Below are 115,343 nucleotides of genomic sequence, written 5' to 3'. Positions count from 1 at the left end.
ACCGGGTATCACAACCTCGACACCGGCGGTTTAAAAACGCGGTCCGGTCGCAGCAGGCTTCCGGCCATAAATGCAATAAGATTTACTCCCAGCCCATAATAAATGGGGCTATTTGAGAGTAACCCATCGTTAATAATGAAGCTAATCACGGTAATCCCACCTAAAAGAATGGCGATGATTGCCCCGGTCGACGACGCTCTTTTCCAGAATACGGCACCGATAAGCGGGATTAACAATGCGCCAACCAGCAGGTTATACGCCACCGTCAACGCCGCCACCACATTGCCGATCAGGCTGGCGATCAGCAACATGATTATGCCAACGATCAGCGTCGATAGCCGATCGATAATAATGGAACATTTCTCCTTACCCGCGATGGCGGTATACACATCATAAATGGCGATAGTCGACGTCGCCATCATGCATGCGCTGGCGGTAGACATCAGCGCTGCCAGCGCGGCGGCAATGACCACGCCTTTAATGCCTACAGGCAACACGGTTTCGATTGCCACCACAAAGGCCGATTCCGGGTTCGCCAGCGCGGGCAGATAAACCCGAGCCGACATGCCGATTACGCCCCCCATCACCCCCCAGAGGATGCAGTATATCCCGGCGGTTAATCCACCCCATTTTGCGACGCTCCCACTGCGCGCCGTAAAAGCTCGCTGCCAAATGTCCTGGCCAATCAAAATGCCTAAAGAATAGATAAGAAAATAGGTGGTGATGGTCGGCAGGCCGATTGCTGTGAGACTAAAATAGTGCGCCGGCAACACCGCTGCCATGTGCCTCCATCCGCCAGCATGAATAACGCTGAGCGGCATCAAAACAAACAGTAGCCCCAGAGTTTTTAGCGTGAATTGCAAAATGTCGGTTCGGGCGAGTGACCACATCCCGCCTAATACGGCATAGGCCACCACAACAGCGCCCCCGCCCCAAATCGCTTCCACCATGGAAATTTTTAAGAGCGTGCTCAGGACATTACCGATGGCAATGGTTGAGGTTACCGCTACCATCAGGTCATAAATCATCATCACTATACTGCCCACAAGCTTGACCGAGGGGCGATAGCGCAAAGCCAGAATTTGCGTCACCGTATGCAATTTAAGGCGGATAAGCGGAGAAACCATAAACAGGCTAAGTCCGATAATGCCGAATCCCAGGCTGGCAGGTAGCCATAATCCGGAAATACCATACCGATACCCCAGCCCGATAGTGCCTATGGTAGACGCGCCGCCCAGTATTGTTGCCGCCATCGTACTGGTAAACAGCACCGGGCCTAACTGTCGGCCCGCCACGGAATAATCCTCCCTTGTTTTCGCCTTAAACCAGCCAAGCCAGCCTACGCCCAGAATGACTGACAGATAGATTGCAATAACAATGTAATCAATCGTCATAGCCCTTCCCTTATACGTTCAGGAATGCTTCCATACCTGAGTGTCTTTTTCGAAAGCATTCCTCACATTTTCATTAATACTGAAGCGTTCAGCATGCATATTAAGAGATACCAATATGACGCGCAGTTAATAATAAATAATGCCTTTAATCTCATTACTAATGGTCGTTCCCGCTGTCCCCTCGACCATGTGTTCAATATCATCCAGCGCGCCAATTATTGCTTTTTTACCGGTAATCAGCGAAAATTCACACGTTGCCTGAATTTTAGGTGCCATCGATCCCGCAGCAAATTTTAATTCGTAAAGCGCTTTAGGGTTGGCGGCTTTAATGGCTTTAGCATCCGGCATCCCGAAATTAACAAATACACATTTTACATCGGTAGCCAGAATCAATATATCGGCATTCAGTTCACGGGCCAGCAGACTGCAACAGAGATCTTTATCAATAACCGCTTCAAATCCCTGTTCCCGGTCGCCGTTAATAATTACCGGAACACCGCCGCCACCGCCAGCGACCACAACAGCGCCGTTATTAACTAATGTGCGGATTGAAGCAATTTCTACGATCGATTCCGGGCGGGGACTGGGTACTACCCGCCGATAATAATGGCCATCAGGTTTAATTATCCATCCTTTTTGCCGTGAAATCTGTTCTGCTTCGTCTTTGGTATAAACCGGCCCGATAAATTTTGAGGGGTCATTAATGGCCGGATCGTTTTTATTCACAGCGACCTGGGTTATCACCGCCACGATTTCTCTGTTCGGCATCTCATTGCGCAATGCCTGAACAAACATATAGCCAATCATTCCCTGACTTTCGGCACCAAGAATATCAAAGGGATAGGGCGTCACTTTCTCAGAATAGGCTTCAGCCTGTAATGCCAGCAATCCTACCTGAGGCCCATTGCCATGGCTTAAAATGACATCGTGTTTTTTCCCTACGCGGGCAATGGCTTTACAGGCAAGCGCTATGTTGGCGCGTTGATTTTCCGCCGTCATAGGTTCGCTGCGGCGCAATAATGCATTGCCCCCTAATGCGATAGCAAGTCTCATCTATTTCTTCCCGATCGATATAACGTTGTTAAGGAAATTATTCCTGTTGAACAGACTGTTATTGTCAGGCGCAGGCAGACGCGCCGGCGTCCGCCCCGCCTTTATTCAGATTGCTGATTAGCGTTATTCCCTTTCAAGCGGGAACGTCATACAGTGTGGCCCGCCCCCGCCTTTCAGGATCTGTTCAAGTCCAGGTTCGATAGTCGAAAGCCCTAAACAACGCATCTGCTGATTCACTGCTTTATTATTTTCGAATGTCAACACACGACCGTCGCCCAATGCCTGTAAATTACAATGATGACGGAACACGCCTTCCTGCGGAATATCAATCAAAGTAAACCCGCGCCGCTCAAGCAAATTAATAAATTGCCACGGCAACGCCGCCCTGCAAATTACAGCGACTTTTTCCGCCACGATATTAAAACACATATCCAGATGCAGGTTTTCGCGCTGGCAAAAAATTGGCACCATGGTGTAGCCTAATTCCCACATCTGGCGCTCAACGTTTTTAAAACCATCCAGATCGGTTCTGGCGACGACGCCATGGGCAATAGTGTGCTCGTCGATCATCCAAAAATCCCCACCCTCAAATGCGCCAGCCGTGCAACGCGCAACACAGGGTATACCCAGCGCTTTCATTTTAGCTTCGTATTGTTGCGTCTCCCCTTTACGGCAAGGTTCACGAAATGCGCCCATGATAAAGCCTTCTTTAACGCACGCCCCAAAGTCGCGGGCATACACTTCATAAGGCAACTCAGGATCGGGATCCATGAATACCACTTCGACGCCATTTTCCCGGTACGCCTGAACCAGCTCAGCATGTTCGCGCTTAAACGCGCTAATATCTGCGCTTTCGCCTTTTTCGATCCAGTCCTCCGTAATGACATTGATCGGCTGAAATGAAAAATAATCCGGTGGACATAACAGCACTTTTTTTAAACGGCTGGTGGCATCTTTAACATAATGTTTATTCATTTCTGACTCCTTAAATGACAATGGGCGAAATACCCTTTCATTGCCGAATGGATTAGATTTCAGAGATATTTTCTAAAATGCGCCGGGCCTGTTCGTTATCTGACAGGGATCTATCCCGGCACAAATAAAGTGCAATGCCGATAATCAGAAAGAAACCCAACAGTAAATATTCGTACGGCCATTTCAACGCCGCCGGGCTTCCGGGAACCAACATGGCGCAGGCCATCAGGAGTGTCATGATTACGCCCAGGCACATCACTACTTTGCCGCCAGGCACAGGCAACGGGCGCGGCAAATTCGGACGGATTTTGCGTAAGCGAATGACTGAAAAGAGCGTCGATCCCCAGAGCACGATGTAGGAAAATGCCGCGACGGTAACCAGCGGAATAAATACCGCTTTGCCCAGAAAACAGGCGGCAGCCGCAATACTCGAAACAAAAAGAATCGCGGTAGTCGGCGTTTTATAGACAGGATGCAGTCGCGAGAACGCAGCAGGGATCAGCCCCACCTGGCTCAGGTACATTAATAAGCGCGTAGCGCCATAAAAACAGGCGTTATAGACGCCGACGACACCGCAACATGCCGCTGCCGTCAGGCAATATCCCCAGGCGACCGTGCCTGTCACTTCCCTTGACGCATTAGCAAACGGAATATCCGTATTCAACAGCGATTGCCATGGCACGATTGCCGCTGGCACCAATACAGTAATCAAGTACATGAATGTGGCAAAGACCACGGAAACGATCAGCGCGAGCGCCGTACGCTGGCGACTCAACGTCGCTGAAGCTTCTTCCGCACCTTTGGCGATGGTTTCCCACCCCGCGATGGAAAATGGCAACAGCGCAAGCAATGCGACGACGCCCTCGACTGTGGGTCGGGTTTGTAGCGGCTTGAGGTTATTTACATCACTATGCGCAACGCATACCGCCAATGAAATAATCACCAACGTCAGAACGGTAACCGTGATACCCGTTTGTAATGCAGAGGACATTTTCACGCCGCGATGCTGCATTAACCCGATGCCAAACACTAAAATCAGCCCCAACAGCAAGAATGGCCCGGTCACTGTACTGCCGCCAACGGCATAAAGCGGCATCATGGTTTTCAACGTGGGAATGAGATAGCCCACCATCGTTGTGATGGCGATAGCCTCCCATGCGCATAAGATAATATTGACCAGGACACCGAACCAGCCGGCAATCATGGCGGCGAAACTACCGAATGCGAGATAAGCGTAAGCGGCTTCTCCGCCCGCAAGCGGTACGGTAGAGATAGCCTCCAGATAAGCCAGCGCCAGAGGAAGCTCAATCACCAGGCACAAAATAATCGCGATGACCACATTAAGCGGACCGCCGGCCGTGTCCAGCCATACGCCGGTAAGCACCAGCCATGACGCGCCAAAAACGCAGCCGATGCCCATGCCGAGAAAGCCTTTGAAGGTAATGACTTTTTTTAGCTGGCCGTGTTCAGACGAAGTGGGTTGGTTCATATCTGACTCCTGTCGAGCCTCTCCTCCTTCCTGTTTAAGGCGAAGATGACAGGAAGGAGATGAGCGGATTAGAAACGCTTTATTACCGTTACAAGGAGGTGGCGACCAGTACGGCTTTAACGGTATGCATTCGGTTTTTACCTTGATCCCAGACCACGGATTGCGCGCCTTCAATGACCTCATCCGTCATATCTTCTCCGCGATAACCGGGTAGGCAATGCATGAAAATGGCGTTCTTACGCGCTTTCGCCATCGCCTGCGCATTGATCTGATAGGGCATAAAATCGTGTATGCGTTTTTCTTTCTGTTCCTCGTTTTCACCCATGCTGTGCCAGGTATTGCCATAAACCACATCCGCATTGCGCAGCGCTTCATCAAAATCTTCGGTGACAATGACCCTGGAGCCGTTAGCTGCCGCATGTTTTTGCGCACATTCAAGGATTTCCGGCGCAGGTTTATAGGCTTTCGGCGCGGCGACATAAATATCCATCCCAACCATCGCAGATCCAATCATCAGCGAGTGACACACGTTATAAACATCCCCGGCGTAACACACTTTGACTCCTTTCCAGTCACCCATTTTTTCTTTAATCGTCAGCAAATCCGCCAGCCCCTGGCAGGGGTGCTCAAGCGCCGTCAGGGCGTTAATAACCGGGTTCTTCATGTATTTTGCAAACTCTTCGACAATTTCCTGGCCAAAGGTACGGATATATAAACCGTCAAAGTAGCGATCGATAATTCGGGCGGTATCTTTAATGGGTTCGCCACGGCTTAATTGCATTTCATCAGGACGCAGATAAATTGACTGGGCGCCCAGCGCCGTCGCCGCAGCATGGAAAGAGTTACGAGTACGGGTCGATTTCTTTTCAAAAATCATGCCGTACGTTTTCCCTTTCAGGTATTCATGAGGTTCGCGCATCGTCCATTTACGTTTTAAATCGGCCGCAAGTTCTACCAAATAACGTATCTCTTCCGCTGTGAAGTCTTTCATTGCCAGATAATGGGTGCCACGGAATTTGTTTCTCATTTAAAGCTCCTTACGTGAACGTAATGATGGGTTTGCTATCCAGCGTTACAGGTATAGATTTCATGGCCCTGTTATGATCGAAGCGTAAAGAGTCAATGAGTGAAGTTAAATAACAATAATGGCAACTACACTTTCAATTTTCCCAATGTATCGCGCCTGAAATAACCGTAGCCAGCCCGGTCAATGCCCCCATTACTGAGGTGCAACGTGACAGGCATCGTGTGTTAAATAACGACCTTACAGAAATGCGTTTATTTAATAATCGGAAATGATGAATAACATTGCTTAATACTCAGGTCATATTATTTATGCGCTGTGTGACGCGTTGGATGCGTAACTTTATGTTCTGTTAGCACATCGTCGATAAACGCATCAAGGGCTTCATTGCGCGGCCGCGTCTGGTGAAAAATGAGACAATGCTGCGCCTCATAGCTTAATGTTTGCGGGTTAAGAACCCGCATCTCGCCCGTTTCTTCCCACGTTTTTGCATAATGCTCAGGGAGGTAGCCAAGATGCGTACCGGCCAGGATCATTAACGCTACGCCTTCCATCTGATGCGCGCTTGCCGTCATGTTGTCGTCCGGCAGCGCCAGGGGAACCAGATTAGAAGGCATTAAATACCCTCGCTTTACCCATTTTGCCTGAAGGATATCCTGAGTGGAGACTCTGGCCCGATTGAATAACGGGTGATCCTTACCGCAATAAATAGAAACTTTTTCGGTAAACAAATTTATATATTTCAACCCAACAAGACGATGGCTGGTATAGGCAATGGCGGCATGCAATTGTCCGTTGAGAATGTCCTGCTCCAGTTCTGTCGGTGATTTAATTGACAATTGAAGGCAAACATCCTGATTGCGCTTATAAAAACGCGCCACGGTTTTATAAATATGCGAGTCCTGAAGAGTTAACGTGCTGTCCAGTAAACCAATCGACAACTGTCCAAACAATTTCCCGGAAAGGCCCCTTACCTGGGCGACAAAATTATCCATTGATGAAAATAATTCCAGTGCTGATTTAAGTATTCGTTTTCCTTCCTCCGTCAGACGAAATCCGCTCCGGCCTCTATCGCATAATCGATAACCCAGACGCGTTTCGAGCATAGCCATACTGGAACTGATAATAGACTGGTTCATATTCAGACTCGCCTGCGCCGCAGAAAAACCTTTGCACTGTGCGATAGTCACAAATATATGAAGTAAACGAAGATCGATACCCTGCACGCTGCTGTACATAATTACGCTCCTGTCAGCTATTACATGACCTCATACCTCTGATTGTTACGTTTTTTGCCAATAAATTTAACGCCCCGATAATGACGTGCGGCCAAACGGCAATTTACGGGCAATAAAAAAGGCTCATGAAAAGACATGAACCTTTTTACACTTCTCGCCGCCAGGGTCAACCGTTGCTTGACTCCCTGATATCCCATGGCGTGTTGCCTGGACGCCGCTGACGCTACTCTTCGCCCTTCTTCTGGCTTAATCCATATTCACGCAGTTTATTGGCAATCGCGGTATGCGATACGCCCAGGCGCTTCGCCAGCTTGCGGGTGCTGGGATAGCTGCGATAAAGCTGGGTCAATACCGAACGCTCGAAACGCCGGGTGATCTCATCCAGCGAACCGTCCATCGCCTCTTCGCCAACCGGCAGCGATCCGGCGTCAAAGTCCGGCAGCAGGATATCCTGCGCACGCAGCTCATAGCCTTCCAGCTGGGTCAACGCCCGATAAACGGCGTTTTTCAGCTGGCGCACGTTGCCCGGCCAGCCGTAGCGGGTCAGCATATTGCTCAGATCGCTGGACAGCTTGGGACGCGCCACGCCCTGTTCGTCGGCAAAACGCGCCACAAACAGTTCGGTCAGCGGCATGATGTCCTGCGGACGATCGCGCAACGGCGGCAGGTTAAGGGTCAGCACGTTAAGCCGATAGTAGAGATCCTCCCGGAATGTGCCCTTCTGCACCATCTCCACCAGGTTTTTCTGGGTGGCGCAAATTACCCGCACATCGACATGCACTTCGTGCTCCTCGCCGACGCGCCGGAAGGTGCCGTCATTCAGAAAGCGCAGCAGTTTGGTTTGCATACGCGGCGACATTTCGCCGATCTCATCCAGCAGCACCGAACCGCCGTTAGCCTGTTCGAAGAAGCCTTTTTTACCTTCCGTCGCGTTAGCGTAAGCGCCCGGCGCGTGGCCGAACAGCTCGCTTTCCACCACGTCTTCCGGGATAGAGCCGCAGTTAAGCGCCAGATAGGGCTTTTCAGCACGCGGGCTGGCCTGATGGCAGGCGCGGGCCAGTTGATCTTTACCGGTGCCGGTATCGCCGACAATCAGCAGCGGCGCGTTAAGCATGGCGAACTTACGCGCCTGCTCCACCACCTGACGCATCCGCGGGCTGACCGCGACGATCTGGCTGAACGCGCTGGCATCCAGTCCCGACAGGTTTTGCAGCTGGCGGCCCATGCGCACCGTGGAGCGCAGCATCACCACCGCGCCAATCAGCGTATTAACGCCTTTATCCTCTTCCAGATGCACCGGCGTGATTTCCATCAGGAAGTTCTGGCCGCTGATGATCGTATGTTCGGAATGGGAGTCTACCGGGTCGCTATCCAGCCAGCGCTGGAAGTTGAAGCTGTTAATCAGCGCACCGGCATTATGGTTACGCAGCTTCGCTTCGCTCATGGCGAACAGCGCACAGCTGGCAGGGTTAGCCCGTTCCACTTTGCTTTTTAAGTCCAGTGATAGCACCGCTTCCGGCAACGCTTCCAGCAGGGCCGCCAGGGCGCGGTTTTCGCGCTCCGACGGCATCCACGGCACGGTGCGCACGTCGGTCACGCCTGAGATGCGGCGAATTTCCGCCATCAGGCTGCTGAACGAATCAAAATCAAGGTTGGAAAAGTTGAGGTAGATACGCCCGATAGGGTCAATTTCGATTCCACGCAGGTCAATGCTGCGCAGCACCAGTAAATCCAGTAATTCTCGGGTAAGACCGATTCGGTCTTCGCAAAATACTTCCAGACGCATGGGGGTAACCTTCATGCTTAAGGGCCAATGACGGGGCGATGATACTCAAGATAACCTTCACCAGGAAGATGTCTGTCAACAATCATTGACAGTATGGCGGAAAATTGGGCGCTGCGCCGTAAAGTTAAACGTTCACAGCGCCGAAGGGTTAGTTATCGCGCGGTTTCTTTTGCAGGGTTTCTTTAACCTGGGTCAGCAACTGACGGCGGAAATCACCGAGGCGCGGCTTATCGTCAAGCCACGGCAGCGGACGGCACAGCTCCATCGCCTTGATGCCGAGACGCGCCGTCAGCAAGCCTGCGCCAATGCCCTGCGCCGCCCGCGCGGAGAGCCGCGCTGCCAGATCCTGCGACATCCAGTCCAGACCGATTTCACGCACCATTTCACTGGCCCCGGCAAAGGCGATATTCAGTAGCACCAGCCGGAACAGGCGGATGCGGCTGAAGTAGCCAAGTTCAATGCCATATAACGCGGCGATGCGGTTGATCAGGCGTAAATTGCGCCAGGCGATAAACGCCATATCCACCAGCGCCAGCGGGCTGACGGCGATCATCAGAGTGGATTCCGCCGCCGAGCGGCTGATTTCGCGCCGCGCCTGGCTATCCAGCACCGGCTGCACCAGATGGGCGTACAGCTCGACAATCTCCCGGTCATTGTGAGTTTCATGGATAGCGGCATACCAGCGCTGAAGCGCCGGATGGCCCTGATCCAGCCCGGCCTGACGCGCCAGTTTTTCGCAGAACGCCCGCCCCTTGCCCATGCCGTGGCTGGTCAACAGTTCTCGGGCCTCATCGCGTTCGGTGGCGCGCTCACGCAAACGGTGCAAACGCCGCCATTCAGTGCCCACCGCCCCAACGCCTGCGGCAACAATCAGCCCGCCCGCCGCCAGCCCGCCAAGCGCGACCCAGTCCTGAGTTTGCCAGGCGGTCAGGGTCCACTGCACGCCCTGCGCCACCACGCTGACGCCAAACAGCGCCAGCCCGGCGGTGACCATACGCCGCCACAGGCTGCGCTTAGGCCGCAGCGCGGCTTCCACCACGGCTTCGGCCTGGCCGTCGTCGGGTTCCAGCTCGGCAGCAAGCGCCGGGGTGAACAACTCCGCTTCCGGCTCACTAAACGCCTGGGCGCTTTTGATCTGCGGTTCCCGGTCCGCTTGCAGCGGCTCGGCGAAATCGATTCGCGGTTTTAACGGCTCGCTCATCGCAATTTATCTCCTATTAAAAACTCCAGCGCCGCGTCCAGCCGGATATGGGGCAGCGGCGTATCCACCGTCATCCGCTGGGGGCGAAACTGTTCAAACTGGAATCCCTGGTTTTGCCAGAAGGCGTTGCCCGGCAGGCGCGCCGGCACTTCGCCAGGGTAAACCGTTAGCGGCGCGCCGTCGCTTAATCGGTGACCGCGTAACGCCGGGATTTTTTCGCCCTTGACGTCCACCAGCCCGCTTTGCGTAGCCTGCACCGACGCCAGCCCCAGACAATCCATGCTGATGCCTTCGAACGCCGCGTTTTGCCAGGCGTCCTGCACCAGTTGCTGTAGTAGCGATACCATATTGGCGTGCTGATCGGCGGTAATGTGGTCGGCTTTGGTGGCGGCAAACAGCAGCTTGTCGATCACCGGGGAGAACAGGCGGCGGAACAGCGTGCGTTGGCCGTAGTGGAAGCTTTGCATCAGTTGCGTTAATGCCAGACGCATATCGTTAAACGCCTGAGGCCCGCTGTTGAGCGGTTGCAGGCAATCCACCAGCACAATCTGGCGGTCAAAGCGCAGGAAGTGATCTTTATAAAAGCCTTTAACCACTTTTTCGCAGTAGTAGCGATAGCGTTCGCGCAGCATCCCGGCATTGGTGGATTTGTCCGCCTGGGCAAGGCGCGATTCGCCCACGCCGTCCACATCCGGCCAGGGGAAGAATTGCAGCGCGGGCGCGCCCGCCATATCGCCGGGCAGTACAAAGCGCCCCGGCTGGATAAAGTGCAGCCCTTCGCGTTTACAGGTGTGCAGATAATCGGTCCAGGCTTCGGCAATCGCCGCCAGGCGGTTTTCATCGGCGGGCGCGAGCGGATCGAGCCCGTCGCACAGCTTGCGCCACGGTTGCGACCAGTTTTCGCGATCGCCCTTGAGCAGCCCGGTCATCTGCCGTGACCAGCTCAGGTAATCCTGGGCCAGCATCGGCAAATCCAGCAGCCATTCGCCCGGATAATCGACGATTTCCAGGTACAGCGTTGAGGTGTCTTTAAAGTGGCGCAGCAGGGATTCATTAGAGCGGTAGCGCAGCGCGAGGCGCATTTCGCTAACGCCACGGGTTGGCGTCGGCCAGGTGGGCGGTTCGCCGTACAGCTGCGCCAGCCCTTCATCGTAGGTAAAACGCGCCACGCCCAAATCGCGCTGCGGCACGCGCTTGACGCCCAACAGCCGCTCTTCGCGCACCGCGTTGAGCAGCGGGAGGCGCGCCCCAGCGTGGAGGTTCAACAGTTGGTTCACCATGGCGGTGATAAACGCCGTTTTGCCGCTGCGGCTCAGGCCAGTGACGGCCAACCGCAGATGGCGATCGACGCCACGGTTGACCAGCGCATTGAGTTCAGTCTTGATTCGCTTCATCGTCATCCTGTTTTCGAACAAGCGTATTGATAGAAGTATTATGGGGATGATTTAGCGGTCAGGCACGTCCCCGTTGTGCCCTTGCGATGGGTTTTTTGTCAATCAGGGTTTGAAATTGCGCGACAGTCGGGTCGCCAGGCGTTTTAACAGCGGTTCGAGGGCGAAGGCCAACAGCATTTTAACCGGTCGGCGCGCGACCGACTTCACCGCCCAGCCTGCTACGCCCGCAGGCCCGTAACGCAATGCGCCGAGAATGATCAGTTTGCCGGCCAGTTTCAGGCCGGGACGCGCTTTCACAGAAGCCTGCTGCCAACGGGTTGGTTTCATTCGCTCTCCAGAAAAAGGTTAAAGCTGACGGAATCGGCTGCGCAACGTGAACGTGTCAGAGGTCACGTAACGCTCCATGGCGCGTAAGCGCTGCTCGGATTCGGCCAGTTGGGCATCGGCGTCGTTCAGCAAATCACCGCTGCGCGGCGCGCCTTCGCCCTGCTCTGCGCCTTCCGGCATCGGGTCGAGAATAAACGTCAGGGCGATGTACGCCACCAGGGTAAAAAAGAACAGACCAAAAAACATCGACAGCACCACGATCAGGCGCACCAGCTTCACCGGCACGTCGAGATACTGAGCGATGCCCGCGCATACCCCTTTAACCATGCCCTGCTGGGGAATGCGCCACAATTTGCGATTTCCAAAAGAGGTGGTCATTAATCATTTCTCCAGTTGGGGTGTTCGGCATCCAGAATCTGCTCCAGCGACTGAATGCGTTCGCGCATCCGGCGAGCCTCTTCAGTCAATTGCGCCAGGCGCTGCTGTTCACTTTGCGTTAACTCGCTGCGCGAACTGCGATTGCTGTAGTGCAACCACAGCCAAATCGGCGCGACGAACAGCACGAAAATGGTTAGCGGTATGGCGAGAAAAAGTGCGCTCATGTGTACTCCTTGACAGTAAAAGCGCTGCGGCGCGTCATACCGCCGCAGCAAAGTTTTTATTCAACGTCGCGCTGTACTTTGGCTTTAAGCGCAGCCAGTTGAGCGCTGATTTCATCGTCCGCTTTGAGATCGGCAAACTGCTGATCGAGATTTTTTTGTTTGCCAAAACGCTGGCTTTCGGCTTCTGCTTCCATGTGATCGATACGGCGCTCGAACGATTCGAAACGCGCCATGGCTTCATCAATTTTGCCACTGTCGAGCTGGCGGCGCACGTCGCGGGAGGACGATGCGGCCTGGTGGCGCAGCGTCAACACCTGCTGGCGAGCGCGGGTTTCCTGAAGTTTATTCTCCAGTTCGCCGATTTCGGTTTTCATCCGCGCCAGGGTTTCGTCAACCTGAGTGGCTTCGTCGGTCAGTACCGTAATCAGGTCGGTCAGCTTTTGTTTTTCAATCAGCGCCGCACGGGCTAAATCGTCTTTATCTTTGCGCAGCGCCAGTTCGGCTTTTTCCTGCCATTCGGCCTGCTGAGCGGTTGCCTGCTCAATGCGACGGCTCAGCTGTTTCTTTTCAGCCAGCGCGCGAGCGGAGGTGGAACGCACTTCAACTAAGGTGTCTTCCATTTCCTGAATCATCAGACGCACCAGCTTTTGCGGGTCCTCTGCTTTTTCCAGCAGGGAGTTGATGTTGGCGTTCACGATGTCGGCAAAACGAGAAAAAATACCCATAACTCAATCCTCTTTGATTATCCGGGCGTCACGCGCCCTGCTCGATTTCGCTATAACTAATACAAACATCGTGCCAGTTTTATAATCTGTTGTTTTTACTGAGATTGAACATATTGCCGTCAGGTATGATATCTTCAATAGTAGTCATATCCACCAACAAGTGGTCAATTTCATCATGGCAGAATATAAAGATAATTTGATTGGCGAGGCCAATAGCTTCCTTGAAGTGCTGGAACAGGTCTCCCGGCTGGCACCGCTGGATAAACCGGTGCTGGTGATTGGCGAGCGCGGGACCGGTAAGGAGCTGATTGCCAGCCGCATTCACTTTTTGTCGCGCCGCTGGCAGGGGCCGTTTATCTCCCTGAACTGCGCGGCGCTGAATGAGAACCTGCTGGATTCCGAGCTGTTCGGCCATGAAGCGGGCGCGTTTACCGGCGCGCAGAAGCGCCACCCCGGTCGCTTTGAGCGTGCCGATGGCGGAACGCTGTTTCTCGATGAACTGGCGACCGCGCCGATGATGGTGCAGGAAAAGCTGCTCAGGGTGATCGAATATGGCGAGCTGGAGCGCGTGGGGGGCAGCCAGCCGTTGCAGGTCAACGTGCGTCTGGTATGCGCGACCAACGCCAGCCTGCCGGATCTGGTCGAGCAAGGGACCTTCCGCGCCGATCTGCTCGACCGGCTGGCGTTTGACGTGGTACAGCTCCCGCCGCTGCGCGAGCGGCGCAGCGATATCATGCTGCTGGCGGAACAGTTCGCTATCCAGATGTGCCGGGAACTCGGCTGGCTGCTGTTCCCCGGTTTTACGCCGGAAGCTGAACAAACCCTGCTGGATTACAGCTGGCCGGGCAATATCCGCGAGCTGAAAAACGTGGTGGAACGTTCGATTTATCGCCACGGCACCAGCGAAACAGCGGTAGATACCATTATTGTCGACCCGTTTTCCCGTCCCGCGCCGCAAAAAACTGAAACGGCTGATAACGGCTTGCCCGCCCTGCCGCTTGATTTACGCCAGTGGCAGCAGCAGAGCGAAAAAGCGCTGGTGGAAACCAGCCTGGCTCAGGCGAAATACAATCAAAAACGCGCCGCACAGTTATTGGGTGTGACCTATCACCAGCTGCGCGCCCTGTTGAAAAAGCACGAGATCGCCGCCCAGTGATGGCTTTTGCGCCAACTGGCGCAGAGATTTTTCCCTGGCCCCACTAAGTGCGATACACTTTGACTATTGGTCAAAATAACTCAAAAACTTATGCGCGTATTTTTGTCTTCCCTGATAATGGCGCTCGGCATTTCTGGCGGGTACGCCCATGCGGCCCCTGCCCCAAAACCCCTTGCCGATATTCGCCAGAGCGGGTTTGTCTATTGCGTCAGCGGACAGGTTAATACCTTTAATCCGCAAAAAGCGGGTAGCGGCCTTACCGTTGATACCCTGGCCGCGCAGCTGTATGACCGGCTGCTGGACGTCGACCCCTATACCTACCGGCTGGTTTCCGAACTGGCGGACAGCTGGGAGGTGCTGGATGACGGCGCGACCTATCGCTTTCACCTGCGCCGTAACGTGCAGTTCCAGACCACCGCCTGGTTTACGCCGACCCGTCCGCTCAACGCGGATGACGTGGTGTTCAGCTTCCAGCGTATTTTCGATCGCAATAATCCCTGGCACAGCGTCAACGGTGCCAGCTATCCCTATTTCGACAGCCTGCAATTTGCCGATACGGTGAAAAGCGTGCGTAAAATTGGCGAATATAGCGTTGAGTTTCGCCTCGCACAGCCGGATGCCTCATTTTTATGGCATCTGGCGACCCATTACGCGTCGGTGATGTCGGCAGAATACGCCGGGAATCTCACAAAAGCTGACCGCCAGGAGATGCTGGACCGCGAACCCGTGGGCACTGGCCCGTTCAAGCTGAGCGAATACCGCGCCGGGCAGTTTATTCGCCTGGCGCGCCACGACAGCTTCTGGCGCGGTAGGCCGCTGATGCCGCAGGTGGTTATCGATCTGGGTTCCGGCGGCACCGGGCGCTTATCAAAATTGCTGACCGGCGAGTGCGATGTGCTGGCCTGGCCTGCCGCCAGCCAGTTGTCGATTTTACGCGACGACCCGCGCCTGCGTCTGACGCTGCGCCCCGGCATGAACATCGCCTATCTGGGATTCAACACCAATAAAGCGCCGCTGAATAACCCGGCGGTCCGCCACGCGCTGGCGCTGGCAATCAACAATCAACGCCTGATGCAGTCGATTTATTACGGCACCGCTGAAACCGCCGCGTCGATTTTGCCGCGCGCGTCGTGGGCCTATGATAACGATGCGAAAATTACCGAATACGATCCCGCTAAGGCCAAAGCGCAGCTTGAGGCGCTGGGCGTTCAGAATTTAACCCTACAGCTGTGGGTGCCGACCAGCTCTCAGGCCTGGAACCCCAGCCCGCTGAAAACCGCCGAGCTGATTCAGGCCGACCTGGCCCAGGTGGGCGTGACGGTGGTGATCGTGCCGGTAGAAGGCCGTTTCCAGGAAGCGCGGCTGATGGATATGAATCATGACCTGACGCTGGCCGGCTGGGCCACCGACAGTAACGACCCGGACAGCTTCTTCCGGCCCTTGCTGAGCTGTGCGGCGATCCGCTCCCAGAGTAACGTCGCCCACTGGTGCAACCGTGAATTCGACGAGGTGCTGCAAAAAGCGCTTTCCTCTCAGCAACTGGCGGCACGCATCGAAGCCTACGATGAGGCCCAGCGGATGCTGGCGAAGGAGCTGCCGGTTCTGCCGCTGGCGTCCTCCCTGCGGCTACAGGCGTCGCGCTATGATATTAAAGGGCTGGTATTGAGCCCGTTCGGCAACGCGTCATTCGCCGGGGTATCCCGGGACGAGGCGGAGGTGAAAGCGCCATGATTATTTTTACCCTGCGTCGCTTATTGCTGCTGCTGGTAACGCTGCTGTTTTTAAGCATTGTCGGCTTCAGCCTGAGCTACTTTACGCCGCACGCCCCGCTTCAGGGCGCATCGCTGTGGAACGCCTGGTGGTTCTGGTTTGACGGCGTGCTGCACTGGGACTTCGGCGTGTCCAGCATCAACGGCCAGCCCATCACCGCCCAACTGCGGGAAGTGTTCCCGGCCACCATGGAGCTGTGCATTCTGGCGTTTGGCTTTGCGCTACTGGTGGGCATCCCGGTGGGGATGCTGGCCGGGATCCTGCGCAACAAATGGCAGGACACCTTTATCAGCGGGCTGGCGCTGGTGGGCCTGTCGATTCCGGTATTCTGGCTGGCGCTGCTGCTGACGCTGTTTTTCTCGCTCACCCTGGGCTGGCTGCCGGTTTCAGGCCGTTTCGACCTGCTGTATGAGGTTAAGCAGGTCACCGGGTTCGCGCTGATTGACGCCTGGCTGTCGGATTCGCCGTGGCGCGATGAGATGATCATCAGCGCCGCGCGCCATATGGTGCTGCCGGTGCTGACCCTGGCGCTGGCTCCCACCACGGAAGTGATCCGCCTGATGCGCATCAGCACCATCGAGGTGTTCGATCAAAACTATGTGAAAGCGGCAGCCACGCGCGGCCTGTCGCGGATCACCATTTTGCGCCGCCACGTGCTGCATAACGCTCTGCCGCCGGTGATCCCGCGTCTGGGCCTGCAGTTCTCCACCATGCTGACGCTGGCGATGATCACCGAAATGGTGTTTAGCTGGCCAGGGCTGGGGCGCTGGTTGATTAACGCCATCCGCCAGCAGGATTATGCGGCGATTTCCGCCGGGGTGATGGTCATTGGCGCACTGGTGATCGCGGTTAACGTGCTGTCGGATATTCTCGGGGCCATGGCGAACCCGCTGAAGCATAAGGAATGGTATGCCCTACGATAATGTTTACAGCGAAAAACGCCCGCCGGGGGCATTACGCACGGTATGGCGCAAATTCTATGGCGATACCATGGCGATGGTCGGCCTGTACGGCTGCGCCGGTCTGGTGCTCTTGTGCCTGTTTGGCTCGCTGTTTTCCCCTTATGACATCAACCAGCAGTTTCTAGGCTATCAGCTGCTGCCGCCGTCGTGGTCGCGCTATGGCGAAGTGTCGTTCTTTTTAGGCACCGATGATTTAGGCCGCGATGTATTAAGCCGTCTGCTGAGCGGCGCGGCCCCGACCGTCGGCGGCGCGTTCGTGGTGACGCTGGCCGCGGCGGTCGTCGGGCTGGTGCTGGGCGTGATCGCCGGGTCCACCCACGGCCTGCGCTCGGCGCTGCTGAACCATATTCTCGATACCCTGCTGTCGATCCCTTCCCTGCTGCTGGCGATTATCGTGGTGGCGTTTGCCGGGCCGGGGCTGACCCATGCGATGTTCGCGGTGTGGCTGGCGCTGCTGCCGCGCATCGTGCGCTCGGTTTACAGCATGGTGCATGACGAGCTGGAAAAAGAGTACGTAGTAGCGGCCCGTCTTGACGGCGCATCAACCCTGAATATCCTCTGGTTCGCGGTACTGCCGAATACCGCGTCGGTGTTTGTCAGTGAAGTGACGCGCGCCCTGTCGATGGCGGTGCTGGACATTGCCGCGCTTGGCTTTCTCGATCTCGGCGCGCAGCTGCCCTCGCCCGAATGGGGAGCGATGCTGGGGGATGCGCTAGAATTGATTTATGTCGCGCCGTGGACGGTGATGCTGCCCGGTGCCGCCATTATGGTCAGCGTGCTGCTGATCAACCTGCTTGGCGAAGGTATCCGACGCGCCATTAATGCGGGAGTGGAATAATGCCGTTACTTGATATCCGTAATCTCACCATTGAATTCAAAGCCGGTGACGAGTGGGTAAAAGCCGTCGATCGCGTCAGCATGACGCTGGCCGAGGGGGAAATCCGCGGGCTGGTCGGCGAATCGGGTTCCGGTAAAAGCCTAATCGCCAAAGCGATTTGCGGCGTGACCAAGGACAACTGGCGCGTGACCGCTGACCGTATGCGTTTTGACGATATCGACCTGCTGCGCCTGTCGGCGCGCGAGCGGCGGCGGCTGGTAGGCCATAACGTGTCGATGATTTTCCAGGAGCCGCAGTCCTGTCTGGACCCTTCAGAGAAAGTGGGCCGCCAGCTGATGCAAAACATTCCCGCCTGGACATATAAAGGCCGCTGGTGGCAGCGCTTCGGCTGGCGCAAACTGCGCGCCATCGAGCTGCTGCACCGGGTGGGGATTAAAGATCATAAAGACGCGATGAACAGCTTCCCGTATGAGCTGACCGACGGCGAGTGCCAGAAAGTAATGATCGCCATCGCGCTGGCCAATCAGCCGCGCTTGCTGATTGCCGATGAGCCGACCAACGCCATGGAGCCCACCACTCAGGCGCAGATTTTCCGCCTGTTGACCCGGCTGAACCAGAATAACAACACCACGATTTTGCTAATCAGCCACGATTTGCAGATGCTCAGCCAGTGGGCTGACCGCATCAACGTGATGTACTGCGGCCAGACGGTGGAAACCGCGGCGAGCGAAGAGCTGATCACCATGCCCCATCATCCGTATACCCAGGCGCTGATCCGCGCAATCCCTGACTTCGGCAGCGCGATGCCGCACAAAAGCCGCCTGAACACGCTACAGGGCGCGATCCCGCTGCTGGAGCAACTACCGATTGGCTGCCGCCTGGGGCCGCGCTGCCCGTACGCTCAGCGAAAATGCGTTGAAACGCCGCGCCTGGCCGGGCCGCGAGGGCATCTTTTCGCCTGCCATTTCCCGCTGAATATGGAGAAAGAGTGAAATGGTCGAGACGCTGCTTGAAGTCCGCAACCTCAGCAAAACCTTTCGCTATCGCACCGGCTGGTTTCACCGCCAGACCGTGGAAGCCGTTAAGCCGTTAAGCTTTACCCTGCGGGAAAAGCAAACCCTGGCGATTATCGGTGAAAACGGCTCGGGGAAATCGACGCTGGCAAAAATGCTCGCCGGGATGGTGGAACCCACCAGCGGGGATGTGGTGATCGACGATCATAAACTGCACTACGGTGATTACTCATTCCGCAGCCAGCGCATCCGGATGATTTTTCAGGACCCATCGACATCGCTGAATCCGCGCCAGCGCGTTTCGCAGATCCTCGATTTCCCCCTGCGGCTGAATACCGATCTGGAGCCGGAGCTGCGTCAAAAGCAGATTCTGGAAACGCTGCGGATGGTGGGCCTGCTGCCGGATCACGCCAGCTATTATCCGCATATGCTGGCACCAGGACAGAAGCAGCGTCTTGGTCTGGCGCGCGCGCTGATCCTGCGCCCGAAAGTGATTATCGCCGACGAGGCGCTGGCCTCGCTGGATATGTCTATGCGCTCACAGTTAATCAACCTGATGCTGGAGTTGCAGGAAAAACAGGGTATCTCCTACATCTACGTGACCCAGCATATCGGCATGATGAAGCACATCAGCGATTTGGTGATGGTGATGCACCAGGGCGAAGTGGTGGAGCGCGGCAGCACTGCCGACGTGCTGGCCTCTCCGTTGCATGACTTAACTAAGCGGTTAATCGCCAGCCATTTCGGTGAGGCGTTAACGGCGGATGCCTGGCGTAAAGACCACGGCATGGTACGTTGAGTGGTCGGATTAACGGATTCGGCGAGACATGTTAGAATCGCCGCGTTTAACGACGCCCGGTCGCTGAATCGGGCGCCACAACAATGAAGATAAGGATTAAAAGCTATGGGTTTTCTTACCGGTAAGCGCATTCTGGTGACTGGCGTCGCCAGCAAACTTTCCATCGCCTTTGGTATCGCGCAGGCGATGCACCGCGAAGGGGCTGAACTGGCGTTCACCTATCAAAACGACAAGCTGAAAGGCCGTGTGGAAGAGTTTGCCGCCCAACTGGGCTCAAGCATTGTGCTGCCGTGCGACGTAGCTGAAGATGCCAGCATTGACGGGCTGTTCGCGGAACTGGCGAAAGTCTGGCCGAAATTTGACGGCTTCGTACACTCTATCGGCTTTGCGCCGGGCGATCAGCTGGATGGCGATTACGTTAACGCCGTAACCCGCGAAGGCTTTAAAATCGCTCACGACATCAGCTCTTATAGCTTTGTTGCTCTGGCCAAAGCCAGCCGCGAAATGCTGAATCCGGGTTCCGCCCTGCTGACGTTGTCCTACCTCGGTGCAGAACGCGCTATTCCGAACTACAACGTGATGGGCCTGGCAAAAGCCTCGCTGGAAGCGAACGTGCGTTATATGGCGAATGCGATGGGTCCGGAAGGCGTGCGCGTCAACGGCATCTCCGCAGGCCCAATTCGCACCCTGGCGGCATCCGGCATTAAAGATTTCCGTAAAATGCTGGCGCATTGCGAAGCGGTTACCCCGATTCGCCGCACCGTGACCATTGAAGATGTGGGCAACAGCGCCGCATTCCTGTGCTCCGATCTGTCTGCAGGCATTACCGGTGAAGTGGTTCACGTAGACGGCGGTTTCAGCATCGCTGCGATGAACGAGCTGGAACTGAAATAATTCCTTTTGCTGTATTACCAAGGCGGGCTGAAGCCCGCCTTTTTTATTACCCTCGCTGCATTGCTCTCCTCGTGTTTATAGCTTTCCGATCTTAAATATCACTGAACAATCTTTTGTGGGCCGTTGCCCTTACGGCAGGATAAGGCTGCGAACCAGGCCCGGTAAGCCGACCGGGCTTCGGGTCTTTCATTTTTTTCAAGGAAAGCTCATGGAACAACGCCGCCGCGAAACCGGTCGTAACCACTGGTATCATGAAACCCAGTCAAGCCGTCTTCCTGATGATGTGGTGTCGCTGGTACCGGAAGCTGCCCATGTGCAGGATCGGTTTTTGCTGGATTTAACGGTAGATGACGCCCTGCTGGCTCCTCACCGGTTATGGTTATCCACTGCCCGTAAACTTAGCGCGCTGTTTTTCCCCGAACACCTCGTACCCAACCGGCTCAATACGCTGAGCAGTTACGATCGTCTAAGCACCGCGCTCACGGTGGCGCAGGTGTATGGCGTCCAGCGGTTGTGTAATCACTACGCCGCTCGCCTTACGCCGCTGCCCGGCCCGGACTCCTCCCGGGAAAGCAATCGCCGCTTAACGCTGATCACCCAGTACGCGCGCCAGCTTGCCAGCCAGCCTACGCTGATTGATGGCAATTTGCGCCGCCAGCTCGAAGAGGCCGGGCTGTCCGTCGCAGATATCGTCGCGTTTAACCAAATCATCGGCTTCGTGGGTTTTCAGGCGCGAGTGGTCGCGGTTTTTCAAGCCGCGATGGGGATCCCGGTACGCTGGCTGCCCGGTTTTGATATTCAGCAGGATGCGCCTGCTGAACGTTTTCATCAAACGCCGGCGAATTGGCGCGCCGATTTTCCTCAATACGACGCACCGCTGGCTAACGAGCGGCTTACTGAGCGTTTCTTACAGTGCACTCAGCAGCCGCTGCTGCGTGAAATGGCGGGTTTATTGATTCAGGAGCCGCTGGCGCTGGAGCCTTTTGTGCAGCTCAGTACGCAGTTGCAGCCCTCGCCGGATCTCCACCCTGTCGCCAGTGTCGCCGCGCTGGTCAGCGCCCGGATTAACGGTAGCGTAGCCTGCTTCAACGATACGGCTCAGGCATGGCGCGGCGACGCGGGCCTGGTCGACGCGGTGCGTAACGGCGAACGGGCTCTGAATGCCTGGAGCCATCACCATCCCTTAGAGCGAGCCGTTATCCACGCCACACAATGGCTGGCTCGCGCTCCGGATCGCTTTAGCCCGGCGCATCTCGAACCATTAATAACCCAGGGATTATCACCTGACCAGGCGCTGCGTTTGCTGATATGGACAGGCTTCTGCGGCTGGCTTAACCGTCTGAAACTGGGATTTGGCGATATCGCCTGAAACCGCGCGATCTCGCGATTCCAGGGCAAAGAGCGCTTGCTGCCACCCCCGGAATCGCGTAAAACTGTCAGCCGCTCAATTGGCCACGAAAATGCGAAAATATGTTTCAGGATAACCCGCTGCTAGCGCAGCTTAAACAGCAACTGCATTCCCAAACGCCACGCGCTGAAGGCGTGGTAAAAGCCACCGAAAAAGGATTTGGTTTTCTCGAAGTTGACGCGCAAAAAAGCTACTTCATCCCGCCGCCGCAGATGAAGAAAGTGATGCACGGCGACCGGATCAGCGCGGTGATCCACACTGAAAAAGAGAAAGAGAGCGCTGAACCAGAAACGCTGATTGAACCTTTCCTGACCCGCTTCGTTGGCCGGGTACAAAAGAAAGACGACCGTCTTTCCATTGTGCCGGATCATCCCCTGATTAAAGACGTCATCTCCTGCCGCGCCGCCCGGAATGTTGAGCACGATTTCCAGAACGGCGACTGGGCAGTGGCCGAAATGCGCCGCCACCCGTTGAAAGGCGATCGCGGTTTCTACGCGGAGCTTACTCAGTTCATCACCTTTGGCGACGATCATTTTGCCCCGTGGTGGGTAACCCTGGCGCGCCATAATCTGGAACGCGAAGCGCCAAACGGCGTGGCGACGGAGATGCTGGATGAAGGCCTGGTGCGCGAAGATCTCACCGCACTGGATTTTGTCACCATCGACAGCGCCAGTACCGAAGATATGGACGATGCGCTGTTTGTCGAACAGCGTGAAGACGGCAGCCTGGCGCTGACCGTGGCGATTGCCGACCCTACCGCCTGGATTGCGCCGAACAGCAAGCTCGACGGCATGGCGAAAGTCCGCGCGTTTACCAACTATCTGCCGGGCTTTAATATCCCGATGCTGCCGCGCGAGCTGTCAGACGATCTGTGCTCGCTGCGCGCCCACGAAGCGCGTCCGGCGCTGGCCTGCCGCATGGTGATCCAGCAAGACGGCGCTATCGCTGACGATATCCGTTTCTTTGCCGCGACCGTAGAGTCTAAAGCCAAACTGGCCTATGACAATGTCTCCGACTGGCTGGAAAACAGCGGCGAGTGGCAGCCGGAAAGCGAAGCGATTGCCCAACAAATCCGCCTGCTGCAACAGGTCTGCGAGCGCCGTAATAGCTGGCGTCACCAGCATGCGCTGGTATTTAAAGACCGTCCGGACTACCGTTTTGTGCTGGGCGAGAAAGGCGAAGTGCTGGATATCGTGGCAGAGCCGCGCCGCATCGCCAACCGCATCGTGGAAGAATCGATGATCGCTGCCAACGTCTGCGCCGCACGCGTGCTGCGCGATAAGCTGGGCTTCGGCATTTACAACGTTCACGCTGGGTTCGATCCGGCCAATACCGAACATCTGGCTACCCTGCTGCAATCCCACGGTATGCATGTTGATGCCCAGGAAGTGCTGACGCTGGAAGGCTTCTGCAAACTGCGCCGTGAACTGGACGCTCAGCCAACCGGCTTCCTGGACAGCCGCATCCGCCGCTTCCAGTCCTTTGCGGAAATCAGCACCGAGCCGGGCGCGCACTTTGGTCTGGGGCTTGAGGCCTACGCCACCTGGACGTCGCCGATCCGCAAGTATGGCGATATGATCAACCATCGCCTGCTGAAAGCCATTATCAAAGGTGAAACCGCAGAGCGTCCGCAGGAAGACGTGCTGACGCCAATGGCGGAGCGCCGCCGCGCCAACCGTATGGCGGAGCGCGACGTCGGCGACTGGTTGTATGCGCGATTCCTTAAAGATAAAGCCGGTACCGATAGCCGTTTCGCGGCGGAAATTATCGATATCAGCCGCGGCGGCATGCGCGTGCGCCTGGTGGATAATGGCGCAGTGGCGTTTATCCCTGCCCCGTTCCTTCATGCTGTGCGCGATGAGCTGGTATGCAGCCAGGAAAACGGCACCGTGCAGATCAAGGGCGAAGTGGCCTATAAAGTCACTGACGTGATCGATGTGACCATCGCTGAAGTGCGCATGGAAACCCGTAGCGTGATTGCACGTCCGGCAGCGTAATGTATTCCTCCCCGGTTAACGCCGGGGAGTATTTTCAGATTTTTACGGTAAAAGCAGACCAGTATTGTTGTTTCTGCTCGCAACGTGCGTCGGCTTTTCCCGGTAAAATAGCGTTTAGCGTTGTTATTCATTAATAACGATGAACTAAGCAGTTAGTGCTACACTTCACATTGCCACGATAAATCAATTAACTTCTGCAAAAACAAAATAATTACGTTCTAATCCTGCTTGCCAGTAACGCTTGATTTTCGTTATAAAATTCAGCGGTTGCGATTTTAAAACGGTGTTCAGGAGAACCCATGAAAGATGACCTGGAACAAAACTTGCTGTATCGCTATTTGGGAACGGCCAGCCCTTACTGGCGGCTGCCGCTGGATAGTAACGCATTGCAATTATCCGCAACGGAAAATGGCGACAGCAATCAGGTTATTAGCCTGACGCCGGAAGAAGCATTACAAATACGTGAAATGACGGTAATCACGTCCAGCGTCACTCTGAATGTTTCTTTTTTTGGCGTGACGATGCCATTACATTTAGTGGGCCGAAAAATTTCCCGCCGTGAATGGGCGGGTACCGCTTCCGCATGGAATGATACCCCTTCCGTCGCCCGGGATTTAGTCCAGGGGCTATCCTTCGCCGAACAGGTGGTCTCTGAAGCAAATTCAGTGATTGTTATTCTCGACAAGATGGGGAATATCCAGCGCTTTAATCGGCTGTGCGAAGAATATACCGGGCTCAAAGAGCACGAAGTTATCGGCCAGAACGTTTATAAATTATTTATGAGCCCGTCTGAAGCCGCGGCGTCCCGCCAGAATATATCCACATTCTTCCGCGACGGCAGTTCTTATGAAGTCGAGCGCTGGATAAAAACCCGCAAAGGACAACGGCTATTTTTATTCCGCAATAAATTTGTCCACAGCGGCAGCGGGAAAAATGAAATTTTCCTTATCTGTTCCGGCACCGATATTACCGAAGAGCGCCGCGCCCAGGAGCGCCTACGGGTATTAGCTAACACCGATACCGTCACCGGTTTACCCAACCGCAACGCCATTTATGAATTAATCACTGAAGCCATTACCCAGCGTGCCGAGACCCAGGTTGGCGTGGTGTATCTGGATTTGGATAATTTTAAAAAAGTGAATGATGCCTATGGGCATCTGTTCGGCGATCAGCTACTCCAGTCGGTTTCGCTGGCGATATTAAGCTGCCTCGAAGAGGGTCAGGTGCTGGCGCGGCTCGGCGGCGACGAGTTCATCGTGCTGGCCAACGACACGTCCCAGAGCGCGCTGGAGGCGATGGCGTCGCGCATTCTCACCCGTCTGAAGCAGCCGTTCCGCATCGGGCTTATCGAAGTCTATACCAGCTGTTCACTGGGCATCGCCCTGGCACCACAGCACGGTCTGGATCATGAGAGCGTGATCCGCAACGCTGATACCGCCATGTATACCGCCAAAGAAGGCGGGCGCGGCAAGTTTTGCGTATTTTCCCCTGAGATGAATCAACGGGTATTCGAGTATTTATGGCTCGATACCAACCTGCGCAAAGCCCTGGATAACGATCAGCTGGTTATCCACTATCAGCCGAAAATTACCTGGCGCGGCGAGGTGCGTAGCGTGGAAGCACTGGTGCGCTGGCAGTCGCCGGAGCGCGGTATGATCCAGCCGCAGGATTTTATCGCCTACGCGGAAGAATCAGGGCTGATTGTGCCACTTGGGCGCTGGGTTATGCTCGATGTGGTACGCCAGGTGGCAAAGTGGCGCGATAAAGGGATCAATCTGCGGGTGGCGGTTAACGTCTCGGCACGCCAGCTTGCCGATCAAACTATTTTTACCGATTTAAAACAGGCGCTGGGGGATCTGAATTTCGAATACTGCCCCATTGACGTGGAGCTAACCGAAAGCTGTTTAATCGAAAACGAAGAGCTGGCGCTGTCGGTGATCCAGCAATTCAGCAGCCTCGGGGCGCAAATTCACCTTGATGATTTCGGGACCGGGTATTCGTCGCTGTCGCAGCTGGCGCGTTTCCCTATTGACGCGATAAAACTCGACCAGACTTTTGTCAGCAATGTGCACAAGCAGTCGGTGTCGCAGTCACTGGTGCGCGCGATTGTAGCAGTGGCCCAGGCGTTGAATTTACAGGTAATTGCAGAGGGTGTGGAAAACGCAAAAGAAGACGCCTTTCTGACTAAGAACGGCGTCAATGAACGGCAAGGATTTTTATTTGCTAAACCAATGCCCGCTGCCGCACTCGAGCGCTGGCTTAAACGTTATCAAACCCGAATGATGCGTTAACTGGCTTTACGCAACGCGCTGGTGTTGTGGCGATTCTGCAACAGCACCAGCCGTTCCATATAGGCGATGTCCTTCGGCTCCAGACAAAAAGCCGCTTCCACCCAGTCCTCGGTAATATCCATCAATTCAGCACGCGGCAGCGTCATTACCCGCTGGCGGGCGCGCAGCATCGCGCGCACGCCGTTAAGCCGGGGTTGCAGCGTGTCGATAAAGGTCCGGGTAGCGATATAGCCGTGGCCCGGTTCGAATAACTCATCCACCAGGCCATTCTGCTGATGCCATTCGGCGGTGTGTGACTCGCCAGTAAAAATGAGATTCTCGGCAAGCCGCATCCCTGCCCGACGGGTCACCAGTGAATAACCGCCCATCCCGGGAAACAGATTAAACGCCACTTCCGGAAAACCGAGCCGGGCATCGCGCTGCGCCAGCACAAAATGATGCGCTAACGCCGCCTCAAACCCGCCGCCTAACGCGCTGCCTTCAACCATCGCAAGGCTAATCGCGCCGGTATCAAACCCTCTCGAGGCCGCATGTACGCAATCCACGCAGGCGCGTGCATAGGCGCGCAGCGCTTCACGCCTTCCGTTGCGAATGCAATCGACAAAAAAATGCAAATCGCCGCCTGCATTGTAGATGCCGGGAACCAGAGAACCGGTCACCCAGAAATCGACTTGATATTCACTTTTCTGCACCAGATACCCCAGGTTCATGATTTCTTCTATCAGGGCATGATTAAAGCAGGGACGCGGCTGCGCCCGCAGCATCATCCAGACGGTACGGCGTTCCTCCTCATAGTAAGCGCAGAGTTGCGTAAAACGTCCAGGATCGGTGAATAGTTTGCAGGTGGGGTGATTAAGAACTGTCATAGTCATTCCTCTTTTATGTGAATGCGGTAACCGCAGAGAAAGACTAATTCAACGCAATTACGTCGGTGAGTGATTGCGGTTATTTATAATTATTCTTTATGTTTTAGGATCAAATAATTGGTTAAGACCGGCGTAAAGCCCGCCTGAAGGCTTCTCTTTTGCAGCGCTTTTTAGCATCATGGTGGCTGCTTAATGAATAAGGACGCATCATGTCAACGCTCGACGCCAAAGCCCTCGCCCATCGAATCGACACCGTGCTGGATATTCTGGTGGCCGGTGATTACCACTCGGCCATTAATAATCTCGAAATTCTAAAAGCCGAATTACTGGCTCAGGACCAGGGACGCGACGATGAATTACCTTCTCAGCCCAAAGCGCCGTGGGAAATATAGTTGCTGCGATACTGTACCGCCTCAGGCGGTTTTGTAAGCAGCATATATTTTTAAAGTTGAATCGCTGCGCTTAAACGGTCACACTCACCTTTTCGCACTGCCGTTCAGCGTGTTATTGCATCACGCTGAACGGCAGGCTTCACTGATAGATGGCTTAGCCACGCTAAACTTGCTGATATGAATTCTCGACAACAAATTATTTTGCAAATGGTCATCGACCAGGGCCGTATGAGCGTCGCTGATTTAGCGAAAACCACCGGGGTTTCCGAAGTGACCATTCGCCAGGATCTGAACCTGCTGGAGAAGCACAGCTATTTACGCCGCATACACGGCTACGCCGTTCCGCTGGACAGCGACGATGTGGAAACGCGGATGCTGAATAACTATGCCCTGAAGCGTCGTCTGGCGGAATTCGCGGCTTCCCTGGTGAGCGATGGCGAAACGGTGTTCATTGAAAACGGCAGCAGCAACGCGTTACTGGCCCGCACGCTCGCCGAGCAGAAAAACGTCACCCTGATTACCGTTAGCGGATACATTGCCCATCTTCTTAAAGAAACGGACTGCGAAGTCATTTTGCTGGGCGGGATCTATCAGAAGAAAAGCGAAAGCATGGTCGGTCCTCTCACTCGCCAGTACGTGCGCCAGGTGCATTTCAGCAAGGCGTTTATTGGCATTGATGGTTGGCAGCCGGAAACCGGCTTTACCGGTCGCGATATGATGCGCACTGATGTGGTTAACGCCGTCCTTGAAAAAGGTGGCGAAGCAATTGTGCTAACCGACAGTTCTAAATTCGGCGCAGTGCATCCCTATACGCTCTGTCCGGCTAACAGTTTTAGCCGCGTCATCACCGATGACGGGATTAAAGCCGACGCCTTGCGCCACCTGCAAAAGACCGGGCTCGAGGTAAACCTGATCCCGCAATTCCCCGCCGCGTAATATTCAGGGCCAGCTGTTGTGCTGGCCCACGCTCTGAGACTATTCCCATCGTCCAATTAGGACTATTTACCTGTATCAATGTTACAAAGAATTTAAAATTACTGTAGCGATATCACAGGAAGTAACTATCACCTGCGTGATGTGAATGACCTGACGCAACCCCGTTTCACGGATCGACGTTTTATTTGGCAGAGAGCTTCTATACTTAAAGCGTGACTTCCTTCCGTGAATCAATTATTCAGGAGAAAGTATTATGACATTAAATTACAAAAAAGCCGCTGCTGCGATGCTCGCTGTTACCCTGGTTATGTCTCTTAGCGCATGTTCCAACTGGTCGAAACGCGACCGTAACACCGCTATCGGCGCGGGCGCTGGCGCTATTGGTGGTTCCGTACTGACTGATGGCAGCACCCTGGGTACATTAGGTGGCGCAGCTGTAGGTGGTATTATTGGTCACCAGGTTGACTGACAATAATGTCAGGAATAATGCTTTAACGTAAAGAACGAACGGTATTTGACGTTAGGCTATACAGCAGTCGAAATTAATGGCCACGGTTTTACCCGTGGCCATATTATTTTATCCGCCCGCCAGTTTGACTTTCATCCCTTTGGCTTCCAGCAGCGTTTTGATTAAATCGCGCTTATCGCCCTGAATTTCTATAATCCCGTCTTTTACCGCACCGCCGCAGCCGCATTTCTTTTTCAGCTCAGCCGCAATTTTATTCAGCGTCGCATCATCTTCGTCGATGCCGGTGATTAAACAGACGCCTTTCCCCTTGCGTCCGCTGGTCTGGCGCTGAATGCGCACAATGCCGTCACCTTTCAGGCGTTCAGGCTGCGCTTTTGGCTCATCAATGCGCCCGGTTTCGGTGGAGTAAACTAACCGGCTATTATCGTCTTTCATTACGCCTCCCGCAGGCTGGCCAGAATATCGCGCAGGGTTTGCGATGGGTTTTCCGACTGGGTTACCGGGCGGCCAATGACCATATAATCCACACCCGCCTGTTGCGCCAGCTGCGGCGTCATGATCCGGCGCTGATCGCCCGCCGCACTGCCCTCAGGACGGATGCCCGGCGTCACTAACTTGAATTCTTGACCCAGCGCCGATTTGAAGCGCACCGCTTCCTGCGCCGAACAAACCACGCCATCGAGGCCGCACTGCTGCGTCAGACGCGCCAGACGCTCGGCATGTTCCGCCGGAGAAAGCGTGATGCCGATATCCGCCAGATCGCTGGCCTCCATGCTGGTCAGCACGGTGACGGCAATCAGCAACGGCGCGTCCTGACCAAACGGCACCAGCGCCTCGCGCGCAGCCTGCATCATCCGCGCCCCGCCGCTGGCGTGAACGTTGACCATCCAGACGCCCAGGTCTGCCGCTGCCGCCACGGCTTTCGCCGCCGTATTGGGAATATCATGAAATTTAAGATCGAGGAACACGTCGAAGCCGCGGCTCTGGAGGTCATGCACCAGCTGCGGCCCAAAGCGGGTGAACATCTCTTTGCCGACTTTGAGCCGACAATCCTGCGGATTGATCTGATCGACAAAGGCCAGCGCTTTGTCGCGGTTATCGTAATCCAGGGCAACCACAATCGGTGAATCAGTCGCAGAACGGGAAGTGGAGGCAAGTAGCGTCATGACCAGACCTTCTGATAGGGGCACCGATAAGGCGCGAAACAATAAACGGCAAGCATTCTACCTGCGGAGCCTGAAAAATTACAGGCGCTTAGCGCCCTGCCGGACGAATAGAGGCAAGGTGTCACGTTGAGCCGCACCTGAATTTAATAGTATGTTGTAACTAAAGTGATAAATTAAAAAAATTATTGTCCATCCAGACCGCGAATCGGCTTAATGGTGGACCATGCCCGGCATGACGGGCAGTGCCAGTACAGCGTAAAGGCGGTAAAACCGCATTTCTGGCAGCGGTAGCGCGGTTTGGTGCGCATCTGCTCGCCGACCATATCGCGCAGCGCCAGCAGGCTCTCTTTGGCGCGCCCCTCTTCCGCTTCGTTGAGGTGATAATCCATCAGGCGATGGAATACGCGCATCGTAGGGTGGCGCTGTAACTGACGGGTGATATAGACCTGTGCCGCATCCGAGCCTTCACGCTGCTCCATCAGTTCAGCAAGCATTAATTCCGCCACCGCGCCGGTGTTTTCTTCTACGCAGCGTTTTAAAAACTCTGCCCATTCTTCGTGCTTGCCTAACTGCTGGTAGCAGGTTTGCAGCATCTCCAGGGTTTCCCCCACCAGCTCGCGGTCCTGCTCAATCACCTTAAGCAGCGACTCCATCGCTTTGGCATACTCCTGCTTAGTGATATAAATGCGGCCCATCATGATAGACACGCGCGCGCTGCTGCTGTCTGCGGCTGCGCCCTTTCTCAGCAGGCCGAGCGCTTTGTCCATGTCGTCACTGGCCATCAGCTGCAGCGCCAGCTCGCAATAGAAATGGGCAATCTCTACGCGATGGTTTTCTTTGCCCAGCTTCACCAGCCGTTCGGCCACGTCGATAGCTTTTTGCCAGTCGCTGGTCGCCTGATAGATTTGCAGAAGCTGCGAGAGCGCGCTGATGCGAAAGTCAGTTTCATCCACCAGCTGGCCAAACATCTCTTCCGCCCGGTCATACAGCCCGGCGGCCATGTAGTCGCGGCCCAGCTGCTGTACCGCAAGCAGGCGCTGTTCATAGGTCAGCGAGGCGCTTTCCATCAGGGTCTGGTGAATACGGATAGCCCGGTCTACCTCGCCGCGCGAGCGGAAAAGGTTACCGAGCGTCAGGTGCGCCTCAACGGTGCCGGTATCTTCTTTCAGCATCTCGAGGAACAGATCAACCGCCTTGTCCTGCTGATTGCTCAACAGAAAGTTAACCCCAGCGACGTAGTCCCGGGAAAGGCGGTTGGTTTCCTGATCCTTCGCCTGTTGTGCACTTCTGCGCCCCATATACCAGCCATAGGCGGCGGCAACAGGCAGCAACAGAAATAACAGTTCCAGCATCGAATCAGCCTTTTACCGCAGGTGCGGTAGACGGCGTGGTTTCAGGCAGCGGAGAGAGCTGATTTTCCAGGCGCTTAACTTTGCGTTCAGCCCGCGCCAGTTGCACGCGCACGCGCAGCCAGAACAGCCCGCAGATTAACCAGCCAATAATAAACCCCGTCGCGAAAAGCACGGCCAGCAGTGTAGAGATACGATATTCACCCTGAGCCAGCAGATAATTGAAGGTTACCTGTTGGTCGTTTTGCGCACCGAGTGTGACGGAAATGACAAATATCGCTAATACCAGTAAGAAAATGAGTAAATATTTCACATTACTTCCCGTTATGTGGTTTGAGCGAATAAATCGTGTTCAACTCTTTCTTGTAACGCTATAAATTAACATTTTATGGCTAATCGGGAAATGAGAATGCACTATCGCAAAAGGAATAAATGCGGGTGTAGCGCATTCTTTTCAAGCCAACGCTATTCATTTTCACGTTCAGCGATCTCTTTTTTCTCTTCCACCGGCGGCGTGAACGGCCCACATAATCGTTGAGCAACCCACACGGCCAGCGTAACCAGCAGCCAGGAGATCAGCGTGGCGACCACCAAATCGCGCGGCCAGTGCATACCCAACAGCATGCGGCTGGCCATCACGCCGCTGGCCCAGACTAACAGCACTGCCAGCGTAATGGTGCGCCGACGCGGCCATAATAACCCTACGCCGAGCAACGCCCAGCTGGCGGCAAACATGGTGTGGCCGGAAGGGAACGCAAAGCCCGTCTCTTTCTGCCAGTGTTTGCGTAACCAGCCTGGAATGTCCGCCTCGTTCTGCAACTGTTCTTTGACCAGATGCCCGCGCTCTTTACGCTTTAAATTGTAGAAGTCGTCTACCGGAACGTGGCGCGTTTTTTCAAGCCAGATCACAAAGGGCCGCGGTTCCTGAACGGAATCTTTGATCCAGGATTTTAGCCCCTGCCCCACCAGTATGGCCGCGCCTAAGATCAGAAACAGCATAACGGCTGCGCGCAGGCGGAAGCGCAAACACCATAAAAACCAGCCGCAGAGTAGCACATGCGTGATGATCCCCCAGGGTTGGGTAACGGTTTCGGTGATCCAGAACATGCCCTTCAGCCAGCTTGAGCCCGCAGTGGGTTCCCATTGCCAGCCGGAGATCCAAACCAGCAGCGGCATCACCAATAACAATCCCGCGCCAAAGGTAGTGCGCGTAGCAATCGACAGCATGACGTCTCCTTCATCTTAGTGTCACACAAGGATAACTGAAAATTTAACATTCACCCATTTACTGTCGGTTTTGTGCCTTTAACAATTGCGTGACCGGGCTCACAGTAGGCGAACGGCAGTGCATTGTGGCAAAATAGCGCCAATAACAGAAAGCCAAAATAGTGGCTGGCGTGAAAGCGCCGTATAACGATCCGGAGAATCACATGCAGCTTAAACGTGTGGCGGAAGCCAAACTGCCAACCCCGTGGGGCGATTTCCTGATGGTAGGCTTTGAGGAACTTGCTACCGGTCACGATCATGTCGCACTGGTGTTCGGCGATATCACTGGCGATGAGCCGGTACTGGCACGCGTACATTCCGAATGCTTAACCGGCGATGCGCTGTTCAGCCTGCGCTGCGATTGCGGGTTCCAGCTTGAAGCCGCCCTGTCCCACATTGCTGAAGAGGGCCGCGGCATCCTGATGTATCACCGTCAGGAAGGCCGAAATATTGGGTTGCTGAACAAAATCCGCGCTTACGCCTTGCAGGATCAGGGCTACGATACCGTTGAGGCCAACCACCAGCTCGGCTTTGCCGCTGACGAACGTGATTTCACCCTGTGCGCCGATATGTTCAAGCTGCTGGGCGTCAATGAGGTACGGTTGCTGACCAATAATCCACGTAAGGTGGAAATTCTCAGCGAGGCGGGGATCAATATCGTGGAACGCGTGCCGCTGATCGTGGGCCGCAACCCGAACAACGAACACTATCTGGATACTAAAGCCGCGAAAATGGGCCATCTGCTGTCCCGCGACTGAGTTATCCTGACGATCAAAAAGGCCTGCATTTGCAGGCCTTTTGCTTTTAGGTCAGCATATTGCGTATCACAAAGTGCAGGATGCCGTCGTTCTGGTAATAGGTCAGTTCATTGCCGGTATCGATACGGCAGCGGCAATCCACCACCTCTTTACTGCCATCGGCACGGGTAAGCGTCACCGGCACCGTCGCGCCCGGCGTCAGCGATTGCAGCCCGCTGATGTCGATCTGCTCTTCCCCGGTCAGGTTCAGCGTTTTACGCGTCACGCCCTGCGGGAACTCCAGCGGCAGGATGCCCATACCGATCAGGTTTGAACGGTGAATACGTTCAAAAGATTCGGCAATAACAACCCGAACGCCCAACAGGCGCGGGCCTTTGGCGGCCCAGTCGCGGCTGGAGCCGGACCCGTACTCTTTCCCGGCAATCACCGCCAACGGAGTGGATTTGGCCTGATAGGCCATCGCCGCGTCGTAAATCGACATGACTTCATCCCCCGGCAGTAAGCGGGTCATCCCGCCTTCCACGCCCGGCACCATTTCGTTACGGATGCGGATATTGGCAAAAGTGCCGCGCATCATCACTTCGTGGTTACCACGACGGGAGCCGTAGGAGTTGAAATCGCCCCGCTCTACCCCGTGGCTTTGCAGATAACGGCCTGCGGGGCTATCGGGCTTAATGCTGCCCGCCGGAGAGATATGGTCGGTGGTGACCGAATCACCCAGCATCGCCAGAATGCGCGCCTGGTGGATATCCTCAACCGGTTTCGGCTCTGCCAGCATCTCGTCGAAGAACGGCGACAGGCGGATATAGGTCGAGTCATCCTGCCAGCCGTAGGTATCGGAGCGTTCCACCTCAATGGATTTCCACTCGTCGGTGCCTTCGAACACTTCGGCATACTCTTTGCGGAACATGTCGGTGGAAACCTGCTCTACCGCCCGGGCAATCTCCTGAGATGACGGCCAGATATCCTTCAGATAGACCGGGTCGCCTTTTTTGTCATGGCCCAGCGGATCGGTCGCCAGGTTAACGTTCATATTGCCCGCCAGCGCATAGGCCACCACCAGCGGCGGTGAGGCCAGCCAGTTGGTTTTAACCAGCGGATGGATGCGGCCTTCAAAGTTACGGTTGCCGGAGAGCACCGCTCCCACGGTTAAATCGCCTTTTTTGATCGCCTGTTCGATAGGGTCCGGCAGCGGCCCGGAGTTACCGATACAGGTGGTACACCCGTAGCCCACCAGATTAAAGCCAAGTTCATCGAGGTAAGGCGTCAGCTTCGCCTGGGCCAGATAATCGGACACCACTTTCGAACCCGGAGCCAGCGAGGCTTTCACCCACGGCTGGCGTTTCAGTCCCAGCATGACCGCTTTTTTCGCCAGCAGACCGGCGGCCATCAGCACGCTGGGGTTGGAGGTGTTGGTACAGGAGGTGATCGCAGAAATCACCACCGCGCCGTCGGGCAGCTGATACTGCTGCCCGTTCATCACATAATCCACCGGTTCGCGGTCTTTCTGGCTGTGGTTCACTTCCAGCTCGTTGCTGGCGGCAAAGGCGGCGGGCACGTCTTTCAGCGCTACGCGATCCTGCGGGCGTTTCGGCCCGGCCAGGCTCGCCTGCACCTCTGCCATATCCAGCGCCAGCGTACTGGTAAACACCGGCTCATCGCCGGTATTGCGCCACATGCCCTGCGCTTTGGCATAGGCTTCCACCAGCGCCACCTGCTCTTCGCTGCGCCCGCTGAGGCGCATATAGTCCAGAGTTACGCCGTCAATCGGGAAAAACCCGCAGGTTGCGCCATATTCCGGTGCCATGTTGGCGATGGTCGCGCGGTCCGCCAGCGGCAAATCGTCCAGGCCGTCGCCGTAGAATTCAACAAATTTCCCTACAACGCCGTGTTTACGCAGCATCTGGGTCACCGTCAGCACCAGGTCAGTGGCGGTGATGCCTTCCTGTAATTTACCGGTGAGTTTGAAGCCCACCACGTCCGGGATCAGCATCGAGACCGGCTGGCCGAGCATGGCTGCCTCTGCCTCAATGCCGCCCACGCCCCAGCCCAGTACGCCGAGGCCGTTAATCATCGTGGTGTGGGAGTCGGTACCGACCAGGGTATCCGGATAGGCCACCATTTCGCCGTCCTGCAATTCGCTCCACACCGCTTTACCGAGATACTCCAGGTTCACCTGGTGGCAAATACCGGTGCCCGGCGGCACCACGCTGAAGCGGCTGAAAGCCTGCTGACCCCAGCGCAGAAACACATAGCGCTCGTGGTTGCGCTCCATCTCCAGACGCACGTTCTCTTCAAACGCATCGTCATCGCCGAAATGGTCCACCGTCACAGAGTGGTCGATAACCAGGTCCACCGGCGAGAGCGGGTTCACCTTCGAGACATCTCCCCCCAGGCGTTTCACCGCTTCACGCATTGCGGCGAGATCCACCACGGCGGGCACGCCGGTAAAGTCCTGCATCAGCACGCGCGCCGGGCGGTAGGCGATTTCCCGGTCGGCATGAGCGTTTTCCAGCCAGCCGGCCAGCGCCGCAATATCTTCATGGGTAACGGAATCTTCGTCCTGCCAGCGCAGCAGGTTCTCCAGCAGCACTTTTAACGACTTGGGCAAGCGCGAAATATCCCCAAGTTCCCTGGAAGCCAGCGGCAGACTGTAATAGTGGTAAGTTTTATCGAGTGCCTGCAGCGTATCCTTACTGGCTTCGCGTAGTGTCGACGACATATGCTCCTCCTTAATAGCTGAGATGCGATACCCTGACGATAATCAGGGTTTGTATTAAAGATAACACATACATGTCGTAACGTTTTGATAACAACCCAAATTGATAAATGGGTGTGCGTGCGGGAGGCAATCTGTTACAGGAAAACGCCCGAACTTTCGGGCGCTTGAGGGATTATTTGATCAAAAATAGCAGGCATTGTGCCCAGAACAGCAGAGAAACACCAAAAGCCGCAATCCAGGACCAGTATTTATAGTGAGAACGTTCACTCATGGGTTTTCACCAGAAGGATAATAAAATATTCACCGTCGAGATGCTCGACACCCATGCTGTGGGAAAGGGAAATAACGCGTTCTGGCATAAAGATTTGCCAAAAAATTTACTCGTTGTTATCAGGCTTTTCGTCTTGCGAAAATGACTCTATAAATGCCCGTTGTTGTTTGGTGAGATCCCAGGAGGCTGGAATAACAGGTGGCTTTTCCTTCCCCTGTTCACTGTCAGACTGATTAGCCTCGCCCGCTGCCCCTTTCGCTCCCGATACCATCTCAGCCCCAGACAGACCAGGCGATCACGCCCACTACGATCCAAAACAGGGCAGAAAGCGCGAATACCGCCAGCCAGGCTTTACGTTTAACGCCCGCATCCCGCTGCGGTTGATGACTCTCTGAAGGCATCGGAATCCTCATACCATCGACATTGCTTATCATTACTCACCAAACAATCGTCAAAATTAATCAATTGATGAGACAAATCCTAATTAAAAAGTGCTAAAAAATCCAGTGGATTTATGCATTGAGACAACGTGAATAATCAATCTTTTGACATCAAATAAATTATCGAAAGGCATTATTTGCGGACACGATAATTATTTTCTATTTTTGTCGCTCGCCAGAGACACAAAGCCCACGAATATTACGTGGGCTTTGTGCGTTTATTTTACTGTAGCCGCGTTGCCAGCAATTATTTAGCGGGCAGCTTAATGTCCTTAAACATCTCTTCAATGTCTTCATTAGAACGCAGCGAAACGGCGGTATCCACGACATCGCGGGTTAAATGCGGCGCGAAGCGCTGGATAAAGTCGTACATATAGCTTCTTAAGAATGTACTGCGGCGAAAACCGATTTTCGTGGTGCTGTGGCTGAAAATCTCATGGGCGTCCAGCCTCACCAGATCCGGGTCAGCGATGGGGTCTACCGCCATACTGGCAATCACGCCTACCCCTAACCCCAGGCGCACGTAGGTTTTGATCACGTCAGCGTCGGTCGCGGTAAACACGATGCGCGGCGTCAAGCCGGCGCGGTTAAAGGCGGTGTCCAGCTCCGAGCGCCCGGTAAAGCCGAAGGTGTACGTCACCAGCGGATATTGCGCCAGTTCTTCAATCGTCACCGACTCTTTCGACGCCAGCGGATGGTCCGGCGTGACGACAATCGAACGGTTCCAGTGATAGCAAGGCAACATGACTAAATCGTCATACAGGTGCAACGCTTCGGTGGCGATGGCAAAATCCGCGTTGCCTTTCGACACCGCTTCGGCGATTTGGTTGGGTGACCCCTGATGCATATGCAGGGAGACGCGCGGATAGCGCTCGATAAAGCCTTTAATCACGCCGGGTAAAGCATAACGCGCCTGGGTATGGGTAGTGGCGACATACAACGACCCTTTGTCTGGCCAGGTGTGCTCCCCGGCCACAGACTTGATGGCATCGACTTTCGACAGTACTTCCCGGGCGATGCGGATAATCTCCTGCCCGGCGGGCGTGACCTGGGTTAAATGCTTACCGCTACGGGCAAAAATTTGGATGCCTAATTCGTCCTCCAGCATGCGCACCTGCTTACTGATGCCGGGCTGGGACGTATACAGCCCTTCTGCTGTCGACGAGACATTAAGGTTGTGGTTGACCACCTCAACGATATAACGAAGCTGTTGTAATTTCATGGCAGGACCATCCGCGCTGCTCGCGCCTTCTGACGATGATTAAGACCGAATCAGTCTAAAAAAGAGGTTAACTATAACCACTATAACATTTATAGCTTCTGTGTATAGATGGTGAAAATAAATAATAACGCCGTAATAAACAAAAAGGGCCGGATTGCTCCGGCCCTTTTTTAGTTTCATTTACAGCAGGTTACTTACTGCCTTCGGCCCACTTGCCGTCAACGTAAAACGCGGACCAGCCGGTGGCTTTACCCGCTTTCTCTGAAGAGACGTACTGCTGTTTGGTCTTACGGCTGAACTTCACCACCGCCGGGTTGCCTTCAGGATCTTTCTGTGGGGCATCCGCCAGATAACGCAGTTTTTCCGGCAGGCGATCGCGGAAGCGGTACAGCTCTTCCACCAGCGGCGCACGGGTTTCACGCGATTTCGGGAAAGTATTGGCCGCCAGGAACACCCCAGCCGCACCGTCACGCAGCACGAAGTACGCATCGGATTTCTCGCACGGCAGCTCCGGCAGCGGAACCGGATCTTCCTTCGGCGGCGCAACGTCGCCGTTACGCAAAATCTTACGGGTGTTTTTACAGTCGTCGTTGGTACAGGCCATGTACTTACCGAAGCGGCCCATGCGTAGATGCATTTCCGAACCGCACTTCTCACACTCCACAATCGGGCCGTCATAGCCTTTGATGCGGAATTCACCCTCTTCGATTTCGTAACCATCGCAGGTCGGGTTGTTGCCGCAGACGTGGATTTTACGCTTCGGATCGATCAGGTAGCTGTCCATCGCAGTGCCGCATTTCTGGCAGCGGCGTTTGGCACGCAGCGCGTTGGTTTCGGCGTCATCGCCTTCCAGCACGTTGAGCACTTCGTTTTCCGGCACCAGATTGATGGTGGTTTTGCAGCGCTCTTTCGGCGACAGCGCATAGCCAGAACAGCCGAGGAAAACCCCGGTGCTGGCGGTGCGAATACCCATTTTGCGACCGCAGGTCGGGCAGTCGATGCTGGTCAATACCATCTGGTTCGGACGCATCCCGCCCTCTTCCGGATCTTTCTCCGCCGTATCTAACTGGCGGGTAAAATCACCGAAGAAGTCGTCGAGTACCGCTTTCCACTCCGCCTGATGATTGGCCACCTGGTCAAGGCTGCTTTCCATCTGAGCGGTAAAGTCGTAGTTCATCAGCTCGCGGAAGTTCTCTTCCAGACGATCGGTAACGATCTCGCCCATTTTCTCGGCGTAGAAACGGCGGTTTTCCACCCGCACGTAACCGCGATCCTGAATGGTGGAGATGATCGACGCGTAGGTAGACGGACGGCCGATACCGCGTTTTTCCAGCTCTTTCACCAGAGATGCTTCGCTAAAGCGCGCAGGCGGCTTGGTGAAGTGCTGCGCCGGGGTCAGTTCAACCAGGGACAACACATCGCCCGGCTCAACGGCTGGCAGCGTACGGTCTTCATCACCTTTGCGCAGCGCAGGCATCACTTTAGTCCAGCCGTCGAAGCGCAGGGTGCGGCCACGCGCCTTGAGGCGGAAATCGCCCGCTTCCACGGTCAGCGTGGTGGAATCGTATTGCGCCGGCGTCATCTGACAGGCCACAAACTGACGCCAGATCAGCTGATACAGTTTCTGCGCATCGCTTTCCATATCTTTCAGCACGTCAGCCACCACATTCACATCGGACGGACGAATGGCTTCGTGCGCTTCCTGCGAGTTGTCTTTGCTGGCGTACTGATTGGCCGACTCCGGCAGATATTTTTTGCCGAACTGGTCTTTAATATAGTCGCGCACCATGCTCACCGCGTCCTGGCTCAGGTTGGTGGAGTCGGTACGCATATAGGTGATGTAACCCGCTTCATACAGGCGCTGGGCCATCATCATGGTTTTCTTAACGCCAAAACCGAGGCGCGTGCTGGCGGCCTGTTGCAGCGTGGACGTGATAAACGGCGCGCCCGGTTTGCTGCTGGTCGGCTTATCTTCACGCTCCAACAGGGTGTAGCGCGCTTTTTCCAGCAGGCTTACCGCCGCCATGGTTTGATCGCGGTTTACCGGGCGGAACGGTTTATCGTTCTGGTGAGTGACTTCAACCTGTAGCGCATCGCCTTTCGGCGTGGTCAGCGCGGCATCCACTTCCCAGTATTCTTCCGGCACAAAGGCTTTGATTTCACGTTCGCGCTCGACAACCAGACGGACCGCAACGGACTGCACGCGTCCGGCAGACAGGCCGCGGGCGATTTTCTTCCACAGCAGCGGAGAGACCATATAGCCCACCACGCGGTCCATAAAACGGCGCGCCTGCTGAGCATTTACCCGGTCGATATTCAGTTCGCCCGGCTTTTCAAACGCCTGGCGAATCGCATTCTTAGTAATTTCGTTAAACACCACGCGGCTGTAGCGGGTGTCGTCGCCGCCGATCACTTCCCGCAGGTGCCATGCAATGGCTTCCCCTTCGCGGTCAAGGTCGGTTGCGAGATAGATGTGGTCGGCTTTTTCAGCCAACGATTTCAGTTCAGAGACAACTTTCTCTTTGCCCGGCAGCACTTCGTACTGTGCTTCCCAGTCATGCCACGGATCGACGCCCATGCGGTTAACTAACGCGCCGCGCTCGTCCTTTTTGACTTTTTTGCCGGTTTTGGCCGTTTTGGTGGAGGCAGAGTCAGCGCTCTTTTTCTGGGTTGATCCGCTGGTCGGCAAATCACGGATATGACCGACGCTGGATTTCACCACGTAGTCATTGCCGAGATACTTGTTAATCGTTTTGGCTTTTGCCGGGGACTCAACGATAACGAGAGCTTTACCCATATTCACCTTTACCTGGTTGATTCTTCCAAATGACGTCGCACGATAACTCACTTTATCGGGCCATACGCCAGGATATATTGCGATAGCCGTAAAGGAATTCAACCCTGCTTCATTTACCGGTGCGATGGAACGCACTTTTCAGGTGCCTGAGAAAGCAGGTTTTTCGCGCCATGACGACACAACACGACGAAAGTCTGGTCGAATGTCAAGCAATTCTGTTGCCAGATTTGCGAAAGCGTCACACTCTACCTGATAAAATTCGTTACGCAACTTTATTAGCATGCCTTGCTGCTGAGCGCCAACTTGTCAGTGCAGATAAATCCACACTCTCATTCCGGGAAAATTTGCACCCGACGTCAGGCGCGGCGTACACTACGCGCAGTTTTGAAGGAGTAAACTATGCAACAGACGATTCAACCGATAGACAAAAAAACACTGCTTGAAAAAGCCAATGCATTAATTGTCGAACATGAAGATTACATCGCGGGCATCATTGCCACCGACGTCGAGCAGAAAAACGGCGTGCTGGTCTTCAGGGGCGAATACTTCCTGGACGAGCAAGGCCTGCCGACGCCGAAAAGCACGGCGGTATTCAACATGTTTAAATACCTCGCCCACGAACTGTCTGAAAAGTACCGTTTGCAGGATTAAAAAAGAGGCCAGTTGGCCTCTTTCTCGTTTTCAGGATTACAGCAGCGGCTTTTCGCCGCGCTGCCACCAGCGCATCATCAGACGATCGGCGCTTTCTGCCGCACTGCCTGTGAAACGGTCCATCATCTTTTTACGCCGCAGATAGCGCACGCCTACCACTTCACGCTGCTTCATTTTATCCAGAATCAGATCGTCGCTGGTGCTGATGGCGTCAACCAGGCCTTTCTCTTTCGCCTGAACGCCGTACCAGTGTTCACCCGTCGCCACTTCATCAATATTCAGGCTGGGACGCATCTCTTTAACAAAGCTCTTGAACAGCAGATGCGTGTCGTTGAGATCTTCGCGGAATTTCTCGCGCCCTTCCTCGGTGTTTTCACCAAACAGCGTCAGAGTGCGCTTATATTGCCCGGCGGTATGTAGCTCCACGTCGATGTCATTACGCTTGAGCAGGCGGTTAAAGTTGGGGATCTGCGCCACCACGCCGATCGAGCCGACAATGGCAAACGGTGCCGCCACGATATGGCTGGCGACGCAGGCCATCATATAACCGCCACTGGCCGCGACTTTATCTACCGCCACCGTTAACGGAATGCCGCGTTCGCGCAGGCGCTGGAGCTGCGATGCCGCCAGACCGTAACCGTGCACCACGCCGCCAGGGCTTTCGAGGCGCACCAGCACCTCATCCTGCGGCGTCGCGACCGCCAGCACCGCCGTCACTTCTTCACGCAACGAGGCCACTTCATGGGCGTCCATACTGCCTTTGAAATCGATCACGTAGAGTCTGGCGCGGCCATCCGCTGCCGGTTTACCCTGTTTCGCCAGTGCTTTCGCCGCTTTGGCTTCCTGCTTGTGCTTTTTCTTCTGGGCCTTATGCCACAGTTTTTGCTGATGGGGATCGAGCAGCGACACCGCCATCTCTTCCTGCATTTCTTTATATTGCTCGCTCAAACGGGTAACGCGCAGTTCCCCGCGCTGCTGTTTCCTGCGCTGGGCAACATTAACGATAATGGCTGCAATAATCGCAATCGCGATCACAACCGTGGCGATTTTGGCTAAAAACAACCCATATTCAGAAAGTAGATCCACAACATCCGCCTTGATATTACGTCCAAAAGTTAGCTTCAGTGTACCGACTCAAGCCCAATCAGTCTCGTATGACATGTTTATCGTGGAATCTATCCCGTAATTTTCTGCCATGATGAATTATTTCAAAATGTTAACTTGCGGCTAACGGGGCGGATGGCCGATTGAAATAGCGGGCGGAATCAGGCATAACACGTTAAATCTCTGTGAAAAGACTGTTTCGCACGCTAACTGCCCGCTCAGGAGTGATTTGTGCACTATCAACCACAACGCGATTTGCTGCAAAACCGCATAATTCTTGTCACCGGCGCCAGCGACGGCATTGGCCGCGAAGCGGCGATGACCTATGCCCGATACGGTGCCGACGTGGTCCTGCTGGGCCGCAACGAGCAAAAACTGCGCGATGTCGCGCACGCGATCCATCAGCAAGGCTATTCGCAGCCGCGCTGGTTCATTTTGGATTTTTCCAGCGCCACGCCTCAGCAATGCCAGGAGCTGGCGGACCACATCGCCGCCGAGGTTCCCCGGCTCGACGGCGTGTTGCATAACGCGGGCGCGCTCGGCGAAGTGTGCCCGATGATCGAACAAACGCCGGAGAGCTGGCTGGACGTAATGCAGGTGAACGTGAATGCCACCTTCTTTCTGACCCAGGCGCTGATCCCGCTGCTGTTGAAATCCGATTCGGGCTCGCTGGTGTTTACCTCCTCAAGCGTGGGCCGTCAGGGACGCGCCGGCTGGGGCGCTTACGCGGTGTCGAAATTCGCTACCGAAGGCATGATGCAGGTGCTGGCGGAAGAGTATGTTCATCGCAATCTGCGGGTAAACTGCATCAACCCCGGCGGCACCCGCACCGCGATGCGCGCCAACGCGTTTCCTTCGGAAGATCCCAATAAACTCAAGACACCGCGCGATTTAATGCCGCTCTATTTGTGGCTGATGGGCGACGACAGCCGTCGCAAAACCGGCATGACCTTTGATGCCCAACCCAACCGAAAACCAGGAATTTCTGAATGAGCGACGATCGTTACCAGCAGCGCCAGCAGCGTGTTAAAGAGAAAGTGGATGCCCGCATCGCCAGCGCCCAGCAAGAGCGCGGCATACTGATGGTGTTTACCGGCAACGGCAAAGGCAAGACCACCGCCGCCTTCGGCACCGTTACCCGCGCCGTGGGACACGGTAAAAAAGCCGGTGTGGTGCAGTTTATTAAAGGCACCTGGCCCAACGGCGAGCGTAACCTGCTGGAGCCGCACGGCGTGGAGTTCCAGACCATGGCGACCGGCTTTACCTGGGAGACGCAAAACCGCGAATCCGATACTGCTGCCTGCCTCTCTGCCTGGCAGCACGCCGAGCGGATGCTGCGCGATGCATCGCTGGATTTGGTGGTGCTGGATGAGCTGACCTACATGGTGGCCTACGACTATCTGCCGCTGGAGGTCGTGCTGGAGGCGTTAAACCATCGCCCGGAACAGCAAACGGTGATTATTACCGGACGCGGCTGCCATCGCGATATTCTGGAGATTGCCGATACGGTAAGCGAGTTACGTCCGGTGAAGCACGCCTTTGACGCGGGCGTAAAGGCTCAGATGGGGATTGATTACTGATCTTCAGACACAAAAAAGGTCGCATTTCGCGACCTTTTCTGGAGTCAAAGCGATTATCTTTCGCGGGTTTTCTTCACCGCCGGGCCGCTGCTGCGACGCGCGGTAGTCTGGCCATGACGCTTCACTGCACGACGGATCTGGTTCGCCTTCATGCGACGACGATCTTTTTCCACCGCCACTTTGCTGCTGGTTTCAGCAGGCAGGCCCACCAGCTCACGCAGGTAGTTGGTTTGTGCTAAATCCAGCTCGGTATAGCCGCCGCGCGGCAGGCCTTTCGGCAGCGGGATGTCGCCGTAACGGACGCGGATCAGACGGCTCACCTGCACGCCTACCGCTTCCCATAAACGACGCACTTCGCGGTTGCGCCCTTCGGTCAGGGTGACGTTGTACCACTGGTTAATACCTTCGCCGCCGGTGAATTTAATGGTTTTAAACGCCGCCGGACCATCTTCGAGCTGGACGCCGCGCGCCAGGTCGTTAACTTTGCTGTCTTCAACCTGACCAAACACGCGCACCGCGTATTCACGTTCCACTTCACGGCTTGGGTGCATCAGGCGGTTAGCCAGTTCACCGTCGGTAGTGAACAGCAACAGGCCGCAGGTATTGACATCCAGACGACCAACCGCAATCCAGCGCGCGCCGCGCAGTTTCGGCAAACGGTCAAACACCGTTGGGCGGCCTTCCGGATCGTTACGGGTGCACAGCTCGCCTTCCGGCTTGTAATACGCCAGCACGCGGCAAATCTGCTCGGCGGATTCTTTAATCGAAATCAGGTGGCCATCGATACGAATTTTCAGCGCACTGTTTACTTCAACGCGATCGCCCAGGGTGGCAATTTTGCCATCAACGCTGACGCGACCGGCGGAGATCATGGTTTCGAGTTCGCGGCGCGAACCGTGACCGGCGCGGGCCAATACTTTTTGTAGCTTCTCGCTCATAGAGCTTCCTTAAGATGTCGCCTTCCCAGGCGTCGAATGGGGAAGGCGGCAGTGACCCGCCGCCTTTAAGGCCGCGTAGTATAGCGGCTCAGGGCATTACAGGAAAGGCTTAACGTCGCCAACCCCTTCACGCACCACCACTGGCGAATCGTCGGTTAAATCAATCACCGTGGTGGGCTGCTGGCCCAGATAGCCGCCATGAATAATCAAATCGACCACTTTCTCCAGCCGGTTTTTGATCTCTTCCGGATCGGATTCGGTAAATTCGCTGCCCGGCAGCATCAGCGAGGTGGACAGCATCGGCTCGTTCAGCGTTTCCAGCAGGGCCAGCGCAATCGGGTTCGACGGCACGCGCAGGCCAATGGTTTTACGCTTTTCCTGTAGCAAACGGCGCGGTACGTCTTTGGTGCCTTTGAGAATGAAGGTGTAGTTGCCTGGGGTGTTGTTTTTGATCAGGCGAAACGCCACGTTATCGACAAACGCATAGGTCGACAGTTCCGACAGATCGCGGCACATCAGGGTAAAGTTGTGGCCGTTCGGCAGTTGACGAATACGGCAAATGCGCTCCATCGCGCCCTTATCTTCCAGCTTACAGCCCAACGCATAGCCGGAATCGGTCGGGTAAACAATCACCCCGCCTTTACGCACAATGTCCACGGCCTGGTTGATCAGTCGCGGCTGTGGGTTATCCGGATGAATATAAAAAAACTGACTCATACTGCCCTCTCTTTACTCGATTCTGGCGCGTCCCAGCGCTGCCAGACAGGCTGAAGGCCGTCGGGAAGCCAGAGTTTGCGGCCCAGCTCGATCCACGGGCAAGGCTGATGAAAATCCGATCCCTGTGACGCCAACAGTCCGAATTGGGTTGCGTAAGCGGCAAGTTTTGCCCGCTCGTCGGGCGCTTGCTGGCACTGCGCCACTTCCATGGCATCGCCGCCCTGTTCGGCAAAATGCCCCAGCAAACGCTTAAGCCACTTCGCCGACAGCCGGTAACGCCCCGGATGGGCCACCACCGCCAGACCGCCAGAATGGTGAATCACATCAATAGCTTGTTTTATTGTACACCACTGCGGCGGCACATAACCGGTTTTCCCACGCGCTAAATAGTGTTTAAACACGTCAGCCATCGAATTAGCGCGCCCGTCTTCGATCAAAAATTTAGCAAAATGGCCGCGGGTAACCGTCCCGCCGTCAGCCAGACGCAGCGCCCCTTCCCACGCGCCGGGAATGCGCGCCTTCTCCAGCCGCTCGGCGATTGTTTCAGCCCGGCGATTGCGGCGAGCGTGCTGTTCACCCAGAAATTCAATTAATGCCGGATGCGCAATATCAATGCCCAGCCCAACGATATGGATCTCATGATTTTCCCACAGCGTGGAAATTTCCGTACCGTTGATCAGTTGCAGCGGCAGCTGCTGTCGGGCGATTTCCCGATGCGCGGCGGGCAAACCTGCGGTAGAGTCATGATCGGTAATGGCGAGAGTCGTCACGCCCATCTCAACGGCGCGATGCACCAGTTGTTCCGGCGTGAGTGCGCCATCAGAGGCGACCGTATGGCTGTGTAAATCATAAATCACAGCATTCGAAGATGGATTCAAAAACAGCTCCAGCACATGTGGCATAGCATTCGGGCGTCTATCATAACGATTATCAATGATTTTCTAAAATCGGGGTTGACTTTACGCGCCTGAACCAGTTAACTAGTACGCAAGTTCACACAAGACAGGTATCTGAAGATGAAAGCAAACATGATTGTTAACCGCTGGTGGCGCACTTCCTGACTCAGGGCAGTGAATCCACTGTGCGTCACGCACACCAGATACCCGGCCCGCCATCAAGCGGGCTTTTTTTTGAACAGAATAATGAGAACCGATATGCAAACCCAGAAACCCGCGTTGCAACTCCAGGCTTACGAAGCCGCCTATCGCGATAACCCAACCGCGCTGTTTCATCAATTGTGCGCCTCGCGCCCTGCCACGCTGTTGCTGGAGTCGGCGGATATTGACAGCAAAGACTCGTTAAAGAGCCTGCTGCTGGTAGACTGCGCGCTGCGCATTACCGCGCTGGGTGACACTGTCACTATTGACGCACTGACCGCTAACGGCGCGGCGCTGCTGGATTTACTGGATACGGCGCTGCCTGCCGGGATCGACAATCAAATCTTGCCTCAGGGGCGCGTGCTGCGCTTCCCGCCGGTCAGCGCGCTGCTGGATGAAGACGCGCGCCTGTGTTCGCTGTCGGTGTTTGATACCTTCCGCCTGTTGCAGGATCTGGTCAGCGTCCCGGCGGATGAACGTGAAGCCATGTTCTTCGGCGGGCTGTTTGCTTATGACCTGGTGGCCGGTTTCGAAGAGCTGCCTGCGGTTGAGCAGCATAACCGCTGCCCGGACTACTGCTTCTATCTGGCGGAAACCCTGCTGGTTATCGACCACCAGAAAAAGCACATTCGCATTCAAACCAGTCAGTTCACGCCGTCGGACAGCGAAGCGCGGCGTCTGGACCAGCGTATTGACGAGATCGCACTTCAGCTTACCCAGCCTGCTCAGCCGCTGCCGGTGGAAACCGTGCCGGCCATGCGCTGCGAGTGCAATCAGAGCGATGAAGAGTACAGCGCCGTGGTGCGCGAGATGCAAAAAGCCATTCGCGCCGGGGAAATTTTCCAGGTTGTGCCGTCGCGCCGCTTTACGCTGCCCTGCCCATCGCCGCTGGCGGCCTATGAAACGTTAAAGAACAGCAACCCCAGCCCGTATATGTTTTTTATGCAGGATAACGACTTCACGCTGTTTGGCGCATCGCCGGAAAGCTCGCTGAAATATGACGCCGATTCACGCCAGATTGAAATCTACCCGATTGCCGGGACCCGCCCGCGCGGCCGTCGCGCCGACGGTTCGCTGGACCGCGACCTGGACAGCCGCATCGAGCTGGAAATGCGCACCGACCATAAAGAGCTGTCCGAGCATCTGATGCTGGTGGACCTGGCGCGTAACGATCTGGCGCGCATCTGCACGCCGGGCAGCCGCTACGTGGCGGATTTAACCAAGGTCGACCGCTACTCCTTCGTGATGCATCTGGTGTCACGAGTGGTGGGCGAACTGCGCCAGGATCTGGATGTGCTGCACGCCTATCGCGCCTGCATGAATATGGGCACCCTGAGCGGTGCGCCGAAAGTCCGCGCCATGCAACTTATCGCCGCAGCAGAAGGCTCGCGGCGCGGCAGCTACGGCGGCGCGGTGGGTTACTTCACCGCCCACGGCGATCTGGATACCTGCATTGTGATTCGTTCGGCCTATGTCGAGGACGGCATCGCCACCGTCCAGGCGGGCGCGGGCGTGGTGCTCGACTCGGTGCCGCAATCTGAAGCGGATGAAACACGCAATAAAGCTCGCGCGGTGTTGCGCGCAATCGCCACGGCACACCACGCACAGGAGACGTTCTGATGGCCGACATTCTGCTGCTCGATAATATCGACTCATTTACCTATAACCTGGCCGATCAGCTGCGTGCCAGCGGGCACAACGTGGTGATTTACCGTAATCATGTCCCGGCGCAGACCTTAATCGACCGTCTGGCGACCATGAAGAACCCGGTGCTGATGCTATCGCCCGGTCCGGGCACGCCGTCTGAAGCGGGCTGTATGCCGGAGTTGCTGACCCGGATGCGCGGCAAGCTGCCGATTATCGGCATCTGCCTGGGGCATCAGGCGATTGTCGAAGCCTACGGCGGCTACGTGGGCCAGGCCGGGGAAATCCTGCACGGCAAAGCCTCTAACATCACCCACGATGGCGAAGCCATGTTCGCCGGGCTGCAAAATCCGCTGCCGGTGGCGCGCTACCATTCACTGGTGGGCAGCAACGTTCCGGCGGGTTTGACCATCAACGCCCACTTCAACGGGATGGTGATGGGCGTGCGCCACGATGCGGATCGCGTAGTGGGCTTCCAGTTCCATCCGGAATCGATTCTTACCAGCCAGGGCGCGCGCCTGCTGGAGCAAACCCTCGCCTGGGCACTGAAATCGCTGGAAGAGAAAAATACCATCCAGCCGATCCTCGACAAGCTGTATCAGGCGCAGACCCTGAGCCGCGAAGAGAGCCACCAGCTGTTCTCCGCGATTGTGCGCGGTGAGCTGAAGCCGGAACAGCTGGCGGCGGCGTTGGTCAGCATTAAAGTGCGCGGCGAGCACCCCAATGAGATCGCCGGGGCCGCCACGGCGCTGTTAGAGAACGCCGCGCCCTTCCCGCGTCCGGAATACCTGTTTGCCGATATCGTGGGTACCGGCGGCGACGGCAGCAACAGCATTAACATCTCAACCGCCAGCGCGTTTGTGGCGGCGGCGGTCGGGCTGAAAGTGGCGAAGCACGGTAACCGCAGCGTCTCAAGCCGTTCCGGTTCGTCGGATCTACTGGCGGCGTTTGGCATCAATCTGGATATGAATGCCGACGCGTCCCGCCAGGCGCTGGATGAACTGGGCGTTTGCTTCCTGTTCGCGCCGAAATATCACACCGGCTTTCGTCACGCCATGCCGGTCCGCCAGCAGCTGAAAACCCGCACCCTGTTTAACGTGCTGGGGCCGCTGATTAACCCGGCGCATCCGCCGCTGGCGCTGATTGGCGTGTACAGCCCGGAGCTGGTGCTGCCGATTGCCGAAACCCTGCGTGTGCTGGGCTATCAGCGCGCCGCCGTGGTGCACAGCGGCGGGATGGATGAAGTGTCGCTGCATGCCCCGACCTTAGTGGCAGAGCTGCATAACGGCGAAATCAAAAGCTATCAGCTCACCGCCGATGACTTTGGCCTGACGCCCTATCATCAGGACGCGCTGCTGGGCGGCACGCCGGAAGAAAACCGTGACATTCTGACCCGCCTGTTACAAGGTAAAGGCGAGAGCGCTCATGAGGCCGCCGTCGCCGCTAACGTCGCTATGCTGCTGCGTTTGCACGGCGAAGAGGATCTCAGAGTGAACGCTCAACGGGTTATCGAGGTGCTGCGCAGTGGTGCCGCTTACGATCGTGTTACCGCATTGGCAGCGAGAGGATAAATCATGCAAACCGTGTTAGCGAAAATCGTCGCCGACAAGGCCATTTGGGTGGAAGCGCGTAAAGCACAGCAGCCGCTGGCCAGCTTCCAGAATGAAATTGTGCCGAGCCAGCGCCATTTTTACGAGGCGCTGCGGGGCGCACGTACCGTCTTTATTCTCGAATGCAAAAAGGCGTCGCCGTCCAAAGGCGTGATCCGCGATGACTTCGACCCGGCGCGTATCGCGGGGGTTTATAAGCACCACGCTTCGGCGATTTCGGTCCTGACCGATGAGAAATATTTTCAGGGCAGCTTCGATTTCCTGCCCATCGTCAGCCAGATCGCCCCGCAGCCGGTGCTGTGCAAAGATTTCATTATCGACGCGTACCAGATTTACCTGGCGCGCTACTATCAGGCCGACGCCTGCCTGCTGATGCTCTCGGTGCTGGATGACGAGCAGTATCGCCAGCTGGCGGCGGTGGCCCACAGCCTGAATATGGGCGTGCTGACCGAAGTCAGTAATGAAGAAGAGCTGGAGCGCGCGATTGCGCTGGAGGCAAAAGTCGTCGGCATCAATAACCGCGACCTGCGCGACCTGTCAATCGACCTGAACCGCACCCGCCAACTGGCACCGCGCCTCGGCGCAGGCGTGACAGTGATCAGCGAATCGGGCATCAACAGCTATGCCCAGGTGCGCGAGCTCAGTCATTTTGCCAACGGTTTCCTGATTGGCTCTGCGCTGATGGGCCAGGACGACCTCAACGCGGCGGTGCGCAGCGTGCTGCTGGGTGAGAACAAAGTGTGCGGTCTGACCCGCCCGGAAGACGCCAAAGCGGCGTATGAAGCGGGCGCAATCTTCGGCGGACTGATTTTTGCGCCCTCCTCCCCGCGCTACGTTACGCCGGAGCAGGCCCGGACGGTGAGCGCTGCCGCGCCGCTACGCTATGTCGGCGTGTTCCGCGACAGCGCTGTTCAGGACGTGGTGAATATCGCCGAAGCGCTGAAATTATCCGCCGTGCAGCTGCATGGCAGCGAAGATCGGGCTTACATCAGCGCCCTGCGCGATGCGCTGCCTGACGAGGTGGCGATTTGGAAAGCGCTCAGCGTGGCGAATAGCCTCCCGGCGCGCGATCTGCAATTTGTTGACCGCTATGTGTTCGACAACGGCCAGGGCGGCAGCGGGCAGCGTTTCGACTGGTCATTGCTGGCGGGCCAACAGCTCGACAACGTCTTACTGGCCGGTGGGCTGGGCGCGGATAACTGCGTCGATGCGGCCAAACTCGGCTGTAGCGGTTTAGATTTCAATTCCGGTGTGGAAAGCGCGCCGGGTATTAAAGACAGCAACAAGCTGGCGGCGGTATTCAAAACGCTGCGGGCCTATTAAGGAAGAGATCATGACAACATTACTGAACCCTTATTTTGGTGAATTTGGCGGTATGTATGTTCCGCAGATCCTGATGCCCGCGCTGCGCCAGCTTGAAGAAGCTTTTGTCAGCGCGCAGAAGGACCCGGAGTTTCAGGCGCAGTTTACCGACCTGTTGAAAAACTACGCTGGTCGTCCAACCGCATTGACCAAATGCCAGAACATTACCGAAGGCACCCGCACCACGCTGTATCTGAAGCGTGAGGATTTGCTGCACGGCGGCGCGCATAAAACCAACCAGGTGCTGGGACAGGCATTGCTGGCGAAGCGGATGGGTAAAACCGAAATCATCGCCGAAACCGGCGCGGGCCAGCACGGCGTGGCTTCTGCCCTGGCAAGCGCCCTGCTCGGCCTGAAATGCCGCATCTACATGGGCGCTAAAGACGTGGAGCGCCAGTCGCCGAACGTGTTCCGTATGCGCCTGATGGGCGCGGAAGTGATCCCGGTGCACAGCGGCTCGGCCACGCTGAAAGACGCCTGTAACGAGGCGCTGCGCGACTGGTCCGGCAGCTACGATCGCGCTCACTATATGCTGGGCACCGCAGCGGGCCCGCACCCGTTCCCGACTATCGTGCGTGAATTCCAGCGTATGATTGGCGAAGAGACCAAAGCGCAAATCCTCGAAAAAGAGGGCCGCCTGCCGGATGCGGTGCTGGCTTGCGTGGGCGGCGGCTCTAACGCCATCGGCATGTTCGCCGACTTTATTGAAGAAGAGGGCGTGGGGCTGATTGGCATTGAACCGGCCGGGCACGGTATTGAAACCGGCGAACACGGCGCGCCGCTCAAGCATGGCCGCGTGGGCATTTACTTCGGCATGAAATCGCCGATGATGCAGACCGAAGACGGACAAATCGAAGAGTCGTACTCTATTTCCGCCGGGCTCGATTTCCCGTCGGTCGGCCCGCAGCATGCGTATCTCAACAGCACAGGCCGCGCGGAGTATGTGTCGATTACCGATGATGAAGCGCTGGAAGCCTTTAAAACCCTGTGCCTGAAAGAAGGGATTATCCCGGCGCTGGAGTCTTCCCACGCGCTGGCTCACGCCCTGAAGATGGCGCGCGAGAACCCGGAAAAAGAGCAACTGCTGGTGGTTAACCTCTCTGGCCGTGGCGACAAAGACATCTTCACCGTTCACGATATTTTGAAAGCAAGAGGGGAAATCTGATGGAACGTTATGAGCAGTTGTTTAAGCAGCTTGAAGCCCGTAAGGAAGGGGCGTTTGTACCTTTCGTCACCCTCGGCGACCCCTCGCCGGAACAGTCGCTGCGCATTATCGACACGCTGATCGAAGCAGGAGCGGATGCGCTGGAGCTGGGCATTCCGTTCTCCGATCCGCTGGCGGACGGCCCGACCATCCAGAACGCCACCCTGCGCGCCTTTGCCTCCGGCGTGACTCCGGCGCAGTGTTTTGAAATGCTGGCGACCATCCGCCAGAAACATCCACAGATCCCGATTGGCCTGCTGATGTACGCCAACCTGGTGTTCAGCAACGGTGTCGACGCGTTTTACCAGAAGTGCGCCCAGGTGGGTGTGGATTCGGTGCTGGTGGCGGATGTGCCGGTTGAAGAGTCTGCACCGTTCAGCGAAGCGGCGCTGCGCCATAATGTCGCGCCGATTTTCATCTGTCCGCCCAATGCCGATGATAATCTTCTGCGCCAGATTGCCTCGCGTGGCCGCGGCTATACCTATTTGCTGTCTCGTGCGGGCGTTACCGGTGCGGAAAACCGCGCCAGCGTGCCGCTGAATCATCTGATCGACAAGCTGACGGAATACCATGCCGCGCCGCCGTTGCAGGGCTTTGGCATTTCCGAGCCGTCGCAGGTTGAAGCCGCGATTGGAGCGGGCGCTGCCGGGGCGATTTCCGGCTCCGCCATCGTGAAAATTATCGAGAAAAACCTCAACGATCACAGCGCAATGCTGAGCGAGTTGAAAGCGTTTGTGCAAAGCCTGAAGGCCGCCACCCGCCAGGGCTAATAACCCGCCTTGTTAAGCCCCTGTCAACAGGGGCTTAAAGGCAGCTAATGGCTAAACAAACTCAGAACCGATAGCCCGCCGAGAACATAAACACCCACGGATCGATACGGGTTTTGATATTCTGCTGCTCGCCCGCCGCTTTGAATTTCACTTCGGTGTCGATGTCCATATACCAGACCGACATGTTGATCAGCCAGTCCGGATTGATCATGTAATCCAGGCCCACCTGCCCCGCCGCGCCCCAGGAATCTTTAACGCTCAGGTCGGTTAGCTGAGCATCTTTGCCGGTATCGTTGAATTTGGTATCAAAGAAAGTGGTGTAGTTAACGCCGACGCCGACATAAGGACGCGCCTTGCTGGTGGCATCGCCAAAATACCACTGCGCCATTAACGTTGGCGGAAGCTGGTGAACGGTAGCCAGATCCCCCGTCGCCCCCAGGCCAACTTTATGACGAAACGGCGTCGCCGCCAGCAGTTCCACGCCGATATTGTCGGTTGCCATCCAGGTGAACGTCAGCCCCAGCTGGGTATTGTTACTGACGTTAAAGCCGCCCATGCCTAATACATCCTGCGATCCTTCCGTCGGGCGCACCGTCGCGGTACCCGCACGCATAAAAAATTCACCTGCTTCGTGAGCCGGCGCAACACCCGAAAAACAACCCAGAAGCGCCAGAGCCACCGTCAGCTTTTTCATATCCATTCCCTCTTTGTGGTTTTATTTGCGCGCTGAATATACCTACAAAGAAGTAATAAGTGATCTCGTTTCGATCACACTTATTTTGAAAATTTAACATTTATTGATTTAGATTAATTTTTACATGCCATTTACCACGCACCATTTTGCATCTACATCAATTACCCGTTTGCGTATCAAATAAATTTTGTTTTTAACATCTTGCGCCGTCACTGAAGGCTGGCTAACGTAGTGGACAATAAGTAAGCGAATCTGATGAATGCGGGTGTACGATGAGTAATGAATGCTTGTCCTGCGGTGCCTGTTGTGCGTTTTTTCGTGTCTCTTTTTACTGGGCTGAAGCTGATGATGCAGGCGGAGCGGTGCCTGTTGAACTGACGGAACCCGTTACCCCTTTCCTGCGCTGTATGGGCGGCACCAACCAGCGCCAGAGCCGCTGTGTGGCGTTGCAAGGCGAGCCTGGCAAAAACGTCAGCTGCGCGATTTATCATCAGCGGCCTTCCCCCTGCCGGGAATTTACCCGCTCGGGAGAAAACGGCGTTACCGAAGAAGCCTGTAACCGCGCCCGCGCCCATTACGGTTTACCGCCGCTGTACGGCACAGATTTACTGAGCTTGACCATTCACAGTGCTGCAACTGACAGGCCATCCAGGGTACAATTGCCGCCAGATTAATACGGCAATCAACTCAAGGAGAGTGCATGTCTATCACGGCAAAATCCGTTTACCGTGACACGGGGAATTTTTTTCGCAATCAGCTGGTTACTATTCTGCTGATCGCGCTGCTATGTGCCTTTATTACCGTTCTTTTTGGGCATGCCTTTTCACCGAGCGAAGAACAGCTGTCGATTCTGAGCGAGGGCGATAATTTAACCGGGAGCGTTGGGCTGTTTGAACTGGTGCAGAATATGACGCCGGAACAGCAGCAGGTGTTATTGCGCGCCTCCGCCGTGTCGACCTTTTCCGGTCTGTTCGGCAACGCCATTCTGGCGGGCGGCATTTTATTACTGATCCAGATGGTTTCCGCCGGGCAGCCGGTGAGTGCCCTGCGCGCCATTGGTGCCAGCGCGCCAGTTCTGCCGCGGATGTTCCTGCTAATTTTACTGACCACGCTGCTGGTGCAGGTCGGCATTATGCTGATTGTACTGCCGGGCGTTATTCTGGCGATTGTGCTGTCGCTGGCACCAGTGATGCTGGTACAGGATAAAGTGGGCATTTTTCAGGCGATGCGCAACAGTATGCGCCTGGCCTGGAGCAATATGCGTCTTGTCGCTCCGGCGGTGATGAGCTGGCTGTTGGCGAAAACCGCCCTGCTGCTGATGGCTTCCGGTTTTGCGGCGCTGACTCCTCAGGTAGGTGCGATTGTCGCAAACACGCTGAGCAATTTAATTTCAGCGCTGCTGCTAATCTATCTTTATCGCCTGTACATGCTGTTACGCCAATAACCTGTCCCGGCTCCTGGCGGTTGCGATAGAGTCAGGAGCCTTTCGTTACGGAATCGATTATGAAGCAGTTTCTCGACTTTTTACCGCTAATTGTCTTTTTTGCATTTTATAAGCTGTACGATATTTATGCCGGAACCGCGGCGCTGATTGTCGCTACCGCCGTGGTGCTGGTATATAGCTGGTTCAAATACCGCAAGATTGAAAAAATGGCGCTCATTACTTTTGTACTGGTGGCGGTATTTGGCGGTCTGACGCTGTTTTTCCACAACGATGAATTTATTAAGTGGAAAGTCACGGTGATTTACGCCCTGTTCGCCAGCGCATTGCTGATTAGCCAGTGGATCATGAAAAAACCGCTGATTCAGAGCATGCTCGGCAAAGAACTGACGCTGCCGCAACCAGTGTGGTCACGCCTGAATATCGCCTGGGCGCTGTTCTTTATTGCCTGCGGCCTGGCCAATATTTATATCGCGTTCTGGCTGCCGCAAAGCGTATGGGTCAATTTTAAAGTCTTTGGGCTGACGGCGTTAACCCTGGTATTTACCCTGTTAAGCGGAATTTATATTTATCGCCATATGCCGCAGGAAGAGAAGAAATGAGTCACGAACAAACCGCACCGCAGGGAGAATTAGTATTACGCACGCTGGCGATGCCCGCAGACACCAATGCTAACGGCGATATTTTCGGCGGCTGGCTGATGTCGCAAATGGATATCGGCGGCGCGATCATGGCGAAAGAGCAGGCCCATGGCCGCGTCGTCACTGTGCGCGTCGACGGAATGACCTTTCTGCGCCCGGTGGCAGTGGGCGATGTGGTGTGCTGCTATGCAAATTGCATCAAGCGCGGTAATACATCGGTGACCATAAACGTGGAAGTGTGGGTGAAGAAAGTCTCTTCCGAACCTATCGGCCAGCGTTATAAAGCCACCGAAGCGTTATTTATCTACGTCGCGGTGGACGAACAGGGAAAACCCCGGCCGCTGCCCGCGTTGAACTAAAAAAAAGCACGCCACCTGGCGTGCTTTGTTATTTAGGGCGTAGTTTATTCAACCGTCGCCCCGCCGTTAATGCGGAATACCACGTTAACGATCAATCCGTTACCCGGTTTGCCCGGCTCATAGCGCCATTTACGCATCGCGTTTTTCACTTCACGCTCGAACATATTGGTCGGTTTGGCTGACAGTACCTGGATATTGTCCACCCGACCATCGGCACCCACGTCGAATTTCACCCGCACGTTGCCTTCCATACGCAGCGCAAAGGCACGCGCCGGATAGGTCGGCTGGTTACGGCTCACCGCTCGCGGGCCTGACGGCGCGGCCACAGCAGGGGTTGGCGCAGACGGACGTGGAGAAACGGTTTTAGCCGGGGTTTTATTCTCAAACGGCGATGCGGCGCGCGGCTCTGCCGGTTTCACTTCACGCTTCGGCTGCTCTTCCACTTTCTTCACCGGCTTGGGCTTCGGTTTTGGCTTCGGCTTCGGTTCCGGTTTATGGATCATCACTGGCGCTTCTTTCGGCGGTTCCGGCAGCGGTTCGGGTTCCGGCTCCGGTTCAACAACCGGTTCCGGCGGCGGCGGCTCGACCACCGGCTGCGGCGGTTCCAGCACTTCAGGCGCGACCATGGTCACGGAGATAGGCTGGGAAGGCGCAGGCAGTTCAATAACCTGATGTACCGAGGTATAAAGCAGCCCCGCCACTACGGCACCATGCACCGCCACAGACAGCAGGGTCGGCCATGGAAAACGACGAGGTAAATCGAGGGTCATTGAGGTCATAGCAATTTCGTTAAATGAGCAATGGGTCGATTTTAAATGCAAATAGCAATCATATTCAACAACGCATCACCCATTCATGCAAATCTCATCCGCTAACCCTCAAAAACACCCGGATTATGTTAAGGAATTAACAGGTAATTTATGTTTACGTTGCAGGATCGGGCGCTTTCCAATACCGTAAATGCTCTTTGCGATTTTTAAAGGAACTCTGCCTGTGCTTTACGTTATTTACGCTGAAGATAATGCCGATTCTCTGGAAAAACGACTGTCGGTACGCCCGGCTCACCTGGCTCGCCTGCAGCTGCTGCGTGATGAAGGAAAATTACTCACTGCCGGGCCGATGCCTGCCGTTGACAGCAATGAGCCTGGTGCCGCGGGTTTTACCGGCTCTACGGTTATCGCTGAATTTGAATCGCTCGAAGACGCCGAAGCCTGGGCGCAGGCAGATCCCTATATCGCGGCGGGAGTGTATAAAACCGTGTCAGTGAAGCCGTTCAAGAAAGTTTTCTGAGCAACCGAACGCTAAAAATCATCGGGCACCGCATGCGGTGCCCTCTTTTTTGCGCTTACAACGCGTGGATTGCAAACAGTAAAGTGCCGCGTTGACGATTAACAATGCACTTTCTGATGGCGTGGATCCGCATATTGCGTCGCGACTGCGCTTCCAGCCAGCGCGATTTGCGCCGCTGAGTCTGGCGTAACATCCGCCAGCGCCCAACCTCAGTTCTACTACGCCTCATGACTACTACTCTTAATAAGAACAGACGCGTCATTATAGACCCTTCCCGGTGGCTTCAAAGGAGTTTTCTGGCGCATTTTCTGTTTGATGGAATGAGACTTGTGCGTACACTCATAAGACGGCGAATCAAAAGGATTTTCAGGATATGACGACTTTCTACACCGTAATAAGTTGGCTGGTGTTTTTGGGTTATTGGCTGCTTATTGCCGGTGTAACGCTGCGTATTTTAATGAAGCGCCGCGCCGTTCCTTCCGCCATGGCCTGGCTGCTGATTATTTATATTCTTCCCCTGGTCGGGATCATTGCTTATTTATCGTTTGGCGAACTGCACTTGGGCAAGCGCCGGGCCGAGCGTGCCCGGGCTATGTGGCCTTCCACGGCGAAATGGCTGCATGAACTTAAAGCCTGCAAGCACATCTTTGCTGAAGAAAACAGCGAGGTGGCAAGTTCGCTGTTCCAGCTGTGTGAACGGCGTCAGGGCATCAGCGGCGTCAAAGGCAACCAGTTGCAACTGCTGACGGATTCCGACGATGTGATGCAGGCGTTAATCCGCGACATCCAGCTTGCTCGCCACAATATCGAGATGGTGTTTTATATCTGGGCACCGGGCGGCATGGCGGATCAGGTCGCCGAGTCGTTAATGGCGGCGGCGCGTCGCGGGGTGCATTGCCGCCTGATGCTGGATTCCGCAGGCAGCGTGACGTTTTTCCGCAGCCCCTGGGCGGCAATGATGCGCAACGCGGGTGTGGAAGTGGTGGAAGCATTAAAAGTTAATCTGATGCGTGTGTTTCTGCGCCGCATGGATTTACGCCAGCACCGCAAAATGGTGATGATCGACAACTACATCGCCTATACCGGCAGTATGAACCTGGTGGACCCGCGCTTCTTTAAACAAGATGCAGGCGTGGGCCAGTGGGTGGATTTAATGGCGCGCATGGAAGGCCCGGTGGCGACCGCGATGGGCATTGTCTACTCCTGCGACTGGGAAATTGAAACCGGTAAACGCCTGCTTCCGCCGCCGCCGGATTTGAATATTATGCCGTTCGAACAGGCCAGCGGGCATACCATCCAAACTATCGCTTCCGGGCCGGGCTTCCCGGAAGATTTGATCCATCAGGCATTGTTAACCTCGGTGTATGCCGCGCGCGAATACCTGATTATGACTACGCCCTACTTTGTGCCGTCTGACGATCTGCTGCACGCGATTTGCACTGCCGCCCAGCGCGGCGTCGACGTGAGCATTATTCTGCCGCGCAAAAACGACTCGATGCTGGTGGGCTGGGCCAGCCGGGCGTTCTTTACCGAACTGCTGGCCGCCGGGGTCAAGATTTACCAGTTTGAAGGCGGCCTGCTGCATACCAAAAGCGTGCTGGTCGATGGGCAGTTAAGCCTGGTCGGTACGGTGAACCTGGATATGCGCAGCCTGTGGCTCAACTTTGAAATCACGCTGGTGATCGACGACGCCGGCTTTGCCGCCGATCTCGCTGCCGTGCAGGACGATTATATTTCACGCTCCCGGCTGCTGGAGGTGCGTTTATGGGTAAAACGCCCGTTATGGCAGCGGATCACCGAGCGTTTGTTTTACTTCTTTAGCCCGTTGCTGTAAAACGGGCCTCAATGAATCAATCAAGGTAGTGATGATGGAAATGGATCTGAATAATCGCCTGACGGAAGACGAAACCCTGGATCAGGCATACGATATTTTTCTTGAACTGGCGGCGGATAATCTCGATCCGGCAGATATTATTCTGTTTAATTTGCAGTTCGAAGAGCGTGGCGGTGCAGAGCTTTTCGACCCGTCCCAGGAGTGGGAACAGCATGTGGATTTCGATTTAAATCCCGACTTTTTCTCTGAAGTGGTGATTGGCCTGGCGGAAAGCGAAGACGGTGAAATCACCGACGTATTTGCCCGCGTTCTGCTGTGCCGCGAAAAAGATCATAAATTCTGCCATATCCTGTGGCGTGAATAATCGGGCGCGGCGTCCGCCGCGTCTTATTCCTCGCTTTTCGGTAATGCCCCGCCGCAATGATGGCAATATTTGGCCGTGACCTGATGCCCCTGAGTTTTGCATTTTGGGCACACCCGCGCTTTATGTCGGTTCTGCAATTCATTGGTCATTTGCGCGGTCAAAATACCGGTCGGAATGGCAATCACCGAATAACCAATTAAGATCAACAGCGATGCCACCAGCCTTCCGGCAGCGGTTTGCGGAGTAATGTCGCCATAGCCCACGGTGGTGACGGTAACGACTGCCCAGTAGACTGCGGTGCCCAGCGTTTTGAAGCCGCTTTCTGGCCCTTCAATGCCGTACATCAGCGCCCCGGCAATCACCATCACAATGCCAATAAAACTATAAAACAGAATCAGCTGATGCCGGGCATTCACCACCGATCGCCAGAAACTGTTCACTGACGGCATAATTCTCAGCAGCTTGAGGATACGGAATACCCGAATTGCCCGTATCGCCCGCCACAGATACACATACCCCATGGCAAATTCCGGCCACAGCAGTAATACGTACAGCGGCAATAGCGTAACGAGATCGACGATCCCCCAGAAACTCCACGCATAGTGGGCCGGATTGGGCCATACCCACAGTCGCAGCAAATATTCAGCGGTAAACAGCAGCGTAAAGCCGATTTCCAGCCCGACGAAGATCAGGCGCTGGGAACTGGTAGGATGATACTGGGTGCCAAAACCGGATTCGATAAACACTACTGCTACGCTGAGCAGCGCGATAAACCCGCACAGCGCTTCAAAACGCCGACCGCTACGGGTACGTTGATCGAATAATCGGTAATAGAGACGCGAGCGCAGCATAGCCATTTGCAGACTCTTTTCACAAAAAAGGCCAGCGATTGCTGGCCCTGAGATTCTGGCATAACGCCGGATTGCGGTCTTGATCTTTATGGCTTCAGATAAATGCCCGTCTCCCGCTACAGCGGGTCAACCTTCAAACACGAAACCGCATGACGGAAGCTGCCTTCCAGCATCGGACGGGTTTTGGCGCATTCTGGCCCGGCAATCGGGCAGCGGGTGCGGAACACGCAGCCCGACGGCGGATTGATTGGCGATGGCAATTCCCCTTCCAGCAGCTGGATTTGCTTATTCTTTTCCAGGTCCGGGTCGGGGATCGGCACCGCCGACATCAGCGCTTTGGTGTAGGGGTGCAGCGGGTTATGGTACACCTCGTCGTAGGTGCCAAGCTCCACCGCATGGCCCAGATACATCACCAGTACGCGATCGGAAATATGCTTCACCACCGCCAGGTCGTGGGCGATAAAAATCAGCGACAGCCCCATTTCGCGTTGCAGTTTCTGAAGCAGGTTGACCACCTGCGCCTGAATCGACACGTCCAGCGCGGAAACCGGCTCGTCACAGATAATCAGCTTTGGTTCGAGGATCAGCGCGCGGGCGATACCGATACGCTGACACTGGCCGCCGGAAAACTCGTGCGGATAGCGGTTTATCAGGTTTGGCAGCAGGCCCACTTTCATCATCATCGCCTTGACGCGATCCTGCACTTCCTGGCGCGGCATTTTCGGATGATAGGTGCGCAGCGGCTCGGCGATTATGTCGCCGATATTCATACGCGGGTTCAGCGAAGCCAGCGGATCCTGGAAAATCATCTGGATATCGCTGCGCACGTCGCGCCACTCCTGCGGGTTCAGGCCCATCAAATCTTTGCCAAGCCACGCCACGCGCCCGCTGGTGGCTTTCACCAGTCCGATTATCGCCCGCGCGAAGGTGGATTTGCCGCAGCCGGATTCCCCCACCACGCCCAGCGTTTCGCCTTCGTACAGCCGCAGGGTGACGCCGTCCACCGCCTTGAGGGTTTTCGGCGGCTGCCAGAACCACTGTTTACCGTCTTTAATCTCGAAATGGACTTTAAGATCGGCGATTTCCAGCAGAACTTTTCTTTCCTGGGTTACAGCGCTCATACCAGTTCCTCCACCGGTTTAAAGCAGGCGCGCAGACGCCCGTCGGCAAATCTCTCCAGCGGTGGCATGGTGTTGCAGATCTCCATGGCATGCGGACAGCGCGGCTGGAACGGGCACCCTTGAGGCAGACGCAGCAGGTTAGGCGGGTTACCGGGAATGGTCGTTAACGATTCCCCTTCCGCATCAAGCCGCGGTACCGCATTAATCAGACCGATGGAGTACGGGTGCGCGGGCTGATAAAACACATCCCGCGCGCGGCCATATTCCATGGTGCGCCCGGCGTACATTACCAGCACTTTGTCGCAAATCCCCGCCACCACGCCGAGATCATGGGTGATCATAATGATGGCAGTATTAAACTCGCGCTTCAGCTCGTTTAGCAGGGTCATGATTTGCGCCTGCACGGTCACATCCAGCGCGGTTGTCGGCTCATCGGCAATCAGCAGCTTCGGCCGGCACAGCAAGGCCATGGCGATCATCACGCGCTGGCGCATCCCGCCGGAGAATTCATGCGGGAACATGCGCATCCGCTTACAGGATTCCGGCATTTTTACCGCGTCCAGCATGCGTACCGATTCCTCAAACGCTTCCGCTTTGCTCATCCCTTTGTGCAGCATCAGCACTTCCATCAGCTGCTCGCCAACGCGCATATAGGGGTTGAGCGAGGTCATCGGGTCCTGGAAAATCATCGAGATCTGCTCGGCGCGCAGGCGGTTCAGCTCACGCTCCGGCAGGTTGAGAATTTCTCTGCCGTTAAAGGTAGCGGACCCGCCGATACGGCCATTGGCCGCCAACAGCCCCATTAACGCGAAAGCGGTTTGCGATTTGCCGGAGCCGGATTCGCCAACGATGCCCAGGGTTTCGCCCGCTTTCAGGCTGAAGTTAAGATCGTTAACGGCGGTCACGTCACCGTCCGGGGTGCTGAACGTCACGCGTAAGTCTTTAACGTTTAACAGCGCCTGGCTCATCGCCTGTTCATTAATACTCATTCAGGGCGCTCCTTAGCGATCTTTCGGGTCGAGGGCATCACGCAGGCCATCGCCGATAAAGTTAAAACAGAACAGCGTGATCACCAGAAAACCCGCCGGGAACAGCAGCAGCCACGGGGAAACTTCCATCGAGTTCGCCCCATCGCTCAGCAGTGCGCCCCAACTGCTTAATGGCTCCTGGGTTCCTAAGCCGAGAAAGCTCAGGAAGGATTCAAACAGGATCATGCTCGGCACCAGCAGCGACGCATACACCACCACCACACCCAGTACGTTCGGCACGATATGGCGAACCACGATATTGGCGGTAGATACCCCGCCGACCTGGGCGGCCTCAATAAACTCTTTGCGCTTCAGGCTTAAGGTCTGGCCGCGCACGATACGTGCCATATCCAGCCAGGACACCATACCGATAGCGACAAAAATCAGCAGGATGTTTTGACCAAAGAAGGTTACCAGCAGGATCACGAAGAACATAAACGGGAATGAGTTCAGGATTTCCAGCACACGCATCATTACCGAGTCGACTTTCCCGCCGAGATAGCCCGATAGCGAACCGTAAAGCGTACCCAACAGCACCGCCACCAGCGCGGCGGCAATCCCTACCATCAGCGAAATTCGCCCGCCGATAGCCACGCGCACCAGCAAATCACGCCCGGACGAATCGGTGCCGAAGTAGTGACCAGACTCCATGTCCGGCGCGCTCGACATCATGCCCCAGTCGGTATCAAAGTAGGTGAACTGCGACAGCATTGGCGCAAAGGTGACGAACAGCGCAATCAACAACAGCACCACCAGGCTGGCCAACGCTGCCCGGTTATGCATAAAACGACGGCGTGCGTCCTGCCACAGGCTGCGGCCTTCCACGTCCAGCTTTTCACTGAAGTTTTCCAGCGCCTCGCTGTTTTTCTTACTCAACATCATGGCGTACCTCAGCGTTAATAACGGATTTTCGGGTCAATGACGGCATACAGCACATCGACCACGGCATTGAACAGGATCGTCAGCGCGCCCACCAGAATGGTCAGGCTCAGCACCAGCGAGTAGTCGCGGTTCAGTGCGCCGTTAACGAACAGCTGGCCGATACCCGGCAGGCCATAAATGGTTTCGATCACCATTGAACCGGTGATGATGCCGACAAACGCCGGTCCCATATAAGAAAGCACCGGCAGCAAAGCGGGCTTCAGGGCATGGCGCAGCACGATGCGGCGCATCGGCAGGCCTTTGGCGCGGGCGGTGCGAATAAAGTTCGAGTGCAGGACTTCAATCATCGAACCGCGGGTGATACGCGCGATGCTGGCAATATAGGCCAGCGACAGCGCCACCATCGGCAGGATCATAAATTTGAGCGCCCCGCCGTTCCAGCCGCCGCCCGGTAGCCACTTCAGGGTAATGGCGAAGATCAAGACCAGCAGAGGTGCCACCACAAAGCTGGGTATCACCACTCCGGTCATGGCGAAACCCATCACCGTGTAATCCCATTTGGTGTTTTGCTTCAACGCCGCGATCACCCCCGCGCTGACGCCCAGAAAGACCGCCAGGAAAAACGCCGCGGCACCCAGTTTGGCGGACACCGGAAACGACGTCGCCACCAGGTCGTTAACCGAATAGTCTTTGTATTTAAAAGACGGGCCGAAGTCCCCGTGCGCCAGCTGCTTCAGGTAGCTGAAATACTGGGTCATGATGGGATCGTTCAGATGGTATTTCGCTTCGATATTCGCCATAACTTCTGGCGGAAGGGTGCGCTCGCCGGTAAAAGGGCTTCCCGGCGCAAGACGCATCATAAAAAAGGAGATCGTTATAAGAATAAACAGCGTCGGAATCGCTTCCAGACAACGACGTAGAATAAATTTTAACATTGCCCGTACCTTCTGGCGTGTGCCTTTGTAGTGCGCTTAAAACAGACACAGTGGGGCAAGGAAAACCGTTTATTCAAAACAAACGTTCGTCCCTGCCCCACGCATTGCCATTAATGTTTGATAATGTACAGATCTTTCACGTAGATATTATCAAGCGGGTCTTTACCGGTATAACCACCAACCCAGGGTTTCACCAGGCGGGCGTTAACGTAGTAGAACACCGGCGCAATGACGGAATCTTTATCCAGCTGTTGCTCAGCCTTGTTGTAAAGCTCGGTACGCTGCGCCTCATCGGTCACTTTCAGCGCGTCATCCATGATCTTGTCATAGGCTTCGCTCTTATAGTGCGACGTGTTGTTAGAGCTGTTTGACAGCATGGTGTTCAGGAATGATGTCGGTTCGTTGTAATCCGCACACCAGGCGGCGCGAGATACGTCATAGTTACCCTGATGGCGGGTATCCAGGAAGGTTTTCCACTCCTGGTTTTCCAGCTTAACGTTGACGCCAAGGTTTTTCTGCCAGATTGACGACACGGCGATAGCCAGTTTCTTATGCAGATCGGAGGTGTTGTACAGCAGGTTGAAGGTCAGCGGCTTATCTTTGGTGTAACCCGCTTCGGCTAACAGCTTACGCGCTTCTTCGTTACGCTTCTCTTGCGTCCAGCCGAACCACTCCGGTTTGGTGAAGTTCGCGCCATCAGTATAAGGCGGGGTATAGCCAAAGGCCGGGAGGTCGCCCTGGTTCTTCACTTTATTGACGATAATGTCGCGGTCGAGGCCCAGCTTCAGCGCGGCACGCACGCGCGGATCGTTAAACGGCGCTTTCTGGTTGTTGATTTCGTAGTAATAGGTGCACAGATACGGGTCGACGTGAACTTCGTTCGGGATCTCTTTTTTCAGTTTCTGGAACAGTTCAATTGGCATGTTGTTATAGGTCATGTCAATTTCGCCGCTGCGGTAGCGGTTAACGTCGGTGACTTCAGAAGAAATCGGCAGGTAGGTGACCTGATTAATCACGGTTTTGGCGTTATCCCAATAGTTGGTATTACGCTCCAGCACCATTTTTTCGTTTACCACCCAGCTGGTTAACTTATACGCGCCGTTGGAGACGATATTGGCCGGTTGAGTCCACTTCTCTCCGAATTTTTCCACCACGGCTTTTGGCACTGGTGCCATCGAGGAGTGTACCAGCAGCTTGTAAAAATACGGCACCGGCTCGCTTAAGGTCACTTCCAGGGTGTGGTCATCCACTGCCTTCACGCCCAGTTCGGTCGGGGCTTTTTTACCGGCGATGATGTCATCGATATTCGCGATGTGGCCGTATTGCAGATAGCTTTCGTACGGTGAAGCCGTTTTAGGGTCGGCCAGGCGCTGCCAGCTGTATACAAAATCCTGCGCTGTTACCGGGTCGCCGTTAGACCATTTCGCATCTTTACGCAGATGGAAGGTCCAGACTTTAAAATCTTTATTATCCCAGGACTCCGCCACACCCGCTTTTGGATGTCCGTCCGGGCCGGTTATCAATAAGTTTTCAAACAAATCGCGGTTAACGTTAGATTCCGGCACGCCCTCGATTTTATGAGGATCGAGCGACTGTACTTCCGAGCCGTTATTACGCACCAGCGTTTGTTGCTCTGCCAGTTGGACACCTGCCGGTACATCGGCAGCCATGGCCGAACCTGCGATTAGCGCCGATAAAATACCTGCTGCTACCAGACTTCTTTTTGTGATGATGGACATTGTGTTGTGACTCCACTCGTTATAATGAAGACCCTTACGGCCTGTTTTTCCCTTAGGGAGTTCTGTACAGCGCAGGAGTGAATAGCCGCTGCCAGATGTTCTTTTACTTCTTCGCTATACCGGATCATCTATCCCGACAGATACTAAGCCAGCGAATGTTTTGGCCGGAAAGTATCAAATGCGTTCCAGCCGCGCCAATATAATTTGCAAATTTGTTAAGCGTTTCTCTTTTGGAATGCGCGATCTGGATAACAAATGATCACCAAAAGCACGCGCATCGCATTAAAGTTATTTAAAATCAATTCGATGAAGCATTCATGCCGCTCGCATTAGCACAGCAAGCACGCTAACCGCAAATTTTGCATAAAATTAACAATTGACTATTTTTTAGCAGATAACTCTACGATAGCCACAAAATTACTAATATCATTTCAATAATGTTGCAGCAAGCACCAGAGTTGATTGTGAGAGAAATAACAGCTCAGGAGAGGAATTAATAATCACTATAGAGGAAGAGTTTTTATACTCTATTGAAAGTTAAGGCTTTTATCAGGTATTACTTTTTATTATGAAATCCTCACTGAAATGTGGTTTTTGCAATAATGCGAGTAAAATATCAAAAAAAGACGAAGCCAGGCTTCGTCTTTTTTCGAATGAAAGCGCGTCAGGAAACCAGCCCGGGGAATAATGCTTTAATACCCGTTACGATAAATTCAATCCCCAGCGCCATCAGCAGCAAGCCCATAATACGGGTTATGACGTTAATCCCCGTTTGACCAAGTAACCTTACCAGCCACGGTGCCAGCCTGAATACGCCCCAACAGCACAAGGCAAACAGGGCAATCGCCACTGAAAACCCGATAAGATGAGAAATTGAATGGAAGCGCGTACCCCAAACTATCGTCGAACTGATCGCCCCTGGGCCAGCCATTAACGGCAGCGCAAGCGGCACAACGCCAATACTCTCGCGAATAGCGGTTTCTGATTTTTCCTGCTTATTTTGTTTGTCTTCACCAAGCTTGCCGCTAATCATCGACATAGCAATAGTGACGACCAGGATGCCACCGGCGATGCGAAACGAATCAATAGAGATGCCGAAGATTTGCAGGATCCCGTCGCCGAGAAAGAGCGAAGTCCATAAAATGATGGCTACCGACAGGTTGGCCGTGAGGTTAGTTTTATTGCGCGCTGCCGCCGTTTGATAGCTGGTCATGCTGATAAACACCGGGATGATGCCTACCGGGTTGACCAACGCAAATAATCCTATAAAAAATTTAAAGTAGGTTGGCAAATCAAAAAACGACTGCATCACGGGAAGCTCCGCATTCCAGAGGGGGTAGTTGTGGCTTGCGTAATGTAATGGAAAACCTCAACTGCCGTCACGTTCTTTCACAGCACATTTATCTGAATAATATAAAAATGATGGAATTATTTATCTGTGTTATACATGTGTTATATTCATTGAACTTTAATATTTGCATGATGTAATCAGTATTATTTTGTTAACAATTGACTGCGAAAACCCCCTGCTGAAAGGTGTCAGCATGGAAGATATTTGATCCAGATCACACATTTTCTACTCAGAAGTGAGTACTCTTGATTACGCCCCAATTGATAACAACATCATATATTAGTGGTGTTTCAGGTAAGGCTCTTTTAGTAAATAGGTAAATAATAGGTAGTAGCGCCAGGTCACACACTGCCTTTACCAAAGCTGTTTCTCGCTGACTATACTGACGTGTCGAACAGCTGATTTACTAAAAGAGTTTAACATTATCAGGAGAGCATTTATGGCTGTTACCAATGTCGCTGAACTTAACGCACTCGTCGAGCGCGTAAAAAAAGCCCAGCGTGAATATGCCAATTTTACTCAAGAGCAAGTAGACAAGATCTTCCGCGCCGCCGCCCTGGCCGCCGCTGATGCTCGAATCCCCCTCGCGAAACTGGCCGTTGCCGAATCCGGTATGGGTATCGTAGAAGATAAAGTGATTAAAAACCACTTTGCTTCTGAGTATATCTACAACGCCTATAAAGATGAAAAAACCTGCGGTGTGCTGTCTGAAGACGACACCTTCGGGACCATCACCATCGCCGAGCCGATTGGTATTATTTGCGGTATTGTTCCAACCACTAACCCAACCTCTACCGCGATTTTTAAATCCTTAATCAGTCTGAAAACCCGCAACGGTATCATCTTCTCTCCGCACCCGCGTGCTAAAGATGCCACCAACAAAGCGGCAGACATCGTACTGCAGGCTGCAATCGCAGCCGGTGCCCCGAAAGACCTGATTGGCTGGATCGATCAGCCGTCTGTCGAACTGTCCAACGCCCTGATGCATCACCCGGATATCAATATGATCCTGGCGACTGGCGGCCCGGGTATGGTTAAAGCAGCTTACAGCTCCGGTAAACCAGCCATCGGCGTAGGCGCGGGTAACACCCCGGTAGTTATCGACGAAACTGCCGATATCAAACGCGCTGTCGCATCTGTGCTGATGTCTAAAACCTTCGACAACGGCGTTATCTGTGCTTCCGAGCAGTCCGTTGTGGTTGTGGATTCCGTGTATGACGCAGTGCGCGAGCGTTTCGCCACCCACGGCGGCTATATGCTGCAGGGTAGCGAGCTGAAGGCCGTTCAGGACATCATCCTGAAAAATGGCGCGCTGAATGCCGCTATCGTAGGTCAGCCAGCGACTAAAATCGCTGAACTGGCAGGCTTCACCGTACCGGCAGATACCAAAATTCTGATCGGTGAAGTGACGGTTGTTGATGAATCTGAACCGTTTGCCCACGAAAAACTGTCTCCGACGCTGGCAATGTACCGTGCCAAAGATTTTGACGACGCGGTCACCAAAGCGGAAAAACTGGTAGAAATGGGCGGTATCGGCCATACCTCTTGCCTGTATACCGACCAGGACAACCAGCCGGAACGCGTTCGTCTGTTCGGCAACAAAATGAAAACCGCGCGTATTCTGATCAACACCCCGGCATCTCAGGGTGGTATCGGCGACCTGTACAACTTCAAACTGGCCCCTTCCCTGACGCTGGGTTGTGGTTCCTGGGGTGGTAACTCCATCTCTGAAAACGTGGGTCCGAAACACCTGATCAACAAGAAAACCGTGGCCAAGCGAGCAGAAAACATGTTGTGGCACAAACTTCCGAAATCTATCTACTTCCGTCGCGGCTCTCTGCCTATCGCGCTGGATGAAGTGATTACCGACGGCCACAAACGTGCGCTTATCGTGACCGACCGTTTCCTGTTCAACAATGGTTATGCTGACCAGATCACCTCCGTTCTGAAAGCTGCTGGCGTTGAAGTGGAAGTGTTCTTTGAAGTAGAAGCTGACCCGACGCTGTCCGTAGTACGTAAAGGCGCTGAGCTGGCGAACTCCTTCAAACCTGATGTGATCATCGCACTGGGCGGCGGTTCCCCGATGGATGCCGCGAAAATCATGTGGGTCATGTACGAACATCCGGAAACCCACTTCGAAGAACTGGCGCTGCGCTTTATGGACATCCGTAAGCGTATCTACAAGTTCCCGAAAATGGGCGTGAAAGCGAAGATGATTGCTGTCACTACCACTTCCGGTACCGGTTCTGAAGTGACTCCGTTCGCGGTAGTAACCGATGATGCGACCGGTCAGAAATATCCGCTGGCAGACTACGCGCTGACTCCGGATATGGCGATTGTCGATGCGAACCTGGTAATGGAGATGCCTAAATCCCTGTGCGCCTTTGGCGGTCTGGATGCGGTAACCCACGCTCTGGAAGCTTACGTGTCGGTACTGGCGAGCGAATTCTCTGACGGCCAGGCGCTGCAAGCCCTGAAACTGCTCAAAGAAAACCTGCCGGCGTCCTACCATGAAGGGTCTAAAAACCCGGTAGCGCGTGAACGCGTCCACAGTGCTGCAACCATCGCGGGTATCGCGTTTGCTAACGCCTTCCTGGGTGTTTGTCACTCCATGGCGCACAAGCTGGGTTCTCAGTTCCATATTCCGCACGGTCTGGCGAACGCCCTGCTGATTTGTAACGTTATCCGCTATAACGCCAACGACAACCCGACCAAGCAGACGGCATTCAGCCAGTACGACCGTCCGCAGGCGCGTCGTCGTTATGCAGAAATCGCTGACCACTTAGGTCTGAGCGCACCGGGCGACCGTACCGCTGCGAAAATCGAGAAACTGCTGGCATGGCTGGAAAGCATTAAAGCTGAACTGGGTATTCCGAAATCTATCCGTGAAGCTGGCGTGCAGGAAGCTGACTTCCTGGCCCACGTAGATAAACTGTCTGAAGATGCCTTCGATGACCAGTGCACCGGCGCGAACCCGCGTTATCCGCTGATCTCCGAACTGAAACAGATTCTGATGGATACCTTCTACGGCCGTGAATTCACTGAAGGTGGCGTAGCGAAGCAAGAAGCCGTCATCGCACCGGTGAAAGCTGAGAAAAAAGCGAAAAAATCTGCCTGATACTTCAGGCACTAATAAAAACCCGCCTTAAAGGCGGGTTTTTTTATCCCTTATCATCAACCGTAACGCCGAATGTCGTTATTTATTCTGGATCTCTTTCAGAGAGCCTGTCGCCAGCGCGATTTTATAATGCTTACGGCACACGGAGACGTAGCGCTCATTTCCCCCTATTACCACCTGTTCGCCTTCGTTATAAGGCTTACCATGCTGGTCTAAACGCAAAACCATACTGGCTTTCCGTCCGCAATAGCAGATCGTTTTCAGCTCTACCAGCTTATCGGACCAGGCCAACAAATATTGGCTTCCGCTAAATAATTCCCCGCGGAAATCCGTGCGCAGCCCATAACACAGTACAGGAATATCCAAATCATCAACCACTTGAGAAAGCGCATAAACCTGTTCACGCGTCAGAAACTGGCTTTCATCCACCAGAACGCAGTGAATCGCGTCACGCTGGTGCTCAGAATGAATATCCGCATATAAGTCTGTTTTGGGATTAAACAGCCGTGAAGGCGATGAGAGGCCGATACGTGAGGTGACCTTACCCGTGCCGAAGCGGTCATCAATCTCTGCGGTGTAAACCAGCGTCCTCATCCCTCTTTCCTGGTAATTCCACGAAGATTGAAGTAGCGCGGTAGACTTACCTGCATTCATTGCCGAGTAGTAAAAATATAGTTGCGCCATTCGCCGCATCACTCCGTCGTCATGTAATTTTAGCAGGCGGGATTGTACCATATTCTTCTGCGCAGGCAGCGCTGCGGGACATAAGCATGGTGATTTCTGCTACGCCGGTTTCGTCAATATATATAAGAAATGACGTTTATTTTTTGTTCACCCCAGGTAAAACAATTATCCGAAAATTAACGTAACCCCCAGATATGGCAGTACTTTTCAAATTAACCCGTCTCGTTATACGCCTCGCTAAATGTATTTATAAATGTTAGATTTTTTCATCTACAGCCACTCCATAATACATAAGGATGATATTAATGTGAGGCCGCAATAATGGCCTGCCGAAACCGGTAGTTTAGTTATCCGATGCGCAATATTTTGTCCGAAATTTACCTTACTCCCGCTTTTTTTGTGCGGTTGTTCAAGAAAAACGGCCGGGAAATTATTTAGGACTGCTAACATATATTCTGTAATTTTGAATTCCTTACATTTCACCCTATTGCGAAAATTAAATTAAGGCTCTATTATTAGCTCAACAAACCCCCCCAATATAAGTTTGAGATTACTACAATGAGCGAAGCACTTAAAATTCTGAACAACATCCGTACTCTTCGTGCGCAGGCAAGAGAATGCACCCTCGAAACGCTTGAGGAAATGCTGGAAAAATTAGAAGTTGTTGTATCTGAGCGTCGCGAAGAAGAAAGCGCAGCTGCTGCTGAAATCGAAGAACGTACTCGTAAATTACAACAATATCGCGAAATGCTGATTGCTGACGGTATTGATCCGAATGAATTACTGAACAGCATGGCAGCGGTTAAAACCGGCGCTAAAGCAAAACGCGCTGCTCGCCCGGCTAAATATAGCTATATTGATGAGAACGGCGAAAGCAAAACCTGGACTGGCCAGGGCCGTACCCCGGCAGTAATCAAGAAAGCTATCGAAGAGCAAGGCAAACAACTCGACGATTTCCTGATTAACGAGTAAGTTTCCTGAACTCAATAAAAAATCCCGCTTCGGCGGGATTTTTGTTTTCATTCACTCATAACAATTATTAAGCGACGTGGTAGAAATTTTTATACCAGTCAACAAATTGCTGAACGCCTTCTTCAACTGAGGTATGCGGTTTAAAACCAATAACCTCATATAACGCCTGTGTATCCGCGCTGGTGGCCAGCACATCACCAGGCTGCATCGGCAGCATATTCTTAATCGCTTCTTTGCCAAGGGCTTTTTCCAGCGCTGAGATGTAATCCATGAGCGCAACCGGAGAGCTGTTACCGATATTGTAGACGCGATATGGCGCAGAGCTGGTCGCCGGAGTGCCCTCTTCAACCGTCCAGTTAGCATCAGGTTCAGGTATAACATCCTGCAAACGAACAATAGCCTCGGCAATATCATCAATATAGGTAAAGTCCCGGCGCATCTGCCCGTGGTTATAAACATCGATGCTTTTGCCTTCAATGATGGCCTTAGTAAATTTAAATAGCGCCATATCAGGACGCCCCCACGGCCCATAAACGGTAAAAAAGCGCAGCCCCGTTGTGGGTAATCCGTAGAGGTGAGAATAGGTGTGCGCCATTAATTCATTGGCTTTTTTTGTCGCTGCATAGAGAGAAACCGGATGATCGACTGAATCTTCAGTCGAGAAAGGCATTTTACGGTTTAAACCATAAACCGAGCTGGACGAGGCGTATAATAAGTGTTCAATTTTATTGTGGCGGCATCCTTCCAGAACATTTAAGTGACCAATCAGATTTGCCTGCGCATACGCATGCGGGTTTTCCAGCGAATATCTCACCCCGGCCTGAGCCGCAAGATGAATCACGCGCTGGAACTGCCCTGTGGAAAATAACGTCGCCATGGCTTCTCCATCGGCGAGGTCTATTTTGTCAAAGCGAAAGGCGGAATGCTTTTTGAGAAGATCGAGGCGGGCAAGTTTGAGATTAACATCGTAATAGTCATTCAGGTTATCGATTCCGATAACCTGGTGACCGGCAGCAAGCAGATGCTCGCTTACATGAAAACCGATAAAGCCTGCTGCGCCGGTAACCAGAAATTTCATATGACCCTCATTTATTTTGCAATATTAATGGATGCTCCACGGCCAATTGCATAATAAACAAAGCCGCGCTTGTCGAGCCTGACGGGATCATACAGATTACGACCATCAAAGATAACCGGTTGTTTCAGTGATTTTTTGATGGCATCGAAATCCGGCGCACGGAAAGCCTGCCATTCAGTACAAATCACTAACGCATCTGCGCCCTGCAGCGCCGATTCTTTAGTTCCCATCAGGCGTAAATCCGCGCGATGCCCATAAATGCGCTGCGTCTCATCCATGGCCTCAGGATCGAACGCCTGAACCACAGCACCGCGTTTCCAGAGTTCTTCCATCAACACACGGCTGGAGGCTTCACGCATGTCATCAGTATTCGGTTTGAATGACAGACCCCACAGCGCGAACGTTTTACCCTGAAGATCCTCGCCGAAATGGCGGATGATGAACTCAGGGAGCTTCATCTTTTGATCTTCGTTCACCTCTTCCACTGCTTTCAGGATGCGTGGCACATAGCCGATTTGCTCCGCCGTACGGATCAGCGCCTGGACGTCTTTCGGGAAGCAAGAGCCGCCGTAGCCGCAGCCAGGGTAAATAAAGTGGTAGCCGATACGTGAATCGGAACCGATGCCCTGACGCACCTTTTCGATATCGGCACCCAGACGTTCCGCCAGGTTAGAAATCTCATTCATAAAGCTGATTTTGGTCGCCAGCATGCAGTTAGCTGCATACTTGGTCAGCTCTGCGCTGCGGATATCCATTAAAATCAGGCGGTCATGATTGCGGTTAAACGGCTCATAGAGCTCGCGCAGTAGATCGACGACATCATTATTATCGGTGCCGATGACGATGCGCTCAGGACGCATACAGTCGGAGACTGCCGCCCCTTCTTTGAGAAACTCCGGATTCGACACCACATCAAAAGCCAGATCGCTACCGCGCTGCTTAAGCGTGTCAACCATCACCTTGCGAACTTTATCCGCTGTGCCCACCGGCACCGTGGATTTATCCAGCACAACTTTATGGTCCGTCATATGCTCAGCAATGGTTCGCGCCACGGCAGTCACATATTTCAGATCGGCGGAGCCGTCTTCATCTGGCGGGGTGCCCACGGCGATAAACTGCATAACGCCATGATCGACACCCTCTTTCGCATCAGTGCTGAAATGAAGACGACCTTCTTCGTAATTTTTCTTAACCAGCGGCGTTAAGCCTGGCTCATAAATAGGGATGATACCCTGCTTAAGGTTCTCGACTTTTTTTTCATCAACATCGATGCACATCACATCGTGTCCGACTTCCGCCAGCACCGCGGCCTGTACCAGGCCGACATAGCCAATACCAAATACGGTTACTTTCATTGTTTTATCCTGCGGTGAGAAGCTTATTTCTTAACGCCAACCGCGCTTTCAAGCCAGGTTTTAAATTCTTCGCCCAGCGTGTTGTGACGAATACCGTATTCAACGAACGCCTGCATATATCCGAGTTTATTACCACAGTCGTGGCTCTTGCCTTTCATGTGGTAGGCTTCAACGGTTTCTTTATCCATCAGCATCGCGATAGAGTCAGTCAACTGGATTTCGTCACCGGCTCCCGGAGGGGTTTTCGCCAGCAGCGGCCAAATATCCGCGCTGAGCACATAACGGCCCACGACCGCCAGATTTGACGGCGCTACGTTCGCTTTGGGTTTCTCAACGATGCCAACCATCGGCACGCTGTCGCCCGGGCTCAGCTCTACGCCTTTGCAATCCACTACCCCATAAGCTGTGACGTCTTCAACGGGCTCAACCATAATCTGGCTATTACCGGTTTCATCAAAGCGCTGGATCATTTCTGCCAGGTTATCCTGGGACAGGTCGGATTCAAATTCATCAAGGATTACGTCCGGCAGGATCACGGCGACCGGCTCGTCACCAACGACAGGATGAGCGCACATGACCGCGTGGCCCAGGCCCTTCGCCAGGCCCTGACGCACCTGCATAATGGTGACGTGCGGCGGGCAAATGGATTGCACTTCAGCCAACAGCTGGCGCTTAACGCGTTTTTCCAGCATGGCTTCCAGTTCAAAACTGGTATCGAAATGGTTTTCGATGGAATTTTTTGATGAATGGGTCACCAGAACAATTTCGGTGATACCGGCTGCGATACATTCGTTAACTACATATTGAATCAGGGGCTTATCAACCAAAGGCAGCATTTCTTTAGGGATTGCCTTAGTTGCAGGCAACATACGCGTCCCCAGACCCGCAACTGGAATTACCGCTTTTCTCACTTTGGAATTAATGGCAGCCATGTAAATTTCTCCTGAACCGTTCAAGTTTTATACTTGTTCGTCAATTAAATATCGCGTTCGAGTATATCAGCATAAAAACATCGTGGGTGCTGATGACGCCGAAGCGCGGCAATTTCGGACTAATATGAAGAAGTTGCCGCGATATTAACACCTTGAGTATCGCGGCAGGAAAAGCATTCTGGCATTTTTAAATCAAATGGTTATTCTGCAGACAGCATCAAGCGAAGACGGCCGCCCGCACCCCAAATCTGGCATTGCCATGCTTCGCACGGCTGGCTAATTTGATTTAAATAAGTATTGCCTAATGTGCCTAAAGGGACACCGTTGTTGAGCTGAATTTGTTGCTCACCGGTATTAAGCGTTGCGTTAAGACCCGCTGAAACTAATATCAGATTTTTTAATCCGCTGTGGTAGTAGCCAACTAATAAGGGGAACTGGCCCGTTAAGTTCGCTTGACGCAACAATTGATTAACCTGCTTGAGCAAATGGCCCAGTTCAGGCAGCCGCTGTTTCTGGCGCGAGAGTTGTTCTTGCAATAACCCGTTAAACAGTGCGCGCAATAATAACGCCGCCAGCACGCCGTTATTTCCCGCGCGGGTCACATCGAGACAATAAAACGCCAGGTCGCGATCGGAAAGCGGCGCGATATCCAACACCATGCCTGGCTCATTGGCAGAAACCAGCTGACGATAATTAACCCGGCAATGGGAGATCACCTGCTGAACCGGAGGCTGGAGCTCCTGAAGCAGTGTCGCCGCCGCCTGAGGATTACTGACCAGCGCGTCCCAGTCCTGAAACAGCCGTTCTTCTTCCTCAACGCGGGAATTAAACATCGCGGGATATAAACAGGAAAAGATCGTTTCGCGTAACCGGTTTAAATCTTTCACCGGTTTCAGAATGACGTCCTGAACCCCGAGGCGCAGCGCTTTAGCGATATCGGACATATTCTCCGTCGCGGATATGACCAGAATCGGCAGTTGATGGCCTTCATTGCGCACATGTTCCACCAGCTTCAGACCGTTCATGCGCGGCATCGCCAGGTCGCAAATCAGCAGATCAGGTACCGCGTCGGTCATTTTTTCCAGGGCTTCGACACCGTCGACGGCGACCAGGGTTAACGCGCCCAGAGAGGCCAACCAGGAGTCCAGCAACGAGCGGAATACTGGCTCGTCCTCAACGATGAGAATTTTTTTTCCGGACAAGGGTTGGGTCATGCGATCACCTCTGACTGACGATATTTAAATAGTGGCATGCCCGAGCCGCTATCGCCTGTCAGAATATCCCGAAGAAAGGAGCGAAATGCCTGATAAAATCGCGCAACAGAAGCCGACTGCACGAGATTTGGACAATAACGCACGTAAAGATCGATGGAATGCGGGCCGCCAGCGTAGCGCGCCGCCTGTGTGAGCGTTGTCTCTGTATCTGATAACAATGTGTTTCGTAAAACAGTTAATGCATCAATCGAGTCCACTCTTATGGTGTTACTGCTGAATATCACTCTCATTTCGTCTCGATTGCTCCCCCGGTTCTTCACAGCATGGCATCAATGCTGCCAGTCAGTTAACATAGGGCCGCCTGGCGATAAACGCCGTTTATTTTTATTCAAGGAGCCTCGCTTTGTCGCAGCTTTGTCCTTGTGGCAGCGCTCTGGAGTATAGCCTATGTTGCGCGCCTTATATTAGTGCAAACGTAGCGGCACCCAATCCAGCGCGGCTTATGCGGTCTCGTTATTGTGCTTTTGTGACGAAGAACGCGGATTATTTGATTAAAACCTGGCATCCCAGTGTGCATGCAGCCGAGTTCCGCGCCGAAATTGAGGCCGGATTTGCCGGCACAGAGTGGCTGGGGCTGACAATTTTTGAGGAAGCGGCGGGCCGTAGCGAAGACGAAGGCTATGTCAGCTTTGTGGCGCGCTATCGCGAGAACCAGCGAAATGGCGCAATCATCGAGCGCTCACGTTTCTTGTTCGAAAACGGACACTGGTATTATATAGACGGACAGCGCCCGGAATTTGGACGTAACGATCCCTGCCCTTGCGGGTCAGGTAAAAAATTTAAAAAGTGTTGCGGGCAATAGGGCCTTAACAGCACTCAATAAGCAGACACTCAACAGGATTTCCCCGGTAATGCAATCTATTCAACGTAAAGTACTGCGCACTATCTGCCCGGACCAGAAAGGGTTAATCGCGCGCATCACCAATATTTGCTACAAGCACGAACTGAACATTGTGCAGAACAATGAGTTTGTCGATCATCGCACCGGGCGTTTCTTTATGCGCACCGAGCTGGAAGGCATTTTCAACGACGCCACGCTGCTGGCCGATCTGGATGGCGCGCTGCCGTCGGGTTCGCTGCGCGAGTTAAATCCCGCCGGTCGTCGCCGGGTGGTGATTCTGGTTACTAAAGAAGCGCACTGTCTGGGCGATTTGTTGATGAAGGCCAATTACGGCGGCCTGGATGTGGAAATTGCCGCAGTGATTGGCAACCATGACACGCTGCGCACGCTGGTGGAGCGCTTCGACATTCCCTTCCAGCTGGTGAGCCATGAAGGGCTAACCCGCGAAGAGCACGACAATAAGATGGCGGAGGCGATTGAGTCTTACCAGCCGGATTACGTGGTGCTGGCGAAATATATGCGCGTTTTGACGCCGGAGTTCGTGGCGCGTTTCCCGAACCAGATTATCAACATCCACCATTCGTTCCTGCCGGCGTTTATCGGCGCGCGCCCTTATCATCAGGCTTACGAGCGCGGGGTAAAAATCATCGGCGCGACGGCGCACTACGTGAATGACAACCTCGACGAAGGCCCGATCATTATGCAGGACGTTATTCACGTGGATCACAGCTACACGGCGGAAGATATGATGCGCGCCGGTCGTGATGTAGAGAAAAACGTCCTCAGCCGCGCGCTGTACCACGTCCTGGCGCAGCGGGTATTTGTTTACGGCAACCGCACAATCCTGCTCTAAACGCGTAACGTATTGATTAGCTTTCCGACGTTAAGGGTAAAAAGTACGCAAACGGTACATTTTCCAGAAAGGAAAGCTTTACAGGGGCGTTTCATTTGATATGATGCGCCCCGCTTCCCGGTCAGGAAGTGATTAACAACGCATTACCCCGTGGTGGGGTTCCCGAGCGGCCAAAGGGAGCAGACTGTAAATCTGCCGTCATCGACTTCGAAGGTTCGAATCCTTCCCCCACCACCATCTCAAGCAGTATTTCTACAATATGAATTACCCCTGGTGGGGTTCCCGAGCGGCCAAAGGGAGCAGACTGTAAATCTGCCGTCATCGACTTCGAAGGTTCGAATCCTTCCCCCACCACCATCTTAAAGACGCCACTGAAATCACGTAAACCAGCCAAAATCACAGACTTCACCGAACGGGGAAGGATGAGAAGCTTCGACTAAGGTTCGATTCGAGCGCCAGCGAGAAAGCGTTGCCGCAGGCAACGACCCGAAGGGCGAAGCGCGCAGCGCTGAGTTATCCTTCCCCCACCACCATCTTAAAGACGCCACTGAAATCACGTAAACCAGCCAAAATCACAGACTTCACCCACCACCTTCTCAACCCGGCCCTTCACTCCCTGCCGCCAGTAGCGGAACCACCACATCGCTAATGGGCGTCGCAATCCCCAACTCAGCGCCATATCGTTGGATCACGCCGTTACGGATATCCCATTCCAGCGGGCGATTCGCCTGTCGGTCGGCGAGAATAGACGTCCCCAGGTCCGCCGGGGCACGCTGAAAGCCGTCGACGATCTCCTGCGCCACGCTATCGTTCAACACCGCACCTTTAGCGCGGGCGACGGTCAGGCACTCGCGCAGGTATGCCAGCGCCAGCTCAGTGATATCAGCGCGTGAAAACATCCCGGCACGGCGATTTGCCAGAACCATCAGCCCCGCCGCTGCGTTAAGCAGCAGTTTACGCCAGGCGATGGAGATAAAATCCCCGGACAGTTCAATCATGCAGCGTGTGCCGTGGAGCGCATCGACCACCCGTTGCGCAGGCGGGACGTCCGGCAGCGTCAGGCGCGGTTTCGCCCGCAGCCAGACCGAGGCGTCCGGTTCGCGCTGTGCCGGGAACCACACCACCGAAGGCAGCACCGTTGCGCCATTCACATAAGGTTCCAGCCGGGCCTGTTGCTCAACGCCGTTTTGCAGCGCGCAGACCACCGTATTTTCATCGCACAGCGCCGCAAGCCAGTCGGCGCTGTCGACAATCTGGGTGGTTTTCACCGCCACGAACACCAGGTCGAACGGCTCATCGAGGCTGGAGGGATCGTTCAATACCGGGCCTGGCACCACAATCTCCCCGTCATCGTGACGCAAAAGCAGCCGCGGATGCGCCGTGCGGCCACAAAGCACTGGCGTGCGCTCAACCTCGTGGAGCACTGCGGCAATGGTGGTGCCGATAGCCCCCGGCCCGACAAGAGCAATCGCTGGACGGTCTGACATGGTGTGTTCTCCTGCCTGGGTTAGCCAAACATCAGTGTAGCGGCGGTAACCGTCGCGTTACCGGCGAACTCTTCACAATCGAGGTGTTGCTCTGGGCATAATCCGCCAGGCCATCCAGCACCACATCCAGCTGGTCGATAGAGCGCACCACCAGCCGCATTACGAAGCAGTCCTCTCCGGTGACTTTGTCGCACTCGATGCATTCTGGCAACGCCTGAATCATTTTCTCGACCTTATGGAGCATCCCCGGCAGCGGTTTTACCCGCACCAGCGCCTGCAGCGAATAACCCAGCGCGGCGAGATTAATCCGCGCGCCGTAGCCCTGGATCACGCCCTTCTCTTCCAGCCGCTTCAAACGTTCAGCGGTGCTGGGCGAGGAAAGCCCCACTTTGCCGCTTAGCACTTTTAACGACAGCCGCGCGTCCTCTGCCAGGCAGGCCAGAATCTGGCGATCGATATCATCGATAAGGTAATCCATCATCACACCCTAATTATAAAAGGATAATTACTCTATTAACCTTATCTCTGCTCTGTAACGCGCGCCACGATTTTTACACAATAGCGCTATCACAGAGGAGATAGCCCATGCGTAATATTCAATCCGGCGTCTGGCAGATGAGCCTGGCGATGCTGATATCCGGCTCTATCGGCGCGTTTGTTTTGCTTTCAGGATTGCCGGTGATGGAGGTGGTCTTTGCCCGCTGCCTGATTGGCGGCGTCACCCTGCTGCTGTTTATTCGCCTCAGCCGCGAACCGCTGACGCGGTTAAGCCGCCTCACGCTGCTGCTGATGGCGGCGGGCGGCGTGGCGGTGGTGATTAACTGGCTGCTGCTGTTTGCCTCTTACCGCCATCTTTCCATTGGCCTTTCCACCGTTATCTATAACACCCAGCCCTTTATGCTGGTGTTGATGAGTATGCTGCTGGGGGAACGGGTCAGCAGCGTGAAATGGGCGTGGCTAACCCTGGCGTTTGGCGGCGTGGTGCTGGTGTTATCCAGCGAGCTGAGCGCAGTGCACCAGGGCAACGGCCTGTTGGGAGTGGCGATGGCGCTGGGGGCGGCGTTTTTCTACGCGCTGACGGCGCTGATTACCCGCCAGCTGCGCCAGGTTTCACCGCAGCAGATTGCGCTGGTGCAAATGGTCGTCGGCACGCTGATGCTGCTGCCGCTGGTGCAGATCTCGTTCGAGCTCAGGCCGATGCAGTGGGGAATACTGCTCACCGTGGGGATTGTGCATACCGGCATCATGTATCAGCTGCTGTACGCGGCGATCCAGAAACTGCCGACGCCCGTCACCGGTTCGTTGTCATTTATTTATCCGCTGGTGGCGGTGGTGGTGGATAAGCTGGTGTTTAATCACACGCTGAGCCTGACGCAGTTGGCTGGCGGCGCGCTGATCCTGCTGGCGGCGGCGGGTAACAATCTGGGATGGGGAGAAAAGCGGGCGAAAGTGATTAACGAGGCAAAATAACACCGCTTACCCGGGGTAAGCGGTGTTTGATGGCAAAACGCTTAGCGACGCGCTCTGACCACCTGGTATTTACGCGTCAGGTATTCCACCGGCGCGCTCCAGATATGCACCAGACGGGTGAACGGGAACAGGACAAACAGCGTCATCCCCAGCACCAGGTGCAGGCGGAACACAAAGCCCACCCCGTTCAGGTGTTCAGACGCACCGCCGTGGAAAGTAACCACCGACTGCGCCCAGCCCACCAGCTTCAGCATCTCGCTGCCGTCCATATGCTGCGCCGAGAACGGAATGGTTAGCAGGCCCAGCGCGCATTGCAGCATCAGCAGCGACAGGATCAGGATATCCGCCGTGGTGGACGTGGCGCGGATACGCGGGTTAAACAGGCGGCGCTTGAGCAGCAGCAGCCCGCCCACCAGCGTCATCACGCCGCTTGCGCCACCCATGATCATCGCCATCTTCTGCTTAACATCCATCGGCAGGAACGACTCGTACATCCAGTGCGGCGTCAGCATCCCGAAGAAGTGGCCGACGAAAATCCCCAGAATGCCAAAGTGAAACAGGTTAGACGCCAGGTTCATCCCTTTGCGATCCAGCATCTGGCTGGAGCCTGCCCGCCAGGTGTACTGGCCGTAGTCGTAGCGCAGCCAACTGCCCACTAAAAACACGGTGCCGGCAATATAAGGATAGATATCGAAGAGAAGCATATTCAGGAACTGCATTATTGCTGTCCTCCTGTAGTGATATTCAAATACTGCGGAGCGACCGCGCCCGCAAACCGGCGTTGATGGGTGGCGATGGCGGACTCGCCGCAGCCCTGATCGGCGAAGAATTTCACCTGCTCTTCTTCCCATACCGCGTCCAGCGCCGCCGGCGTATCGTCACGCACTTCATCGGCGAGCTGGCGCTGCACTTTTTCGGCGTCAACCTGGCTGTTGGCGATGCTGAGCAGCAGATCGAACAGCACTGCATAACGGCTTTCGCGCTGTTTCAGACGGGCGCTAAGCAGCGCCAGAATCGGCGCCACATCCTGCAATCCGCCTACCGCTTCGCTGTGCGGCAGCTGCGCCAGATATTCCAGATACAGCGGCAGATGATCCGGCAGCTCGCGGCTGTCGATAAACAGCCCGGCGCGCTCGTACTGGCCCATCAAGTCCACCATCGCCTGGCCGCGATCCCGCGATTCGCCATGTACGTGTTCGAACAGCAGCAGCGAAGTGGCGCGGCCCCGGTCGAACAGTTCGCTGTAGCGCGACTGCACGTCCAGACGATCCCCGGAGAGCAGATCGCGCAGGAACAGGCCCAGCTCATGGGCCTCTTCTTTGCTGATATGTTCAAGATCGGTCATGGCATCAAACATCTCGCGCTGATGCTCCCACAGCGCGTGATCCGGGTACTCCAGCAGCCGGGAAATAAGTTTGAGTTCCATCATGGGCGCGACTCCGATTTCACCGTCACATCCACCGCGTCGATACGACGGCTGTTGAACAGGTTGGCTTTGCTGTCTGAACCGTGGCAGCCGTCGCCGAAGCTAAAACCGCAGCCTTTGCTTTCAGGGAAGGCGTTGCTCGCCAGCTCGCGGTGGCTGGTGGGGATCACAAAGCGGTCTTCGTAGTTAGCGATCGCAAGATAGCGGTACATCTCCTGCGCCTGGGCTTCGCTTAAACCCACTTCTTCCAGTGCGCGGGTATCGTTAACGCCGTCAACGGTTTCCGCACGTTTGTAATGGCGCATCGCCATCATGCGTTTCAGGGCGCGCAGCACCGGCGCGGTGTCGCCCGCGGTCAGGATATTCGCCAGGTACTGAACCGGGATACGCAGGCTTTCTACGTCCGGCAGAATACCGGTGTGCGGCAGTTCGCCCGCATCGGCGGCGGACTGAATTGGTGATAACGGCGGCACGTACCAGACCATCGGCAGGGTGCGGTATTCCGGATGCAGCGGCAGCGCCAGCTTCCAGTCCATCGCCATTTTCCATACCGGGGACTGCTGCGCCGCGTCGATGACGCTCTGCGGTACGCCGTCCTTCAACGCCTGCTCGATCACTTTTGGATCGTTCGGGTCAAGGAACACGTCCAGCTGACGCTGATACAGATCGGTTTCGTGCTCGGTGCTGGCCGCGTTCTCGATGGCGTCTGCGTCATACAGCAGCACGCCGAGGTAGCGGATACGGCCCACGCAGGTTTCGGAACAGACCGTCGGCATCCCCGCTTCGATACGCGGATAGCAGAAAATGCACTTCTCGGATTTACCGCTCTTCCAGTTGAAGTAGATTTTTTTGTACGGGCAGCCGGTGATGCACATACGCCAGCCGCGGCACTTGTCCTGGTCGATCAGCACGATGCCGTCTTCTTCACGCTTGTAAATCGCGCCGCTCGGGCAGGTCGCCACACACGCCGGGTTCAGGCAGTGCTCGCACAGGCGCGGCAAATACATCATGAAGGTGTTTTCGAACTGGCCGTACATCGCCTTCTGCATATTTTCGAAGTTCTTATCTTTGGCGCGTTTTTCAAACTCGCCGCCGAGGATCTCTTCCCAGTTTGGCCCGGTTTCAATTTTGCTCATCCGCTGGCCGGTGATCAGCGAGCGCGGACGGGCGATCGGCTGATGCTTGCCTTCTTTCGCGGTATGCAGATGCTGATAGTCGAAATCAAACGGCTCGTAGTAATCGTCGATGCCCGGCAGATGCGGGTTAGCGAAGATTTTGCCCAGCAGCATGGCACGGTTACCCATGCGCGGTTGCAGTTTGCCGTTGATTTTACGGATCCAGCCGCCCTTCCATTTTTCCTGGTTTTCCCAGTCGTTGGGGAAGCCGACGCCCGGTTTGGTTTCCACGTTGTTGAACCAGGCGTACTCCATGCCTTCACGGCTGGTCCACACGTTTTTACAGGTCACGGAGCAGGTGTGGCAACCGATGCATTTGTCGAGATTCAGCACCATGCCGACTTGTGAACGGATTTTCATTTTACGCTCTCCTGTACCTGGTCACACCCTTCGCCATCTAACCAGTCGATATTTTTCATCTTACGCACCACCACAAACTCATCGCGGTTAGAGCCCACGGTGCCGTAATAGTTAAAGCCGTAAGCCAGTTGCGCATAGCCGCCGATCATATGGGTCGGTTTCGGGCTGATGCGGGTTACGGAGTTGTGGATACCGCCGCGCTGCCCGGTCACTTCAGAGCCCGGCAGGTTCACGATGCGCTCCTGAGCGTGATACATCATGGTCATCCCTTCCGGGACGCGCTGGCTCACCACCGCACGGGCAGTTAACGCGCCGTTGGCGTTAAACACTTCTATCCAGTCGTTATCCACGATGCCCAGATCTTTGGCGTCGATTTCGCTCATCCAGACAATCGGGCCACCGCGCGACAGGGTCAGCATCAGCAGGTTGTCGCTGTAAGTGGAGTGAATCCCCCACTTCTGGTGCGGCGTCAGGAAGTTAAGCGCTTTCTCCGGGTTGCCGTTGGATTTACTCCCCATTACCGCTTTCACCGAACGGGTGTCGATCGGCGGGCGGTACACCAGCAGGCTTTCACCGAAATCACGCATCCACGGGTGATCCTGATACAGCTGCTGGCGGCCCGACAGGGTACGCCACGGGATCAGCTCGTGAACGTTGGTGTAACCGGCGTTATAGGAGACATGCTCGTCTTCCAGGCCAGACCAGGTCGGGCTGGAGATGATTTTGCGCGGCTGGGCCTGAATATCGCGGAAGCGGATTTTCTCTTCCTCTTTATTGGTCGCCAGATGGGTATGATCGCGCCCGGTGAATTCGCTGAGCGCCGCCCAGGCTTTCACCGCCACATGGCCGTTAGTTTCCGGGGCCAGGGTAAGGATCATCTCCGCCGCGTCAATCGCGGTATTCAGCATCGGCTGGCCTTTGGCCGGGCCGTCCGCTTTGGTGTAATTCAGCTTGCGCAGCAGGTCCATTTCGCTCTGGGTATTCCAGCTAATGCCCTTGCCGCCGTTGCCGATTTTCTCCATCAGCGGGCCGATAGAGGTAAAGCGCTCATACGTCGCCGGGTAGTCGCGCTCCACCACGATAATGTGCGGCGCGGTTTTGCCCGGGATCAGATCGCACTCGCCTTTTTTCCAGTCCTTGACGTCCAGCGGCTGCGCCAGTTCGGCGGCGCTGTCATGCTGGATCGGCAGCGTGACCACATCGGTTTCTTGCCCCAGATGGCCGACGCACAGCTCGGAGAATTTCTTCGCGATGGCTTTATAGATTTCCCAGTCGCTTTTCGATTCCCAGGCCGGGTCCACGGCGGCGGAAAGCGGATGAATAAACGGATGCATATCCGAGGTATTCATATCGTCTTTCTCGTACCAGGTGGCGGTCGGCAGCACGATATCGGAGTACAGGCAGGTGCTCGACAGACGGAAGTCCAGCGTCACCACCAGGTCCAGTTTGCCGTCGAGGCCGTTGTCATGCCATTCCACTTCTTCCGGCTTGACGCCGCCCTGCTGGCCGAGATCCGCGCCCTGGATGCCGTGGTCGGTGCCCAGCAGATACTTGAGCATGTACTCATGGCCCTTACCGGAGGAGCCCAGCAGGTTAGAGCGCCAGACGAACAGGTTGCGCGGGTGGTTTTTGCCGTTTTCCGGCTGCTCCGCCGCAAAATGGATCTCGCCGGATTTCAGCGCCTGCACGGTGTAATCCACCGGGCTCATGCCTGCGGCGTCGGCGGCGGCTTTAATGCGCAGCGGGTTGGTGCCCAGCTGCGGCGCGGACGGCAGCCAGCCCATACGCTCGGCACGCACGTTAAAGTCCAGCAGATGGCCGGTATAGCGGGATTTATCCGCCAGCGGCGACAGCAGATCTTCCGCGCCGAGGGTTTCATAGCGCCACTGGCTGGAGTGGTTGTAGAAGAACGAGGTGCTGTTCATGTGACGCGCCGGGCGCTGCCAGTCGAGGCCAAACGCCAGCGGCTGCCAGCCGGTTTGCGGACGCAGTTTTTCCTGGCCGACATAGTGCGCCCAGCCGCCGCCGCTCTGGCCGACGCAACCGCAGAAGATCAGCATATTGATCAGGCCGCGGTAGTTCATGTCCATGTGATACCAGTGGTTGAGACCGGCACCGACGATGATCATGGAGCGACCGTGGGTCTTATCGGCGTTATCGGCGAACTCACGGGCGATACGGATAATGTGGCTGCGGGACACGCCGGTGATCGCTTCTGCCCAGGCCGGGCTGTAGGCTTTCACGTCGTCATAGCTGCTGGCGCAGTTCACATCGCCCAGACCGCGATCCAGGCCGTAGTTGGCGAGGGTTAAATCATAAACGGTGGTCACCAGCGCGCTGCTGCCGTCTGCCAGTTGCAGGCGTTTTACCGGCAGTTTGTGCATCAGCACATTGTCCAGCGCCACGCTGTTAAAGTGTTCACTCTCTGCGCCGCCAAAGTACGGGAAGCCGACGTCAGCGATCTCGTCATGGCTGCCGAGCAGCGACAGGCGCAGTTCGGACTCTTCGCCGGTGGTGCCGTCGCGCTGTTCGAGGTTCCATTTGCCCTTCTCGCCCCAGCGGTAGCCAATCGAACCGTTCGGCGCAATCATCTCGCCGTTCTGATTATCAAAGGCGACGGTTTTCCATTCCGGGTTGTTTTCCTGGCCCAGACCGCCTACCAGATCGGAGGCGCGCAGCATACGGCCCGCCGCGTAGAAACCGTCGCGCTGCTCCAGCATCACCAGCATCGGCATATCGGTGTAGCGCCGCACATAGTCGGTGAAGTACTGGCTCGGGCGCTCCAGATGGAATTCGCGCAGCATCACGTGGCCCATCGCCAGCGCCATCGCACTGTCGGTGCCCTGTTTCGGCGCTAACCACTGGTCGCACAGCTTGGCGATTTCCGCGTAGTCCGGGGTGACGGCCACGGTTTTGGTGCCTTTGTAGCGCACTTCGGTAAAGAAGTGGGCATCCGGGGTACGGGTCTGCGGGACGTTAGAGCCCCAGGCGATAATGTAGCTGGAGTTGTACCAGTCGGCGGATTCCGGCACGTCGGTCTGTTCGCCCCAGGTCATCGGAGACGCAGGCGGCAGGTCGCAGTACCAGTCATAGAAGCTCAGGCAGGTGCCGCCAATCAGCGACAGATAACGCGCGCCGGAAGCATAAGAAACCATCGACATCGCCGGGATCGGCGAGAAGCCCGCGATACGGTCCGGGCCGTAGATTTTGGCGGTCCAGACGTTGGAGGCGGCAATCAGCTCGTTCACTTCCTGCCAGGAAGAGCGCACAAACCCGCCGCGACCGCGCGCCTGCTTGTAGCTTTTGGCTTTGTCGCTGTCGGACATGATTGATGCCCAGGCTTCCACCGGATCGCTGTGCTGCGCTTTGGCTTCGCGCCACAGTTTCATCAGGCGCTTACGCATCATCGGGTATTTCAGGCGGTTCGCGCTGTACAGATACCAGGAGTAACTCGCCCCGCGAGGGCAACCGCGCGGTTCATGATTCGGCATATCGGGACGGGTGCGCGGGTAGTCGGTTTGCTGGGTTTCCCAGGTGACCAGACCGTTTTTGACGTAAATCTTCCAGCTGCATGAGCCGGTGCAGTTTACGCCGTGAGTGGAGCGCACGATTTTGTCGTGCTGCCAGCGCTGACGGTAACCGTCTTCCCAGTCCCGGTTGGTATCCAGAATCTGTCCGTGCCCATCGGCAAAGGTGTCGCCCTTCTGCTTGAAGTAGCGAAACCGATCCAGAAATTTGCTCATCGGGGGTTCTCCTGTAAGGAGCCTGTAGGCTCTTCTGCTAAATCGACATTGCAAGAATTTACGGCAAGGTTACTCCCCGCTTTTCGCGCGAAATTGATACCGATCAACCCCGTAACCCTTTGAAAAATGTCAAAACTATGGAAATACCACCAAAGGGGCAGAGAAATTTATTTTTTAGGTTGTTGTATTTATTGATTATTTTTAGTTAAGGACGGATTTTGACCGCTAATTTTTCACTTGATGGGGTATTTGGGGGTAGAAGAGTGGCTATGCGGCTACGCCGTGCGGAAAAGTGTGATGCCGCGCAAATCGCGGCCCGTGGAGCAGATAGTCACGCAAAGTTATTACTCACAATGAGGGAGCGCTATCCGGTTGACCGCCCTGCCTGAGACAGGACGGTCATCGCGATCGGATTACCAGTAGGATGTCCACACCTGGCGCACGCGCGCCAGCGCTTCGAGATAGAAGTAATCTCCCCAGCTACAGCATTCATCAACGCCTTTGCCCGACGGCATGTGGTAAACCGAATGCTTGAGCAACCCTTCACAGGGGTCCTCGTCGCGGGCCAGATAATGGTCAGTCAGCGACTGGATAATCCGCAGCGAAATTTCTTCGTAATGGGCGCGATGCGCATCCAGTGCGGGCAGCGCCTTGACCATCTCAAGCAGGCCGCACACCGCGATGGCCGCAGCGGAGCTGTCGCGTACGGCGTCCGTGCCATAAAGCGCCAGATCCCAATGGCAAATATCATCTTCCGGCAGGCGGTTTAAGAAGTAGTGGCTGAGTTTACGGCTCAACTCCACCATCGATTTATCACCGGTATACAGGTAGCAGAGAACAAAACCATAAATAGCCCACGCCTGGCCTCTGGACCAGCATGAGGTATCGCTATACCCCTGGTGGGTGTTGCCAAAGCGCGGCTCCCCGGTATTTACGTCCATATAGAAGGTATGAAAGGTCGACGCATCCGGGCGCACGATATAAGTCGCCGCCTGCTGCGCGTGGGCGGTGGCGGCCTGCGCATAGCGGGGATCGCCGGTTTGCTGGCTGGCCCAGTACAGCAGCGGCAGGTTCATATTGCAGTCGATAATCATCCGCCCCTGCTGTTCCGGATCGCTTAAATCCCCCCACGCCTGAATAATTCTGGCGGTGGCGTGGTAGCGTTCCATTAGCATGTCTGCCGCCTGAAGCGCGATTGCTCTGGCCTGCGCATTACCGGTTAAACGCCAGGCATTCACGCAGGATAACGAATACAGGAATCCCAGATCGTGGGTCGCGGTTTCAATGCGATTATTCAGTCGATCCGCGAAAGAATTAATATAGCGTTCGGCGGCATCACGGTATTTTTCATCCCCGGTCATTTCCCACATCAGCCATAATTGACCGGTCCAGAAGCTGGTAGTCCACTGATCGTTATCCGCAGGCTGCCATTTTCCGCCTTCACAGGCTTCATTCGGGAATTTATCGCCCATCGCGATAATATTTTTATCCATTTTACGGCTAACAATAGTTAACGCGCGATCGATCTTATCTTTAAGCGCATGGCGATCGACTTGATGGAGTTCAATTGGGCGCAGCGCTTCGCTGACCACGTGGCGGTGGCCTGAATTGGTCGTCATAAAATATCCTTTATTTAAAGCTTTACAGGGGATTGCAATGTTTCAGGTTGAGAATACTGTTCGCTCTTTTTTGATTTACTGCGTGAGAGCGTAAAGGCGGAAATAAGCGTAAAGAATAATGCGCAACAACCCATCATAAGAAATGTTTTCTCAAAGCCTATTTCCTGATAAAAATAGCCTGCCGTTGGCGCAACCACCACGGACCCCACATAGACCATCGCCTGATAACCTAACAGATACATGGTGGCGTTGACTTTCTTATCAAAATGTTCGGCAATATATTTAAATACGGAAATTAACAGCAGTGCGATTTCAACACCGTAAAACGGTTTGATGGCTGCAATAATGATCGGGTCGTTCGCCAGGCCGGAGGCAATTAATCTGACGCCCACCACAATGCCGCAAAGCAACAATCCTTTTTTAGCCCCGTAATAGTTCACCACGGCGGGTATGAACATCATCATTAAAAATTCAATGCCCGCCTGTAACGTACCCAGATAGCCATACCAGGCGTTGCCCTGCTCTTTGGTATCAAAAAAGCTGACAAAATAGCGAGGGAACTGCTGTTCAGCGACAAACATCATCCAGGCGACCCCGGCGACATAGAGGCTAAACATCCAGAATTTTTTGTTACGCATCAACAACATCACGTCCGCAAAAACGATTTTATTATCAGCAATAACATTATTGTGGCGAAGCTGTTGATCGTTAATCTTCACGCCAATCAGTACCAGCAGCATAATCAGCGAGGAGATGCTGCTGACCGTGAAATTCGCCAGCGGGGAGTAGTTAAACAGGATGCCTGAGACCGACGCCGCCAGCGCCCAACCTAACGATCCCCACATGCGGATACGGCCAAACTCCAGGCCATATAACCGGCTAAAGCGGTCGGCATAAGATTCCGCGGCAGCCACGCCTGCATACCATCCCAGGCTCAAATAGAGCGCCCCGACGGTAATCCCCACCAGCGTATGGGTTAATAACAGCGGCTGATAAACAAAGGCAAAGAACGGTGCCATTAACGCAGAGGTCGCGCAAACAAAATAGAGTAGCCATTTGCTCATCCCTATTTTATCCATGATATAACCATATACCGGTTTTAATATCACCGCGAAGACGCCGTTAATAGCAAACACGGTGCCGATGGTCATACTGTCTAATCCGACATTTTGGCTCAACCACAGCGCATACAAACCAAAACTCGATGACCAGGTGAAAAAATAAAGAAATATAAACACGCTCATCTTAATTTGCGGGGTGCGCGTAACCGGGGAACTTCTCATCATTAACCTCCTGCGCCGTCAGCGCAGTGTATTAAATAAGAAACAAAATGGATAATTATTTTTAATGTACGCGTCAGGTCATACACCGTACGTCAGGGAGAGTAGCGGTTTTTTTAATACTCTCTGAGTGACAGGCATCACACAAATATCACTATTTTTGAGTTTTTGACTTCCAGGCCGGGTAAAGACCCAATAATCTATAAATGATTTCATAAAAACTTAAATCTGTTGTCCTGGAGACAGAATGGAAGACTCACAACAACTGGAGCGCATCACGCTCGACGGCGACGCGATCTCAATGCACCGGCTGCGCGGTTCCGGTGTGATGTATTACCACTGGCACCAGTGCGTTGAGTTTCTGTATATCTCAGAAGGCTATGGCATTGTGGTAGTGGACAATCAGCACTATACCGCGCGTCCGGGGCGGCTGTTTGTTTTTCCGCCGTTTCGCCTGCATAAAGTACAGGTGGAGAGCAGCGAAAAAAATCCTTATCACCGCACGGCGATGCACATCGACCATAACGCCGTGGCCCAGGCGCTGGCGTCGTTTCCGCGTCATCAGCTACAGTTTACCGCCCTTTCCGCCAGCAACGGACCGGCGCGGGTTTTCGATCTCAGCGAGCAAAAGGATTTTATGAACCTGATCCTCGATCAGTTTTGCGCAAGGGAGAAGACCGCCCAGCAGTCGGTGAGTGAAGTGGCGTTTGTGGTGATGCAAATCATGGCCTTTCTCCCTGCCGAAGCAGAAACCTTGATTCATCAGCAGGAAACGCTGGCGGCGCGCATCATGCAGTGGCTCGAAGAACACTACAGCGAGAAGTTTCAGCTTGACGATCTGGCAAATGCGATGGGGTTATCCCGCAGCTATACCTCACGGATTTTCCGCCAGCAAACCGGGGGTAGCCTGCATGAGTATCTGCTTACCCGACGGATCAAAAAGAGCTGCGATCTGCTGCGCGGCACCGCGTTAAGCGTGTCGGCGATAGCCCAGAAGGTCGGTTTCGTGGAGATGACCTACTACATCACATGTTTTAAAAAAATGCTCGGTCAGACGCCGTTACAGTACCGTAAGCAGTACCAGCAGAACGCCCTGAATGACGATGCGAATTAAGGCTGGCCACAGGCAAAAAAAAGCGCGGACTGAGCCGCGCAAAGGATAACACAAATCGTAAATCGCTATTTTCAGGCGGCTTTACGGCCATATACCAGCCACGTCACCACCACACAAACAATGTAAAACACCAGAAAGACTTTCATCGCGTCCGCCGGGGAGCCGGTCAGCTCCAGCGAGGTGCCGAACGCTTTCGGGATAAAGAACCCGCCAATCGCGCCAATCGCCGAGATAAAGCCCAGCGCCGCCGCCGTGTCGGTGGCCGACTCGCGCATTGCCTGCTCTTCGCTGCCGCCCGCCGCTTTTACGCGGTCCATGGTCAGCTTGCGGAAAATCACCGAAATCATCTGGAAAGTCGATCCACTGCCCAGACCGGCGGTTAAGAACAGCATCAGGAAGACGGCGAAGAAAGCGATAAAGCTGCCGCCCTGGCCCGCCGTCGGCAAGGTGGTGAACAGCAGGGCGCTGAAGATCGCCATCAGCACGAAGTTCACCAGCGTCACCCGGATGCCGCCGAGCTTATCGGACAGCGCCCCGCCCGCCGAACGCGCCAGCGCGCCAATCAGCGGCCCAAAGAAGGCAAAATGCAGAATGTTCACGTCCGGGAACTGGGTTTTAGTCAGCATCGCGAATCCGGCAGAGAAACCGATAAACGAGCCGAACGTCGCCAGATACAGAAAGCTCATGATCCACAGATGCGCGCGCTTTAATACCGGCAGTTGAGAACGCAGTGACGCTTTCGACGCGGCCAGATCGTTCATGCCAAACCAGGCGGCAAGGGTGAAAATCGCCAGCAGCGGCACCCAAATCCAGGCGGCGTTTTCCAGGTACAGCGTCGAGCCGTCCGGCTGTACCACACCGCCACCGCCGAAGAAGGCGAAAATCGACATTGAAATCGCCAGCGGAGCCAGCAGCTGCATCACGCTGACGCCGAGGTTGCCGAAACCGCCGTTAATGCCCAGCGCGCCGCCCTGTTTCTGCTTCGGAAAGAAGAAGCTGATATTCGCCATACTGGAGGCGAAGTTAGCGCCCGCGAAACCGCACAGCAGAGAAATAATGATGAAGGTGCTGAACGGCGTACTGCTGTCCTGCACCGCGAACCCTAACCACAGGCACGGGATAATCAGAATGCCGGTGCTGAGCGCGGTCCAGCGGCGTCCGCCAAACAGCGGCACCATAAACGCATAAGGCACGCGCAGCAGCGCCCCGGAGACCGACGGCAGCGCGGTCAGCATAAACAGCTGATCGGTCGAGAAGTTAAAACCTACTTTGTTCAGATTGACCGCCACGGCGCTGAAAATCATCCAGACGCAAAACGCCAGCAGCAGGCAGGGAACGGAAATCCACAGATTACGACGCGCAATGTGTTGCCCCTGCTGTTGCCAGAAGGCGGCATCTTCAGGACGCCAGTCGGTGATTAGCGGACCTGATGTCGAAGTCGGAACGGAGGATTGGCTCATAGATACCTCAGAAACGTGGAATAACTGCCGCCACCTTAGGCGTTCGCGGTGCGTGTAAGTTGATGTAAATCAATGGATAAGCGGACGGTTTGGCGCGTCAAAACCCCCTGTTATCCTTAGGGAGTAGCAAGGATGATTAAAAAAAGTGTGGTTTTTCACCCCAGTGCGCCGGCTAAATCGCCCCGGCTTTCGAATGCCCTACCCACCGGCAATAAAGGAGTACCCCCTTATTGGTATGGGTATACTCCATACTATGTTTGAGAATAACGGCTTACTTACCATGCCCCACTGTGTGCGACCCGTCAGGAAACTGAACGCCATGATAAAACGCCTCTGCGCCCCGCTTACCCTCGCCAACCAGCTTGCGCTGGTGGTACTGATGCTTGCCCTGTTGGGATTAGCGGGCATGGCGGTATCGGCGTGGTTGATTCAGGGCATCCAGGGCAGCGCGCACGCCATCAACAAGGCAGGGTCGCTGCGTATGCAGAGCTATCGCCTGCTGGCGGCGGTGCCGCTGAAAAGCAATGACAACGCCCTCATACGGGAAATTGAACAGACTGCCTGGGACCCGGAGCTGCGCCATATCGCCCAGCGCGACGGTGAAGTTCAGCGGCTTGACGCCCTGCACGACTACTGGCGCAACCAGCTGGAACCGGCACTGCTGGAGGCTAACACCACTGACGAGGTAAAACCCGCCGTGGCGCAGTTCGTCAGCCAGATAGACGCACTGGTCAGCGGCTTTGACCACACCACTGAACAGCGCATCAGCCGGGTGATTGTGGTGCACTGGACCATGGCGATCCTCACCACCCTGCTACTGCTGCTGGCGGTGATCTGGCTGCGCAAGCGGCTGCTGCGCCCGTGGCGGCAGCTGATGGTAATGGCGACCGCCATTGGCCAGCGCAACTTTTCCCATCGCGTGGCGGCCAGCGGGCGCGATGAAATGGCGACCCTGGGACGCGCGCTGAACAGCATGAGTGACGAACTGGCGGAAAGCTACGCCGGGCTGGAAGCGCGGGTCAAAGAGAAAACCGCCGGGCTGGAGTACAAAAACCAGATCCTCACCTTCTTATGGGACGCGGGCCGTCGGATGCACAGCCCGCTGCCGCTGTGCGAGCGCTTAGCCCCGGTGCTGGCGCGCCTGCAACAGCTTACCCCGCTGCGCGACATCGAATTGCGCATCTACGAAACCGGCGATGACGACAACTATCAGGAGTTCGCCTGGCAGCCGGACCCGCGCTGCGATGAAAAGGGCTGCACCCTGTGCCCGCGCGAACGTCTGAAAGGGGAAGTCAGCGACGCCACCCTGCAATGGCGGCTGGCGGACGGCCTGACCCGCTACGGCCTGCTGCTGGCGCGGCTGCCGGAAAAATCGGCGCTGAATCAGGATCAGCAGCACCTGATCGATACCCTGGTGGAACAGATCACCTCGTCGCTGGCGCTGGAGCGTCAGCAGGATCGCCAGCAGCAGCTGATCGTGATGGAAGAGCGCGCCGCTATCGCCCGGGAACTGCATGACTCCATCGCCCAGTCCCTGTCGTGTATGAAAATGCAGGTTAGCTGCCTGCAAATGCAGGGCGACAGCCTGCCGGAGCAGAGCCAGTCGCTACTGGCGCAAATCCGCAACGAGCTGAACAGCTCCTGGCGGCAGCTGCGCGAACTGCTCACCACCTTCCGCCTGCAACTGACCGAGCCGGGCCTGCGCCCGGCGCTGGAAGGCAGCTGCCAGGAATTCAGCGCCCGGCTGGGCTTCCCGGTGGCGCTGAACTATCATCTACCGCCGCGCCTGGTCCCGGCGCATCAGGCCATTCACCTGGTGCAAATCGCCCGTGAAGCGTTGAGCAACGCGCTAAAGCACGCGGGCGCGAGCGAAATTAGCGTTACCGCCACCCTGAACGATAATCAGGTCAGGCTGGTGATTGCCGATAACGGCTGCGGCGTGCCGGAACACGCCGAACGTACCAACCACTATGGTTTAATTATTATGCGTGACCGTGCGCAAAGCCTGCGCGGTGACTGTCAGGTTCGGCGGCGGGAAACCGGAGGCACCGAAGTGGTGGTGACCTTTATCCCCGACACGCCCCAATTATCTGCCCGAGGAGAAGTCCATGAGTAATCAGGAACCGGCAACGATTCTGTTAATTGACGATCATCCGATGCTGCGTACCGGCGTAAAACAGCTGATCAGCATGGCGACGGACATCACCGTCGTCGGCGAGGCCGGGAGCGGCGAACAGGGTATCGAAATGGCGGAATCTCTCGACCCCGATCTGATTCTGCTGGATCTCAATATGCCCGGTATGAACGGCCTGGAAACCCTCGACCGCCTGCGTGAAAAAGCGCTTTCTGGCCGGGTAGTGGTGTTTAGCGTTTCCAACCATGAAGAAGACGTGGTCACCGCGCTCAAGCGCGGCGCGGACGGCTATCTGCTCAAAGATATGGAGCCGGAAGAGCTGCTGAAAGCGCTGCATCAGGCGGCGGCTGGTGAGATGGTATTAAGCGAGGCCTTAACGCCGGTGCTGGCCGCCAGCCTGCGCGCCAACCGCGCTACCTCGGATCGCGACGTCACTCAACTGACCCCGCGCGAGCGCGATATCCTCAAGCATATCGCCCAGGGCCTGCCGAATAAAATGATCGCCCGCCGTCTCGACATCACCGAAAGCACCGTGAAAGTGCATGTGAAGCACCTGCTGAAGAAAATGAAGCTGAAATCCCGCGTCGAAGCGGCGGTGTGGGTGCATCAGGAACGTATTTTCTGATTACTCGTCTGGCAGCAGCGGATACGTGCGGCTGTCGTCGTTGAGCTCTACCGGCGGCGAGAGTTGCAGAGTAATCAGATTTGAAGTGACGCGCTGCCCCTTGTTGTCCTCCACGATGACCGACAGCTGCCAGCGGTTCGCGGCGTCGGGCTGGCTGTTCCAGCCAGGCAGAATAATGGTCCAGCCGTCGGTGCTGTTTTCACTGGGCGGTGCGGTCAGGCTCAGTGCCTGAGTGTCGCCCTGCCAGGTTAGCTGTTTGATGCCATGCACGCTGCGCACCTGAAGTTTTAACGCCACGGTTTCGCCAGGGCTGACGGTCCAGGGTGGCGTCGCCAGATACACCGACAGGGTTTTACGCTGGCGGTATTCCACCACCGGCAGATTATTGCGCACCGCGCCGTCGTAGCGGCTGCCGCGCAGCGAGGTGGCGTTGGCGACTTCGCTGGCGGAAAGCTGTTTGCTGAGCGGCACGCCGAAGCGGTAATTGAGCTTCAGGCCAAGGTTATTCTGGCTCACCCCGCTCTCTCCCTGCTTGTGCTGGGCGTCGATGGTCACCAGCGGCACTGGCGTGTAGCTCACCCCGACATTCACCGCCAGCGGATCGTGATAGCCGGTGCCGTTATCAAACAGATCCACCCGTTCGCCAAAGTAGCGTTCAAAACTGACGCGGGTATTGATGTGCCGGTAAAACGGCAATCGCGCCTGAGCGGTGAGATCGTAACCCTGGGCGAAGCGCTGGGCCTGTACCGCACTGCTGTCGCGCCAGCTGCCGAGCGGCTGATAGTAATTGGCGGAAAAGCGCAGATTCTCGCCCCAGGCTTCCGCGCCCAGGCTGGCGCGCTGCAAATGGTCATCGAAGCGGGTGTCGTAGAAAGTGTTATAGCCCAGCAGCCAGTCGCCGGTGCGCCAGCGCTGGCCCAGGCCCGCGTTGCCGGTCAGCCCTTCGCTCTGTTGAGTTAATCCCAGCTGGCTCCAGGTCAGACCGGCGTCGCGGTCGATAAGCGGCGTGAACAGCGAACCGCGCGTGCCGGTAAACTCCCCTTCATCATTGACCTGCAAATCCACTTCAGCCTGGCCCCAGGGCGAGAGCAGCGACTGCGCCTCGCGCGCTACCCGTTCGTTAACCGCTTCCCGGAACTGATCGAAAGCATAGGCGCGCGCCTGCTCGCTGATCCCCAGCCCGTTATCGGTCTGGCTGGCCTCGCCAAAGGATTTCGCCAGCTCGGCGAGATGTTTCTCGCTGCTGTTGCCGGTGGGCGTCATGCCGAGATCCGGCAGATGATCCTGATGGTTATCGAAGGGATTGACAGCTTGCCGGGTATCGCGGCCCTGAACGGCCTGCGCGCCTCCGGTAACCAGGAGGCTGAAAAGCAGAGGGGTGAAGAGTGATTTATACAACGCCATCGGGTAATGATAGCCGGGCTTTACGCCTGGCTGAACCACGAATCGGCTAACCCTGGCGTTTTTTGCCGCAGCGGGCTGCATTTCCAGATTATCCTCAAACGCTTTCCCCTGGCCTGCGCTACGCTTAATGCATCTTCCCGTGTGAGATCCCCCGATGAAAAAGTCACTGTTTTCAGCGCTCTGTTTGCTGTCAGGGCTGGCGATGCCCGTCGCTTATGCCGACAGTCTGTTTATCCTTCAGTCGCCGGATTTCGCCGATAACGCGATGCTGCAAAAGAAATTCGCCGGTAATGCCAAAGACAACCCTAACTGCACCGGTGAAAACGCCTCTCCGGCGCTGGTCTGGAGCCACGCGCCCACCGGCACCAAAAGCTACGCGCTGATCATGCATGACCCCGAAGGCGCCAAAGGCCTCGGCGTCACCCATCTGGTGGCCTACAACATTCCCTCTTCCACCACCGGCTTTGCCGCCAACGCGCTGGTGAAAGAAGAAGGCTTTACCGGCGGGAAAAACAGCCCTGGCACCACCACCTGGTACGGCCCCTGCCCGCCGCCCGGCACCGGAGCGCACCATTACACCTTTACCCTGATCGCCACCGATCTGGACCCCAATCTGAAAGCGGGCATGAGCAAAGAGGAATTGCTGGCCGCGCTGAAAGGCCATGCGCTGGCGGCCACCGGCTTAGTGGGCCGCTTTGGTCAGTGACGACGCGATCAGCGCCCGCAGTTCCGGCACGCATGAACCGCACTGGGTACCGCAGCCTAACTGCTTGCCGAGCGCGGCGGGCGTATCGCACCCTGCCGCGATAGCCGCGCAAATCGCGGTTTCGCTCACCCCCATACAGCTGCATACCGTGCGCCCGCGCGGCGGTTGCTGCGCCCCGCCGCCCGCCAGCAGCTGATGCCGCTGATCCGGGTCGGTGACCGGTGCGTCAAAGCTGGCGACAATGGTTTGCTCGTCCAGCATCGTTTCATGACGGCTAAGATACAGCGCCAGCTGTAGCGTCGCGCCCTGCCAGGCCAGCAGATGAACGAAGCTGTCGCTCCGGGCATATTGCAACTGCCAGCCTTCGCGCCCGGCGAGGATTTCAATCCAGCCAGTGTCCAGGGTGCTCGCCGCCAGTTTCCAGCTCGCGGCCTGCCGCCACCACATTATCGATCGAGGGAGTTCCAGCGCGCGTCGGCTAAACAGCGATCCCCGCCACGGCGCGTTGACCCGCTGAAGGCGCACCGCCGTCTGCTTGCTTTCCGGCTGCCCGGAGTGCGGATCGACCACCGACGCCACCAGCGCGTTGACCCGGCTCTGGCTGGCGAAGTGATTATTCCAGTGCATCGGCATAAACAGCTCGCCGGAGCGCTGTTCGACGCTGATACGGGCATAGCCCAGCGCCCAGCCGCGCGGCGAAGTGAGCCGCACCAGCGACTGTTCGCCAATGCCCAGGTGCGACGCATCGTCGGGGTGGATCAGCACCCAGGGCAGCGGCTGGTGCTGCATCAGGCGCGGCACCATACCGGTGCGGGTCATGGTGTGCCACTGGTCGCGTATCCGCCCGGTGTTGAGCAATAGCGGATAGTGCGCGGTGGTTTGCGCCTGGGCGTTTTGCGGTTCCACCGCAATCAGCTGTAATCGCCCCGAGGGATGCCAGCCCTGCCCCGTTTCCAGTAATCGTGCGGTGCCGCGCGGTGCATCGGCGGTCACCGGCCACTGGATCGGCGCTAAGTTGTCCCACTGTTCGATACTCAGCGACGCCAGCCCGCTGATATCAAACGCCCGGCCGCCGTGGTTTTCAAAGCCCGACAGCCGGGCGTGTTCGCTGAATACCTCTGCGGGATGCTGCCAGCTAAATGCCTCGCCGAACCCGAGGCGCTGCGCCAGCTGGGCGACGATCCACCAGTCCGGACGCGTCTCGCCCGGCGCGGGCATAAACGCCCGCTGGCGTGAAATCCGCCGCTCCGAGTTAGTAACGGTACCGTTTTTCTCGCCCCACGCCTGGGCGGGAAAACGGATATCGGCAAACGCCAGGGTATCGCTGTGCGTGGAGACCTCAGAGACGATCACCAGCGGGCAGTGGCGCAGCGCCTCGCGCACCCGGTCGCTGTCGGGTAGCGATACCGCCGGGTTGGTGCCCATGATCCACACCGCTTTGACTTCGCCGCGATAAATCGCCTCAAACAGCTCCACCGCCATCAGCCCCGGCGTTTCAGCGATGCGCTCGCTGCCCCAGAAGCGCCCCAGCCGGGCGATATCCTGCGGATTAAACCCCATATGGCAGGCCAGCTGGTTTGCCAGCCCGCCCACTTCGCGCCCGCCCATGGCATTTGGCTGCCCGGTCAGCGAAAAGGGGCCACAGCCTTCACGGCCAAACTTCCCGCTCGCCAGGTGGACGTTAATGATCGCGTTGCATTTGTCGCTGCCGCTGGACGACTGGTTAATGCCCATGGTGTAAAGCGTCACGGCGCGATCGGCGCTAATGAACCAGTGGTAAAAGCGCGCCAGATCATCACGCGGCAGATCGCAAAACGCCGCGCAGCGATCCAGCGGCCATGCCGCCGCCGCGTCCAGCGCCCGCTGTTGTCCGTCGAAGGTATCCGGCGGGATCTGCTGCGCCAGCAGGTTCAGTAGCCCGTTAAACAGCCCGGCGTCGGTGCCGGGCTTCAGCGCCAGATGCAGGTCGGCGATATCACAGGTGGCGGTGTGGCGCGGGTCGATCACCACCACTTTCATAGCTGGACGCTGCGCTTTGGCCGCCGCCAGCCGCTGATACAGCACCGGATGCGCCCAGGCGGCGTTTGATCCCACCAGCACCACCAGATCGCTGGTTTCGATGTCCTGATAGTTGCCCGGCACCGCGTCCGCGCCGAGCGCGCGCTTGTAGCCCACCACCGCCGACGACATGCACAGCCGGGAGTTGGTATCGATATTGGCGCTGCCGATAAAGCCTTTCATCAGCTTATTGGCGGCGTAATAGTCCTCGGTCAGCAGCTGGCCCGAGGCGTAAAACGCCACCGCCTGCGGGCCATGTTGGTGGATGATTTCCGCCAGCTGTTCGGCGGCGGCATCCAGCGCGCGATCCCACGAGGCGATTTGCCCGTCGACTTCCGGAGCCAGCAGCCGCTCGGCTAAACCCAGCGTTTCGCCGAGCGCCGCGCCCTTTACGCACAGTCGCCCCAAATTGGCGGGATGATCCGCATCCCCCGCCACGCTGACGCTGCCGTTCGGGTTTTGGGTCACCACCACGCCGCAGCCGACCCCGCAGTATGGGCAGGTGGTTTTAACGGTCATGACGCCTCCGCACGCAGGATCAGCGCCTGGCTACTGACCCACACTTTATCGGCTTCGATTTTCACCGGCCAGGCGCGCACCGCCTGCTGGCTGCTACCCTGAAAACAGCCGTCGCGCAGGCGAATTTTCTGTTTGTAGAGCGGGGAAATCACCACCGGCTCCCCGGCCACATCGCCCAGCAGGCCGCGCGACAGCACGTTGGCGTCGCTGTCCGGCTCGCGGTTATCCAGCGCGTAGACCGTCTCGTTAAAGCGGAATAGCGCAATCTGTAGCGTACCCAGCCGCGCGCCAATGCCCGCATCCGCCGGGATCTCGTCGAGGCGGCACACCTCCTGCCACAGGCGCGACGTCGGCGCGGCCTCCTGCTGCTGCGGCACGCTCACCCGCTGCGGCTGATCGCGCAGCATCTGGCGCTGCACCGCTTCGTCCGGCATCTCGCTGTTGACGTAGCTTTTGAACAGCGCCAGCCGGTCCGGGCTGTTGAGGGTGGTTTGCCATTCGCACTGGTAGCTTTCAATTACCTGGGCCATTTCGCGCTCCAGCTCGTCGCAGATGCCGAGGCTGTCGTGCAAAATCACCTCCTGAAGATAGGCCAGCCCGCCCTCCAGGTTATCCATCCAGGTGCTGGTGCGCTGGAGCCGGTCGGCGGTGCGGATATAGAACATCAGGAAGCGATCTACGGTGCGCAGCAGTGTGGCGCTATCCAGATCGCTGGCAAACAGATCGGCATGGCGCGGTTTCATACCGCCGTTGCCGCACACGTACAGGTTCCAGCCCTTTTCGGTGGCGATCACGCCGACGTCTTTACCCTGGGCTTCGGCGCATTCCCGGGTGCAGCCGGACACCGCCATCTTGATTTTGTGCGGCGCGCGCAGCCCCTTGTAGCGGTGCTCCAGCTCGACCGCCAGCCCGGTGGAATCCTGCACGCCGTAGCGGCACCAGGTGGAGCCGACGCAGGATTTCACGGTGCGCAGGGATTTACCGTAGGCGTGGCCGGTTTCAAACCCGGCGTCCACCAGCTCGCGCCAGATCGGCGGCAACTGCTCCAGCCGCGCGCCAAACAGGTCGATACGCTGGCCACCGGTGACTTTGCTGTAAAGGTTATAGCGTTTGGCGATCTCGCCGATGGCGATCAGCCCGTCCGGCGTCACTTCCCCGGCGGGCATCCGCGGCACAATCGAATAGGTGCCGTCTTTCTGGATATTGGCGAAGTAGCGGTCGTTGGTGTCCTGCAACGGTAAATGACCGGGCTTGAGCAAATATTCATTCCAGCACGACGCCAGCACCGATCCCACCAGCGGCTTGCAGATTTCACAGCCGTGGCCGCGCCCGTAGCGGCTAATCAACTGGTTGAAGCTGCGGATATGGTTGACGCGCACCAGGTGATAGATCTCCTGGCGCGAGTACGCGAAGTGCTCGCAGATGTCTTTTTTGACCTCCACGCCCTGCTGTTCCAGCTGATAATCCAGTACCTGTTTCACCAGCGCGCTACAGCCGCCGCAGCCGGTAGCGGCTTTGGTGCAGGTTTTCAGGGCGTCGAGGCTGGTTGCGCCCTCGCTGACCGCCTGGCAGATTTGAGCTTTGCTGACGTTATGACAGGAACAGATTTGCGCGCTGTCGGGCAGCGCCGCCACGCCGAGCCCCTTCACGGCGTTGGGCGAACTGGCGGGCAGGATCAGGGTTTCCGGCTGGGCGGGCAGCGCCATGTCGTTGAGCATTATCTGCAACAGCGTGGCGTAATCGCTGCTGTCGCCCACCAGCACGCCGCCGAGCAGGCGTTTGTTATCCGCGCTGACCACGATTTTCTTGTAGGTTTGCGCCGGGCCGTTGGTCCACTGATAGCTCTGCGCGCCGGGCGTCGCGCCGTGGGCATCGCCGAACGACGCCACGTCCACGCCCAGCAGCTTGAGTTTAGTGCTCATATCCGCGCCGCTGAACAGCGCGTTTTCGCCGTTAAGATTTGCCGCCACCACTCGCGCCATCTGATAGCCAGGGGCAACCAGCCCGAAGATTTTGCCCTGCCACAGGGCGCATTCGCCGATGGCGCTGATGCGCGGATCGCTGGTCAGGCAGCGGTCGTCAATCACGATACCGCCGCGCTCGCCCAGCTCAAGGCCGGCCTGACGCGCCAGCGCATCCTGTGGGCGAATACCGGCGGAAAACACCACCAGATCGGTTTCCAGGCTCTGCTCATCGGCAAAATGCAGCGCCAGGCCAGTTTCCGTGGCGCGGATCTCCCTGGTGGATTTGCTGGTATGAACGCTGACGCCGAGGGCGCTGATTTTCTCGCGCAGCATCGCCGCGCCGGAAGAATCGAGCTGCACCGCCATCAGATTGGGCGCGAACTCCACCACATGGGTTTCCAGCCCGAGCTGTTTCAGCGCGTTAGCGGCTTCGAGGCCCAGCAGCCCGCCGCCGATCACCATGCCGCGCGTGGCGGTTTTCGCCCGCTCGCGGATGGCGTCCAGGTCATCCAGGGTGCGGTAGACAAAGCAGCCCGGCTGCTGATGCCCCGGCACCGGCGGCACAAACGGCCAGGAGCCGGTGGCCAACACCAGCCGGTCCCAGCAGGTTTCCCGGCCTTCGGCATCGCGCACCAGCTGACGTTCACGGTCGATATCGACAATTTTACAGCCGGTACGCAATTCGATACCGCTGGCGGCAAAGAAATCGTCCTGCACCATAGAAAGCGATTCGGCGCTGCGTCCGGCGAAATACTCCGACAGATGCACCCGGTCGTAAGCGGCGTGGCGCTCTTCGCCAAACACGATGATGTGGTACTGCTGATGCAGCCCGGCGTTGACGCACTGCTCAAGGAAATGGTGGCCCACCATGCCGTGGCCGATAACCACTAACGTTGCTTTGCTCATTTCATCGCTTCCTGCAGCCAGCGGCTGCGGTTGGTCAATATCGAAAAGCAGCCCGGCGTGGGGATCAACCGGCTGCTGGAACTGGTTCATCAGGCGCGGTGCCGCGTCGGTATCGCCCATCAGCAGCAGCGCCGAGAGTTTGCCGTCGCGCAGCAGCAAGCGGCGGTAATGGCCGCTAAGCGGGTCAAAACTGGTGAGGGTCTGGCAGGTGGCCGTGGGGTTGATGTCGCCCGCGCTGAACAGATCGATGCCGGTGACTTTTAAGCGCGTGCCGCGCGGCTGATAGTGAAAATCACCCTGCGGCTGGCCCGCCAGCCGGGCCGCCAGCACGTCCGCCTGGGCCAGGCAAGGGGCCACTAATCCCCACAGCGCGCCGTTAAATTCGCAGCATTCGCCGATGGCGCTGATGCCCGGCAGCGCGGTTCGCAGTTGACCATCCACCAGAATGCCCCGGTTGCAGGGCACGCCCGCTGCGCTGGCAAGCTGGCTATTGGGCTTGACGCCGGTGGCGATAATCACGCGCGAGGCCGGGAGCGCATCGCCGTTACTGAGCGTAACGTGATGTTCGCCGATCTCGGTCAGCGTCTGGCCGAGCACGCAGCGGATACCGCGCGCCTCCAGCCGTTCCGCCAGCAGACGCGCCGCCTGTTCATCCAGCTGCTGTTCCATCAGCCGCGCGGCCAGATGTACCAGCGTCACCGGAATACCGCGCTGAGCCAGCGCCGCAGCGGCTTCCACGCCCAGCAGCCCACCGCCGAGCACCACCGCCGGGCCGTGATGGTGCAAAATCGCCTCCACATCCTTTTGGGTGCGAAACGCGTGGACGTGCGGCTGCTGATGGCCGTTAATCGGCGGGATAAACGGCACCGAGCCGGTGGCGAATACCAGCTCATCCCAGCGCAGCTGCTGGCGTTGGGTGGTGACGGTGCGTTGCTCAACGTTCACCGCCACCACCGGTTCATTGCTCAGCACGGTGACGCCGTGAGCCTGATACCACGCCAGCGGGTGCAGGGTGGTATCGGCTGCGCTTTTCTCGCCGCCGAGCACCGGCGACAGCAGGATGCGGTTATAGGCCACCCCCGGCTCGTCGCCGATCAGCGTAATGGTGTAGCGCGTCGGGGCCAGTTGCAGCAGTTGCTCCACCAGCCGGACCGCCGCCATGCCGTTACCGACAATCACCAGTTGCGTCGTCATCGGGCACTCCTCACGCCGCTTTGGGCTGCTTTTCATACAGAAAATGGAGGATTTGCTGGCGCAGATGGTGATAGTGCGGATCGTCCGCCAACTGCACCCGGTTGCGCGTTCGTGACAACGTCACATCAAGGATTTCCCCTACCGTAGCCGCCGGACCGTTGGTCATCATCAGTACCCGATCGCACAGCAGCACCGCTTCGTCGACGTCATGAGTGATCAGCACGATGGTGGTATTCAACGCCTGCTGGATGCGCATCACCGCATCCTGAAGGTGCGCGCGGGTTAAGGCATCGAGCGCGCCGAACGGCTCATCCATCAGCAGCACTTTCGGCTTCATCGCCAGCGCCCGGGCAATTCCGATGCGCTGCTTCATGCCGCCGGAAATCTCGCCGGGGCGCTTGTCGCGGGCGTGGCCCATCTGCACCTGTTCGAGGTTGTGCATGATCCACTCGCTGCGCTCGGCGCGGCTCAGGGTGCGGGCAAAAATGTGGTCCACCGCCAGCGCCACGTTCTGGTAGCAGGTCAGCCACGGCAGCAGGGAATGGTTCTGGAACACCACCGCGCGTTCTGGGCCGGGCCCGGCGATTTCACGGTTATCGCACAGCAGGCCGCCTTCGCTCGGCAGCGTGATGCCCGCGATCAGATTCAGCAGCGTGGATTTGCCGCAGCCGGAGTGGCCGATCAGCCCGACGGTTTCCCCGGCGGCGATATCAAAAGTGACGTTTTGCAGCGCCAGGAAATCGCCGCCCTGGGTGGCGAAACGCTGGCTGACGTTCTGGACCTGAATAATCGGTTTCATGGTGCGCTCCTTATTTTTCCTGCCAGCTAAAACGACGCGCCAGCAACAGCAGCGCCTGCTCAAGCATCAGCCCCACCACGCCGATAATGACGATGGCGATAATGATGTTTTCAACGTTGAGGTTGTTCCACTCATTCCAGATCCAGAAGCCGATGCCCAGGCCGCCGGTGAGCATTTCGGCGGCGACGATCACCAGCCAGGCGATGCCGATGGACAGCCGCACCCCGGTCAAAATTGCCGGCAATACCGCCGGGAACAGGATCCGGCGCATCACCGTCCATTCGGAGAGTTGCAGCACCCGCGCCACGTTGAGGTAGTCGTCCGGGATGCGGCGCACCCCGTCAGCGGTGTTAATGACCATCGGCCAGATCGAGCAGATAAAAATGGTCCAGCTTGAGGCCGGTTCGGCGCGCTGAAACAGCAGTAAGCCGATGGGCAGCCAGGCCAGCGGGCTGACCGGGCGCAGCAGCGCAATCAGCGGGCCAAACATCCGGGCGAAGAACACAAAGCGGCCCGTCAAAAAGCCGAGCGGAATGCCCACCAGCGCCGCCAGCCCGAAGCCGATGCCGACGCGCTGTAACGACGCCAGCACGTTCCAGCCGATCCCCTGGTCGTTTGGTCCTTCGCGGTAGAACGGGTCGGCGAACAGGGTCAGGGCAGAATCCAGGGTGCTGAGCGGGCCGGGAAAGCCTTTACTGTTAACCGACACCAGCTGCCAGGCCACCAGTGCCAGCCCTAAACCTAATAGCCCCGGCAGCAGGTGCTGCACCACACTGTTAGCGGTAGCGCGCAGGGCCGGATGGCGCTTGCGCACCTGTACCGGCGGCAGCGCGATAACCTCCGCGCTAATCACTTCTGATGTGACAACGTCACGCTGCGTGACAGTTTGCTGTTTCATGCTTTTCTCCCCTGATGCGAGATATCGAAGCTGGCGGCGTAGGACGCCGGGTCCGCGCCGTTCCAGATTTTGCCGTCGAGCAGACGGCTGCTGCGCATGGCGTCTTTCGGCAGGCTGACGCCGGTTGCGCTGGCGGCCTGCTGGTAGATATCGGTGCGGTTGATGCGTTGGGCGATGGCCTGATAATCCGGCTGCTGTTTCAGCAAGCCCCAACGGCGGAACTGGGTGAGGAACCAGATGCCGTCAGACAGCCACGGATAGCTCACTTCGCCGTCGCGGAAGAACTGCATGCCGTGGCGGTCCTGCCAGCGGCGGCCTGCGCCGTTGTCGTAGTCGCCGAGCATCCGCCCCGTGAGGTACTGCTCTTTGGTATTCAGGTAAGCGCGTTTCGCCAGTACCCGGGCGGTCTCCCGGCGGTTGTCATCGCTGGCGTCGATCCAGCGGGCCGCGTCCAGCGTGGCGGAGACCAGCGCCCGCGCGGTGTTCGGGTTCTGCTCTACCCAGTCGTGACGGCAGCCGAGCACTTTTTCCGGATGATCCGGCCAGATATCCTGGGTGGTCGCGGCGGTAAAGCCGATGCGGTCGTTGATCGCCCTGGCGTTCCAGGGTTCGCCGACGCAAAAGCCCACCATGTTGCCGATGCGCATGTTCATGACCATCTGCGGCGGCGGCACCACGACGGTGCGCACATCGGTAAACGGGTTGATGCCTTCGGAGGCCAGCCAGTAGTAGAGCCACATGGCGTGGGTGCCGGTCGGAAAGGTGTGGGCGAAGGTATAGCTGCCCGGCGCGGACTGGCGCAGGTAGCCAGGCAGATCGCCCAGCGAGCGAACGCCTTTGTCCAGCAGATCGGTGGAGAGCGTGATCGCCTGGCCGTTGTTGTTGAGGGTCATCAGGCTCGCCATCGCCTGTTTTTTCCCGGCAATACCCAGCTCCAGCCCGTACACCATGCCGTACAGGATGTGCGCGGCATCCAGCTCGCCGTACACCAGTTTGTCGCGCACCGCCGCCCAGCTGGCCTCTTTACTGAGGTTGAGTTTGATGCCATAGCGGGCGTCGAAGCCTTTTACCGATGCCATCACCAGCGGCGCGCAGTCGGTTAATGGGATAAACCCAACGTTAACCTGCTGGCGCTCCGGCTGATCAGAGCCTGCCGCCCAGACGCTGCTCGCCAGCCCCGGCATCATCAACATACCGCCCAGTGCGGCTCCCGTCTGAATAAAGCGGCGGCGGGAAAGCCCTCGTTGTGTTTCGCTCATGGCTGCTCCAATAAAAAAAGGCGTCCAACAATGCGTGAACATTGCAGGACGCCTTTATCCTTCATCGCCGGGAAGCCGCCGTTGGCTTCTCTGCGATTTGTGTTGTGGTCAGTAACGGATTTGCAATTGCTGTGCCAGAAATTGAGGCCGTGTTTTCCGGGGCTTTAGCGGTTTTTTGTGAGCCAGCGCACCATAAGCTGTCACGCTCTGCCCCGCTGGTGTGCAGCTACTCCTTTGGGGTTACCGACCACAGCGAGGCGCTGAGCAGCAGCGAACGGGCGATATCCACCATCCGCTGGTTCTGGTTCATGGCCAGTTTACGCAGCTGCTGCCAGGCCAGTTCTTCGCTGATGCCCTGATGGTTCATCAGCAGGCTTTTGGCTTTATCGATGGTTTTACGCTCTTCGAGCGTTTCCTGAAGCGAGGTCAATTCACGGCTGAGTTTTTCCAGCTCGCGTGCCTGCTGGCGCACCAGCGGCAGCAGATGACGCTCTACCGGCGCGGCTTTCACGCTGCTCTGCTGCACCACCCATGCGGCCAGCGCCGTTTCACCGGGATGCGCGTCATCAACTGTATGTTGTAATGAACGTTGCGCCACGGCGGAAAGCGTGTCGATCAGCCGGGTTTCAATCAGCCGCAGCGCGTCAAGGCGCTGGGTCTGGATATCAAACCAGCGCGCCGCCGACTGCGGGTTTGCCGGAATGCGGGTGCAGGCTTCGCGGCGCATCTGTTCGATGTCCCGGGTGGCCTCTGCGCTGTCGCGAAACATCGCGGCCTGCTCCGGTTCCGTCAGCGAAAGAAACGTGGCAAAGCTGTGCTGCTGGGCGTCGATGCGGTCCACCAGCATCTGGCGCAGCGCGGCATCAAATTCGCCACGGGTAAAGCCAATCGCGCCGACCGCCCGCTCCTGGCCGACCCACTCTTTGCCCTGCATCAGGCTATACAGCGCGGTCAGCGCCTGGGCGACCTGCGGATCGCTTAGCGTATCGTTGGCTTCCGGGATGATTTCCATCAGCGGCTGCACGGTGCGGTTAAAGCGCTCCATAGCCTGTTCAGGCGTGATGCGCAGGATGCGGATTTCCTCACGCAAGGCGCTTAATCCTTCCAGAAACCACAGCGCGCAGGCCAGCTTCGCCGCCGCATTGCCGTTCATCAGGGCGTGGTGTTCGGTTAGCCACTGTTGGAAAGCAGCCAGCGACTCATCCACCTGCCGGGCGCTGTGCTGTAACTGCGGGCCAAACAATTCGCCCCGGGAACAGAGCCACACGTTAGATGCGCCGCGCTCGCGCTGGAGCGTATGCACCAGTTGGCTAATCAGCGTGGCGAATTCGCCCAGCCGGGCAAGGTGCTGTAACTGCTGCTGTTGCTGGCGACGGGTATAGTGAAACCATTCCAGCGCGGATTGCGGGCGTGGCGCCTGTTGATTCATGTCATACTCCCGAAGTCATTACCGCTTTACTCTGGTCAGCAATTAACAAAGCAATAACCATGCCCAAACGGCAAAGGAGTTAACGTGCAAAATATCGTGATTATCGCTAACGGCGCGGCCTATGGCAGCGAGTCGCTGTTTAACAGCCTGCGTCTGGCTATCGCCCTGCGCGAACAGCAGGACGACATCAGTCTGAAACTGTTTTTAATGTCGGATGCGGTGACGGCAGGCATTCGCGGCCAGAAACCCGCAGAAGGCTATAACATTCAGCAGATGCTGGAGATCCTCACCGCCCAGAATGTGCCGGTGAAACTGTGTAAGACCTGCAGCGACGGGCGCGGCGTTTCCGGGCTGCCGCTGATTGATGGCGTGGAGATCGGCACGCTGGTCGAACTGGCGCAGTGGACGCTGGCGGCGGATAAAGTTCTGACTTTCTGATGGCTATTCTGCCGCATGCGCCCCGCTGCGGCAGTTTCCAGACTATTAACGCGATTCGGCGCTGTGCTGCGAAATAGCTTGCTGAACGCGCCGCAGGTTTCCAGAATTTCCCGCTCCGGTTGTTCACTTTTCAGGCGCAAACCTTTCAGAATGCAATGTATAGAGGGCATTTATAACTAAAGTTTAATGATTATGAAATTCGTTGATCAAGGTCAGCATCCGCGCCCTCCCTCTTTGGTGTTATGCATAAGCGTGATTTGTGAACAGAGTCACGTACAGGGGTAGTCTTTTTTTGGCAGAGGGTAAAAAGATGGCGATGGTAAAAACGAGTCTGAAGTTGTTTGGCGGGGATACGGTGGTGGTACGCTGTTCCGATTCTTGTCACATTCATTTGATGAGCGCCAAAGGCGCTGCCAGCAGTACGGCGGATATTCTCAGCGTGCAAAACCGCAAGCACGCGTATCTCACGGTGCCCTATAGCGGCACCTGGAACGTGCTGATCGACAGTCACAGCCAGTCGCTGGAGCACTCCATCAGCTACGTCCCCGCCTGAGTTTACGCAAACCCCGGTTGCCAGTTTGCATCGGACTGGGGTGCCTGCAACGCGCGAACCGCACTAATCAGTTCATCTAACGTTGGGTCGCGCATCCCCAGTTTGTTGAGTTCCTGCTCCAGCGAAAACAGATACTGGGCATTGGTGCCGAGCGGGCCGCTGGCGGCGGCAATCAGCGGCGCAATAATCGCGGCGCGGGTATCGGATTCGTACAGCGAGTGGCGCGGATCCATAATAAACACCAGCGCGTTGACGGTGCGGCCATCGTCCAGCTCAAGTTTGCACCAGGTAGGCAAATAGCAGCCGGTGATCATCTCACGCTTCCACAGCAGTTCCAGTTCCTGATCGAGCGTCGCTTCCGGCAGACGGTACGCCACGCCGGTGGTGCGGCCGCCCTCTTTCAGCGCCAGCATCCGTCCCGGCTGGCAGGCGGTGCCGCGGCCTGCGGTTAAGCGCAGGCAAAATGCCCGGTGCCAGCCCGGCAGCGTACCGGTGGCAGACTCTTCATACTCCAGCGCCGGGTTCCACATCAGCGAACCGTAACCAAAAATCCATACCGGGCCATCGTCAGGCCGACAGGCCAGCGTCGCCGCAAGGGATGCCGCGCGCTGCTCAGATGACCACAATAACGATTCCTCAATGGCTCCAAAAGCCGTCTTACAATCCGCTTTCATTAAGAAATCACGTGTTAACACTTCATACCTCCACCACTGCCATTCTTCCCTGACGCCCTCTTACCCTGTCTGCTGTTCATTTCGAAAGCAATTATCAGCAGACGATAGGCAATTAACCCAACGCTGGCAAGAGTTGAAAAATTGATTTGGCACAATTTCGGAGATTTGAAGAGAATTTTGCAGGGCGCTGGCGCTGCAACGCCCTGGATTATCGAAAGATTAGCGGTGGATTTATTTTTTCTTATGCCACTTTTCATCGTCGCCTTTTTGGTAATCATGTTTTACCGCCGCCCAGGCCACGCGGTGCGCGGTCTCTTCACGGCTGGCGTCGCCGCGCCGATCGTCGGCATCTTTATACTGATCCCAGGCGCTGTTGAACGCTTCTTTATAGATATCCTGCGCGTGGGCGGGCAGAACGTTGGTGACGTTTTCGGGTAAGTCGCTACGTGATTTATACGGCATACGAACCTCTCTTTTCAGGGACAACTTCAAAGTGTGGAACAGGATGCCAGGGTTTGCCAGTTCACAGGATAAATGTCAGAACCCTCTTATTAATTGATTGTTAGTTAAATGAATTCTAAACAAGATAGCGGTTTATTGCCTTCTGAGGATAAAAATCGGCACAGGCCGTAAAACTTCGTAAATATTACCGGTGACCCTGCGGTTTTTTGCTATTTTAGTGACCTTTCTCACAATGACTATAATGATAACACCTGCTTCTCTGGAGTAAAAAAATGACAAAAACAGTACATGAGGCGGTGAAAACCCGCCATAAGGAGTCCTCTCTCATTTTCCCGGTGATAGCACTGGCGGTGCTGGCATTTTGGGGGGCCAGCCAGTCGCTGCCAGTGGTTATCGGCATCAATGCGCTGGCGCTGGTTGCGATCCTGAGCAGCGCATTTAGCGTGGTGCGCCACGCGGATGTGCTGGCGCATCGCCTGGGCGAACCTTACGGCTCGCTGATCCTCAGCCTTTCGGTAGTTATTCTTGAAGTCAGTTTGATCTCCGCGCTAATGGCCACCGGCGATGCCGCGCCGACGCTGATGCGCGACACGCTTTACTCCATCATTATGATCGTCACCGGCGGCCTGGTGGGTTTTGCGCTGCTGCTGGGAGGCCGTAAATTTGCTACGCAGCATGTGAATCTGTTCGGTATTAAACAGTATTTGATCGCCCTATTCCCGCTGGCGGTAATTGTGCTGGTGTTCCCGATGGCGCTGCCAGAGGCTAATTTCACGACGGGCCAGTCGATTCTGGTGGCGCTGATTTCCGCCGCCATGTACGGGGTGTTTTTGATTATCCAGACCAGAACCCATCAGAGCCTGTTTGTCTACGAGCATGAAGACGAAGGCGACGATGACGACCCGCATCACGGCAAGCCGTCGGCGCACAGCAACCTGTGGCACGCGGCCTGGTTGGTGGTGCATCTTATCGCGGTGATTGCGGTAACCAAAATGAACGCCAGCCCGCTGGAGTCGCTGCTGACCACGCTGAATGCGCCCGTTGCCTTTACCGGCTTCCTGGTGGCGCTGCTGATCCTCTCACCGGAAGGATTAGGGGCGATTAAAGCGGTGATGAACAATCAGGTACAGCGCGCCATGAACCTGTTTTTCGGTTCGGTGCTGGCGACCATCTCCCTGACCGTGCCGACGGTCACGCTGATTGCCATTCTTACCGGCAATGAGCTGATTTTCGGCCTCGGCGCGCCGGAGATGATTGTGATGCTGGCCTCGCTGGTGCTGTGCCAGATTTCGTTCTCCACCGGGCGCACCAATGTGCTTAACGGCACCGCCCATCTGGCGCTGTTCGCTGCCTATCTGATGACGATATTCGCCTGACCGCTCAAACAAAAATGCCCTGCAAATTTGCAGGGCATTTTTTTATCTCAGCGGAAATTAGTTTTCGGTGTCCAGCTCTTCGAAGCTCTTCACCAGATCGTCAATCGCTTTGATCTGCTTGAGGAACGGCTCCAGTTTCGCCAGCGGCAGCGCGGACGGGCCGTCGCATTTAGCATTGGCGGGATCCGGATGCGCTTCGATAAACAGACCGGCAATGCCGACTGCCATACCGGCGCGCGCCAGTTCAGTAACCTGGCCGCGACGGCCACCGGACGCCGCGCCGAACGGGTCGCGGCACTGTAGCGCGTGGGTGACGTCGAAGATCACCGGCGAGTTGCCAGAGACTTTCTTCATTACGTTAAAGCCGAGCATATCCACAACCAGGTTGTCGTAACCGAAGTTGCTGCCGCGATCGCACAGGATCACTTTGTCGTTGCCGCCTTCAATGAACTTGTCGACGATGTTGCCGACCTGGCCCGGGCTGACGAACTGCGGTTTCTTGACGTTGATCACCGCGCCGGTTTTCGCCATCGCTTCCACCAGATCGGTCTGGCGAGCCAGGAACGCCGGCAGCTGGATCACGTCAACCACATCGGCTACCGGCTGCGCCTGAGAAGCTTCGTGAACGTCGGTAATCACTTTCACGCCGAAGGTCTGTTTCAGTTCCTGGAAGATTTTCATCCCTTCTTCCAGGCCCGGTCCGCGATAGGAGTGAATCGACGAGCGGTTCGCTTTATCAAAGGAGGCTTTGAATACGTAAGGGATACCGAGTTTGTCGGTCACGGTGACGTAATGTTCGCAGATGCGCATCGCCAGATCGCGTGATTCCAGAACGTTCATACCGCCAAACAGCACGAACGGCAGGTCGTTCGCTACCTTGATATCGCCAATACTCACCACTTTTTGTTTCATACGTTCGCCTTATCAGGTGTAAATCAGAAACGTGCTGCCATTAATGCAGGGTAATCTGTTTGTGAGAAATCGAATTGATTTGCGCCCGGATCATTTCGCTGATCGGGTCTTCAGGGCACTGTTCAACGAAATAGCTCAGGTCGGTCAGGGCTACATGGTCGCAATCCAGCTGGGCGTAGATCAGCCCGCGATCGCGAATTTCATACGGATCTTCCGGGTTGAACTGCAACAGCGCCTCGCTGGTACGCAGCGCCAGCAGCATCTGCCGCTCTTCCATCAGCGCCGATTTCAGGGTGTCGAGCAGTTTGCGGATCACTTCAGCGTTCTCGGACTCCTCAAGATCGTCCACAAACAGCTCCGCCACCGGGCTGATATTGCCTTTGAGCCACACTTCCAGCGTGTGTTCGTCGAGCGTTTCGCCGTTGAACGGGTTGATCAGCCACATTTCGCCGTCCATCCAGTCGGCGCGCAGGATCAGCTGGGTCGGGAAAATCACCGGCATCAGCGGAATATCCAGCTGTTCAGCCACCCACAGCAAAATCGCCCCCAGCGCCACGGCGCTGCCCTGGCGGTTCTCCAGCACTTTATCCAGCCA

104 protein-coding genes, 2 tRNA genes, 1 other RNA gene and 1 other annotated feature (1 of these 108 cut by a window edge) are annotated in these 115,343 nt (G+C 56.0%); of the genes, 44 read left to right on the top strand and 63 right to left on the bottom strand.

Annotation, left to right across the window (positions count from 1 at the left end; genetic code table 11):
- Positions 1-8 precede the first annotated feature (8 nt).
- From FND52_RS03595 to pspA, 13 genes are all read right to left on the bottom strand, one after another.
- A complete protein-coding gene (locus tag FND52_RS03595; protein WP_144129356.1) occupies positions 9-1,394 on the bottom strand; it encodes a sodium:solute symporter family protein in 1,386 nt (461 codons plus the stop codon).
- A gap of 126 nt (positions 1,395-1,520) precedes the next feature.
- Positions 1,521-2,447 (bottom strand): carbamate kinase, encoded by a 927-nt coding sequence (gene arcC / locus FND52_RS03590; protein WP_144129354.1) that lies wholly within the window; start codon positions 2,445-2,447, stop codon positions 1,521-1,523.
- 123 nt (positions 2,448-2,570) lie between these two features.
- Entirely contained in the window at positions 2,571-3,422 is an 852-nt protein-coding gene (locus tag FND52_RS03585) for a dimethylarginine dimethylaminohydrolase family protein (protein ID WP_125294398.1), read from the bottom strand.
- A gap of 52 nt (positions 3,423-3,474) precedes the next feature.
- Entirely contained in the window at positions 3,475-4,911 is a 1,437-nt protein-coding gene (locus FND52_RS03580; protein ID WP_144129352.1) for an APC family permease, read from the bottom strand.
- Between the two features lie 88 nt (positions 4,912-4,999).
- Positions 5,000-5,938, bottom strand: a complete 939-nt coding sequence (gene argF, locus FND52_RS03575; RefSeq protein WP_144129350.1) for an ornithine carbamoyltransferase — start codon at positions 5,936-5,938, stop codon at positions 5,000-5,002.
- 302 nt (positions 5,939-6,240) lie between these two features.
- Entirely contained in the window at positions 6,241-7,173 is a 933-nt protein-coding gene (locus tag FND52_RS03570) for a LysR family transcriptional regulator (RefSeq protein WP_144129349.1), read from the bottom strand.
- 223 nt (positions 7,174-7,396) lie between these two features.
- A complete protein-coding gene (gene tyrR / locus FND52_RS03565) occupies positions 7,397-8,959 on the bottom strand; it encodes a transcriptional regulator TyrR (protein WP_125294394.1) in 1,563 nt (520 codons plus the stop codon).
- A 148-nt stretch (positions 8,960-9,107) separates the two neighbouring features.
- Positions 9,108-10,160, bottom strand: a complete 1,053-nt coding sequence (locus FND52_RS03560; protein WP_144129347.1) for a YcjF family protein — start codon at positions 10,158-10,160, stop codon at positions 9,108-9,110.
- Positions 10,157-11,554 carry a YcjX family GTP-binding protein gene (locus FND52_RS03555; protein ID WP_144129345.1) on the bottom strand — a complete coding sequence of 466 codons (1,398 nt, stop codon included), beginning with the start codon at positions 11,552-11,554 and terminating at the stop codon, positions 10,157-10,159. The genes FND52_RS03560 and FND52_RS03555 overlap by 4 nt, the downstream gene beginning before the upstream one ends.
- Before the next feature lie 102 nt (positions 11,555-11,656).
- Entirely contained in the window at positions 11,657-11,881 is a 225-nt protein-coding gene (gene pspD / locus FND52_RS03550) for a phage shock protein PspD (RefSeq protein ID WP_125294391.1), read from the bottom strand.
- A gap of 18 nt (positions 11,882-11,899) precedes the next feature.
- On the bottom strand, positions 11,900-12,259 hold the full coding sequence (pspC, locus tag FND52_RS03545) for an envelope stress response membrane protein PspC (RefSeq protein ID WP_125294390.1): 360 nt from the start codon (positions 12,257-12,259) through the stop codon (positions 11,900-11,902).
- Entirely contained in the window at positions 12,259-12,483 is a 225-nt protein-coding gene (pspB, locus tag FND52_RS03540) for an envelope stress response membrane protein PspB (RefSeq protein WP_125294389.1), read from the bottom strand. The genes pspC and pspB overlap by 1 nt, the downstream gene beginning before the upstream one ends.
- A gap of 56 nt (positions 12,484-12,539) precedes the next feature.
- A complete protein-coding gene (gene pspA / locus FND52_RS03535) occupies positions 12,540-13,208 on the bottom strand; it encodes a phage shock protein PspA (RefSeq protein WP_144129344.1) in 669 nt (222 codons plus the stop codon).
- A gap of 160 nt (positions 13,209-13,368) precedes the next feature.
- Here pspA and pspF point away from each other — a divergent pair, with 160 nt between their 5' ends.
- The 10 genes from pspF to pdeR all read left to right on the top strand — a co-directional run bounded on the left by pspF (position 13,369) and on the right by pdeR (position 26,336).
- Positions 13,369-14,364: a phage shock protein operon transcriptional activator gene (gene pspF / locus FND52_RS03530; protein ID WP_167509318.1), complete on the top strand. Its 996-nt coding sequence runs from the start codon at positions 13,369-13,371 to the stop codon at positions 14,362-14,364.
- A 90-nt stretch (positions 14,365-14,454) separates the two neighbouring features.
- On the top strand, positions 14,455-16,095 hold the full coding sequence (gene sapA, locus FND52_RS03525; RefSeq protein ID WP_125294386.1) for an ABC transporter substrate-binding protein SapA: 1,641 nt from the start codon (positions 14,455-14,457) through the stop codon (positions 16,093-16,095).
- On the top strand, positions 16,092-17,057 hold the full coding sequence (sapB, locus tag FND52_RS03520) for a putrescine export ABC transporter permease SapB (RefSeq protein WP_125294385.1): 966 nt from the start codon (positions 16,092-16,094) through the stop codon (positions 17,055-17,057). The genes sapA and sapB overlap by 4 nt, the downstream gene beginning before the upstream one ends.
- Positions 17,044-17,934, top strand: a complete 891-nt coding sequence (gene sapC / locus FND52_RS03515) for a putrescine export ABC transporter permease SapC (protein WP_125294384.1) — start codon at positions 17,044-17,046, stop codon at positions 17,932-17,934. Before sapB ends, sapC begins: the two co-directional genes overlap by 14 nt.
- Positions 17,934-18,926: a putrescine export ABC transporter ATP-binding protein SapD gene (gene sapD, locus FND52_RS03510; RefSeq protein WP_125294383.1), complete on the top strand. Its 993-nt coding sequence runs from the start codon at positions 17,934-17,936 to the stop codon at positions 18,924-18,926. The genes sapC and sapD overlap by 1 nt, the downstream gene beginning before the upstream one ends.
- A 1-nt stretch (position 18,927) precedes the next feature.
- Entirely contained in the window at positions 18,928-19,746 is an 819-nt protein-coding gene (gene sapF, locus FND52_RS03505) for a putrescine export ABC transporter ATP-binding protein SapF (protein ID WP_144129340.1), read from the top strand.
- A gap of 105 nt (positions 19,747-19,851) precedes the next feature.
- Positions 19,852-20,640, top strand: coding sequence for an enoyl-ACP reductase FabI (gene fabI, locus FND52_RS03500; RefSeq protein ID WP_125294381.1), 789 nt, complete (start codon positions 19,852-19,854; stop codon positions 20,638-20,640).
- A gap of 208 nt (positions 20,641-20,848) precedes the next feature.
- Positions 20,849-22,009 (top strand): CMD domain-containing protein, encoded by a 1,161-nt coding sequence (locus FND52_RS03495; RefSeq protein WP_144129338.1) that lies wholly within the window; start codon positions 20,849-20,851, stop codon positions 22,007-22,009.
- Between the two features lie 101 nt (positions 22,010-22,110).
- Entirely contained in the window at positions 22,111-24,045 is a 1,935-nt protein-coding gene (locus tag FND52_RS03490; RefSeq protein WP_144129336.1) for an exoribonuclease II, read from the top strand.
- Positions 24,046-24,344: 299 nt separating this feature from the next.
- Positions 24,345-26,336: a cyclic di-GMP phosphodiesterase gene (pdeR, locus tag FND52_RS03485; RefSeq protein WP_125294378.1), complete on the top strand. Its 1,992-nt coding sequence runs from the start codon at positions 24,345-24,347 to the stop codon at positions 26,334-26,336.
- Here the strand turns inward: pdeR and FND52_RS03480 are convergent.
- Positions 26,333-27,202, bottom strand: a complete 870-nt coding sequence (locus tag FND52_RS03480) for a crotonase/enoyl-CoA hydratase family protein (RefSeq protein ID WP_144129334.1) — start codon at positions 27,200-27,202, stop codon at positions 26,333-26,335. The genes pdeR and FND52_RS03480 overlap by 4 nt on opposite strands.
- A 209-nt stretch (positions 27,203-27,411) precedes the next feature.
- Here FND52_RS03480 and FND52_RS03475 point away from each other — a divergent pair, with 209 nt between their 5' ends.
- The 3 genes from FND52_RS03475 to osmB all read left to right on the top strand — a co-directional run bounded on the left by FND52_RS03475 (position 27,412) and on the right by osmB (position 28,999).
- Positions 27,412-27,594 carry a YciZ family protein gene (locus FND52_RS03475; RefSeq protein WP_125294376.1) on the top strand — a complete coding sequence of 61 codons (183 nt, stop codon included), beginning with the start codon at positions 27,412-27,414 and terminating at the stop codon, positions 27,592-27,594.
- A 177-nt stretch (positions 27,595-27,771) separates the two neighbouring features.
- Positions 27,772-28,530 carry a DNA-binding transcriptional regulator YciT gene (gene yciT / locus FND52_RS03470; protein WP_125294375.1) on the top strand — a complete coding sequence of 253 codons (759 nt, stop codon included), beginning with the start codon at positions 27,772-27,774 and terminating at the stop codon, positions 28,528-28,530.
- A 253-nt stretch (positions 28,531-28,783) separates the two neighbouring features.
- Positions 28,784-28,999 (top strand): osmotically-inducible lipoprotein OsmB, encoded by a 216-nt coding sequence (osmB, locus tag FND52_RS03465; protein ID WP_002437354.1) that lies wholly within the window; start codon positions 28,784-28,786, stop codon positions 28,997-28,999.
- A gap of 108 nt (positions 29,000-29,107) precedes the next feature.
- On the opposite strand, the gene yciH is transcribed toward osmB, so the two are convergent.
- The 5 genes from yciH to pgpB all read right to left on the bottom strand — a co-directional run bounded on the left by yciH (position 29,108) and on the right by pgpB (position 32,741).
- The gene (gene yciH, locus FND52_RS03460) at positions 29,108-29,434 is read right to left on the bottom strand and encodes a stress response translation initiation inhibitor YciH (RefSeq protein ID WP_144129332.1); all 327 of its coding nucleotides are present in this window, start codon (positions 29,432-29,434) and stop codon (positions 29,108-29,110) included.
- Positions 29,434-30,165 carry an orotidine-5'-phosphate decarboxylase gene (gene pyrF, locus FND52_RS03455; protein WP_144129330.1) on the bottom strand — a complete coding sequence of 244 codons (732 nt, stop codon included), beginning with the start codon at positions 30,163-30,165 and terminating at the stop codon, positions 29,434-29,436. The genes yciH and pyrF overlap by 1 nt, the downstream gene beginning before the upstream one ends.
- A gap of 182 nt (positions 30,166-30,347) precedes the next feature.
- Positions 30,348-31,517, bottom strand: a complete 1,170-nt coding sequence (gene lapB, locus FND52_RS03450) for a lipopolysaccharide assembly protein LapB (RefSeq protein ID WP_144129328.1) — start codon at positions 31,515-31,517, stop codon at positions 30,348-30,350.
- A gap of 4 nt (positions 31,518-31,521) precedes the next feature.
- Positions 31,522-31,827: a LapA family protein gene (locus FND52_RS03445; RefSeq protein WP_125294371.1), complete on the bottom strand. Its 306-nt coding sequence runs from the start codon at positions 31,825-31,827 to the stop codon at positions 31,522-31,524.
- Positions 31,828-31,979: 152 nt separating this feature from the next.
- On the bottom strand, positions 31,980-32,741 hold the full coding sequence (gene pgpB / locus FND52_RS03440; protein WP_144129326.1) for a phosphatidylglycerophosphatase B: 762 nt from the start codon (positions 32,739-32,741) through the stop codon (positions 31,980-31,982).
- Positions 32,742-32,944: 203 nt separating this feature from the next.
- Here pgpB and ribA point away from each other — a divergent pair, with 203 nt between their 5' ends.
- The gene (ribA, locus tag FND52_RS03435; protein WP_144129324.1) at positions 32,945-33,538 is read left to right on the top strand and encodes a GTP cyclohydrolase II; all 594 of its coding nucleotides are present in this window, start codon (positions 32,945-32,947) and stop codon (positions 33,536-33,538) included.
- A 46-nt stretch (positions 33,539-33,584) separates the two neighbouring features.
- Here the strand turns inward: ribA and acnA are convergent, their stop codons facing one another.
- The 5 genes from acnA to topA form a co-directional block, all read right to left on the bottom strand.
- Positions 33,585-36,260 (bottom strand): aconitate hydratase AcnA, encoded by a 2,676-nt coding sequence (gene acnA, locus FND52_RS03430; RefSeq protein ID WP_144129323.1) that lies wholly within the window; start codon positions 36,258-36,260, stop codon positions 33,585-33,587.
- A gap of 172 nt (positions 36,261-36,432) precedes the next feature.
- A complete protein-coding gene (gene ymiC / locus FND52_RS22005; RefSeq protein WP_280114055.1) occupies positions 36,433-36,531 on the bottom strand; it encodes a small membrane protein YmiC in 99 nt (32 codons plus the stop codon).
- 272 nt (positions 36,532-36,803) lie between these two features.
- Positions 36,804-36,965, bottom strand: a complete 162-nt coding sequence (locus FND52_RS03425; RefSeq protein WP_125294367.1) for a YmiA family putative membrane protein — start codon at positions 36,963-36,965, stop codon at positions 36,804-36,806.
- A 253-nt stretch (positions 36,966-37,218) separates the two neighbouring features.
- A complete protein-coding gene (gene cysB / locus FND52_RS03420; RefSeq protein WP_125294366.1) occupies positions 37,219-38,193 on the bottom strand; it encodes an HTH-type transcriptional regulator CysB in 975 nt (324 codons plus the stop codon).
- A 190-nt stretch (positions 38,194-38,383) separates the two neighbouring features.
- Complete coding sequence (topA, locus tag FND52_RS03415) at positions 38,384-40,990, bottom strand: type I DNA topoisomerase (RefSeq protein WP_125294365.1); 2,607 nt, start codon at positions 40,988-40,990, stop codon at positions 38,384-38,386.
- A gap of 399 nt (positions 40,991-41,389) precedes the next feature.
- Between topA and FND52_RS03410 the strand changes: the two genes are divergently transcribed.
- Entirely contained in the window at positions 41,390-41,641 is a 252-nt protein-coding gene (locus FND52_RS03410; protein WP_125294364.1) for a YciN family protein, read from the top strand.
- A gap of 36 nt (positions 41,642-41,677) precedes the next feature.
- Here the strand turns inward: FND52_RS03410 and sohB are convergent, their stop codons facing one another.
- Positions 41,678-42,727: a protease SohB gene (gene sohB, locus FND52_RS03405; RefSeq protein WP_125294363.1), complete on the bottom strand. Its 1,050-nt coding sequence runs from the start codon at positions 42,725-42,727 to the stop codon at positions 41,678-41,680.
- A 249-nt stretch (positions 42,728-42,976) separates the two neighbouring features.
- On the opposite strand from sohB, the gene FND52_RS03400 reads away from it, so the two are divergent.
- Together FND52_RS03400 and cobO are read left to right on the top strand one after the other, a co-directional pair.
- The gene (locus FND52_RS03400) at positions 42,977-43,738 is read left to right on the top strand and encodes a YciK family oxidoreductase (RefSeq protein ID WP_144129321.1); all 762 of its coding nucleotides are present in this window, start codon (positions 42,977-42,979) and stop codon (positions 43,736-43,738) included.
- Positions 43,735-44,325, top strand: a complete 591-nt coding sequence (gene cobO, locus FND52_RS03395; RefSeq protein WP_144129319.1) for a cob(I)yrinic acid a,c-diamide adenosyltransferase — start codon at positions 43,735-43,737, stop codon at positions 44,323-44,325. Before FND52_RS03400 ends, cobO begins: the two co-directional genes overlap by 4 nt.
- Before the next feature lie 53 nt (positions 44,326-44,378).
- Here cobO and rluB read toward each other — a convergent pair whose 3' ends face one another.
- The 3 genes from rluB to rnm form a co-directional block, all read right to left on the bottom strand.
- Positions 44,379-45,263 (bottom strand): 23S rRNA pseudouridine(2605) synthase RluB, encoded by an 885-nt coding sequence (gene rluB, locus FND52_RS03390; RefSeq protein ID WP_125294360.1) that lies wholly within the window; start codon positions 45,261-45,263, stop codon positions 44,379-44,381.
- A gap of 96 nt (positions 45,264-45,359) precedes the next feature.
- On the bottom strand, positions 45,360-45,980 hold the full coding sequence (locus tag FND52_RS03385) for an L-threonylcarbamoyladenylate synthase (protein ID WP_125294359.1): 621 nt from the start codon (positions 45,978-45,980) through the stop codon (positions 45,360-45,362).
- Positions 45,977-46,882 (bottom strand): RNase RNM, encoded by a 906-nt coding sequence (gene rnm, locus FND52_RS03380; RefSeq protein ID WP_167509317.1) that lies wholly within the window; start codon positions 46,880-46,882, stop codon positions 45,977-45,979. The genes FND52_RS03385 and rnm overlap by 4 nt, the downstream gene beginning before the upstream one ends.
- 135 nt (positions 46,883-47,017) lie before the next feature.
- Positions 47,018-47,112, top strand: a sequence feature (Trp leader region).
- A 22-nt stretch (positions 47,113-47,134) separates the two neighbouring features.
- On the opposite strand from rnm, the gene FND52_RS03375 reads away from it, so the two are divergent.
- From FND52_RS03375 to trpA, 5 genes are read left to right on the top strand one after another with little or no spacing between them, the layout of a single operon-like run.
- On the top strand, positions 47,135-48,697 hold the full coding sequence (locus FND52_RS03375; protein WP_144129317.1) for an anthranilate synthase component 1: 1,563 nt from the start codon (positions 47,135-47,137) through the stop codon (positions 48,695-48,697).
- Positions 48,697-50,292: a bifunctional anthranilate synthase glutamate amidotransferase component TrpG/anthranilate phosphoribosyltransferase TrpD gene (gene trpD / locus FND52_RS03370; protein WP_125294356.1), complete on the top strand. Its 1,596-nt coding sequence runs from the start codon at positions 48,697-48,699 to the stop codon at positions 50,290-50,292. Before FND52_RS03375 ends, trpD begins: the two co-directional genes overlap by 1 nt.
- Before the next feature lie 3 nt (positions 50,293-50,295).
- Complete coding sequence (trpCF, locus tag FND52_RS03365; protein ID WP_144129315.1) at positions 50,296-51,654, top strand: bifunctional indole-3-glycerol-phosphate synthase TrpC/phosphoribosylanthranilate isomerase TrpF; 1,359 nt, start codon at positions 50,296-50,298, stop codon at positions 51,652-51,654.
- Positions 51,655-51,664: 10 nt separating this feature from the next.
- Positions 51,665-52,858 carry a tryptophan synthase subunit beta gene (trpB, locus tag FND52_RS03360; protein WP_144129313.1) on the top strand — a complete coding sequence of 398 codons (1,194 nt, stop codon included), beginning with the start codon at positions 51,665-51,667 and terminating at the stop codon, positions 52,856-52,858.
- Positions 52,858-53,667 (top strand): tryptophan synthase subunit alpha, encoded by an 810-nt coding sequence (gene trpA, locus FND52_RS03355; RefSeq protein ID WP_144129310.1) that lies wholly within the window; start codon positions 52,858-52,860, stop codon positions 53,665-53,667. Before trpB ends, trpA begins: the two co-directional genes overlap by 1 nt.
- A 61-nt stretch (positions 53,668-53,728) precedes the next feature.
- On the opposite strand, the gene ompW is transcribed toward trpA, so the two are convergent.
- On the bottom strand, positions 53,729-54,361 hold the full coding sequence (gene ompW / locus FND52_RS03350) for an outer membrane protein OmpW (RefSeq protein ID WP_125294352.1): 633 nt from the start codon (positions 54,359-54,361) through the stop codon (positions 53,729-53,731).
- A gap of 272 nt (positions 54,362-54,633) precedes the next feature.
- Here ompW and FND52_RS03345 point away from each other — a divergent pair, with 272 nt between their 5' ends.
- From FND52_RS03345 to yciA, 4 genes are read left to right on the top strand one after another with little or no spacing between them, the layout of a single operon-like run.
- A complete protein-coding gene (locus FND52_RS03345) occupies positions 54,634-55,035 on the top strand; it encodes a YkgJ family cysteine cluster protein (RefSeq protein ID WP_144129308.1) in 402 nt (133 codons plus the stop codon).
- Between the two features lie 26 nt (positions 55,036-55,061).
- Complete coding sequence (locus FND52_RS03340) at positions 55,062-55,805, top strand: YciC family protein (protein WP_125294350.1); 744 nt, start codon at positions 55,062-55,064, stop codon at positions 55,803-55,805.
- A gap of 59 nt (positions 55,806-55,864) precedes the next feature.
- Entirely contained in the window at positions 55,865-56,404 is a 540-nt protein-coding gene (locus FND52_RS03335) for a septation protein A (protein WP_125294349.1), read from the top strand.
- Entirely contained in the window at positions 56,401-56,802 is a 402-nt protein-coding gene (yciA, locus tag FND52_RS03330) for an acyl-CoA thioester hydrolase YciA (RefSeq protein WP_125294348.1), read from the top strand. The genes FND52_RS03335 and yciA overlap by 4 nt, the downstream gene beginning before the upstream one ends.
- Before the next feature lie 44 nt (positions 56,803-56,846).
- Here yciA and tonB read toward each other — a convergent pair whose 3' ends face one another.
- Positions 56,847-57,581, bottom strand: a complete 735-nt coding sequence (tonB, locus tag FND52_RS03325) for a TonB system transport protein TonB (protein WP_144129306.1) — start codon at positions 57,579-57,581, stop codon at positions 56,847-56,849.
- Positions 57,582-57,795: 214 nt separating this feature from the next.
- Between tonB and FND52_RS03320 the strand changes: the two genes are divergently transcribed.
- Entirely contained in the window at positions 57,796-58,092 is a 297-nt protein-coding gene (locus FND52_RS03320; protein ID WP_125294347.1) for a YciI family protein, read from the top strand.
- A 55-nt stretch (positions 58,093-58,147) separates the two neighbouring features.
- Here FND52_RS03320 and FND52_RS03315 read toward each other — a convergent pair whose 3' ends face one another.
- On the bottom strand, positions 58,148-58,321 hold the full coding sequence (locus tag FND52_RS03315; RefSeq protein WP_125294346.1) for a YciY family protein: 174 nt from the start codon (positions 58,319-58,321) through the stop codon (positions 58,148-58,150).
- 144 nt (positions 58,322-58,465) lie between these two features.
- On the opposite strand from FND52_RS03315, the gene cls reads away from it, so the two are divergent.
- Positions 58,466-59,926, top strand: coding sequence for a cardiolipin synthase (cls, locus tag FND52_RS03310; protein ID WP_125294345.1), 1,461 nt, complete (start codon positions 58,466-58,468; stop codon positions 59,924-59,926).
- A 34-nt stretch (positions 59,927-59,960) separates the two neighbouring features.
- The gene (locus tag FND52_RS03305) at positions 59,961-60,290 is read left to right on the top strand and encodes an HI1450 family dsDNA-mimic protein (RefSeq protein ID WP_125294344.1); all 330 of its coding nucleotides are present in this window, start codon (positions 59,961-59,963) and stop codon (positions 60,288-60,290) included.
- Between the two features lie 23 nt (positions 60,291-60,313).
- On the opposite strand, the gene FND52_RS03300 is transcribed toward FND52_RS03305, so the two are convergent.
- From FND52_RS03300 to FND52_RS03270, 7 genes are all read right to left on the bottom strand, one after another.
- Positions 60,314-61,147, bottom strand: a complete 834-nt coding sequence (locus FND52_RS03300; RefSeq protein WP_144129304.1) for an ion transporter — start codon at positions 61,145-61,147, stop codon at positions 60,314-60,316.
- Positions 61,148-61,257: 110 nt separating this feature from the next.
- Positions 61,258-62,262: a murein tripeptide/oligopeptide ABC transporter ATP binding protein OppF gene (oppF, locus tag FND52_RS03295; protein WP_125294342.1), complete on the bottom strand. Its 1,005-nt coding sequence runs from the start codon at positions 62,260-62,262 to the stop codon at positions 61,258-61,260.
- Positions 62,259-63,251 (bottom strand): ABC transporter ATP-binding protein, encoded by a 993-nt coding sequence (gene oppD, locus FND52_RS03290; RefSeq protein WP_144129302.1) that lies wholly within the window; start codon positions 63,249-63,251, stop codon positions 62,259-62,261. The genes oppF and oppD overlap by 4 nt, the downstream gene beginning before the upstream one ends.
- 12 nt (positions 63,252-63,263) lie before the next feature.
- Complete coding sequence (gene oppC / locus FND52_RS03285; protein WP_125294340.1) at positions 63,264-64,172, bottom strand: oligopeptide ABC transporter permease OppC; 909 nt, start codon at positions 64,170-64,172, stop codon at positions 63,264-63,266.
- A 14-nt stretch (positions 64,173-64,186) separates the two neighbouring features.
- Positions 64,187-65,107 carry an oligopeptide ABC transporter permease OppB gene (gene oppB, locus FND52_RS03280; RefSeq protein WP_125294339.1) on the bottom strand — a complete coding sequence of 307 codons (921 nt, stop codon included), beginning with the start codon at positions 65,105-65,107 and terminating at the stop codon, positions 64,187-64,189.
- A gap of 110 nt (positions 65,108-65,217) precedes the next feature.
- A complete protein-coding gene (oppA, locus tag FND52_RS03275) occupies positions 65,218-66,846 on the bottom strand; it encodes an oligopeptide ABC transporter substrate-binding protein OppA (protein WP_125294338.1) in 1,629 nt (542 codons plus the stop codon).
- A 664-nt stretch (positions 66,847-67,510) separates the two neighbouring features.
- On the bottom strand, positions 67,511-68,158 hold the full coding sequence (locus FND52_RS03270) for a YchE family NAAT transporter (RefSeq protein WP_125294337.1): 648 nt from the start codon (positions 68,156-68,158) through the stop codon (positions 67,511-67,513).
- 478 nt (positions 68,159-68,636) lie between these two features.
- Here FND52_RS03270 and adhE point away from each other — a divergent pair, with 478 nt between their 5' ends.
- A complete protein-coding gene (gene adhE, locus FND52_RS03265; RefSeq protein ID WP_125294336.1) occupies positions 68,637-71,315 on the top strand; it encodes a bifunctional acetaldehyde-CoA/alcohol dehydrogenase in 2,679 nt (892 codons plus the stop codon).
- A gap of 78 nt (positions 71,316-71,393) precedes the next feature.
- Here adhE and tdk read toward each other — a convergent pair whose 3' ends face one another.
- Positions 71,394-71,999, bottom strand: a complete 606-nt coding sequence (tdk, locus tag FND52_RS03260; protein WP_125294335.1) for a thymidine kinase — start codon at positions 71,997-71,999, stop codon at positions 71,394-71,396.
- 558 nt (positions 72,000-72,557) lie between these two features.
- Between tdk and hns the strand changes: the two genes are divergently transcribed.
- A complete protein-coding gene (gene hns / locus FND52_RS03255; RefSeq protein ID WP_125294334.1) occupies positions 72,558-72,971 on the top strand; it encodes a histone-like nucleoid-structuring protein H-NS in 414 nt (137 codons plus the stop codon).
- 67 nt (positions 72,972-73,038) lie between these two features.
- On the opposite strand, the gene FND52_RS03250 is transcribed toward hns, so the two are convergent.
- The 4 genes from FND52_RS03250 to rssB all read right to left on the bottom strand — a co-directional run bounded on the left by FND52_RS03250 (position 73,039) and on the right by rssB (position 77,550).
- Entirely contained in the window at positions 73,039-74,049 is a 1,011-nt protein-coding gene (locus FND52_RS03250) for an NAD-dependent epimerase (protein WP_144129300.1), read from the bottom strand.
- 11 nt (positions 74,050-74,060) lie between these two features.
- On the bottom strand, positions 74,061-75,404 hold the full coding sequence (locus tag FND52_RS03245) for a UDP-glucose dehydrogenase family protein (protein WP_125294332.1): 1,344 nt from the start codon (positions 75,402-75,404) through the stop codon (positions 74,061-74,063).
- Positions 75,405-75,427: 23 nt separating this feature from the next.
- Complete coding sequence (galU, locus tag FND52_RS03240; protein WP_125294331.1) at positions 75,428-76,336, bottom strand: UTP--glucose-1-phosphate uridylyltransferase GalU; 909 nt, start codon at positions 76,334-76,336, stop codon at positions 75,428-75,430.
- A 200-nt stretch (positions 76,337-76,536) separates the two neighbouring features.
- Complete coding sequence (rssB, locus tag FND52_RS03235) at positions 76,537-77,550, bottom strand: two-component system response regulator RssB (RefSeq protein WP_125294330.1); 1,014 nt, start codon at positions 77,548-77,550, stop codon at positions 76,537-76,539.
- Between the two features lie 403 nt (positions 77,551-77,953).
- Here rssB and FND52_RS03230 point away from each other — a divergent pair, with 403 nt between their 5' ends.
- The 5 genes from FND52_RS03230 to FND52_RS03210 all read left to right on the top strand — a co-directional run bounded on the left by FND52_RS03230 (position 77,954) and on the right by FND52_RS03210 (position 79,837).
- Positions 77,954-78,412 (top strand): YchJ family protein, encoded by a 459-nt coding sequence (locus FND52_RS03230; RefSeq protein ID WP_125294329.1) that lies wholly within the window; start codon positions 77,954-77,956, stop codon positions 78,410-78,412.
- Positions 78,413-78,461: 49 nt separating this feature from the next.
- Positions 78,462-79,304: a formyltetrahydrofolate deformylase gene (purU, locus tag FND52_RS03225; protein ID WP_125294328.1), complete on the top strand. Its 843-nt coding sequence runs from the start codon at positions 78,462-78,464 to the stop codon at positions 79,302-79,304.
- 152 nt (positions 79,305-79,456) lie between these two features.
- A tRNA-Tyr gene (locus FND52_RS03220) sits at positions 79,457-79,541 on the top strand.
- Positions 79,542-79,576: 35 nt separating this feature from the next.
- A tRNA-Tyr gene (locus FND52_RS03215) sits at positions 79,577-79,661 on the top strand.
- Between the two features lie 44 nt (positions 79,662-79,705).
- Positions 79,706-79,837: non-coding RNA, RtT sRNA (locus tag FND52_RS03210), on the top strand.
- A gap of 63 nt (positions 79,838-79,900) precedes the next feature.
- Here FND52_RS03210 and FND52_RS03205 read toward each other — a convergent pair.
- On the bottom strand, positions 79,901-80,791 hold the full coding sequence (locus FND52_RS03205; protein ID WP_144129298.1) for an oxidoreductase: 891 nt from the start codon (positions 80,789-80,791) through the stop codon (positions 79,901-79,903).
- 31 nt (positions 80,792-80,822) lie between these two features.
- Positions 80,823-81,269, bottom strand: a complete 447-nt coding sequence (locus tag FND52_RS03200; RefSeq protein ID WP_192798667.1) for an Lrp/AsnC family transcriptional regulator — start codon at positions 81,267-81,269, stop codon at positions 80,823-80,825.
- Between the two features lie 107 nt (positions 81,270-81,376).
- Here FND52_RS03200 and FND52_RS03195 point away from each other — a divergent pair, with 107 nt between their 5' ends.
- On the top strand, positions 81,377-82,261 hold the full coding sequence (locus tag FND52_RS03195; RefSeq protein WP_144129295.1) for a DMT family transporter: 885 nt from the start codon (positions 81,377-81,379) through the stop codon (positions 82,259-82,261).
- 41 nt (positions 82,262-82,302) lie between these two features.
- On the opposite strand, the gene narI is transcribed toward FND52_RS03195, so the two are convergent.
- From narI to FND52_RS03165, 6 genes are all read right to left on the bottom strand, one after another.
- On the bottom strand, positions 82,303-82,980 hold the full coding sequence (gene narI / locus FND52_RS03190; protein WP_144129293.1) for a respiratory nitrate reductase subunit gamma: 678 nt from the start codon (positions 82,978-82,980) through the stop codon (positions 82,303-82,305).
- Positions 82,980-83,690, bottom strand: a complete 711-nt coding sequence (gene narJ, locus FND52_RS03185) for a nitrate reductase molybdenum cofactor assembly chaperone (RefSeq protein ID WP_125295413.1) — start codon at positions 83,688-83,690, stop codon at positions 82,980-82,982. The genes narI and narJ overlap by 1 nt, the downstream gene beginning before the upstream one ends.
- Entirely contained in the window at positions 83,687-85,222 is a 1,536-nt protein-coding gene (gene narH / locus FND52_RS03180; protein WP_144129291.1) for a nitrate reductase subunit beta, read from the bottom strand. Before narH ends, narJ begins: the two co-directional genes overlap by 4 nt.
- The gene (locus tag FND52_RS03175; protein WP_144129289.1) at positions 85,219-88,965 is read right to left on the bottom strand and encodes a nitrate reductase subunit alpha; all 3,747 of its coding nucleotides are present in this window, start codon (positions 88,963-88,965) and stop codon (positions 85,219-85,221) included. Before FND52_RS03175 ends, narH begins: the two co-directional genes overlap by 4 nt.
- Before the next feature lie 413 nt (positions 88,966-89,378).
- Positions 89,379-90,584 carry a glycoside hydrolase family 88 protein gene (locus FND52_RS03170; protein WP_144129287.1) on the bottom strand — a complete coding sequence of 402 codons (1,206 nt, stop codon included), beginning with the start codon at positions 90,582-90,584 and terminating at the stop codon, positions 89,379-89,381.
- Positions 90,585-90,598: 14 nt separating this feature from the next.
- Positions 90,599-91,867 (bottom strand): oligosaccharide MFS transporter, encoded by a 1,269-nt coding sequence (locus tag FND52_RS03165; RefSeq protein ID WP_144129841.1) that lies wholly within the window; start codon positions 91,865-91,867, stop codon positions 90,599-90,601.
- 244 nt (positions 91,868-92,111) lie between these two features.
- Between FND52_RS03165 and FND52_RS03160 the strand changes: the two genes are divergently transcribed.
- Positions 92,112-92,978: a helix-turn-helix domain-containing protein gene (locus FND52_RS03160; RefSeq protein WP_125295409.1), complete on the top strand. Its 867-nt coding sequence runs from the start codon at positions 92,112-92,114 to the stop codon at positions 92,976-92,978.
- Between the two features lie 71 nt (positions 92,979-93,049).
- Here the strand turns inward: FND52_RS03160 and FND52_RS03155 are convergent, their stop codons facing one another.
- Positions 93,050-94,438, bottom strand: a complete 1,389-nt coding sequence (locus FND52_RS03155; RefSeq protein ID WP_125295408.1) for a NarK family nitrate/nitrite MFS transporter — start codon at positions 94,436-94,438, stop codon at positions 93,050-93,052.
- A 319-nt stretch (positions 94,439-94,757) separates the two neighbouring features.
- Between FND52_RS03155 and narX the strand changes: the two genes are divergently transcribed.
- On the top strand, positions 94,758-96,554 hold the full coding sequence (gene narX / locus FND52_RS03150) for a nitrate/nitrite two-component system sensor histidine kinase NarX (protein WP_144129285.1): 1,797 nt from the start codon (positions 94,758-94,760) through the stop codon (positions 96,552-96,554).
- On the top strand, positions 96,547-97,197 hold the full coding sequence (gene narL / locus FND52_RS03145) for a two-component system response regulator NarL (protein ID WP_125295406.1): 651 nt from the start codon (positions 96,547-96,549) through the stop codon (positions 97,195-97,197). Before narX ends, narL begins: the two co-directional genes overlap by 8 nt.
- Here narL and FND52_RS03140 read toward each other — a convergent pair whose 3' ends face one another.
- A complete protein-coding gene (locus FND52_RS03140) occupies positions 97,198-98,601 on the bottom strand; it encodes a YchO/YchP family invasin (RefSeq protein WP_144129839.1) in 1,404 nt (467 codons plus the stop codon).
- A 154-nt stretch (positions 98,602-98,755) separates the two neighbouring features.
- Here FND52_RS03140 and FND52_RS03135 point away from each other — a divergent pair, with 154 nt between their 5' ends.
- On the top strand, positions 98,756-99,307 hold the full coding sequence (locus FND52_RS03135; protein ID WP_144129283.1) for a YbhB/YbcL family Raf kinase inhibitor-like protein: 552 nt from the start codon (positions 98,756-98,758) through the stop codon (positions 99,305-99,307).
- Here FND52_RS03135 and FND52_RS03130 read toward each other — a convergent pair.
- The 6 genes from FND52_RS03130 to FND52_RS03105 form a co-directional block, all read right to left on the bottom strand.
- Positions 99,284-101,884, bottom strand: coding sequence for a nitrate reductase (locus FND52_RS03130; RefSeq protein ID WP_144129281.1), 2,601 nt, complete (start codon positions 101,882-101,884; stop codon positions 99,284-99,286). The genes FND52_RS03135 and FND52_RS03130 overlap by 24 nt on opposite strands.
- Positions 101,881-105,948: a nitrite reductase large subunit NirB gene (gene nirB / locus FND52_RS03125; protein ID WP_144129279.1), complete on the bottom strand. Its 4,068-nt coding sequence runs from the start codon at positions 105,946-105,948 to the stop codon at positions 101,881-101,883. The genes FND52_RS03130 and nirB overlap by 4 nt, the downstream gene beginning before the upstream one ends.
- Before the next feature lie 10 nt (positions 105,949-105,958).
- Positions 105,959-106,747 (bottom strand): ABC transporter ATP-binding protein, encoded by a 789-nt coding sequence (locus FND52_RS03120; RefSeq protein WP_144129277.1) that lies wholly within the window; start codon positions 106,745-106,747, stop codon positions 105,959-105,961.
- Positions 106,748-106,757: 10 nt separating this feature from the next.
- Complete coding sequence (gene ntrB / locus FND52_RS03115; protein ID WP_144129275.1) at positions 106,758-107,645, bottom strand: nitrate ABC transporter permease; 888 nt, start codon at positions 107,643-107,645, stop codon at positions 106,758-106,760.
- Positions 107,642-108,904 carry a CmpA/NrtA family ABC transporter substrate-binding protein gene (locus FND52_RS03110; RefSeq protein ID WP_144129273.1) on the bottom strand — a complete coding sequence of 421 codons (1,263 nt, stop codon included), beginning with the start codon at positions 108,902-108,904 and terminating at the stop codon, positions 107,642-107,644. Before FND52_RS03110 ends, ntrB begins: the two co-directional genes overlap by 4 nt.
- A gap of 226 nt (positions 108,905-109,130) precedes the next feature.
- Positions 109,131-110,333 carry a nitrate regulatory protein gene (locus FND52_RS03105; RefSeq protein ID WP_144129272.1) on the bottom strand — a complete coding sequence of 401 codons (1,203 nt, stop codon included), beginning with the start codon at positions 110,331-110,333 and terminating at the stop codon, positions 109,131-109,133.
- Between the two features lie 84 nt (positions 110,334-110,417).
- On the opposite strand from FND52_RS03105, the gene FND52_RS03100 reads away from it, so the two are divergent.
- Positions 110,418-110,771 carry a DsrE/DsrF/TusD sulfur relay family protein gene (locus tag FND52_RS03100; protein WP_144129270.1) on the top strand — a complete coding sequence of 118 codons (354 nt, stop codon included), beginning with the start codon at positions 110,418-110,420 and terminating at the stop codon, positions 110,769-110,771.
- A gap of 310 nt (positions 110,772-111,081) precedes the next feature.
- Entirely contained in the window at positions 111,082-111,324 is a 243-nt protein-coding gene (locus tag FND52_RS03095) for a DUF1883 domain-containing protein (protein ID WP_125295397.1), read from the top strand.
- Positions 111,325-111,326: 2 nt separating this feature from the next.
- Here FND52_RS03095 and FND52_RS03090 read toward each other — a convergent pair whose 3' ends face one another.
- Complete coding sequence (locus tag FND52_RS03090) at positions 111,327-112,019, bottom strand: gamma-glutamylcyclotransferase (RefSeq protein WP_144129268.1); 693 nt, start codon at positions 112,017-112,019, stop codon at positions 111,327-111,329.
- Between the two features lie 210 nt (positions 112,020-112,229).
- Entirely contained in the window at positions 112,230-112,460 is a 231-nt protein-coding gene (gene chaB, locus FND52_RS03085; protein ID WP_144129267.1) for a putative cation transport regulator ChaB, read from the bottom strand.
- A gap of 272 nt (positions 112,461-112,732) precedes the next feature.
- Between chaB and chaA the strand changes: the two genes are divergently transcribed.
- Positions 112,733-113,836, top strand: coding sequence for a sodium-potassium/proton antiporter ChaA (chaA, locus tag FND52_RS03080; protein ID WP_125295394.1), 1,104 nt, complete (start codon positions 112,733-112,735; stop codon positions 113,834-113,836).
- Positions 113,837-113,893: 57 nt separating this feature from the next.
- On the opposite strand, the gene kdsA is transcribed toward chaA, so the two are convergent.
- Together kdsA and sirB1 are read right to left on the bottom strand one after the other, a co-directional pair.
- Positions 113,894-114,748 (bottom strand): 3-deoxy-8-phosphooctulonate synthase, encoded by an 855-nt coding sequence (kdsA, locus tag FND52_RS03075; protein WP_125295393.1) that lies wholly within the window; start codon positions 114,746-114,748, stop codon positions 113,894-113,896.
- Between the two features lie 40 nt (positions 114,749-114,788).
- Positions 114,789-115,343: the 3' portion of an invasion regulator SirB1 gene (gene sirB1 / locus FND52_RS03070; RefSeq protein WP_125295392.1), read on the bottom strand. The gene runs 255 nt beyond the window's last position; only the last 555 of its 810 coding nucleotides appear in the window; its start codon lies off the right edge, out of view; it ends in the stop codon at positions 114,789-114,791.

The sequence above is a fragment of the Atlantibacter subterraneus genome (genome assembly GCF_007570865.1).
In the GTDB taxonomy this organism is placed as follows: Bacteria; Pseudomonadota; Gammaproteobacteria; order Enterobacterales; family Enterobacteriaceae; genus Atlantibacter; species Atlantibacter subterraneus.
The sequence above is the reverse complement of the archived record's forward strand: the minus strand, read 5'-3'. Positions and strand labels throughout refer to the sequence as shown.

Bases quoted from the DNA above. Each gene is read 5' to 3' on its own strand.
- FND52_RS03595 (WP_144129356.1), bottom strand. From the start codon at position 1,394: ATGACGATTGATTACATTGTTATTGCAATCTATCTGTCAGTCATTCTG.
- arcC (WP_144129354.1), bottom strand. From the start codon at position 2,447: ATGAGACTTGCTATCGCATTAGGGGGCAATGCATTATTGCGCCGCAGC.
- FND52_RS03585 (WP_125294398.1), bottom strand. From the start codon at position 3,422: ATGAATAAACATTATGTTAAAGATGCCACCAGCCGTTTAAAAAAAGTG.
- FND52_RS03580 (WP_144129352.1), bottom strand. From the start codon at position 4,911: ATGAACCAACCCACTTCGTCTGAACACGGCCAGCTAAAAAAAGTCATT.
- argF (WP_144129350.1), bottom strand. From the start codon at position 5,938: ATGAGAAACAAATTCCGTGGCACCCATTATCTGGCAATGAAAGACTTC.
- FND52_RS03570 (WP_144129349.1), bottom strand. From the start codon at position 7,173: ATGTACAGCAGCGTGCAGGGTATCGATCTTCGTTTACTTCATATATTT.
- tyrR (WP_125294394.1), bottom strand. From the start codon at position 8,959: ATGCGTCTGGAAGTATTTTGCGAAGACCGAATCGGTCTTACCCGAGAA.
- FND52_RS03560 (WP_144129347.1), bottom strand. From the start codon at position 10,160: ATGAGCGAGCCGTTAAAACCGCGAATCGATTTCGCCGAGCCGCTGCAA.
- FND52_RS03555 (WP_144129345.1), bottom strand. From the start codon at position 11,554: ATGAAGCGAATCAAGACTGAACTCAATGCGCTGGTCAACCGTGGCGTC.
- pspD (WP_125294391.1), bottom strand. From the start codon at position 11,881: ATGAAACCAACCCGTTGGCAGCAGGCTTCTGTGAAAGCGCGTCCCGGC.
- pspC (WP_125294390.1), bottom strand. From the start codon at position 12,259: ATGACCACCTCTTTTGGAAATCGCAAATTGTGGCGCATTCCCCAGCAG.
- pspB (WP_125294389.1), bottom strand. From the start codon at position 12,483: ATGAGCGCACTTTTTCTCGCCATACCGCTAACCATTTTCGTGCTGTTC.
- pspA (WP_144129344.1), bottom strand. From the start codon at position 13,208: ATGGGTATTTTTTCTCGTTTTGCCGACATCGTGAACGCCAACATCAAC.
- sapA (WP_125294386.1), top strand. From the start codon at position 14,455: ATGCGCGTATTTTTGTCTTCCCTGATAATGGCGCTCGGCATTTCTGGC.
- sapB (WP_125294385.1), top strand. From the start codon at position 16,092: ATGATTATTTTTACCCTGCGTCGCTTATTGCTGCTGCTGGTAACGCTG.
- sapC (WP_125294384.1), top strand. From the start codon at position 17,044: ATGCCCTACGATAATGTTTACAGCGAAAAACGCCCGCCGGGGGCATTA.
- sapD (WP_125294383.1), top strand. From the start codon at position 17,934: ATGCCGTTACTTGATATCCGTAATCTCACCATTGAATTCAAAGCCGGT.
- sapF (WP_144129340.1), top strand. From the start codon at position 18,928: ATGGTCGAGACGCTGCTTGAAGTCCGCAACCTCAGCAAAACCTTTCGC.
- fabI (WP_125294381.1), top strand. From the start codon at position 19,852: ATGGGTTTTCTTACCGGTAAGCGCATTCTGGTGACTGGCGTCGCCAGC.
- FND52_RS03495 (WP_144129338.1), top strand. From the start codon at position 20,849: ATGGAACAACGCCGCCGCGAAACCGGTCGTAACCACTGGTATCATGAA.
- FND52_RS03490 (WP_144129336.1), top strand. From the start codon at position 22,111: ATGTTTCAGGATAACCCGCTGCTAGCGCAGCTTAAACAGCAACTGCAT.
- pdeR (WP_125294378.1), top strand. From the start codon at position 24,345: ATGAAAGATGACCTGGAACAAAACTTGCTGTATCGCTATTTGGGAACG.
- FND52_RS03480 (WP_144129334.1), bottom strand. From the start codon at position 27,202: ATGACAGTTCTTAATCACCCCACCTGCAAACTATTCACCGATCCTGGA.
- FND52_RS03475 (WP_125294376.1), top strand. From the start codon at position 27,412: ATGTCAACGCTCGACGCCAAAGCCCTCGCCCATCGAATCGACACCGTG.
- yciT (WP_125294375.1), top strand. From the start codon at position 27,772: ATGAATTCTCGACAACAAATTATTTTGCAAATGGTCATCGACCAGGGC.
- osmB (WP_002437354.1), top strand. From the start codon at position 28,784: ATGACATTAAATTACAAAAAAGCCGCTGCTGCGATGCTCGCTGTTACC.
- yciH (WP_144129332.1), bottom strand. From the start codon at position 29,434: ATGAAAGACGATAATAGCCGGTTAGTTTACTCCACCGAAACCGGGCGC.
- pyrF (WP_144129330.1), bottom strand. From the start codon at position 30,165: ATGACGCTACTTGCCTCCACTTCCCGTTCTGCGACTGATTCACCGATT.
- lapB (WP_144129328.1), bottom strand. From the start codon at position 31,517: ATGCTGGAACTGTTATTTCTGTTGCTGCCTGTTGCCGCCGCCTATGGC.
- pgpB (WP_144129326.1), bottom strand. From the start codon at position 32,741: ATGCTGTCGATTGCTACGCGCACTACCTTTGGCGCGGGATTGTTATTG.
- ribA (WP_144129324.1), top strand. From the start codon at position 32,945: ATGCAGCTTAAACGTGTGGCGGAAGCCAAACTGCCAACCCCGTGGGGC.
- acnA (WP_144129323.1), bottom strand. From the start codon at position 36,260: ATGTCGTCGACACTACGCGAAGCCAGTAAGGATACGCTGCAGGCACTC.
- ymiC (WP_280114055.1), bottom strand. From the start codon at position 36,531: ATGAGTGAACGTTCTCACTATAAATACTGGTCCTGGATTGCGGCTTTT.
- FND52_RS03425 (WP_125294367.1), bottom strand. From the start codon at position 36,965: ATGATAAGCAATGTCGATGGTATGAGGATTCCGATGCCTTCAGAGAGT.
- cysB (WP_125294366.1), bottom strand. From the start codon at position 38,193: ATGAAATTACAACAGCTTCGTTATATCGTTGAGGTGGTCAACCACAAC.
- topA (WP_125294365.1), bottom strand. From the start codon at position 40,990: ATGGGTAAAGCTCTCGTTATCGTTGAGTCCCCGGCAAAAGCCAAAACG.
- FND52_RS03410 (WP_125294364.1), top strand. From the start codon at position 41,390: ATGCAACAGACGATTCAACCGATAGACAAAAAAACACTGCTTGAAAAA.
- cobO (WP_144129319.1), top strand. From the start codon at position 43,735: ATGAGCGACGATCGTTACCAGCAGCGCCAGCAGCGTGTTAAAGAGAAA.
- rluB (WP_125294360.1), bottom strand. From the start codon at position 45,263: ATGAGCGAGAAGCTACAAAAAGTATTGGCCCGCGCCGGTCACGGTTCG.
- FND52_RS03385 (WP_125294359.1), bottom strand. From the start codon at position 45,980: ATGAGTCAGTTTTTTTATATTCATCCGGATAACCCACAGCCGCGACTG.
- rnm (WP_167509317.1), bottom strand. From the start codon at position 46,882: ATGCCACATGTGCTGGAGCTGTTTTTGAATCCATCTTCGAATGCTGTG.
- FND52_RS03375 (WP_144129317.1), top strand. From the start codon at position 47,135: ATGCAAACCCAGAAACCCGCGTTGCAACTCCAGGCTTACGAAGCCGCC.
- trpD (WP_125294356.1), top strand. From the start codon at position 48,697: ATGGCCGACATTCTGCTGCTCGATAATATCGACTCATTTACCTATAAC.
- trpCF (WP_144129315.1), top strand. From the start codon at position 50,296: ATGCAAACCGTGTTAGCGAAAATCGTCGCCGACAAGGCCATTTGGGTG.
- trpB (WP_144129313.1), top strand. From the start codon at position 51,665: ATGACAACATTACTGAACCCTTATTTTGGTGAATTTGGCGGTATGTAT.
- trpA (WP_144129310.1), top strand. From the start codon at position 52,858: ATGGAACGTTATGAGCAGTTGTTTAAGCAGCTTGAAGCCCGTAAGGAA.
- ompW (WP_125294352.1), bottom strand. From the start codon at position 54,361: ATGAAAAAGCTGACGGTGGCTCTGGCGCTTCTGGGTTGTTTTTCGGGT.
- FND52_RS03345 (WP_144129308.1), top strand. From the start codon at position 54,634: ATGAGTAATGAATGCTTGTCCTGCGGTGCCTGTTGTGCGTTTTTTCGT.
- FND52_RS03340 (WP_125294350.1), top strand. From the start codon at position 55,062: ATGTCTATCACGGCAAAATCCGTTTACCGTGACACGGGGAATTTTTTT.
- FND52_RS03335 (WP_125294349.1), top strand. From the start codon at position 55,865: ATGAAGCAGTTTCTCGACTTTTTACCGCTAATTGTCTTTTTTGCATTT.
- yciA (WP_125294348.1), top strand. From the start codon at position 56,401: ATGAGTCACGAACAAACCGCACCGCAGGGAGAATTAGTATTACGCACG.
- tonB (WP_144129306.1), bottom strand. From the start codon at position 57,581: ATGACCTCAATGACCCTCGATTTACCTCGTCGTTTTCCATGGCCGACC.
- FND52_RS03315 (WP_125294346.1), bottom strand. From the start codon at position 58,321: ATGAGGCGTAGTAGAACTGAGGTTGGGCGCTGGCGGATGTTACGCCAG.
- cls (WP_125294345.1), top strand. From the start codon at position 58,466: ATGACGACTTTCTACACCGTAATAAGTTGGCTGGTGTTTTTGGGTTAT.
- FND52_RS03305 (WP_125294344.1), top strand. From the start codon at position 59,961: ATGGAAATGGATCTGAATAATCGCCTGACGGAAGACGAAACCCTGGAT.
- FND52_RS03300 (WP_144129304.1), bottom strand. From the start codon at position 61,147: ATGGCTATGCTGCGCTCGCGTCTCTATTACCGATTATTCGATCAACGT.
- oppF (WP_125294342.1), bottom strand. From the start codon at position 62,262: ATGAGCGCTGTAACCCAGGAAAGAAAAGTTCTGCTGGAAATCGCCGAT.
- oppD (WP_144129302.1), bottom strand. From the start codon at position 63,251: ATGAGTATTAATGAACAGGCGATGAGCCAGGCGCTGTTAAACGTTAAA.
- oppC (WP_125294340.1), bottom strand. From the start codon at position 64,172: ATGATGTTGAGTAAGAAAAACAGCGAGGCGCTGGAAAACTTCAGTGAA.
- oppB (WP_125294339.1), bottom strand. From the start codon at position 65,107: ATGTTAAAATTTATTCTACGTCGTTGTCTGGAAGCGATTCCGACGCTG.
- oppA (WP_125294338.1), bottom strand. From the start codon at position 66,846: ATGTCCATCATCACAAAAAGAAGTCTGGTAGCAGCAGGTATTTTATCG.
- adhE (WP_125294336.1), top strand. From the start codon at position 68,637: ATGGCTGTTACCAATGTCGCTGAACTTAACGCACTCGTCGAGCGCGTA.
- tdk (WP_125294335.1), bottom strand. From the start codon at position 71,999: ATGGCGCAACTATATTTTTACTACTCGGCAATGAATGCAGGTAAGTCT.
- hns (WP_125294334.1), top strand. From the start codon at position 72,558: ATGAGCGAAGCACTTAAAATTCTGAACAACATCCGTACTCTTCGTGCG.
- FND52_RS03250 (WP_144129300.1), bottom strand. From the start codon at position 74,049: ATGAAATTTCTGGTTACCGGCGCAGCAGGCTTTATCGGTTTTCATGTA.
- FND52_RS03245 (WP_125294332.1), bottom strand. From the start codon at position 75,404: ATGAAAGTAACCGTATTTGGTATTGGCTATGTCGGCCTGGTACAGGCC.
- galU (WP_125294331.1), bottom strand. From the start codon at position 76,336: ATGGCTGCCATTAATTCCAAAGTGAGAAAAGCGGTAATTCCAGTTGCG.
- rssB (WP_125294330.1), bottom strand. From the start codon at position 77,550: ATGACCCAACCCTTGTCCGGAAAAAAAATTCTCATCGTTGAGGACGAG.
- purU (WP_125294328.1), top strand. From the start codon at position 78,462: ATGCAATCTATTCAACGTAAAGTACTGCGCACTATCTGCCCGGACCAG.
- FND52_RS03205 (WP_144129298.1), bottom strand. From the start codon at position 80,791: ATGTCAGACCGTCCAGCGATTGCTCTTGTCGGGCCGGGGGCTATCGGC.
- FND52_RS03200 (WP_192798667.1), bottom strand. From the start codon at position 81,269: ATGGATTACCTTATCGATGATATCGATCGCCAGATTCTGGCCTGCCTG.
- FND52_RS03195 (WP_144129295.1), top strand. From the start codon at position 81,377: ATGCGTAATATTCAATCCGGCGTCTGGCAGATGAGCCTGGCGATGCTG.
- narI (WP_144129293.1), bottom strand. From the start codon at position 82,980: ATGCAGTTCCTGAATATGCTTCTCTTCGATATCTATCCTTATATTGCC.
- narJ (WP_125295413.1), bottom strand. From the start codon at position 83,690: ATGATGGAACTCAAACTTATTTCCCGGCTGCTGGAGTACCCGGATCAC.
- narH (WP_144129291.1), bottom strand. From the start codon at position 85,222: ATGAAAATCCGTTCACAAGTCGGCATGGTGCTGAATCTCGACAAATGC.
- FND52_RS03175 (WP_144129289.1), bottom strand. From the start codon at position 88,965: ATGAGCAAATTTCTGGATCGGTTTCGCTACTTCAAGCAGAAGGGCGAC.
- FND52_RS03170 (WP_144129287.1), bottom strand. From the start codon at position 90,584: ATGACGACCAATTCAGGCCACCGCCACGTGGTCAGCGAAGCGCTGCGC.
- FND52_RS03165 (WP_144129841.1), bottom strand. From the start codon at position 91,867: ATGAGAAGTTCCCCGGTTACGCGCACCCCGCAAATTAAGATGAGCGTG.
- FND52_RS03160 (WP_125295409.1), top strand. From the start codon at position 92,112: ATGGAAGACTCACAACAACTGGAGCGCATCACGCTCGACGGCGACGCG.
- FND52_RS03155 (WP_125295408.1), bottom strand. From the start codon at position 94,438: ATGAGCCAATCCTCCGTTCCGACTTCGACATCAGGTCCGCTAATCACC.
- narX (WP_144129285.1), top strand. From the start codon at position 94,758: ATGATAAAACGCCTCTGCGCCCCGCTTACCCTCGCCAACCAGCTTGCG.
- narL (WP_125295406.1), top strand. From the start codon at position 96,547: ATGAGTAATCAGGAACCGGCAACGATTCTGTTAATTGACGATCATCCG.
- FND52_RS03140 (WP_144129839.1), bottom strand. From the start codon at position 98,601: ATGGCGTTGTATAAATCACTCTTCACCCCTCTGCTTTTCAGCCTCCTG.
- FND52_RS03135 (WP_144129283.1), top strand. From the start codon at position 98,756: ATGAAAAAGTCACTGTTTTCAGCGCTCTGTTTGCTGTCAGGGCTGGCG.
- FND52_RS03130 (WP_144129281.1), bottom strand. From the start codon at position 101,884: ATGACCGTTAAAACCACCTGCCCATACTGCGGGGTCGGCTGCGGCGTG.
- nirB (WP_144129279.1), bottom strand. From the start codon at position 105,948: ATGACGACGCAACTGGTGATTGTCGGTAACGGCATGGCGGCGGTCCGG.
- FND52_RS03120 (WP_144129277.1), bottom strand. From the start codon at position 106,747: ATGAAACCGATTATTCAGGTCCAGAACGTCAGCCAGCGTTTCGCCACC.
- ntrB (WP_144129275.1), bottom strand. From the start codon at position 107,645: ATGAAACAGCAAACTGTCACGCAGCGTGACGTTGTCACATCAGAAGTG.
- FND52_RS03110 (WP_144129273.1), bottom strand. From the start codon at position 108,904: ATGAGCGAAACACAACGAGGGCTTTCCCGCCGCCGCTTTATTCAGACG.
- FND52_RS03105 (WP_144129272.1), bottom strand. From the start codon at position 110,333: ATGAATCAACAGGCGCCACGCCCGCAATCCGCGCTGGAATGGTTTCAC.
- FND52_RS03095 (WP_125295397.1), top strand. From the start codon at position 111,082: ATGGCGATGGTAAAAACGAGTCTGAAGTTGTTTGGCGGGGATACGGTG.
- chaB (WP_144129267.1), bottom strand. From the start codon at position 112,460: ATGCCGTATAAATCACGTAGCGACTTACCCGAAAACGTCACCAACGTT.
- chaA (WP_125295394.1), top strand. From the start codon at position 112,733: ATGACAAAAACAGTACATGAGGCGGTGAAAACCCGCCATAAGGAGTCC.
- kdsA (WP_125295393.1), bottom strand. From the start codon at position 114,748: ATGAAACAAAAAGTGGTGAGTATTGGCGATATCAAGGTAGCGAACGAC.